We start from the raw sequence: 87777 nt of genomic DNA, 5'->3' as shown, positions 1-87777 counted from the left end.
CCCGGGGCCGCGGGGGGGGGGGGGGGGGGGGGCCGCCCCCGGGCCCCCCCCCCCCGGGGGGGGGGGGGCCCCCGGGGCCCCCCGCGCCCGACTGCACTGGTACTACGGGTTCGCTCTCAGCCCTCGTCGGACTTCTTGAGCGCCTCCATGGCCCGCTCGGTCACATCGGTGACCTTGCCGAGCGCGGAGATGGTGACCACCAGGTCCTGTGCCCTGTAGTAGTCGATGATCGGCTCGGTCTGCGTGTGGTAGACCTCGAGCCGGGTACGGACCGTTTCTTCGCTGTCGTCGTCGCGCTGGTACAGCTCGCCACCGCAGGTGTCGCAGACACCCTCGGTCTTCGGCGGGTTGTACGTCACGTGGAACACGTGCGCGCTCTCGTTGCGGCAGACGCGGCGGCCCGCGATCCGCTTCACGACCTCGTCCTCGGGGACCTCGAGGTCGAGAACCGCGTCCAGCTTTACGCCCTCGTCCTTGAGCATCACATCAAGGGCCTCGGCCTGACCCACGTTGCGCGGGAAGCCGTCGAGCAGGAAGCCGTTGACCGCGTCCGACTGGGACATGCGGTCCTTGGCCATCCCGATCGTGACCTCGTCCGGCACCAGCTGCCCCGCGTCCATGAAGGCGCGGGCCTGCTTGCCAAGGTCGGTGCCCTGGCTGATGTTGGCGCGGAAGAGGTCGCCCGTGGAGATGTGCGGAATCGACAGGTTCTTGGCAAGGTACGCAGCCTGCGTTCCCTTGCCGGCACCCGGCGGGCCGACGAGGACGATTCGCATCAGCGGAGGAACCCTTCGTAATTGCGCTGCTGGAGCTGACTCTCGATCTGCTTCACGGTTTCCAGACCCACACCCACGATGATCAGGATGCTTGTCCCGCCGAACGGGAAGTTCTGGTTGGCGCCACCGAAGCCTGCCAACGCCATCGTTGGCACAAGAGCGATCAGACCCAGGTACAGCGAGCCCGGCCAAGTGATCCTGTTGAGCACGTAGCTCAGGTACTCGGCAGTAGGTCGACCAGCCCGGATACCCGGGATGAAGCCACCATACTTCTTCATGTTGTCGGCGACTTCCTCGGGGTTGAACGAAATCGCCACGTAGAAGAAGGCGAAGAAGACGATCAACAGGAAGTACGCGGTGATGTAGTACGGGTGGTCGCCCTTGACGAAGTGGTCCTTGATCCAGGTCGCCCAAGCCGCTTGGGAGTTGGAGAACTGGACGATCAGGGCCGGGATGTAGAGCAGCGAAGAAGCGAAGATGACGGGAATCACACCCGCCTGGTTGACCTTCAGCGGGATGTAGGTGGACGTACCACCGTAAGACCTGCGGCCGATCATGCGCTTCGCGTACTGCACCGGGATACGGCGCTGGGCCTGCTCGACGAAGACCACGAGGGCCACCATCACGAAGCCGATCAGGATGACGGTGCCGAACTCGATCCAGCCGTCCGCGAGCTTGCCGCTCGTCTTGATGGCCCACAGGGCGCCGGGGAAGCTGGCGGCGATCGAGATGAACATCAGGATCGACATGCCGTTGCCGATGCCGCGGTCGGTGATGAGCTCACCGAGCCACATGACGGCGGCGGTGCCGGCGGTCATCGTGGTGACCATGACGATGGTCGTGAAGATCGAGTGGTTCGGGACGATCTGATCGGCGACGGGGCAGCCGCTGAACAGTGCGCCACTGGTGGCCGTGGCCACCAGGCCGGTGCCCTGGAGGATGGCGAGCGCGACCGTCAGATAACGCGTGTACTGCGTGATCTTTGCCTGGCCGGACTGCCCCTCCTTCTTGAGCGCCTCTAGTCGGGGAATCACCACGGTCAGCAGCTGAAGAATGATGCTGGCCGTGATGTACGGCATGATGCCGAGCGCGAAGATCGTGATCTGCAGCAGTGCACCACCGCTGAACATGTTCACCAGGCCGAAGAGGCTGTTGTTGCCCTTGCTTGCCTGATCAACACAGGTCTGGACGTTCTCGTAACTCACCCCCGGGACCGGGATGTGCGCCCCGAGCCGGTAGAGCACGATGATGCCGAGCGTGAAGAACAGCTTCTTGCGCAGGTCGGGCGTCTTGAACGCCCGGGCGAACGCGGTGAGCACGGTGCCTCCTGCGACCCCCGCGCAATGCGTAGAGGTGACGGTCTTGAGGATTGACGAATACGTAACAGTCAAAGGTCCCCGGGCGACTTGCGTCCAGGGCTTACCACAGCAACGGACGCCACCTTACCGGCGTACATGCCCCCCTAGGAACGACCAACCGGGGATGCCCCATATGAGAGGCATCCCCGGTCGGATGTTCAGGCCACCTATGTGTCCGAGTTGTCTCAGACCAGCTCGGTGACAGTGCCGCCGGCAGCGGCGATCTTCTCCTTGGCGGAGCCGGAGACGGCGTCAACCGAAACCTGCAGCGCCACGGAGATCTCGCCCTGTCCGAGGACCTTGACGAGGTGGTTGTTGCGCACCGCACCCTTGGCGACCAGATCGGCCACCGTGACCTCTCCACCCTCGGGGTAGAGCGTCGCGAGCTTGTCCAGGTTCACGACCTGGTACTCGGTGCGGAACGGGTTCTTGAAGCCCTTGAGCTTCGGGAGACGCATGTGGAGGGGCATCTGCCCGCCCTCGAAGCGCTCCGGAACCTGGTAGCGGGCCTTGGTGCCCTTGGTGCCACGTCCGGCGGTCTTACCCTTGGACGCCTCGCCTCGACCCACACGGGTCTTGGCGGTCTTGGCGCCCGGGGCAGGCCGGAGGTCGTGGGCCTTCAGCGGCTGGTTCTCCGCCATGTCAGTCGACCTCCTCAACCGTCACGAGGTGGCGGACGGTGTTAGCCATTCCGCGGAACTCGGGGCGGTCCTCCTTGACAACCACGTCGTGCAGGCGCTTGAGCCCGAGCGAACGCAGGGTGTCGCGGTGGTTCTGCTTGCTGCCGATGTACGACTTGGTCTGTGTGATCTTCAGGCGAGCCATCACATACCTGCCGCTCGGGCACGGAGCAGAGCGGCGGGGGCCACGTCCTCGAGGGGCAGACCACGGCGAGCCGCGATCTCCTCGGGACGCTGGAGACCCTGAAGGGCCGCCACCGTCGCGTGCACGATGTTGATCGGGTTCGAAGAACCGAGCGACTTCGACAGGATGTCGTGAACGCCGGCGCACTCCAGAACGGCGCGCACCGGGCCACCCGCGATCACACCGGTACCGGGGGAAGCAGGCTTGAGCAGGACAACGCCCGCAGCCTTCTCGCCCTGGATCGGGTGAGGGATGGTGCCCTGGATACGCGGAACCTTGAAGAAGCTCTTCTTGGCCTCTTCAACGCCCTTGGCGATGGCCGCGGGAACTTCCTTGGCCTTGCCGTATCCGACACCGACGCTGCCGTCACCATCGCCCACCACGACCAGCGCGGTGAAGCTGAAGCGACGACCACCCTTCACGACCTTGGCGACGCGGTTGATCGCGACGACACGCTCGACGTACGCGGTCTTCTCGGCGGCGCTGGCGCCACCGTCACGGCCCTTCCGGTCCCGCCGCTCGCCGCCACCGGCACCGCTTCCGCGGCGCTGGGGTCCAGCCATTGGAATTACCTCTCTCTGTTACGTCCGCTGTGCGTAGGAACCGGGGCTTAGAACTTCAGCCCGGCTTCACGGGCGGCGTCAGCCAGAGCGGCAATCCGCCCGGCGTACTGGTTGCCACCGCGGTCAAACACGACGGCCTCGACGCCTGCGGCCTTGGCGCGCTCGGCGACCAGGGCCCCGACCTGCTTGGCGAGGGCACTCTTGTCACCCTCGACGCCGCGGATGGAGGCGTCAAGCGTCGACGCCGACGCGAGCGTGTGGCCCGCGATGTCGTCGATGACCTGAGCGACCATGTGGCGGTTCGAACGCGTCACAACCAAGCGCGGACGCTCGGGCGAACCGGAGATGTGCTTCCGGACGCGGATGTGGCGGCGCTTGAGGGCGGCACGCTTGTAGGCGTCGCCCTTGGCGATCTTTACACCGTATGCCATGGCTTACTTACCCGCCTTTCCGACCTTGCGGCGGATAACCTCGCCGGCGTACTTGACGCCCTTGGCCTTGTACGGGTCAGGCTTCCGCAGCTTGCGGATCTTCGCCGAAACCTCGCCGACCTTCTGCTTGTCGATGCCCTCGACACTGAACTTCGTGGGCGACTCGACCTTGAAGGTGATGCCTTCGGGGGCCTCGATGAGGATCGGGTGGCTGTAGCCCAGGGCGAACTCCAGGTTGGAGCCCTTCGCCTGGACGCGGTAACCGACACCGCTGATCTCGAGCGCCTTGATGTATCCCTGGGTCACACCGGTGATCATGTTCGCCACCAGCGTGCGGGACAGGCCGTGAAGGGCCTTGTTCTGACGCTCGTCGTTCGGGCGGACGACGTTCAGAACGCCGTCCTCACCCTTGGTGACCTCGATCGGCGCGGCGACGGTGTGCGAGAGGGTGCCCTTGGGCCCCTTCACCGCGACCGTGCGGCCATCGATGGTGACGTCCACACCGGCGGGAACCTGGATGGGGAGCTTGCCGATTCGCGACATGAGCTTTTCCTCCGTTCCCGACTACCAGACGTAGGCGAGGACTTCCCCACCTACGCCCTTCTTGCTGGCCTGCTGGCCGGTCAGGAGACCGTGGGACGTGGAGATGATCGCCACGCCCAGGCCGCCGAGAACCTTCGGCAGATTGGTGGACTTTGCGTATACACGCAGACCCGGCTTCGAAATACGCTTGATGCCGGCGATCGAACGCTCGCGGTTCGGACCGAACTTCAGGTCGAGAACGAGGCTCTTGCCGACCTCGGCGTCCTCGACCTTCCAGCCGGTGATGAAGCCCTCCTGCTGGAGGATCTCCGCGATGTGCGACTTGATCTTGCTGTGCGGCATCTTGACGTCGTCGTGATACGCCGAGTTCGCGTTACGCAGACGCGTGAGCATGTCTGCGATGGGATCAGTCATGGTCATGAGTTGGCCTTCGGCCTCTCTCGCCGGGGTTTCCTGTATGCGCCATCCCTCTCCCCACTCAGTGGCGGGACGGGTGCGGTGCGGGGACCTACGGCGTAGTAAGTCGGTCTAGGGCGGCAGGCGCCCAACCACACAAGCCTACGGCATGTGGGGGCGGGCTCCTGCCGACCAGATACTTACCGAGAGCTTCCGGATAATCCCAACGCCCAAAGGGCGAAGGAGGATTACCAGGAGCTCTTGGTCACGCCCGGCAGCTCGCCACGGTGAGCCATCTCACGAAGGCACACGCGGCACAGGCCGAACTTGCGGTAGACGGAGTGGGGCCGGCCGCAGCGCTGGCAGCGGGTGTACCCGCGGACAGCGAACTTCGGCTTGCGAGCGGCCTTAGCGATCAGGGACTTCTTCGCCACGGTCAGTTCTCCTTGAACGGGAAGCCGAGGTGACGAAGGAGGGCACGACCCTCGTCGTCATTGGTCGCCGTGGTGACCACGGTGATGTCCATGCCCCGGACCCGGTCGATCTTGTCCTGGTCGATCTCGTGGAACATGACCTGCTCCGTGAGACCGAAGGTGTAGTTGCCACGGCCGTCGAACTGCTTCGGCGACAGGCCACGGAAGTCACGGATACGCGGAAGCGCGAGCGACAGCGTACGGTCCAGGAACTCCCACATGCGGTCACCGCGGAGGGTGACGTGGCAGCCGATCGGCTGCCCCTCGCGCAGCTTGAACTGCGCGATCGACTTGCGGGCCTTGGTGACGGCCGGCTTCTGGCCGGTGATCGTGGTGAGGTCGCGCACGGCGCCATCGATCAGCTTGGAGTCGCGGGCGGCGTCGCCCACACCCATGTTGACCACGATCTTGACCAGACCGGGGATCTGCATGACGTTCTCGTAGGAGAACTCCTCACGCAGCTTGCCGGCGATTTCCTCGCGGTAGCGCGTCTTGAGACGCGGCGCTGTGGTGGTAGTCATCAGATGTCCTCACCGGTGCGCTTGGCAACGCGGATCTTGTTGCCCTCGTCGTCAAAGCGGTAGCCGACGCGAGTAACGACCTTGTTGCCGTCCTTCTCAACAACCAGCTGCACGTTGCTGACGTGGACGGGGGCCTCGGTCGTCACAATGCCACCGGTCTGCGAACCGCGAGCGGTCTGACCGGCCTTCGTGTGCTTCTTGACCCGGTTGACACCCTCGACGAGGACGCGGTCCTGAGCAGGGTAGGCAACGATGACCTTGCCCTGCTTGCCCTTGTCCTTACCGGTGATGACCTGAACCAGGTCGCCCTTCTTGATCTTCATGCTTACAGCACCTCCGGCGCGAGCGAGATGATCTTCATGAACTTCTTCTCGCGCAGCTCACGGCCCACCGGGCCGAAGATACGGGTGCCGCGGGGGTCGCCGTCGTTCTTCAGAATGACGGCGGCGTTCTCGTCGAAGCGGATGTACGAGCCATCCTGACGACGACGCTCCTTGACGGTGCGAACGATGACGGCCTTGACGACGTCACCCTTCTTCACGTTGCCACCGGGGATCGCGTCCTTGACGGTGGCGACGATGACGTCACCGATGCCCGCGTAGCGGCGACCCGAGCCACCGAGAACACGGATGGTGAGAATTTCCTTCGCACCCGTGTTGTCGGCGACGCGCAGTCGCGACTCCTGCTGGATCACGTCTATCTCCTGATCGTCTGCCGGTTCCCGGCGGGGGCCGCTCCGTTACCGGAGCGAGCCCCCACCGAGCCTGGCGGAACCTGCCTGAGGGGAATGCCCCTCAGGAATTACTTGGCCTTCTCGAGGATCTCGACGACGCGCCAACGCTTCGTGGCGGACAGCGGCCGGGTCTCCATGAGGATGACACGGTCGCCGACGCCGGCGGCGTTCTGCTCGTCGTGAGCCTTGAGCTTGTTCGTACGGCGGATGACCTTGCCGTACAGCGCGTGCTTGACGCGGTCCTCGACAGCGACGACGACGGTCTTGTCCATCTTGTCGCTGACGACCAGACCCTCACGGGTCTTACGGAAACCGCGGTCAGTGTTCGTCTCAGTCACAGTCTTCTCGCTCATCAGACGCTCTCCACCGTCTCGATGCCGAGCTCGCGCTCACGCATCAGGGTGTAGATCCGGGCGATGTCCTTACGGACGGACTTGAGCCGGCCGTGGTTCTCGAGCTGACCAGTCGCCGCCTGGAAGCGGAGATTGAACAGCTCTTCCTTGGCCTCGCGGAGCTTGTTGAGGAGCTCCTCGTTGCCCAGCTCGCGCAGCTCGGACGTCTTGGTACCGGCCGACATCACGACTCACCTGCCTCGCGCCGAACAATCCGGCACTTCATCGGAAGCTTGTGAGCAGCGCGGGTGAGCGCCTCACGAGCAATCTTCTCGTTCGGGTAGGACAGCTCGAACATCACCCGACCGGGCTTGACGTTCGCGATCCACCACTCGGGAGAACCCTTACCGGAACCCATGCGGGTCTCGGCAGGCTTCTTCGTCAGGGGGCGGTCCGGGTAGATGTTGATCCAGACCTTGCCGCCACGCTTGATGTGACGGGTCATCGCGATACGAGCGGACTCGATCTGACGGTTCGTCACGTACGCCGGGGTCAGCGCCTGGATGCCGTACTCGCCGAACGCAACCTGCGTGCCACCCTTGGACATACCGCTGCGCTTCGGGTGGTGCTGCTTGCGGTGCTTGACCCTACGGGGGATCAGCATTTCGGTCAGGCCTCCGTTCCGGTGCTCTCAGCCGCCGGAGCAGCGGCGGACGCCTCGGCCTTGGGGGCCTCGGCGGCCGGAGCCGACTGCTGCGGCTTGCGGCCGCGACCGCCACGCTCGCCGCCACCGCGGCCACCGCGGCCGGCCGGACGGTCAGCGCCGCCACGGGCCGGGCGGTTGCCCGCACGGGCAGCAGCGTTCTCGGCGCGGACCTCGGCGATGTTCTTGACGTCGCCCTTGTAGATCCAGACCTTCACACCGATACGGCCGAAGGTCGTCTTGGCCTCGAAGAAGCCGTAGTCGACGTTCGCACGGAGGGTGTGCAGGGGCACGCGGCCCTCGCGGTAGAACTCCGAGCGGGACATCTCGGCGCCGCCGAGGCGACCGCCGCACTGGATCTTGATGCCCTTGGCGCCGGCCTTCATCGTGCTCTGCATGCTCTTGCGCATCGCACGACGGAAGGAGACGCGGGAGGAGAGCTGCTCGGCGACGGCCTGGGCCACCAGCTGAGCGTCCACCTCGGGGTTCTTGACCTCGAGGATGTTCAGCTGGACCTGCTTGCCGGTCAGCTTCTCCAGCTCGCCACGGATGCGATCGGCCTCGGCGCCGCGGCGACCGATGACGATGCCCGGACGGGCGGTGTGGATGTCAACGCGGACGCGGTCGCGGGTGCGCTCGATCTCGACCTTCGAGATGCCGGCCCGCTCCATGCCCTTCGTCATCATGCGACGAATGGCGACGTCTTCCTTGACGTAGTCCTTGTACAGCTTGTCGGCGTACCAACGGGACTTGAAGTCCGTGGTAATGCCGAGTCGGAACCCATGAGGGTTAACCTTCTGGCCCATTACCGGGTTCCTTCCTTGCTGCTGACGACCACGGTGATGTGGCTGGTCCGCTTACGGATCCGGTAGGCACGGCCCTGAGCACGCGGACGGAACCGCTTCAGGGTCGGGCCCTCGTCCACAAACGCCTCGCTGATGACCAGCGAAGAGGCGTCGGGGTGGTCGTAGTTGTGTGCAGCGTTGGCGATGGCGCTGTCAAGCACCTTGCCAACCGGCACGCTCGCGGCCTGCGGGGCGAAACGCAGGACCGCCTGAGCCTCCGTGGCATCCATGCCACGGATGAGGTCCACCACTCGGCGGGCCTTCATGGGCGTGACGCGGATGTACCGCGCCTGGGCCCTGGCTTCCATGGTTGTCCCTTCGGTGTGAGTCATAGTCGTTTCCACCCCGCGCTAGCGGCGCTTCGACTTCCGGTCGTCCTTGACGTGGCCGCGGAAGGTGCGAGTCGGCGAGAACTCGCCGAGCTTGTGGCCGACCATCGACTCGGTGACGAACACCGGGACGTGGATCTTGCCGTTGTGCACCGCGATGGTGTGACCCAGCATGGCCGGGATGATCATCGAGCGACGGGACCAGGTCTTGATGACGTTCTTGGTGCCGGCTTCGTTCTGTACGTCCACCTTCTTGACGAGGTGGCCGTCGACGAAGGGCCCCTTCTTGAGACTGCGCGGCATCTAAACCCGCTCCTAGCGCTTCTTGTTCGTCTTGCGGCGGCGGACGATGTACTTGCTCGATGCCTTCTTCGGCGAGCGAGTACGACCCTCCTTCTGACCCCACGGCGAGACCGGGTGACGTCCACCGGAGGTCTTGCCTTCACCACCACCGTGCGGGTGGTCGACCGGGTTCATCGCAACACCGCGGACGGACGGGCGAACGCCCTTCCAGCGCATGCGACCGGCCTTGCCCCAGTTGATGTTCGACTGCTCGGCGTTGCCGACCTCACCGATCGTGGCGCGGCAGCGGGCGTCGACCAGGCGGATCTCACCCGACGGCATACGAAGGTGGGCCATGGTGCCCTCCTTCGCCAGCAGCTGCACGGAGGCACCCGCGGAACGGGCGAACTTCGCGCCGCCGCCGGGCCGCAGCTCGATGGCGTGGATGGTCGTACCGACCGGGATGTTGCGCAGCGCCAGGTTGTTACCGGGCTTGATGTCGGCGGCCGGGCCGTTCTCGACACGGTCGCCCTGCGTCAGGCCGCGCGGCGCGATGATGTAGCGCTTCTCGCCGTCGGCGTAGTGCAGGAGCGCGATGCGCGCGGTGCGGTTCGGGTCGTACTCGATGTGCGCGACCTTGGCCGGCACGCCGTCCTTGTCGTGACGACGGAAGTCGATCACGCGGTAGGCGCGCTTGTGGCCACCACCCTGGTGGCGAACGGTCACACGACCGGTGTTGTTACGGCCGCCCTTGCTGTGCAGGGGGCGGACCAGCGACTTCTCCGGCGTGGACCGCGTGATCTCGACAAAGTCGGCGACGCTGGAGCCACGACGGCCCGGGGTCGTCGGCTTGTACTTGCGGATACCCATTTCTCAGTCCTCGTCCGATTCCGGACGACTCGACCTCCGTTAGGAGGTCGGGCCGCCGAAGATGTCGATTCGGTCGCCCTCAGCGAGGGTCACGATGGCGCGCTTGGTGTCAGCGCGCTTGCCGAAACCGGTCTTGGTGCGCTTGCGCTTACCCTGACGGTTGATCGTGTTGACCCCGGTGACCTTGACCGAGAAGACCGCTTCAACGGCCTGCTTGATCTGGGTCTTGTTGGAGCCGGGCGCGACGATGAACGTGTACTTGTTCTCGTCGAGCAGCGCGTAGCTCTTCTCCGAGACAACCGGCTTGACGAGAACGTCACGCGGGTCGTCGTAGGTCTTGCTGGTAACGGTCGCCTCGCTCATCAGGCGTCGCTCCCTTCGGTCTCAGCGGTCTGGGGGCCAGACACGAAGGACTCGAAAGCGGCCTGGGTGAAGACCACGTCGTCAGAGACGATCACGTCGTACGTGTTCAGCTGGCCCGGGTCCAGGATGTGCACCTGGGGCAGGTTGCGTGCGGAGAGCCACGCGGCCTCGTCGCTGCGGTCGACGACCAGGAGCACGTTCTTGCGCTCCGAGATCTTGCCGAACAGCGTCTTCGCGGCCTTCGTGGAGACTCCACCCTCGACCACGCCGGTGACGACGTGGATGCGGGAGTGGCGCGCCCGGTCGGAGAGGGCACCGCGCAGGGCGGCGGCCTTCATCTTCTTCGGGGTGCGCTGCGAGTAGTCGCGCGGCTTGGGGCCGTGAACGACGCCACCGCCGACGAACTGCGGCGCGCGGGTCGAGCCCTGGCGCGCACGGCCGGTGCCCTTCTGGCGGTAAGGCTTGCGCCCACCACCGCGGACTTCACCGCGGCGCTTGGTCGAGTGCGTGCCCTGACGGGCAGCTGCCAGCTGTGCGACAACGACCTGGTGGATCAGCGGAACGCTGGTCTTCGCGTCGAAGATCTCCGCGGGGAGCTCGACGGTACCGGCCTTGTCGCCTGCCGGCGAAAGGATGTCAATGGTGCTCATTACCTCAAGCCCCCTTGGCCGCGGTACGGACCAGGACGAGGCCGCCGTTCGGACCGGGGACTGCGCCCTTGATGAGCAGCAGACCCTTCTCCGCGTCAACCGCGTGGATGGTCAGGTTCTGGGTGGTGACGCGCTCGTTGCCCATCCGGCCGGCCATGCGCATGCCCTTGAAGACACGCCCAGGGGTGGCGCAGCCACCGATCGAACCGGGGGAACGGTGCTTGCGCTGGACGCCGTGGCCGGCGCCGAGGCCCTTGAAGTTGTGACGCTTCATGACACCGGCGAAGCCCTTGCCCTTGCTCTTGCCCGTGACGTCAACCTTGACGCCGGACTCGAACACCTCGGCAGTGACCTCCTGGCCCAGCGTGTACTCGCTGGCGTCAGGGGTGCGGAGCTCCACCAGGTGGCGGCGCGGGGTCACGTCGGCCTTGGCGAAGTGGCCCTTGAGGGGCTTGTTCACCTTGCGCGGGTCGATCTCGCCGAAGGCGATCTGGACCGACTCGTAGCCGTCGCTGTCGTTCGTACGAACCTGCGTCACGACGCACGGCCCGGCCTTGACGACGGTCACCGGGACAACCCGGTTGTTCTCGTCCCAGACCTGGGTCATGCCGAGCTTCTCGCCCAGGACGCCCTTGATGTTCTTGCTCATCTCGGCCCGTCCCCTCAGAGCTTGATCTCGATGTCGACGCCCGCCGGCAGGTCGAGACGCATCAGCGAGTCAACCGTCTTCGGCGTGGGGTCGAGAATGTCGATGAGGCGCTTGTGCGTGCGCATCTCGAAGTGCTCGCGAGAGTCCTTGTACTTGTGCGGCGACTTGATGACGCAGTACACGTTCTTCTCAGTGGGCAGCGGCACCGGGCCTGCGACCGACGCACCAGTGCGGGTCACCGTCTCGACGATCTTCTTCGCCGAGGAGTCGATGACCTCGTGGTCGTAGGCCTTGAGCCGGATGCGGATCTTCTGTCCCGCCATGGCTACTAGTAGTCCTGTCTCTCGTAACGCTCTGGAACCCGGGGTTCTCATTACTCCGCCGCCGACCCACGCGGTCGGGCGTGTCGCATCCCCTCTACGAAAATCTCCCGAAGGAGATCCCAACCAAGGGGGTGCGGGCCTGAGACCGCGCATGCCGGGGGAGGAACCCCACCGGGCGCCTGGCCGGTGCCACACATACGCTTCCCGAAAGATTCCCGTACGTCCGGCCCATGGGGCCGACGAGTACTGTGGGACTCGCTTCCGGTCCTCCCGGCGGGAGGCGCGCAGCATTGACACTCAACCGAGCAACCTGGTCAGTGTGCCATACGGGGTGTGAGCCTGGCCAATCGGCCGGGGATCTTACCCCCCGGGGATGAATGGTCAAACGCGGGCACGTCTCCACAACCCCCGCTCTCCTCCCCCCGGCGGCTAAATCGGTCGAGTACCGCAGCTCACCGCCCCTACAGTGACCGGCCGGGCACGGCATCGTCACCGGGGGCAGAGATCATGCGCACGCACTATCCGCGGACACCGCACCTGCCCTGGTCACCGGGGGCCACCTCGGACGACGTGCACCTCACCGACCTCGCCGGACTCACCGGTACGGAGGTCGTGGTCACCGAGAAGCTGGACGGCGAGAACACCACGCTGTACGCCGACGGACTGCACGCCCGCTCCCTCGACTCCGCGCACCACCCCTCCCGGGGCCGGGTCAAGGCGCTCCAGGGCCGCGTCGGCCCCCGCATACCGGCGGGCCGGCGGATCTGCGGCGAGAACGTGTTCGCCCGGCACTCGATCCCGTACGAGGGCCTGGCGGGCCACTTCTACGGCTTCTCCGTCTGGGACGGCGACCACTGCCTCGACTGGGACCGGACCGTGGCGTTCCTGCGCGACCTGGGTATCCCGGCCCCGCCGGTGCTGTGGCGCGGGGTGTTCGACGCCCGTGCGGAACGGACGCTGCGGGCGCTGCGCCTGGACACCGGACGCCAGGAGGGTTACGTCGTACGTCCCGCGGAGGGCTTTCCGGCCGCCGCGTTCGGGCGGCGGGTGGGCAAGTGGGTACGGCCCGGCCACGTCCGTACGGGCACCCACTGGATGCACGCCGCGGTGGTGGAGAACGGGCTGGGGCCGTCCGCCGCTCTGTGGGACGTGCGCTCGGGCGCCCCGGTCGACCCCGCCGCCCTCGCCACCGCCGTGGGAACCGCCCCCGGCGACGCCCCGGCCGCCCGCGCGACGGCCGACGCCCTGGACGTGCTGAGCCTCACCGGCGACGACCGGCTGGCCGGGGTACTGGCCGCCCTGCTGCACCGCACCCGTCGCGCGGCCCTGGCCCCCGCGCAGGCCGGCCCCCTCGGCATGCCGCTCGCCCGCCGCGTCGCGGACCTCGCCGGGCTGGCCCCCTCGCTGCACCGCCCGTACCCGGACGAGGAGCGCCGCGGCGGACTGGCGCGGATGTCCCGCGCCGCCGGGCTGCCGGTGCTGCACGCGGTGGCCGGCGGTCTGGCCGCCACCCCGGAGGCCCGCGAACAGGTGGAGTGGTCCCGGCTGCACGCCGAGGAGGTGCGCGAGCCGGACGGGCTCCGGGAGGCGTTCGCCGGTCTGGAGCGCGCGGCGGCCGACCGCTGCCTGGCGCAGGCCCGTCAGGCGTACGCCCTGGGCCGGATCAGCACCGCGCAGGAGGCGGTCGCCGCGACCTGGCGGTGGCGCGACGGCGACTTCCCCCGCCTGGTCCACCTGGTCGGCCCGTCCGGCAGCGGCAAGAGCACCTTCGGGCGGGGCCTTCCGGGCACCGACACCTATGTCTCCCTTGACGACCTGCGCCTCGCCCGCGGCTCCCGCGCCGACCAGAGCGCCAACGCGGACGTCCTGCGCGAGGGGCTGCGCCGCCTGGAGGCGGCGCTGGTCCCCGGTGCCACCGTGGTCTGGGACGCCACCTCGCTCAACCCGCACCAGCGCAACCTGGTGCACGCGGCCGCGCACCGCCGGGACGCGCTGGTCACCCACGCCGTGGCCTGGATCGGCGAGGAGGAACTGACCGCGCGCAACGCCCGGCGCGCCCATCCGGTCCCCCCGGAGGTGCTGGCCTCCCAGCTGCGCCGGTTCGTACCGCCGTACCCGGGCCAGGCGCACCGCACCTGGTACATCGGCACCAGCGGAACGGTGGAGGACCGGGCCTGATGCGTACGAGCGAGGAGATCTACCACCGGGTCCGCTGGGACCCCCGGTTCGACCCGGCGCGCTTCGTCCTGGGCGTCGCCCAGCGCTCCGCCGCCCCCAAGCGCGTACCGCTGGAACGGTTCACCCCCGGCGGGGACATCCCCTGGCACCGGGTGCTGTTCTTCGAGGCGGACGGCGAGACGGTGTGGGACCGGTCCTCGGGCGTCGACCGGATCGACGCGACGGACGCCGGCCGGATACGCACTCCGCGCAGGCTCCCGTCCCCTTACTTCACGTCCCGCACCCCGCACGCGTACTCCCCTTCTATGGGCACCTGGGAACCGGCACCGGCCGGGCCGGCGAGCCCGGTCGCCTCGCTGACCGTGCTGACCTGGAACACCCTCTGGGACCGGTACGACAGCGACCGGATCGACACGGCCCGCCGCCGCCCCCTCCTGCTGGACGCGCTGTACGCGGCGGACGCGGACGTCATCGCGCTCCAGGAGGCGGAGCCCGCACTGCTGGACCTGCTGCTGGGGACCGGCTGGGTGCGGGACGGATACACGCTGGCCACGGACCCGGCGGGCCGGGACGCGGCGGACTGCGGTCTGCTGCTGCTCAGCCGGCTCCCGGTACGCGAGGCGGGGCTGCACGTCCTGGGCCCGCACAAGGCCGTGGCCGCCGCGGTCGTGGACACCGCCGAGGGCCCGGTCACCGTGGCCGCGACCCACCTCAGCAGCGACCACTCCCCCTCGGGTGCCGCCCGTCGGGACACCGAACTGGCGGACCTGGCAACGGGTTTGGCCGGCGTCGAGGGCGAGGTGCTGCTCGTCGGGGACTTCAACGACGGCGGCGACCGCCCGCAGACCCGGCTGGCGATGGCGGACGCCTGGCACGAGGTGCACGGCCCCGCCGACGGGACCCCGACCTTCGACCCGTCCGTCAACCCGCTGGCCGCCGTCTCCTCACTGGCGGGCCACGTATCCCGGCTCGACCGGGTACTGCTGCGCACGGACCGGCTGCGGGCCCGGACAGCGGAGCTGACCGGCGATGCGCCGGGCCCGGCGGGGCTGTACGTCTCCGACCACTACGGGGTACGGGTGGAGCTGGGCCCCGCCCCGCCGGTCGCCGATACCGACTGCCTCGCGGAACGCGTCGCCGCGGCCCTCCCCGGCGCCCGAGTCCATATAGTCGGCTCCCGGCGCACGGGCTGCGCGCTGCCGGACGCGGACCTGGACCTGGTGGCGGCACTGCCCGGCACGCTCGACCTCGTCCTCCTCCGGCAACGGCTCGCGGCCGCGCTCCCGGAGGCCCGGGAACTCCGTGAGGTCACCGGCGCCGGGGTGCCGGGTCTGCGCTGGCGCCTGGACGGGCTCGGCGTCGACCTGGTCACCGTGGCGACCGGGGCGCTCTCCCCCGCAGAGGCGGTCGACCGCCGTGCCGAACTGGGCGGGGCGGCGGCCGTCGCGCTGAGCGCGGTGAGCGACGCGGAGGCGGTGCTCGCGGCGGCGGATCCGCACCGGGACGCCTTCACGGCCCTGGCCCGGGACGTCAAGGGATGGGCGGGAGCACGGGGGCTCGACGCCGCGCCCTGCGGCGGGCTGCCGGGCCTGGCCTGGACCGTCCTCGCGGCCCGTACCGCGCACGAGGCGGGCGGGCTCCCACGGCTCGCGCTGCTCCGGCACTTCTTCGCGACCTGGGCGGCGTGGGACTGGGACGAGGCGGTGGGACCGGCCGCGTCCGCCGGGGCACCCGTCACGGTGCTGACCCCGACTTTCCCCGTGCGTTCCTGCACCACGCAGGTCTCCGCCGCCGGCCGCGATCTCCTGGCTGCCGAGCTCTACCGCGCCTGGGAGATCCTGGAGTCCGCCGAGGACGGCGACGACCCGCGTTCCCTGCTGTGCACGCCGCCACCGCTACCCGAGCAGCACACCGCCTGGGCCCTCGCCTCCGTCCACCCCGGCCCCGACCAGGGCCGGCTGCGCGGCAGGCTCCTCGCCCTGACCACCGCCCTCGCCGCCGCGGGCGCCGCCGGCTGCCGCGTCTGGCCCCGCCCGCTCACGGCCGACGGCCGCACGGGGTACGCGATCGGGCTGGGCGCGACGCCCCCGGACGGGCCCCGGCTGGCGGAGATCGGAACGGAGCTGCTGCGCGGAATCAGGGGCGCCTCGCTGGCACCGGTGGGGCTGTCGGCGCTGCGGTCGAGCGGGGACGGGGCGTTCGCGGACGGGCCCGTCTGAAGTAACGCGTACGTACGTAGGGGGATCAGCGCCCGGCGGCGTACGGGACGAAGCCCGCTCACACGTCCGCCGTGAAGGCGAGCCGTGGCCCTGGCAGGTTCTTCGAGTCGCGCACGTGCACTGTGCCGGGGGTGGTCGCGACCTCAATGCATTCGTTGCTGTTGCTGCTGTCGCTGTAGCTGCTCTTGAACCAGGCCAGCTCAGAAACGTCATGCGCGGAAGTCCTGCGGATCATGTCTCTCCCAGCACTTGTGCGATGAGGGTCAGCGACTTCCTAGCCTCGCGCTTTCGTACGCCCAGCAGAACTTGGACGTTAGACTCAGGCGCACAGGTGTTTGAAGGTGTTCGCAGCCGGCCGGGCCCGGAAGTGGACCTCGTGTCCGGCGTCATCGGTGAATACGGCTTCCGTCCCGGACGTCATTGTCATCGTGCCGTGCTGAGTGGGGTTGCCCCATCCCCTGGGCGGATTTCCCGAACCGTCGGAGAGCGGGATGCTCGCCTCAAAGTACGTTTTGCCGATACGGGCCTCGTCAATTCCGCAATGGGTCAGGAGGTCGAAGGGAATCGTCCGGGCGGCCGGGGCCCCCTGCGCGGAGCGGGTCGCCTGCGCGGCCGGGCCGACTTCGCCCGCCGCGGCGCAGCCGGTGAGTGCTCCGGCAGCCAACAAGGCGACGACGTATCTGAGTTTGTCAGTCATGGCCCTTCGACGGCCGGGCCGGGCTGGCGGTTCCCTTCGGAGAGGGGGCTATGGGACAGCGTGCCGGCAGCGAGGCATGCAGCAGGCCCCTGGCGACGCGACGCCACCTGCCGGCAGGCCGCCCAGTACGTTCCTGGACGGCCTGCCGGCCCTTCTCACTCCATCAGCGAGTTCGCGTCGACCGATTTCTCCCAGGCCGGGTTCGGGGCCTCCCCGGGCCAGGTGAACTTCGTGGCGGCCGACCGGGACGTGGGGCCCGCAACGTCCTTCTGCACCAGCCGGGCCAGACTGACGTAAGCGCCTTCCTTCTGTACGGAAGTGTCGTCGCCCACCACGACGAGGACTCGGTCGCCCACGCGCGCGTGCTCGACCCCGTTGAACTGGTAGTCAACCGTCTCGGCAAGCTCCTTGGCGGTCAACTTACGCTCGAGCTTGTCCTCGAAGTCGGTACGCACCTGCGCGACCGTGACGACGCCCCCCTGCTCCCGCACCTCGACGGTGGTGGGAGCGCCGGCTTCCCGTTGCTCCTCCACCGAGACCGTCAGGATCGTCTCGACGGTGGTAGCCGGCTCGGTTACCAGCGGACGGGTGGCAGTGACCGTGCCGCTGATCACGTTAACGGCCCCGGACTGCTCGGCAAACGCAGCGAGGTCAGGGGCGGCGTAGGTACGGTTGAGAGCGCCGTCGAGGAGGACCTTGTGGTCAGGGTCAGCGGCGTCACTTGACCCGGCCGCCGTCCCTTGGCTCAGTGCCGACCGCGGTGTGCGCGAGGAGTCCTTCACGGCATGAGTCTGGGCCCCGGCTCCGCTGGAGCATGCCGACAGGACGAGTGGCAGCAGGAGGCCGGCCGACAGGAAGGCAAGACCGACGCGGCGGGAATCCGACCGGTCAGTAGAGGTAGTTGATGCCATTTCGGTCATCTCCAATCGGAGCGTCGACACTCGTGCTGGATATCGCAATGTTCATCAAGGAACTCGAATTGCTGTTGTGCGCCAGCCCCATGACGTGCCCCTGCTCGTGCGCGATGATCCCATCGCGGTGAGCGGCGGATCCGCACAGTGCCGCATTGGCCAGATCCGGGTCGATAGTGACCTTTCCCCACACCCATCCGGTGCTGAATGGGTCTACGGTCGAAGTATCGACATACATGGCAGTGATGGCACAGTACGAGTTACTCGTGGTCGACCGCCGGTAGAAATCCATTCGGCTCTTACTCTTGTCCAGGGTACTGACGTACCAGACCTTCGTGTCAGTGGTGCTGTTCCAGTGCCCGACACCGTTCGGAATGGCCTCGGGATGGGAGTTCTTGGCCGAGGAGTCCAGCCAGTAGTACTCGCCGTTGATGCCGTACTTCAGGTGGTGGCCGTTGAACGTGTTGTACGCCTGCGCTGGCGCCCCCGCCGTCATCACCAGCCCGAAGGCGAGCAGCGCGGGCGGCAGGGCCGACCACGCGGCAGCGTACTTCCTCCTCCTCTTCGGTATCGGGCTCGGTGACCTACCGGCATTACCCTCTTGCGCGGTGAACACTGTCGCGAATCCCCCTCAAGCTTATTTATTGCTTACACATCCGACCGAATCAGCCTGCGGCAAGGCGCATATCACGCTCCAGCGGCGAATCGATGAATTCTCATTAAAACCTTCACTCGATCTCCACTCCATGGAGTGGAGGTGCTTGCCGCGTGAATTAACAGTAGGCGTAACAGCCACTGAAGATCGAGACCTTGATCGATATGTCATCTACATCACAGATTATTTCGCAACAGACTGCACATAAATGAACACAATGGATTATCGGCAAATTTTCTAATAAATACAGCCTTTACGGATGTTCCGCGAAATCACTCGCCGGGGCGCATCGAATGCACATCACGTGCAATGGGCGCTTCGGCCCGGCCCGATTCGGAATTGAACAGCGGAATGAAATCCTCCCTTGGAGGGTGTTTGCACCGCTTTTGATTCAGCCACTACCCGCCGTTGCGTGCCCGCCTTCCGGAGCCGATTGAAGACCAGCCGGAAAACGAGCAGACCGATAAGGAGTGAGGCACGCCTGACCCGGGCCGGAGTCAGCTGCGCTCCGGGCACGTGCGGCTCCCGATCGCGGATGACGAAATCATCGACCGGGCTGTGCACATTCAGGCGTTGACGAACCGGGAGGTACGCCTGCTGACCTGTGACACCGGTCAGCACACCCGCGGCCGGGCCGCCGGCTTGAAGTACCCGGGACCGGAACCGGTCTGGGAGAGCGCGGGAAGGCCGGCGAACGGTACGCGGGCGAAGCGCCGCGAACGCCAGACCGCCGCAGTCACAGGCGACAGGGCGCGGAGGCCGGGAGCGCCGGGGGGCGCCGCGCCGCCGACCGGTCGGCCAACGCTGCCATGGACACCCCGGGGGCCGCCGCGACCTCGACACAGTCGCCTTCGTTGCCGTTGCTGCTCTTGAACCAGGCCAGCTCAGAAACGTCCTGCTCGGAAGTCCTGCGGATCACGTCTCTCCCAGCACTTGTGCGATGAAGGCCAGCAACTCCCGAGGCTGGAACTACTGAGCGGCGGTGTGGGCCACAAAACCCACCCACGCACCCTCGCCGAAGGCAAGCCGCGGCCCCGGCAGGTTCTTCGAGTCGCGCACGTGCACTGTGCCGAGGGTGGTCGCGACCTCGACGCACGAGTCCCCCTCACTGCTGCTGCTGTAGCTGCTCTTGAACCAGGCCAGCTCGGAAGCGGCCCCAGCAGAGGTCTCGCTGCTCATGTCTCTCCCAGCAGTTGCTCGATGAAGGCCAGCGACTCTCCTGGCGGGAGAGCCTGGGCCCGGATCATCCCACAGCGCAGCTCAAGGATCCGGAGCTGCTTCGGGTCGAATACCGGCCTGCCAGCGAAGGCACCATCCGACCGTCCCACCGCAGTGCCATCCTCGAACTTCAATACCTCGACCCCGCCATCCATTCCCGCGTGGTCCTCGCGGCTGGTCGGCATCACTTGAATCTCGACATTCCGCAACTGTCCGACCTCCAGAAGCCGTTCGAGCTGTCGGCGCAACACGATTGTGCCCCCGATAGGACGGCGTAGGGTCACCTCCTCCTGCACGAAGCTGAGCGTGGGAGCGGGCGACCTCTCGAAAATGCGCTGCCTGGCCATACGCGCGGCCAACACTCGCTCCACTTCGTCCTCCGAGTACGCAGGTCGCCTCATCTCGAACAAGGCCCGCGCATACTCCGGCGTCTGCAACAGGCCGTGGATGTTGTGGTTGCTGTACAACCCCATCTCAACGGCCCGCTCCTCCATCTTCGCCAGTTCCCGAACCTTCTTCGGGTACCGGACCTCCGCCACATCCCGCTTCATCGCGGCGATCTTCCCGCCCGCGCCCAGCACGTCGTCCGCCCGGTCCAGGAACTCCGGGCGGGGGATGCGCCGCCCGCCCTCCACCTTGTAGACCAGGTCCTCCCCGTAACCGATCGCCGCCCCGAACGCGCCGGCCCGCATCCCGGCCGCCTCCCGCCAGGCCTTGATCTGGCGCCCCACGGCGGCGATCACCGCGACACCCGGCTCGTCATCGGGATCGACGTCCCAACCGGGCTCGTCCGCCCCGCCGCCGCCCTGCTCCGTACCGGTCCCGTCCACACTCATCCGTGCCCCACTTCCGACGTGCGTGCCGTTCTTCCTCAACCGCCTCTGTTCCCCGCACGTCACGCCGGACAGCCGGGACAGCACTGGACAAGCCCGGGACAATCACCGTACGCAAGGGCTCCGTCACTGGGCACGGTACGCAGAACCGGCCACGCTGAGTGACGTGAACCAGAAATCCGCCACCCCCCCAACGCCCGGCCACCGAGCGCACGTTCACCGTGCGGCTCTCCCCCACCCGCCGAGGGGCCCGGCTCGCCCGTCTCCTCGCCGTGGCCCATCTCGGCCTCTGGGGCCTGCCGTCCGAGTCGGCGGCGTACATCGTCGCGGAGCTCGCCGCCAACGCCACGGTCCACGGGCACGTACCGGGCCGGGACTTCCAACTGCGCCTCACCGTCCACGCGGGCAAACGGCTGCGGATCGAGGTCACGGACACCCGGGGCGACCGCCTGCCCGTCACGGCGGTCCCGGAAGGGCTCGCGGAGAGCGGGCGCGGCCTGCTCATCGTCGAGGCCCTCGCCGACCGCTGGGGCGTCGTCCCGGGCCCGGTCCCGCGCAAGACGGTCTGGGCGGAACTCGACCTCGCACCGTGACCGAACCCACCGGGTCGCGGGTGCCCACGACCTCCTCGGCCACGACCCGGTGGGCCACGACGCGGCCGCCCACGACGTCTAAAGGCTTTTAAAGAACTCGGGAAAACAACCCATCCAAACCACACCCGCCCCCGTCCTGACCTGCGTCACCCACATGGGTGACATATGGCAACTGGGCTGGATTTGGGCCGGGTTGGCTGGCATATGCTCGCCGCGACCACCACAGAACGAGACGGCCCCCGGCGAGACGCGAATCTCAACCAGGGGCCTGACCACGAGGAAGTAGACCCTTCCCGATGGATACCCAGCAGGTTATCGCGCCCCCGTGCGCCCCGCCCAGCTCCTCCGGCACCCGGCCCGACGTCACGCCGACATCCGGCGTCCTCCACGTCAACGTCCGCCATGTCTCCGGCTTCACGGTCATCGGCAATCACCTCGCCCAGCACCACGAGCTGTCCCTCATCGCGATCGGGCTCGCGGCACACATCCAGTCGCTGCCCGCCGGGGCGAAGGTCGGCATCAAGGTGCTCACCGACCGCTTCCCGGAGAGCGAAGCCCGCATCACAGCTGCCCTGCACGAGCTGGAAGCGGAGGGCTACCTGCACCGCAGCCGGGTACGCCTCCCCAGCGGCCGCGTGGTCACGCGCACGGTCTCGTACAACCAGCCGCGCACCGAGGCCTCAGCCACCATCGCTCCAAAGCCCCGACCCCGGCCCCGGACCCAGCCCCGCCGCAGCACACCGACGACCGCACCCACCGCCCCACCGCCACGCGAGGCCACCCCACCCGCCACGCCTCCGCCGCCCGCGCCCGTCCACGTACCGCCGCCCACCGCTCCCAGGACACCGCCCCCGCCACTCCCCCAGCCGCACGCACCCACCGAGGAGCTGCACCGGGCCGCTTCCGCACTCCTGGCCGACCTACGCCGTCACGCACCCCAACTCGCCCTCACCGAGGGCGACATCACCACCCTCGCTCCCGGCATCGCCACCTGGCTGGAACGCGACACCCACCCCGACGCCGTCCGCCACGCCCTCACCAGCGACCTCCCGGCCCCCGTCAAGCACCCGGCGAAGCTCCTGCGCCACCGGATCACGACCCTCCTGCCGCCCCCACTCCCCGGCACAGCCGACCTCACCCCACCCCGCCGCCGGACCGTCGTCATCCCACTCCAGAACTGCGACACCTGCGAACGCGCCTTCCGCGCCACGCACCCCGGCCACTGCCGCGACTGCCGAACCGAACACCCGGCCGTCGCGCACAGCACCACCGGGTGACACACATCCACCCTCGACCCCGATCGGACCTGCATGGTCAGCTCACCGCACGAGGCGATGCACCGCATCTTCCAGGAGTACCCGGGCCTCTTCTCCCGCGTCTCCGAAGTACTCGGCATCGACATCCCACCACCCACCTCGGCCACCGTCCTGCCCACCGACCTCACCGAAGCCAAACCCGTCGAACGCCGCGTCGACACCCTCCTGCGCATCGAAACAGAAACCGACGGCCCCTACCTCCTCGCCATCGAAGCCCAGGGCAAAAAGGACCGGCGCAAGACAACCAGCTGGCCCTACTACGTCAGCTACCTCCACAACCGATACGACGGCCTGCCCGTCCTCCTCCTGGTCGTCTGCCAGGACCACGCCACCGCCCAATGGGCCGCCCGCCCCCTCACCATCGGCCTCCCCCAATGGCCCACCCTCACCCTCAACCCCCTCGTCGCAGGCCCCCACAACATGCCCGTCATCACCAACGTGGCCGAGGCGCGCAAGGACCTCGCACTCGCCACCCTCGCCGCCATCACACACGCCGACAATCCGGACGTCGGTGCCATACTGAAAACACTCTCCGCCGCACTACGCGAAGCACCGGAGGACGTCGCAGACCCCATCGTCGAACTCACCGCACAGGGCCTGGGCAACCGCCCGGCCGCACAACAGTGGAGGAACCTGGTGGCCGTGGATACCTCTTTCTACAAGTCCTTCATGTCAGAAGAAATCCGGGACGAAGGCCGCGCCGAAGGACGAGCCGAAGGACGAGCCGAAGGCCAGGCAAAGGGCCAGGCGGAAGGCCTCCTGCTGATCCTCCAAGTGCGCGGCATCGTCCTCACCGACGAGACCCGCGAAAAGATCAGCACCTGCACCGACCCTCAGCTTCTACACCGGTGGCTCCACCGCGCCACCACCGCCACCACAGTCGAGGACGTCTTCACCGAGGACCGCTGACCCCCGGCCCTCGAACCCCCAGGGCCTGCGTCCGTATACGCACGCTCTCCGGTCGGTCCCCGCCGGGGCCGGGGACCGACCGCCCTCATCCGGCTCAGGCCGCACGCCGCCAGATCTCGCTCCACCGCTCGGCCCGAGCCCGACAGACATTGCTGTTCGCCGCGGTCCCCTCCGCACCGAGACTCACCCCGCACCGCGCACACAGCCGGTGCACGTAGCACTCGGATCTCCAGCGAGTCGTCGCCCCGGCCCTGCCGCAGACAAGGCACCACGAGGACGCTGCCGTGGGCGGTACGACCGAGCGGAGTACGCGTTCCACCACTGCCGGAAGCGGTTCGTCGGGATGGAACTCCGGATTGGGGCAGTAGGCCGGCATCCCCGGCGAAGCCCGCCCCGCGTCCCGCCAGCTGCCATCGCTCTGGGGGCGGCGCATTCCCGCGGCCTTCTCCTGCCGACGGCGTGCCACGAACACGGCCTCGTCCGCCAGCCAGTGCCGGCGGGCCGCATCGAGCTCCTCCACCGCGCGGATCAGCGAGGCCGGATCCTTCTCCAGGTCACGGGGAATCCGGGCGCTACGACACAGGTGGTGGTACGTGGCGCGAAAGCCATAGGGCGCGAAGGCGACCAGACAGGTCCGCAGCGCGGAGTGACGAGCGTGAACGGTTCGGCCCGTGTCGTGCACGCGCCGACGATGAGTCTCGAAGCTCGCCATCCACGTGAGAGTACGGCCCGGGTCGGCAGCCTCGCATCCGGCCCCCGGTCCCGCCTCTGGCACAATCCCGCCATGCATGTAAGTACCACTCAAGGCTGGGCACTGCGCCCCGCCGCCCCCGAGGATCTTGAGGCCATAGCCGAGATCCGGGCCGTCGTGATGCGCCCGGATCTCGTCCGGCTGGGGCGCTACGACGAACACCGGGTGCGCCAGCGGCTGCGGGACTCCTATGTGCCGGAGTACACCTCGATCATCGTCGTGGACGGCCGCTTCGGCGGGAGTGTCACCCTCCGGCCCGTCGAGGGCGGCCGGTGCCTGGAGAGCTTCTTCCTGGCCGAGGAGCTCCAGGGACGCGGCATCGGCTCCGCGGTCCTGCGCGAGCTGCTGGCCCGTACCGACGCCGAAGGGATCACGGTCCGGCTCAACGTGCTCCAGGGCAGCGCCGCCCGGCGGCTGTACGAGCGGTACGGGTTCATCCTGGAGCGCGAGGACGCGGTCGACGTCCACATGGTGCGCGGGCCCGGCGTCACCGTCTGAGACACGCTCGGCAGCATGGGCAGGGCGGCACGGCTCTCGATGCCGCCCGCTTCGGACGCGAGTGCCGCGTAAGGGCCCCGTCATGGTCACGGGCGCCCTCCGCCGCATGGCCGGCGTCGCAGAGAGGCGTAAGGCAGCGCCGCCCCGGGACGGCGCTCAGCCTCCTTCGAGTTCCTGGCGCACGGTAGCGGCGATGCGGGTGAGCGCGGCCTCGGCGTGACGGCGCTGAACGGCGCTGAGCGGATCGAACACGAGCCGCTTCACCTGCGCGACGTGCGCCGGCGCGCTCTCGGCGAGCTTCTGCCGGCCGGCGTCGGTCAGTGCGCCGAGGGTGTACCGGCCGTCACTGGGATCGGGCCGACGGGCGACCCAGTCGCGGGCCTCGAAGCGGTCCATCACCTTCGACAGGCGGGGCTGAGTGCTGTCGCAGACCCGGGCCAGGTCGCTGAGCCGCATCGTGGACCCCTCCGCCATGGACAGCTGGGCCAGGACCCCGTACTCGAAGTTGGAGATGCCCGCGTCCCGCTGGAGCTGGCGGTCGAGGGCCGCCGGGAGTGCGATGACGACCGTGAGGAGCGCCTGCCACAGGTCCTGCTGGTCGTCGTCGAGCCAGGGCGACTGAGTATCCATGACCCCCATCCTACTTGCCCAGGCAACTCGCATCACTTGCCTGGGCAAGTCCTGTCGGGTTACCTTACGACTTGCCCAGGCAAGTGAAAACACTTTCCGGGGCAAGCGAAGGAGTTGAATCCCGATGACCGCCACGAGCAGCGTGGCCTCCCTCTTCCCGTCGCGCACACCAGCCGCGGCATACGACGACCTCCTTGCCCGGGTCCTGCCACAGGCAGCCGAGCACCGGATGTGGAACCCCTCCGACGGGCCCCTGCCCAGCCTCTTCGTCAGCCACGGGGCCCCGTTCACCCTCGACGATCCGCAGTGGCTCGGCGACCTCTTCGACTGGGCGCGGTCGATGCCCCGACCGCGGGCCGTCGTCGTCGTCTCGGCCCACTGGGAACGGGCACCGGTCGCGATATCCGGAGCCGCGGCCGGCACCCCGCTCTTCTACGACTTCAGCGGCTTCCACCCCCGCTACAAGACCCTTCCCTACGCGACCCCGGACGCCACCGACCTGGCTCGGCGGCTCAAGGGGCTGCTGGGCCGGACACCGGTGCACGAGTTCACCGACCGCGGCCTCGACCACGGCGCGTTCATCCCGCTCATGGCCATGTACCCCGCGGCCGACGTCCCGGTCGTGCAGCTGTCGATGCCCAGCCTCGACCCCGGCGCCCTGCTCGAACTCGGGGCACGCCTGCGGCCCCTGCGCGAGGAAGGCATCCTCGTTCTCGGCTCGGGCTTCATGACGCACAGCTTCGCCGTCTTCCGCCGGCCGGAGCTCGCCGCCGACACCGCGGCCTTCGACGCATGGGCCGTCGACGCCCTCACCCGGGGCGACGTCGACGCCCTCACCGACTACCGCGACAAGGCGCCCGGCGCCGCGGTCGCCCATCCGACCGCCGACCACTTCGTCCCGCTGCTGCTCACCATCGGCGCCGCCGACGACCCCGGCAGCGCCGTGAGCACCATCGACCGCATGGTGATGGGCAACTCCACCCGGTCGGTACAGCTGACCTGAGCGCCTCGACGCGCTCCGCCTTCCTGCCTGACCGCCTCACACCGCCGTCATCGGCTATCGGCCCATCGCCTCGTCCGTAGGCGACGGCAGCAGAACACCCCGCACCAAACACCTCGCTTCACACACCCTGAAGGAAAGCGCCATGAAGGCAATACGTTTCCACGAGTTCGGCAACAGCGACGTCCTGCGCTACGAGGACGTCGACCGTCCGGTCCCCGGCGCCGGGCAGGTGCTGGTGCGGGTGGCGGCCACGTCGTTCAACCCGGTCGACGACCACATCCGCGCCGGCGTCATGGCCGAGATGCTCCCGATCACCCTCCCGTACGTGCCGGGGATCGACCTGGCGGGCACCGTCGCCGAACTCGGCGCGGACGTGACCGGCCTGGAGGTCGGTGACCGCGTCGTGGCGATGCTGCCCCTCGACTCCGCCGGCGGCGCCGCCGAGTACGTGATCGCCCCGGCCGAGTCCCTGGCCCCGGCGCCCCGGACCATCGAGTTGGTCGACGCCGCGGCGCTGCCGCTGACCGGCCTGGCGGCCTGGCAGACGACGTTCGAACTCGCCGGGCTCAAGCCCGGTCAGACCGTCCTGATCAACGGGGCCGGGGGCGCGGTGGGCAGCCTCGTGGTACAGCTCGCCGTCGACGCGGGAGCGCACGTGACCGCGGTGGACGCACCGCAGCACGCCGACCGGCTCCGGGGCTACGGCACGGACCGGGTCGCGGCCCCCCTCGACCTCGCCGCGGGCCCGGCCGCTGTGGGCGGTCCGTTCCAGGTCGTGGTGAACCACGTGCGGGTCTCCCCGGAGGAGCTCGCACGGCTGACGGACTACGTCGCCGACGGCGGGGTCGCCGCCAGCACGGCCGGTCCGGTTCCCGAAGACCCCGCCCGGGGGGTGCGCAGCGCGAGCCTGTGGGTCCGGAGCGACGGAGCCCAGCTGGCCGAGCTGGTCGCCAAGGTGGACGCCGGCACGCTCAAGGTCCACGTCGCCGCCCACCGCCCGGTGGCCGAGCTGGCCGCCGTGCACGAGGACGCCGGCGCCGGGCGGCTGTCCGGCAAGACGGTCCTGCTCGCCCCCTGACCCCGACCGCACCCGCGACAGCAGCCCCGCCCGACACCGGGGCCCCACGCAGAAGGGCCCCCTCCCACCGCTTGCGCGATGGGAGGGGGCCCTTCTCGGTGCTCTGTGCGGAGCTACCAGGTCAGACGCTCAAGGACTTACTTGAGGATCTTGGTGACCTGGCCGGCGCCCACGGTCCGGCCACCCTCACGGATGGCGAACTTCAGGCCCTCTTCCATGGCGACCGGCTGGATCAGCGCGACGTTCATGAGGGTGTTGTCACCCGGCATGACCATCTCGGTGCCCTCGGGGAGGGTCACAACGCCCGTCACGTCCGTGGTACGGAAGTAGAACTGCGGGCGGTAGTTGTTGAAGAAGGGGGTGTGACGGCCACCCTCGTCCTTCGACAGGATGTAGGACTGGGCCTCGAACTCGGTGTGCGGCGTGACCGAACCGGGCTTGATGATGACCTGGCCGCGCTCGACGTCCTCGCGCTTGATGCCACGGAGGAGCAGACCGACGTTCTCACCGGCCTGGCCCTCGTCGAGCAGCTTGCGGAACATCTCGATGCCGGTGACCGTGGTGGTGGTCTTCTCGGTCTTGATGCCGACGATGTCGACGGTCTCGTTGACCTTGAGGACACCACGCTCGATACGACCGGTGACGACGGTGCCACGACCGGTGATCGTGAAGACGTCCTCGATCGGCATGAGGAACGGCTTCTCGACGTCACGCTCGGGCTGCGGGATGGACTCGTCGACGGCCTTCATCAGGTCGAGGACGGTCTGGCCCCACTCCTTGTCACCCTCAAGAGCCTTGAGCGCCGAGACCTTGACGACCGGAAGGTCGTCGCCCGGGAACTCGTACTCGGAGAGGAGCTCACGGACCTCGAGCTCGACGAGCTCCAGGATCTCCTCGTCGTCCACCATGTCGGCCTTGTTCAGCGCGACGACGATGTACGGAACGCCGACCTGGCGGGCCAGGAGCACGTGCTCCTTGGTCTGCGGCATCGGGCCGTCGGTCGCGGCGACGACGAGGATGGCGCCGTCCATCTGCGCCGCACCCGTGATCATGTTCTTGATGTAGTCAGCGTGACCGGGGCAGTCGACGTGCGCGTAGTGACGCGACTCCGTCTGGTACTCGACGTGCGCGATCGAGATGGTGATACCGCGCTGGCGCTCTTCGGGAGCCTTGTCGATCTGGTCGAAGGCCGAGGCCTCGTTCAGGTCCGGGTACGCGTCGTGCAGCACCTTGGTAATGGCGGCCGTGAGGGTCGTCTTACCGTGGTCAATGTGACCGATGGTGCCGATGTTGACGTGCGGCTTAGTCCGCTCGAACTTTGCCTTCGCCACTGGGTCCTCCTGCGGAGTGGTTCTGTACGCCTTGCTTCATCGGCGCCAGGTGATCTTTGCTGGGATGCCGGGGCCCGGGGGCATTTCGGCGCGGTGCTTGCGCGCTGCGCCGAAATGCCCCACCGGGCTCCGGTGACAAGCCTAAAGCGTGAGCTCGGGAGAGTTACTCGCCCTTGGCCTTCGCGATGATCTCCTCGGCGACGTTCCGCGGAACCTCGGCGTAGGAGTCGAACTGCATCGAGTAGCTTGCGCGACCCGAGGTCTTGCTGCGGAGGTCTCCGACGTAGCCGAACATCTCCGAGAGGGGCACGAGGCCCTTCACGACGCGAGCGCCGTGGCGCTCCTCCATGGCCTGGATCTGGCCACGGCGGGAGTTGAGGTCGCCGATCACATCGCCCATGTAGTCCTCGGGCGTGGTGACCTCGACGGACATCATCGGCTCCATGAGCACGGGGGACGCCCTGCGGGCACCCTCCTTGAACGCCTGCGAACCGGCGATCTTGAAGGCCAGCTCCGAGGAGTCGACCTCGTGGTAACCACCGTCGAGAAGGGTGACGCGGACGCCGACCATCTCGTAACCGGCCAGGATGCCGAACTGCATGGCTTCCTGGGCACCCGCGTCCACCGAGGGGATGTACTCCCGGGGGATGCGGCCACCGGTGACCTTGTTGACGAACTCGTAGGACGCGTCGCCACCCTCGATGGGCTCGATGGCGATCTGCACCTTCGCGAACTGGCCGGTACCACCAGTCTGCTTCTTGTGCGTGTAGTCGATGCGCTCGACGGCCTTGCGGATCGTCTCGCGGTACGCGACCTGCGGCTTGCCGACGTTCGCCTCGACGCGGAACTCGCGCTTCATGCGGTCGACGAGCACTTCGAGGTGAAGCTCGCCCATACCACCGATGATGGTCTGGCCGGTCTCCTCGTCGGAGTGCACCTGGAAGGAGGGGTCCTCCTCGGAGAGGCGCTGGATGGCGACACCCAGCTTCTCCTGGTCGCCCTTGGACTTCGGCTCGATGGCGACCTCGATGACCGGTGCCGGGAAGTCCATGGACTCCAGGATCACCGGGTTCTTGTCGTCACAGAGCGTCTCACCGGTCGTGGTCTGCTTGAGCCCCATGACAGCGATGATGTCGCCCGCGCCCACCGACGCGATCTCCTCACGCTTGTTCGCGTGCATGCGGTAGATCTTGCCGATGCGCTCCTTCTTGCCCTTGACCGAGTTCAGCACCGCGGTGCCGGCCTCGAGGCGACCGGAGTAGATCCGGACGAAGGTGAGCTTGCCCAGGTGCGGGTCGCTCGCGATCTTGAACGCGAGGCCGGAGAACGGCTCGTCGTCCGAGGGACGCCGCTGGATGACCTTCTCCGGGTCCTTGACGTCGTGGCCTTCGATGGCCTCGACGTCCAGGGGGGAAGGCAGGTAGCGGACGACCGCGTCGAGCAGGGGCTGAACGCCCTTGTTCTTGAACGCGGTGCCACAGAACACCGGGGTGACCGTGACGGAGTCGGCCGTGCCCTTCGACGCGAGGGTGATGCGGCGGACCGCCTCGTGCAGCTGGTCCTGGGTGGGCTCGACGCCCTCCAGGTACAGCTCCATCATCTCGTCGTCGTTCTCCGAGACGGCCTCAAGGAGCTTGCCGCGCCATTCCTCTGCGGCCTCCTTGAGGTTGTCCGGGATCTCGATGACGTTGTACATCTCGCCCTTGGCGGCCTCTTCGGGGTACACGAAGGCCTTCATCGACACGAGGTCGACGACACCCGTGAAGTCGGCCTCGGCGCCGATGGGGAGCTGCATGACGATCGGGACAGCGCCGAGGCGCTGGACGATCATGTCGACGCAACGGAAGAAGTCGGCACCGGTGCGGTCGAGCTTGTTGACGAAGCAGATACGCGGCACGCCGTAGCGGTCCGCCTGACGCCAGACGGTCTCGGACTGCGGCTCGACGCCGGCCACGCCGTCGAACACGGTGACGGCACCGTCGAGGACGCGGAGCGAACGCTCCACCTCGACGGTGAAGTCGACGTGACCGGGGGTGTCGATGATGTTGATGGTGTGGTCAACATCATTGAGCGGCCAGTGACAGGTCGTCGCGGCCGACGTGATCGTGATGCCGCGCTCCTGCTCCTGCTCCATCCAGTCCATCGTGGCTGCGCCGTCGTGGACTTCACCGATCTTGTAGCTCACACCGGTGTAGAAGAGGATCCGCTCGGTGGTGGTCGTCTTCCCCGCGTCGATGTGGGCCATGATCCCAATGTTGCGGACCTTGGCCAGGTCAAGCGAAGTGGTGGCCATAAGGCTCAATCTTCTCTCGGTCTCGATGGGGTGAGCGACTACCAGCGGTAGTGCGCGAAGGCCTTGTTCGACTCGGCCATCTTGTGGGTGTCCTCGCGCTTCTTGACTGCAGCGCCAAGACCGTTGGAGGCGTCGAGCAGCTCGTTCATGAGCCGCTCCGTCATCGTCTTCTCGCGACGGGCGCGGGAGTAACCGACGACCCAGCGCAGCGCGAGAGTGGCGGCGCGACCGGGCTTGACCTCGATCGGCACCTGGTAGGTGGCGCCACCAACACGGCGGGACTTGACCTCGAGCGAGGGCTTGACGTTCTCAAGCGCGCGCTTCAGCGTGATGACCGGGTCAGCGCCGGTCTTCTCGCGGAGGCCTTCCATGGCGCCGTACACGATCCGCTCGGCGGTGGAACGCTTGCCGTTGAGCAGGATCTTGTTGATCAGCGAGGTGACAAGAGGAGAACCATAGACCGGGTCAATGATGACCGGGCGCTTCGGGGCGGGGCCCTTACGAGGCATTCTTACTTCTCCTTCTTGGCGCCGTAGCGGCTGCGGGCCTGCTTGCGGTTCTTGACACCCTGGGTGTCAAGGGAGCCGCGGATGATCTTGTAACGAACACCCGGCAGGTCCTTCACACGGCCACCACGCACGAGCACGATGGAGTGCTCCTGCAGGTTGTGTCCCTCACCCGGGATGTAGGCCGTGACCTCGATACCGGAGGTCAGACGCACACGCGCGACCTTCCGGAGCGCGGAGTTCGGCTTCTTCGGGGTGGTCGTGAACACACGCGTGCAGACGCCGCGGCGCTGGGGAGAACCCTCGAGCGCGGGCGTCTTGTTCTTCTCGACCTTGTCCTGCCGGCCCTTCCGGACCAGCTGCTGAATCGTAGGCACTACTTCTCCGGTTTCTGTGTGCCGTCGGTGAAACTAACCTGGAACAACTCCGACCCACGCGGTCGGGTGTGTCGGATACTGCGGGTCACTGCCCTGAAGGCGGTTCATCCACAGATCACGGTGGCCAAAGACGGGCTCGCCGTGCGGTTGAGGACACGCACACGAGCCCAGGCACAACCCAGGCACAAGGTCTGAGCGTACCTACCTCATCGACTTGGGTCAAAACAAATGCAGCGCCCCCGGAACGCCGGGGGGTCACGCCCTGCCACGCCGGGACCATGGGGCGCCGGGCCGGCCACCGCCGCACCTCACCAACGCACTCGGCCCGCGCCCGAGGCTGCGCACCGCTCGGCCGACGCGAGACCGGGCCGAGGCGCGGACGCAAGCCGCGGGCGGGGCACGCGGATCAGTGCGGTTCAGCACAGAACCCGTGCGCGGACATCGCGCACCGGGCGCAACACGTCAGACCGACAGCCCGACACAGAGCAGCGCCAGTGCGATCACCGCCACCCCTGCTGTCGCGATCAGAAATATGCGCCGCCTCCTCGGGTTCCTGGGGACCGCGTCGACAAATTCAGATCGCCCGGGATTCAGTGGGTCGTAGATCACGCCCGCACCATCAGGCACATAGGAGAGACCGAACCTCGTTATCGTAAACCGCTTTCGATCGGCAGTGACGTACGCGAAAACCACATCGATCTTGCCGTCTTTGGGGATGGATTTGCGGGCGACGGTGGCATAGCAGTGCACTCCGCGTGCACGCAGGGGAGACTGCAGGACGAAAGGGATTCCGAACACCAGAAGCGCCATGACGGAAATGGCAAATATTACGCCGACGACAAGAAAAGGCACCGAGCCTCCAGGGCGAGTTTTGGGGAAACGATCGCACAACACCCCTGCACACAGCAACACTCTCAGCGAAAGGGCCGCAGGCAAACAGACACAAAAAGAACCAAATAATCGAAGGGAGCGCCACCATGCCGGCAGCCGAGGCTCCCGGGCGATTCCAGAGCACCTGAACGATCCGGACCCCCTGAGAAACACCGGAAGACCTCAAAACGAAACCCAGCTTCCGGCCTGAGCTATTCACAGACAAAGGCCTGGTCGCGGCACCAGGGAAACGCAGTCTTTTCCCCCCTGTGCGTCAGCGCGATGGCCGCACCGCACCGCTCCGTCTGCAATGGGCCGATCACCTCGGAGAATGCACGCGAAAGCTGATGGGCTTCTCTCCGGGCTCGCCTGGCATTCAGCAACCCTTTACCGGTAACCGTCCGCGTACGGGCGCGGCTGGAGCCGACGGCTTCCCCGGGTGACCGGCGCGTTCGCCCTCCTGGTGCAGCGGAGCGACCGGAGCGAACGGCAGCTCACGGACCACGAGGTCCGGCCGCCCGCCCGCCCAGGCGCGACCCGAACACGCCGGAGGGCGGCCACCCCATGTACGGGGTGACCGCCCTCCGGTCGTATCAGGCGACTCGCCTACTGGCTCGCCTACTGGCTCGCCTACTGGTTGTACGGACCGTAGTCGTAGTCCTCCAGCGGAACGGCCTGGCCGGAGCCCGTGCCGAACGGCGAGTAGTCGATGTCGTCGTAGCCGACGGCCGAGTACATCGCGGCCTTGGCCTCCTCGGTCGGCTCGACCCGGATGTTGCGGTAGCGGGACAGACCCGTACCGGCCGGGATGAGCTTACCGATGATGACGTTCTCCTTGAGGCCGATCAGGGAGTCGGACTTGGCGTTGATCGCCGCGTCCGTCAGGACCCTGGTCGTCTCCTGGAAGGAAGCCGCGGACAGCCACGACTCCGTCGCCAGCGAGGCCTTGGTGATACCCATCAGCTGCGGACGGCCGGAGGCGGGGTGACCGCCCTCGGTGACCACACGACGGTTCTCGGTCTCGAACTTCGAACGCTCGACGAGCTCGCCCGGCAGCAGTTCCGCGTCGCCGGACTCGATGATCGTCACACGGCGCAGCATCTGCCGGATGATGATCTCGATGTGCTTGTCGTGGATCGACACACCCTGCGAGTTGTAGACCTTCTGGACCTCGCCGACCAGGTGGACCTGGACCGCGCGCTGACCGAGGATCCGCAGCACGTCGTGCGGGTTGGTGGCACCCACGGTGAGCTTCTGGCCCACCTCGACGCGGTCGCCCTCGCCGACCAGCAGACGGGCGCGCTTGGAGATCGGGAAGGGGATCTCCTCGCTGCCGTCGTCCGGCGTGACCACGAGCTTCTTGGTCTTCTCGGTCTCCTCGATACGGACCCGGCCCGCGGACTCCGAGATCGGGGCGACACCCTTGGGCGTACGGGCTTCGAAGAGCTCGACGACTCGGGGCAGACCCTGGGTGATGTCGTCACCGGCCACACCACCGGTGTGGAAGGTACGCATCGTCAGCTGGGTACCGGGCTCACCGATGGACTGGGCGGCGATGATGCCGACCGCCTCACCGATGTCGACCAGCTTGCCGGTGGCGAGCGAGCGTCCGTAGCAGAAGGCACAGGTGCCGACCGCGGACTCACAGGTCAGGACCGAGCGGGTCTTGACCTCCTCGACGCCGGCGCCCACCAGGGCGTCGATCAGGACGTCACCGAGGTCGACGTTGGCAGGCGCGATGACCTTGCCGTCGACGACGACGTCCTCGGCGAGCATGCGGGCGTAGACCGAGGTCTCGACGTCCTCCGTCTTGCGGAGCACGCCGTCGGCGCCCTTGACGGCGATCTTCAGCTTGAGGCCGCGGTCGGTGCCACAGTCCTCCTCGCGAATGATCACGTCCTGCGAGACGTCCACCAGACGACGGGTCAGGTAACCCGAGTCGGCGGTACGCAGGGCGGTGTCCGCCAGACCCTTACGGGCACCGTGCGTGGAGATGAAGTACTCCAGAACGGTGAGGCCCTCACGGAAGGACGCCTTGATGGGACGGGGAATCGTCTCGTTCTTGGCGTTGGACACCAGACCACGCATACCGGCGATCTGACGCATCTGCATCATGTTTCCTCGGGCACCCGAGTCAACCATCATGAAGATGGGGTTCGTCTTGGGGAAGTTCGCGTTCATCGCCTCGGCAACCTCGTTGGTCGCCTTGGTCCAGATCGCGATGAGCTCCTGCGTGCGCTCGTCCTTGGTGATCAGACCGCGCTCGTACTGCTTCTGGACCTTCTCGTCCTGGTCCTCGTAGCCCTTGACGATGGCCTTCTTGGCCTCGGGCACGACGATGTCCGCGACGGACACGGTGACGCCGGAACGGGTGGCCCAGTGGAAGCCCGCCGCCTTCAGGTTGTCGAGCGTCGCCGCCACGATGACCTTGGGGTAGCGCTCGGCGAGGTCGTTGACGATCTCGGAGAGCTGCTTCTTGCCGACCGAGTAGTCGACGAACGGGTAGTCCTCGGGCAGCAGCTCGTTGAAGAGCGCGCGGCCCAGGCTCGTCCGCAGCCGGAAGGTGTCACCCGGCTGGTACTCGGGCTCGCCCTCCTCGGCGACCGGCGGCACCCAGCCACGCGGCGGGATGGTGCCCACCGGGAAGCGGATGTCGACGGACGACTGGAGCGCCAGCTCACCGGAGTCGAACGCCATGATCGCCTCGGCCGTGGAGCCGAACGCGCGGCCCTCGCCCTTGGTGTCACGGAGTTCACCGTCGGTGGTCAGGAAGAACAGACCCAGCACCATGTCCTGGGTCGGCATGGTGACGGGACGACCGTCGGCCGGCTTCAGGATGTTGTTCGAGGACAGCATCAGGATGCGGGCCTCGGCCTGCGCCTCCGCGGAGAGCGGCAGGTGCACGGCCATCTGGTCACCGTCGAAGTCCGCGTTGAACGCGGTGCAGACGAGCGGGTGGATCTGGATGGCCTTGCCCTCGACCAGCTGCGGCTCGAAGGCCTGGATGCCGAGGCGGTGCAGGGTCGGTGCACGGTTCAGCAGCACCGGGTGCTCGGCGATGACCTCTTCGAGGACGTCGTACACCACGGTGCGGCCGCGCTCGACCATGCGCTTGGCCGACTTGATGTTCTGCGCGTGGTTCAGGTCCACCAGGCGCTTCATCACGAACGGCTTGAAGAGCTCCAGCGCCATGGCCTTCGGCAGACCGCACTGGTGCAGCTTGAGCTGCGGGCCGACGACGATCACGGAACGCGCGGAGTAGTCCACGCGCTTGCCGAGGAGGTTCTGACGGAAACGACCCTGCTTGCCCTTCAGCATGTCGCTGAGGGACTTGAGCGGGCGGTTACCGGGACCGGTGACCGGGCGACCGCGGCGGCCGTTGTCGAACAGCGCGTCGACGGCCTCCTGCAGCATCCGCTTCTCGTTGTTCACGATGATCTCGGGGGCACCGAGGTCAAGGAGACGCTTGAGGCGGTTGTTGCGGTTGATCACACGGCGGTACAGGTCGTTCAGGTCGGAGGTCGCGAAGCGGCCACCGTCCAGCTGCACCATCGGACGCAGGTCCGGCGGGATGACCGGCACGCAGTCGAGCACCATGCCCTTGGGCTTGTTGCTGGTCTGCAGGAACGCGGAGACGACCTTGAGGCGCTTGAGCGCACGGGTCTTCTTCTGGCCCTTGCCGGTGCGGATGATCTCGCGGAGGCGCTCGGCCTCTTCGTCGAGGTCGAAGGACTCCAGGCGCTTCTGCAGAGCAGCGGCACCCATGCAGCCGTCGAAGTACGTGCCGAAGCGGTCACGCAGCTCGCGGTAGAGCAGCTCGTCGCCCTCGAGGTCCTGGACCTTGAGGTTCTTGAAGCGGCTCCACACCTCGTCGAGACGGTCGATCTCGCGCTGCGCACGGTCACGCAGCTGCTTCATCTCGCGCTCGGCGCCTTCGCGCACCTTGCGGCGCACATCGGCCTTGGCGCCCTCGGCCTCGAGCTCGCCGAGGTCGGTCTCGAGCTTCTTGGCGCGGTTCTCCAGGTCGGAGTCGCGGCGGTTCTCGACCTGCTGACGCTCGACGGAGACGTGCGCCTCCAGCGACGGGAGGTCGCGGGTACGGCGCTCCTCGTCGACGAACGTGATCATGTACGCGGCGAAGTAGATGACCTTCTCGAGGTCCTTCGGCGCGAGGTCCAGCAGGTAGCCCAGTCGGGACGGGACGCCCTTGAAGTACCAGATGTGGGTGACGGGAGCGGCAAGCTCGATGTGGCCCATGCGCTCACGGCGCACCTTGGCACGAGTTACCTCGACGCCACAGCGCTCACAGATGATGCCCTTGAATCGGACACGCTTGTACTTGCCGCAGTAGCACTCCCAGTCCCGGGTCGGACCGAAGATCTTCTCGCAGAAGAGTCCGTCCTTTTCGGGCTTGAGCGTGCGGTAGTTGATGGTCTCCGGCTTCTTCACTTCGCCGTGGGACCAGGTCCGGATGTCGTCCGCGGTGGCAAGGCCGATCCGCAGCTCGTCGAAGAAGTTGACGTCGAGCACTTGTCGTCAATCCCTCTTTCGGGGGTTCGAGCCCCCTCGCTTCACGCGAGAAATCGGGGCACTTCAGCAATGGTCTGAACGGGTCCGGGGAGAGCCGGCCGGATCACGGGGATCCGGCCGGCCAACCCGTCAGACCTCTTCGACGCTGCTCGGCTCGCGCCGGGACAGGTCGATTCCGAGCTCCTCCGCCGCGCGGAAGACGTCCTCGTCCGTGTCGCGCATCTCGATGGACATGCCGTCCGAGGACAGCACCTCCACGTTGAGGCAGAGCGACTGCATTTCCTTGATGAGCACCTTGAAGGACTCGGGAATGCCGGGCTCGGGGATGTTCTCGCCCTTGACGATGGCCTCGTAGACCTTCACGCGGCCGGTCACGTCGTCGGACTTGATCGTCAGCAGCTCCTGGAGGGCGTATGCGGCGCCATAAGCTTCAAGCGCCCACACCTCCATTTCACCGAAGCGCTGTCCACCGAACTGGGCCTTACCACCCAGCGGCTGCTGGGTGATCATGGAGTACGGACCCGTCGAACGAGCGTGGAGCTTGTCGTCGACCAGGTGGTGGAGCTTGAGGATGTACATGAAGCCGACCGAGACCGGCTCGGGGAACGGCTCGCCGGAGCGGCCGTCGAACAGGTTGGCCTTGCCCGAGGGCTGGACCAGCCGGTCGCCGTCGCGGTTCGGGATCGTGGCCTGGAAGAGGCCGGTGATCTCGTCCTCACGGGCACCGTCGAAGACCGGGGTCGCGACGTTGGTGCCGGGGGCGACCTGGTCGGCGCCGATGGTCTGCAGGCGCTTGGCCCACTCGTCACCGAGGCCGGAGACGTCCCAGCCGCGGCTGGCGAGCCAGCCGAGGTGGATCTCCAGGACCTGTCCCGGGTTCATTCGGGACGGGACACCCAGCGGGTTGAGGATGATGTCGACCGGGGTGCCGTCCTCCAGGAACGGCATGTCCTCGATCGGCAGGATCTTCGAGATGACGCCCTTGTTGCCGTGACGGCCGGCGAGCTTGTCACCATCGGTGATCTTGCGCTTCTGCGCGACGTAGACGCGCACCAGCTGGTTCACGCCCGGCGGCAGCTCGTCGCCCTCTTCGCGGTCGAAGACGCGGACGCCGATGACCTTGCCGATCTCACCGTGCGGCACCTTCAGCGAGGTGTCGCGCACTTCGCGCGCCTTCTCACCGAAGATCGCGCGGAGCAGGCGCTCCTCGGGGGTCAGCTCGGTCTCGCCCTTGGGCGTGACCTTGCCGACGAGGATGTCACCGGCGACGACCTCGGCACCGATACGGATGATGCCGCGCTCGTCGAGGTCCGCGAGGACCTCTTCGGAGACGTTCGGGATGTCCCGGGTGATCTCCTCCGGGCCGAGCTTGGTGTCACGGGCGTCGACCTCGTGCTCCTCGATGTGAATCGAGGAGAGGACGTCGTCCTGCACGAGGCGCTGCGACAGGATGATCGCGTCCTCGTAGTTGTGACCCTCCCACGGCATGAACGCCACGAGCAGGTTCTTGCCCAGGGCCATCTCACCGTTCTCGGTGGCCGGGCCGTCGGCGAGCACCTGGCCCTCGACCACCCGGTCGCCCTCGGAGACGACGACCTTCTGGTTGACCGAGGTGCCCTGGTTGGAGCGCATGAACTTCGCGATGCGGTACGTGGTGTACGTACCGTCGTCGTTGGTCACGGTGATGTAGTCCGCGGAGACCTCCTGGACCACACCGTCCTTCTCGGCCTTCAGCACGTCACCGGCGTCGGTGGCGCAGCGGTACTCCATGCCGGTGCCGACCAGCGGCGCCTCGGACTTGATGAGCGGCACCGCCTGACGCATCATGTTCGCGCCCATGAGGGCACGGTTGGCGTCGTCGTGCTCCAGGAACGGGATCATCGCGGTGGCGACGGACACCATCTGGCGCGGCGAGACGTCCATGTAGTCGACTTCGGTGCCGGGCACGTAGTCGACCTCTCCGCCACGACGGCGGACGAGGACGCGGGGCTCGGTGAAGCGGAGCTCTTCGGAGAGCGTCGCGTTCGCCTGGGCGATGACGTAACGGTCTTCCTCGTCGGCCGTGACGTAGTCGACCTCGTCGGTGACCTGGCCGTCGACGACCTTGCGGTACGGCGTCTCGATGAAACCGAACGCGTTGACGCGTCCGTACGAGGCGAGCGAACCGATCAGACCGATGTTCGGGCCTTCAGGGGTCTCGATCGGGCACATGCGTCCGTAGTGGGACGGGTGCACGTCACGGACCTCGAAGCCGGCCCGCTCACGGGAGAGACCACCCGGGCCAAGAGCCGACAGGCGGCGCTTGTGGGTGAGACCCGACAGCGGGTTGTTCTGGTCCATGAACTGCGACAGCTGGCTGGTGCCGAAGAACTCTTTGATGGAGGCGACGACCGGCCGGATGTTGATCAGGGTCTGCGGCGTGATGGCCTCGACGTCCTGAGTCGTCATGCGCTCACGCACGACGCGCTCCATCCGCGCCAGGCCCGTACGGACCTGGTTCTGGATGAGCTCGCCGACGTTGCGCAGACGACGGTTGCCGAAGTGGTCGATGTCGTCGGTCTCGACGACGATCGAACGGCCGGACTCGCCGACGGTCTCGGTCTCCCCGGCGTGCAGCTTCACCAGGTACTTGATGGTCGCGATGATGTCGTCGCTGGTGAGGACACCGGCGTCGAGCGGCTCATCCGCGCCGAGCTTCTTGTTCACCTTGTAGCGGCCGACCTTCGCGAGGTCGTAGCGCTTCGGGTTGAAGTAGAGGTTCTCGAGCAGCGTCTGAGCAGCTTCGCGGGTGGGCGGCTCGCCCGGACGCAGCTTGCGGTAGATGTCGAGCAGTGCGTCGTCCTGGCCCTGGGTGTGGTCCTTCTCCAGGGTGGCGCGCATCGACTCGTACTCGCCGAACTCCTCCAGGATCTGCTCGGTGGTCCAACCGAGAGCCTTCAGGAGAACGGTGACGGACTGCTTGCGCTTGCGGTCGATGCGGACACCGACCATGTCGCGCTTGTCGATCTCCATCTCCAGCCAGGCACCCCGGGAAGGGATGATCTTGGCGGAGAAGATGTCCTTGTCGGACGTCTTGTCGATCGAGGAGTCGAAGTAGACACCCGGCGAGCGGACCAGCTGCGACACGACGACACGCTCGGTGCCGTTGATGACGAAGGTGCCCTTGTTGGTCATGAGCGGGAAATCGCCCATGAAGACCGTCTGGGACTTGATCTCGCCGGTCTCGTTGTTGGTGAACTCGGCCGTGACGAAGAGCGGGGCGGCGAACGTGAAGTCGCGCTCCTTGCACTCGTCGATCGAGTTCTTCGGGGGCTCGAAGCGGTGGTCGCGGAACGTAAGCGACATCGACCCGGAGAAGTCCTCGATCGGTGAAATCTCCTCGAAGATCTCCTCCAGGCCGGACTTGGTGGGGACGTCTTGTCCACTGTCCAGAGCAGCCTCGACGCGAGCCTTCCAGGCGGCGTTACCGAGGAGCCAGTCAAAGCTCTCGGTCTGCAGCGCGAGGAGGTTCGGAACCTCGAGGGGCTCCTTGATCTTTGCAAAAGAGATGCGCAGCGGGGCGGTGCTGGCGCCGTTGTTCGTATTCGCGGTCGAGGCGTTGCGCGAGGCGGCCAAGAGGGGGTCCTTCCGAGGGCTCGGACTCACTACGCGCGTACCGGTCCCAAACTGGACACATGGATAGATGTCCCTCTTCAGGGATGCTCAGTCCACGGTGCACAAGATGGGTATGCCCCTGGTGACGGGCAGGAGGCAGCTAACAGGCAGCGCAAAGGGTCAGTGTAGCCAAGCGGCACACTGATGTCCAGTCGGGGTTCTCAGAGACCCACGTTGCTCTCAACAGCTTGTTCTCAACACCTATGTCTAGCCCTGCATGAGCTGCGCTCTTCTTTACTGCCCTCTTCGCCATCGATCCATGCCTCGGATCCGGATCGATGTGACGACGCGCCTTGAGAATTGCGCGCCTCGTGCGGTTCGTCAAGGCCCCCCAGCCGGGACAGGCCCAGGAGAGCCGTACACGCCGCCCCTCGGAGCCGTCCGCGCTCCCCTCCGAGAGGCGCACGGCGAAGATCACCATACTCGTCAGCACGGGAAGAGCAAGGCACCCCCACGGGTACGCCGAAAGGCGATCACCCGTACGGGTGATCGCCTTTCGCGATGTGACGTCCGTGCCTCGCGGCACGGGGGTCCAGACGAGTCAGAAGACTCGCAGGGTCACTTGACCTCGACGGAGGCGCCGGCGCCCTTGAGGGACTCGGCAGCCTTCTCGGCGGCCTCCTTGGCGACCTTCTCGAGGACGGGCTTCGGGGCGCCGTCGACGAGGTCCTTGGCCTCCTTGAGACCCAGCGAGGTCAGCTCACGCACGACCTTGATGACCTGGATCTTCTTCTCGCCGGCACCCGTGAGGATGACGTCGAACTCGTCCTGCTCCTCGGGAGCGTCAGCGACGGCACCCGGGCCGGCCGGACCGGCGACGGCGACGGCCGCGGCGGCGGTGACGTCGAACTTCTCCTCGAAGGCCTTCACGAAGCCGGAGAGCTCGATGAGGGTCATGTCTTCGAACTGCGCGAGCAGGTCGTCCTGGGACAGCTTCGCCATGATAGGCGTCCTTCCACTATTCGGCAGGTGCCGGATGTATATGTCGGCGGGCGTACGTGGCGCCCGCTGGACCGCTGAGCGAAATTACTCGGCGGCCTCGACGGGAGCCGGCGTACCGGCACCGTCCTGCTCTTCCTTCTTGGCGCGAAGCGCTTCCGCGGTGCGGACGAACTTCGACGGCAGAGCCTGGAAGAGCTGCGCAGCCTGAGTCTGCTTGCCCTTCATGGCACCGGCCAGCTTGGCGAGCAGAACCTCGCGGGACTCGAGGTCCGCGAGCTTCTTGAAGTCGTCGGCGGACAGTGCCTTGCCATCAAGGACACCGCCCTTGATGACGAGGTTGGGGTTGTCCTTGGCGAAGTCACGAAGACCCTTCGCCGACTCCACCGGGTCACCGGTGACGAAGGCAACCGCCGTCGGACCTGCGAACAGGTCGTCGAGCGTGTCGATCCCGGCCTCGTTGGCCGCAATCTTGGTCAGCGTGTTCTTCACCACGGCGTACTGGGCGTTCTCACCGAGTGAACGGCGCAGCTGCTTGAGCTGGGCCACGGTGAGACCCCGGTACTCGGTCAGCACAGCGGCGTTCGAGCTGCGGAACTGGTCCGCGAGCTCGGCTACCGCGGCAGCCTTGTCGGGCCTTGCCATGAGCGTCGGCCTCCTTCCGGGTGATGAGGACCGCTCAGAAGGGGCCGGAAAAGACGAAACGCCCCAGCACAGGTGCCAGGGCGTAGCTCGACCGCACGAAGTCCGGGAGCTTTCCACAGTCACCTGCGCAGGTCGTCCGTGCTCAACGGATCCTTCGGTTGCTGTTCCCCCTTGCGGGAGTGCAGCAACGACCAGCGGTCTTTGGCTTCTGCAGAAGAGTACGCGACCGGGGTCGCGCCGAGCAAATCCGTCCCACTCCGGCTACCGCGGGACGTTCAGGACGCGCCGCCGGAGGCGCCCTGCTGCTTCTTCATGACCTCGGCGAAGTCGACGCTGTCGGAGGCCGGCGGCCGCTCGACCGACACCTTGGTGCCGTAGTCGCTGTAGAACATCGTGGAGTTGAGCTCGCCGGTCTTCATCTGGCCGCGCTCGGTCTTCTTCACCAGCAGGTCGTTCTTGTCGACCCAGATGTCGACCTTCTCCGTGCTGATCCCGGCGTCGCTGAGCTGCTTCTTGAACGCGGCGAGCTGGGCTGCGTCCAGCTCGGAGTTCTTGGCGGTCAGCTCGGCCACGTCGACCGTGCCGGAGTAGTGCGTGGCGGCGACGCCCCGGACGTCCTCCTGGCCCACCTTCTTCACGTCCCCGGAGGCCAGCAGCGCCTTCACCCCCTGGCCGGGGGTGGTGTTCTGCATCTGGTCCTTCATCACGTCGCCCGAGGCGCCGGACAGCTCGGCGAGATCCTCGTAGCTGTAGGTGATCCAGTGCTTGCCACCGGCCTGATTGGCGAAGGCGTCGCCCATGTTGGCCGCGTAGCCGTCCTTGAAGTAGCGCGCCTGCATGGTGCCGTCGCCGCCGGCCTGCTTCAGGATGTCCGCCATGGTGCCGCCGGTGGACGTGATCTCCAGGGCGCCGCTGATGCCGTCGGACCAGTCGATGGCCCCGGTCTGCTTCATGGCCATCGTGGTGCCCATCGTGGTGGTGCCCTCGACCTTCGCCGAGTTCGCCCCACCGGTCTTCTTCTGCACCGCGAGCAGTGCGGCGATCGGCTCGGCCCTCGTGACCGCCGCGCCGCCCTCGTTCTCGCTGTCCGATCCGCCGCAGGCCGCGACCGACGTCAGCGCCGCTGCCACTGCCACGGACAGACCCACGCGCCGTACGGTACTGGTGCTCATATCCGCTCCCACCCCTTTGTCCGGCTCTCGGTGACCTCACGCTAACGCACGGGTCCGACAGCCCCTCGGTACGTATGTACGAGGACGGGCCCCGCACCTCGAAAGGTTGCGGGGCCCGTCAATGTCACACGTGACGCGGCGGTCGTACGAGCGCGGAGGCTCAGACGGAGGCCGGGTCCTCCTCGACGAGGAGGTTACGGGTGCGGTTGGAGTCCAGCGGGATGCCGGGGCCCATCGTGGTGGCCAGCGTGGCCTTCTTGATGTAGCGGCCCTTGGCGGCGGACGGCTTCAGACGGAGGATCTCGTCCAGCGCCGCTGCGTAGTTCTCCACCAGCTTGGTCTCGTCGAACGAGGTCTTGCCGATGATGAAGTGCAGGTTCGAGTGCTTGTCGACGCGGAACTCGATCTTGCCGCCCTTGATGTCGTTGACAGCCTTCACGACATCGGGGGTGACGGTGCCGGTCTTCGGGTTCGGCATCAGACCACGCGGACCGAGCACGCGGCCCAGGCGGCCGACCTTGCCCATGAGGTCCGGGGTCGCGACGACGGCGTCGAAGTCCAGACGGCCCTTCGCCACCTCGTCGATGAGCTCGTCGGCGCCGACGATGTCGGCGCCCGCGGCTTCCGCGGCCGCAGCACGGTCACCGGTCGCGAAGACCAGGACCCGGGCGGTCTTGCCGGTGCCGTGCGGGAGGTTCACGGTGCCACGGACCATCTGGTCGGCCTTGCGAGGGTCAACACCCAGGGCAAACGCGACCTCGACGGTGCTGTCGAACTTCGTGGAGGCGGTGTCCTTGGCGATACGGACGGCCTCGAGCGGGGCGTAGTTGCGCGCCCGGTCGATCTTGGCGTCCGCAGCGCGGAGGTTCTTGCTGCGCTTCACTTCTACTCCTGTGGTTTCAGAGTGTGGAGTCGTGGTGCGGACCAGCGCTTGGTCCTACCACTGAGGGAGGTGGGGCTGAATCAGCCTTCGACCGTGATGCCCATGGAACGGGCGGTGCCAGCGATGATCTTCGACGCAGCGTCGAGGTCATTGGCGTTCAGGTCGGGGAGCTTCGTCGTGGCGATCTCGCGGACCTGGGCGGCCGTCAGCTTGGCAACCTTGGTCTTGTGCGGCTCGCCGGAGCCCTTGTCCACACCCGCGGCCTTGAGGATCAGCTTGGCGGCCGGCGGAGTCTTGGTGATGAAGGTGAAGGAGCGGTCGTCGTAGACCGTGATCTCCACCGGCACGACCATGCCACGCTGCGACTCGGTCGCGGCGTTGTAGGCCTTGCAGAACTCCATGATGTTGACGCCGTGCTGACCCAGTGCGGGGCCGACCGGCGGGGCCGGGTTGGCCGCACCGGCGTTGATCTGGAGCTTGATAAGCCCCGTGACCTTCTTCTTCTTGGGAGGCATGTGCTCTCTCCGGGTCCTAGTGAGAGTTTTCGCCGTCATCCGGTCATCCGGATGCAGGCATACCGCACAACGATAACGGGTATAGCTGCGCGACCAAAAACCGAGCAGGTCAGACAGGCTTTGTCAGCCGGTCTGACCTGCTCGGTAGGCATGTGTCCAGAAGCTGGCGGCCCGCTCGGGGCAGTCGCTAGTTCTTCTGGATCTGGTCGAAGCTGAGCTCGACCGGCGTCTCGCGGCCGAAGATCTCGACGAGACCCTTGACCTTCTTCGAGTCGGCGTTGATCTCGTTGATCGTCGCCTGCAGCGTCGCGAACGGGCCGTCGGTAACGGTGACGGAGTCGCCCACCTCGAAGTCCAGCACCTGGACCTCGACCTTGCGGGACGGAGCCGGCTTGCCCTCGGCCTCCGCGGCCTCACGGGCGGCCTTCTCCTCGGCCTCCGGCGCCAGCATCTTGACGATCTCGTCCAGGGTCAGCGGGTACGGGTCGTAGGCGTTGCCCACGAAGCCGGTGACACCGGGAGTGTTGCGGACGACGCCCCAGGACTCGTTCGTCAGGTCCATGCGCACCAGGACGTAACCCGGGAGCTTGTTCTGACGGACGTTCTTGCGCTCGCCGTTCTTGATCTGGACGATTTCCTCCTCAGGCACCTCGGCCTGATAGATGAACTCCTCCACGTTCAGCGAGACGGCGCGCTGCTCCAGGTTGGCCTTCACACGCTTCTCGTAACCGGCGTACGTGTGGATGACGTACCACTCGCCCGGCAGCGTGCGCAGTTCCTCGCGCAGGGCCGTGACGGTGTCGACGGGGGCGGCCGGCTCGGCCTCTTCCTCGTCGGTCTCGTCCTCGTCGGCGGCTTCCTCGGCTGCGGCCTCTTCGGCTGCGGCTTCCTCGGCCTCGACGCTCTCGGCCTCGACATCGGCCACTACGGGCTCGTCGACGGGCTCGGTGTGCACGGCGGCCTGCTCGGCGGGCTCGCCCGCGGCCTCGTCGGCAGCTTCAGCCTGGTCCGGCTCCACAGCGTCCGCCGCCTCGACGATGTCGAGCTCGTCCTCGGCGGACTCGAAGGCGCCCGCCGTCGGCTCGACGGCGTCGTTCAGGTTCGGGTCAGACACGGTGGCTGCTTCTTCCTGGATACAAATGGGTGGAACATGCGAAAGGGGCGCCCATGAGGCGCCCTCCGCGGGATCAGCCGAAGACGTACTTGATGACCCGCTGGAATCCGAAGTCAATCACGGTCACGAGACCAATCATGACGACTACGAACACAATCACCACTGAGGTGTAGGTCGTCAGCTGGTTGCGAGTCGGCCAGACCACCTTGCGGAGCTCGGCCACGATCTGGCGGTAGAAGAGCGCGAGACGGCCCAGAGGGCCCTTCTTGCCGCGCTTACCGCCCTTCCGGGTCTTCTTCTTTGACTCGGGGACTTCATCCTCGGCATCAGGCATGTCGATGGAGCCCACGGCGTCCGTCACGCTTCTCACCTGATTCCGGGTCATGGCCGTGCCGCGCCCGGTGGAGCCGCACGGCGATGCATTTAAGTACGTACATGCGCACACATCCTGGCGAAGGAGTGTGTAGCAGGGCCGGAGGGACTTGAACCCCCAACCGCTGGTTTTGGAGACCAGTGCTCTACCAATTGAGCTACGACCCTTTGTGGTTTCCACCAACCTACCGCATGCTCCCGGATGCCCCGAGTGCAGGAACGGTGCGGCTGGTGAAGGCCAACGACAGGTGAGTGTACGTGCTCAGCGGCCCGGCGTCGAACAGATAGCTCCCGACCGCTCCTGTCCGTTGCTGTCCGGTTGTTTGTCCGCATGCTGTCCAAGTGCTGTCCGGTCCCTGAAACCCCTGTGCCGACGCGGAATACGGTCTGGGAGCATGGGGGGCATGAGCGCTGCTACTTCTCCCTCCGAGCGTCGGGTCTCCGCCCGCGTCGGTGCGATCTCCGAGTCCGCCACCCTCGCCGTCGACGCCAAGGCCAAGGCCCTCAAGGCCGCCGGCCGTCCGGTGATCGGCTTCGGTGCCGGCGAGCCCGACTTCCCGACCCCCGGCTACATCGTCGACGCCGCGGTCGAGGCCTGCCGCAACCCGAAGTACCACCGCTACACCCCGGCCGGCGGGCTCCCCGAGCTCAAGGCCGCCATCGCGGAGAAGACGCTGCGCGACTCCGGATACGAGGTCGACGCCTCCCAGATCCTGGTGACCAACGGCGGCAAGCAGGCCATCTACGAGGCCTTCGCCGCGATCCTCGACCCGGGCGACGAAGTCATCGTCCCGGCTCCGTACTGGACCACCTACCCCGAGTCGATCCGCCTCGCCGGCGGTGTCCCGGTGGAGGTCGTCGCGGACGAGACCACCGGCTACCGGGTCTCCGTGGAGCAGCTGGAGGCGGCCCGTACCGAGCGTACGAAGGTCGTCCTGTTCGTCTCCCCGTCGAACCCGACCGGCGCGGTCTACAGCGAGGCCGACGCCGAGGCGATCGGCCGCTGGGCCGTCGAGCACGGCCTGTGGGTGCTGACCGACGAGATCTACGAGCACCTCGTCTACGGCGACGCGAAGTTCACCTCGCTGCCGGCGATCGTGCCCGAGCTGCGCGACAAGTGCATCGTGGTCAACGGTGTCGCCAAGACGTACGCGATGACCGGCTGGCGCGTGGGGTGGATCGTCGGCCCCAAGGACGTGGTGAAGGCCGCGACCAACCTCCAGTCGCACGCCACGTCCAACGTCTCCAACGTCGCCCAGATCGCCGCGCTCGCCGCCGTCTCCGGGAACCTGGACGCGGTCGCCGAGATGCGCACCGCCTTCGACCGGCGCCGGCAGACCATCGTGCGGATGCTCAACGAGATCGACGGCGTGCTGTGCCCGGAGCCCGAGGGCGCGTTCTACGCGTACCCCTCGGTGAAGGCGCTGCTCGGCAAGGAGATCCGCGGCAGGCGTCCGGCCACCTCGGTGGAGCTGGCGGCGCTCATCCTGGACGAGGCCGAGGTCGCGGTCGTGCCGGGCGAGGCCTTCGGGACGCCGGGCTACCTGCGCCTCTCCTACGCGCTGGGCGACGAGGACCTCGCCGAGGGTGTCTCGCGGCTCCAGAAGCTGCTGGGCGAGGCCAAGGCCTGAACACCTGACGTATCCAGCGGGCGACCCTCGGCCACGGCCGGGGGTCGCTTTCGTGTTCGAGGGGCAACTCGATGGGGAATCCGGCTACCGCGACACCCCGTCCGTGCGGCAGGATCTTGGAATGGAGCGTGATGTACGGCTGTTGCCCAAGGCCCACCTGCACTTGCATTTCACCGGGTCGATGCGGCCCACGACCCTGCTCGAACTCGCCGACAAGTACGGCGTACGGCTGCCGGAGGCGCTGACCGGCGGCGAGCCCCCGCAACTGCGTGCGACGGACGAGCGCGGCTGGTTCCGCTTCCAGCGGCTCTACGACATCGCCAGATCCTGTCTGCGCTCGCCCGAGGACATCCAGCGGCTGGTGCGCGAGGCCGCCCAGGAGGACGTCGCGGACGGCTCCGGCTGGCTGGAGATCCAGGTCGACCCCACCTCGTACGCGCCCCTGCTCGGCGGGCTCATCCCGGCGATCGAGATCATCCTGGACGCGGTGGACAGCGCCTCGCGCGACACGGGGCTGCCGATCCGGGTGGTCATCGCGGCGAACCGGATGAAGCACCCGCTGGACGCCAGGACCCTGGCCCGGCTCGCGGTGCGCTACGCCGACCGGGGCGTCGTGGGGTTCGGGCTCTCCAACGACGAGCGGCGGGGCATGGCCCGCGACTTCGACCGGGCCTTCGCCATCGCCAGGGAGGGCGGCCTGCTGGCGGCCCCGCACGGGGGTGAGCTGGCGGGCCCGTCCAGCGTCCGCGACTGCCTGGACGATCTCGACGCGTCCCGGGTCGGGCACGGGGTGCGGGCCGCAGAGGACCCGCGGCTGCTGCGCCGGCTGGCGGAGCGCGGGGTGACGTGCGAGGTGTGCCCCGCGTCGAACGTGGCGCTCGGCGTCTACGAGAAGCCGTCCGACATCCCGTTGCGCACCTTGTTCGAGGCCGGGGTGCCGATGGCGCTCGGCGCGGACGACCCGCTGCTCTTCGGCTCCCGGCTGGCCGCGCAGTACGACCTCGTGCGGCGCCACCACGCCTTCACCGACGAGGAGCTGGCGGAGCTGGCGCGTCAGTCGGTACGGGGTTCGGCGGCGCCGGACGCGGTGCGGGCGGAGCTGCTGGCGGGCGTGGACGGCTGGCTGGCGGACCCGGTGGGCTGACCGGCCCCCGGCCCGGTCTGCTCCCCGATCCCCCGCAGCACCGTGCGGGCCACCGACTCGGCGAACGCGTCGAGGGACTGCGGCGGCTCGCCGGTCTCCGTGGCCGCGTAGGCGAAGGCCCGCTGGGCGCAGGCCCCCAGCAGCAGGGACGCGGCCGCGTAGGTGTCGGCGCCGGCCCGCACCCGGCCCGCGGACTGCTCCGCGCGCAGATAGGCGTCCACCCCGCGGATCGGCACGTGGGGGCCGGTGCCCAGCTCCCGCATCGTCGCGTTGTGACGGTCCCTGAGCCTCGGCTCGGCGTACAGGGACGCCGCGATCGGGAAGCTCTGCTCGTAGAAGAGGGCGGCCTCGCGGACGATCTCGGTGAGGTTCCGCTCGACCGTCCGTTCCCCCTCCCCCGGGTCGGCGATCAGCCGCTTCAGGATTCCGTCGACCTTGGGCAGCCGTTCCTTCAGGACCACCACGAAGAGCTCCTCCTTGCTCGGGAAGTGCTTATAGAGCGCGGCCTCCGAGCAGCCGGCGGCTTTCGCGATCTCCTTGGTGGTGGCGCGGGCCAGGCCGATGGTGAGCATCAGCCGGTGAGCGGCGTCGATGATGCGGGCGCGGGCCGGCTTCTGCTCCATGTGCACTCCAACGAACCTTGACGACTGGGTGAGTATTCACTCACTCTAGATGTGAGTGAACACTTACCCACCCGGGGAGGGTGCGCAATGAGGCTCACGGTGTTCGGTGCGACAGGCGGTATCGGTCAGGAGATCGTCCGCCAGGCGGTGGCGGGAGGGCACGAGGTGACGGCGGTGGTGCGCGACCCCGCGCGGCTGCCGTTCCCGCTCTCCGACGTGACGGTCCACACGGCGGCCCGGCTCGACGACCCGGAGGCGCTGCGGGAGGCGGTCGCGGGCCGCGACGCGGTGCTCTCCGGCCTGGGCTCGCGGGGCCGGAAGGCGGGCGGGATAGCCGAGCGGCTGACCCGCGGTGTGCTGGCGGCGATGGAGGCGGAGGGGACGCGGCGGCTGCTCGTGGTGAGCGCGGCCCCGGTCGCGCCCGAGCCCGCCGACGACCCGCTGCTCGACCGGATCATGCTCTCGGCGATCGGGGCGATCCTCAAGGAGGTCTACACGGACCTCACCGCGATGGAAGCCGCGCTCGCGGCCTCCGCGACGGACTGGACGTCCGTACGGCCCCCGAAGCTCACCAACGGTCCGCTGACGGGTACGTACCGGACGGTCCACGGCAGCAACCCGCGCAGCGGCCGGTCCATCTCCCGGGCCGACGTGGCGCACGCGATGCTGGCGCTGATCGACGACCCGGCGGCGGTGCAGCAGGGCGTGGGCGTGGCGTACTGAGCGGCCTGCCCGGTGCCGGGTCCGGCTACAGGGTCACGCCCACGGTCACCGGTTCGTTGACCAGCGTGACGCCGAAGGCCTCGTGGACCCCGGCGACGACCTCGCGGGCCAGGGCCAGCAGGTCGTCGGTGCTGGCGGCGCCCCGGTTGGTGAGGGCGAGCGTGTGCTTGGTGGAGATACGGGCCGGGCCGGTGCCGTATCCCTTGCTGAATCCGGCCCGGTCGATGAGCCAGGCCGCCGAGGTCTTGGTGTGTCCCCCGCCCGCGGGGAAGGCGGGGGGCGCCACCTCCGGTCCGAGCCGGTCCGCCACCCGGGCGAGGAAGGCCTCGAACTGCTGCGGGTCAAGGATCGGGTTGGTGAAGAACGAGCCGGCCGACCACGTGTCGTGGTCCTCGGGGTCGAGCACCATGCCCTTGCCGGCCCGGAGCCGGAGCACGGTTTCGCGGGCGGCGGAGGCGGGAACGCGCTCGCCCTCCGCGACACCCATGGCACGGGCCGTTTCCGGGTACTTGAGGGGCGCGGACAGGCCGCCCGCCTCTTCCAGTCCGAAGCGGACCCGCAGCACCACGAAGCGGCCGGGTTCGGCCTTGAAGCGGCTGTGCCGGTACGAGAAGTCGCACTCGGTGTTCGGGATGGTGACCGTTTCACGGCTGTGCCGGTCGTAGGCGACGACCTCCGTGATGGTGGACGACACCTCCTGCCCGTACGCCCCGACGTTCTGGATCGGTGTCGCACCGGCGGAGCCGGGGATTCCGGCCAGGCATTCGAGCCCGGCGAGACCGGCCTCCACGGTGCGGGCGACAGCGTCCGTCCAGATCTCTCCGGCGGCGAGTTCGAGCGTCGCGCCGTCCAGCACGAAGCCCTTGGTGGCGATGCGCAGGGCGGTGCCGTCGAAGCCCTTGTCACCGATGACCAGATTGCTGCCGCCGCCGATGACCAGGAGCGGGGTGCCGCTGTCGTCGGCCGCGCGTACGGCCTCGACCACTTCGGCGTCGGTCGTCGCGGTGAGGAGGCGGGTGGCGGGGCCGCCCAGCCGGAAGGTGGTCAGGGGGGCGAGGGGCGCGTCGTGGAGTTCCTGCACGGGGACAAGAGTACGGTCCGCTCCCCCACCACCCGGGCGGGGCCGCGGACCGTACCGGCGTGACAACCCCTCAGGCGGACACGGGGACCCGCGCCTCGGTCTGCTCCGCCTCCTGCGCCGGGGTGCTGCGACGGCCCGGGATCATCAGGGCGACGAGCCCGGCGAGAGCCACCACGCCGGCGCCCAGCCAGACCGCGGGGACGGTGCCGTCCGTGAACTTCTGCGGGGGGCCGTAACCGCCCTGCGAGGAGAAGACCGTGGCGAGCAGGGCGACCCCGAGGGCTCCGCCGACCTCGCGCAGCGCGTTGTTGGCGCCGGAGGCGATGCCCTGTTCACCGGGGCGGACGCTGGACATCACCAGGCTGGCGGCGGGTGCGAAGTACAGGGCCATTCCGACGCCGCCGACGATCAGGCCGGGCAGCTGCGAGGCGTAGGAGGCGTCGGGGGCGAGGGCCATGGCGAACAGGCCGAGGCCGACGGCCTGGAGGGCGAGCCCGGTCACGACCACGGGGCGGCCGCCGAACCGGTCGGCGAGCACCCCGGCGATGGGCGCCACCAGCATCGGCATCCCGGTCCAGGGGAGCATCCGCAGACCGGCCTCGGTGGGCGAGTAGCCCAGCACGCCCTGGAGGAACTGGCTGAGCAGGAAGATCGAACCGAACATGCCGAGGAACATCAGCAGGCTGGCCATGTTGATCCCGAAGAACGCCCGGTTCCGGAAGAGCCGCATCGGCAGCATCGGGTTCTTGGCGTGGAAGCCGTGGTAGATGAACCCGCCGAGGAGAACGCCGCCGGCGATGAGGGCGGTCAGGACGGTGGGGGCGGTCCAGCCGTCGGAGTTGGCGTTGACCAGGCCGTAGACGATCCCGAAGAGGCCGCCGCTGACCAGGAGGGTGCCGGGGATGTCGAGCCGGGAGTCCGGGGCGTACGACTCGGCCAGGCGCAGCCGGGCGAGCGGGAGCAGGATCAGGCCGATCGGAACGTTCAGCCAGAAGATCCACTGCCAGGAGAGGTGTTCGGTGAGGCTGCCGCCGACCAGCGGCCCACAGGCCACGGCCAGCCCGGTGACGGCGCCGAAGAGGCCCAGCGCGGCTCCGCGGCGGGCGGGCGGCACGGCGGCCGTCAGCAGGGTGAGCGTCAGCGGCATCATGATCGCCGCACCCACGCCCTGGACCGCCCGGAAGGCGATCAGTTCGTTGATGCCGGGCGAGAGGGCGGCCGCGGCGGAGGCTGCGGTGAAGACGCTGAGCCCGATGGTGAAGAGTCTGCGTCTGCCGAACCGGTCACCGAGTGAGGCCCCGAGCATCAGCAGGACGGCGAAGGTGAGGGTGTACGCGTTCACCGTCCATTCGAGCTCCTCCAGCTCACCGCCGAGGCTCTCGCGGATGGACGGCAGGGCGGTGGTGACGACGAGGTTGTCGAGGGCCGCCATGAAGCTGGCGACGCTGGTGATGACGAGGGCCCAGACCGCTCCCGAGCGGCCTTTCGCTTGCTGGGTCACTGCTCCCCCTGAGGGTTAGTTATTGATTACTAACTTTTCTGGGCAGAAAATCGGGCCGAACACGGGGTTCGCACGGTTCAGGCCGTCGACCTGGCGGACTGGTAGAACCCGGACCAGATCCGGTGACCGGCCGGATAACCGAGTGAGGTCAGGGTGTTGATGAGCATGCCGTAGGCGAGGAACGAGGTCGCCTCGTCGACATCGGCGCCGAGCGCGAGGGAGATGTCGTCGAACATCTCCAGCCAGCCGGCCCGCAACGACTCACCGAACTCGTGGTCACCGGCGGCCTCCGCCGCCGCGACGGCCGCGTACATCTGCATCTGCATCAGCAGCCGATCGGGGTCGTCGACGATGAGGTGCTGATACGCGGCGGCCATGGCCCGCAGCGCCTCTTCGCCCTTGAGTCCCTCGGCGGCCTCGGCGAAGACCTGACGGGTGTCCACCAGGCACCTCTCGGCGGCGGCGAGGAACATGGCCTGCTTGTTGGGGAAGAGCCGGAAGAGATAGGGCTGCGAGACGCCCACGCGCCTGGCGATCACTTCGGTGGACGTCGCGCTGTACCCGCCGCGGGCGAACTCGGTGATCGCCGCCCGGATGACGCTTTCGCGCCGCTCGTCTGCACTCATCCTTACCATGCGAGCTAAGTTAGTATTCAATCACTAACTTGGTCAACCGGGAGGGCGCGGCCGCTCACGCGTAAGGGGCACGGCCCCATGGACCGTGCCCCTTACGACACCCGGCTCCGGACGGCTCAGCCGAGCTGGACCACGGCGCGGGACATGCCCAGCACCTTCTTGTCGTCGCTCATCGCCGTCAGGTCGACCCGCACCCGCTTGTCGTCCAGCAGGGCGGCCACCTTCGCGCTGACCTCGATCAGGGCGCCCTTGTCGTCATTGGGCACGACGACCGGCTTGGTGAACCGCACCCCGTACTCGACGACCGCGCCGGGATCACCGGTCCAGTCCGTGACCACCCGGATCGCCTCGGCCATCGTGAACATGCCGTGCGCGATCACGTCCGGCAGTCCGACCTCGCGGGCGAACTTCTCGTTCCAGTGGATCGGGTTGAAGTCGCCGGAGGCGCCCGCGTACCGCACGAGCGTCGCCCGGGTGACCGGGAACGACTGCGCCGGCAGTTCCGTACCGACCTCGACCGACCCGTAAGTGACCTTCGCCGTCATCACGCCTCCTCGGCGGCACGCGCCACCAGCTTCGTCCACGCCGTCACGACATGCTCGCCGGACGCGTCGTGGACCTCGCCGCGGACGTCCAGGATGTCGTTGCCCGCCATGGACTTGACCGCCTCGATGGTCGACGTGACCGTCAGCCGGTCCCCCGCCCGCACCGGGCGGACGTAGACGAACTTCTGGTCGCCGTGCACCACCCGGCTGTAGTCCAGGCCAAGCTGCGGGTCCTGCACGACCTGCCCCGCGGCCTTGAAGGTGATCGAGAACACGAAGGTCGGCGGCGCGATCACATCGCTGTGACCGAGTGCCCTGGCCGCCTCGGGATCGACGTACGCGGGATTGGTGTCGCCGACCGCCTCGGCGAACTCCCGGATCTTCTCCCGGCCGACCTCGTAAGGCGCGGTGGGCGGATAGGTCCGCCCCACGAAGGACTGGTCGAGCGCCATGAGCTCGCAACCTCCTGATGAAAGACGAATGGGCCGCAGTACAGCCCTATACAACGACACGAGGCCGCCCCCAACGGGGACGGCCTCGTGTACGAGCCTGATTCAGCGCGTTTCGCGGTGCGCGGTGTGCGAGTTGCAGCGCGGGCAATGCTTCTTCATCTCAAGACGGTCCGGGTTGTTACGCCGGTTCTTCTTGGTGATGTAGTTCCGCTCCTTGCACTCCACGCAGGCCAGCGTGATCTTCGGGCGGACGTCGGTGGCAGCCACGTGAGTGCTCCTTGGACGGACGGTGGACGGATGAACGCAAAAAAAGAGTAGCCGATCGGAGGACCGACCCCACAATCGGCTACTGTTAGTAGCGGTGACCGGACTTGAACCGGTGACACAGCGATTATGAGCCGCTTGCTCTACCGACTGAGCTACACCGCTTTGATGACTGAGTCTCCCCGCCGAAGCGGGGTTTCCCGATCACCAGAGCCCCAATGCGGAATCGAACCGCAGACCTTCTCCTTACCATGGAGACGCTCTACCGACTGAGCTATTGGGGCGAGCGATGAAGACATTACACGCTCGGTCGCCGATCGCCCAAATCCGTTTCGAAGCCCCATCCCGAGCCCCTGATCGGCGCCGCCCTGAACCCTTGATCAGCCGCTCTTCCGGCGCTTGATCAGCGGTTCGGCAGCAACCGGTCCACCTCCCGCACCATGCGTGCGCCCCGGTCCCACGCACCCCGCCGGGCGACACCGGTACGACTATTCAGCTCCTCCTCGAACCCGACACATCACACCCCTAGGCTCGACTCACTCTGCGTGATCCTGTCCCCCTCCCTGGAGCGCGATGCCCGACAGCCGGCCGCGGCCGCCAGACGACCACGCCGCCGACGCGGCCAACGGCCGGGAGAGCTCCGCGCTGACGCTCTGCGGGGCCCGTCTCACCGACGGCCGGATCGTGGACGTACGGCTCGCGGGCGGCCGCATCGAGGCCGTCGGCACCGCCGGCAGCCTCACCGCACCCGCCGCGCGCATCGATCTGCGCGGCCACCTGCTGCTGCCCGCGCCCGCCGAACCGCACGCCCACAGCGACACCGCGCTCACCGCCGACGGCGCCGGACCGGGCTCCCCGGGACCGGCCTCGCACCTCCCCGAGGAGATCCAGCGACGCGCCACCGAGGCCGCGTTGCTCCAGCTCGGCCACGGCGCGACCGCCCTCCGCTCCCACGTACGGATCGGTGACGTACAGGGCCTCGCCGCCCTCGAAGCCGTCCTCCAGGCACGCCGCTCGCTGCGCGGACTCGCCGATCTGACCCCGGTCGCCGTCCCCCGGCTGCTCACCGGCATCGCGGGCGCCGACGGCCTGGCCATGCTCCGCGACGCGGTGAAGATGGGGGCCGGCGCGGTCGGCGGCTGCCCCGACCTCGACCCGGACCCGACGGGGTACGCCGAAGCCGTCCTGGAGATCGCCGCCGAGCACGGCTGCCCCGTCGACCTGCACACGGACAGTGACGACCCGGCCCGGCTGGCCCGGCTCGCGGCGATGGCGGGCGGACTGCGGCAAGGGGTCGCGATCGGCCCCTGCGGGGGTCTCTCGCGGCTCACCCGGGAGGCCGCGGGCCGCGCCGCCGACCAGCTCGCCGCGTCCGGGGTGACGGTGATCTGCCTGCCCCAGGGCGGCTGCTGCGGAGTGGAGCGCCGGGGCACCGCCCCCGTACGGCTGCTGCGCGCGGCCGGGGTGCGGGTCGCGGCGGGCAGCGGGGCCCTGCGGGACCTCGCCAACCCGGTCGGACGCGGCGACCCGCTGGAGGCCGCCTTCCTGCTGGCCTCGCAGAGCGGGCTGCGGGCCGAGCACGCCTACGCGGCGGTCTCCACGGAGGCCAGGCGCGCGATGGGGCTGCCCGAGGTGCGGATCGAGGCGGGCTTCCCGGCCGAACTGCTCGCCGTGCGCGGCGAACAGCTCACCGGGGTGCTCTCACTGGCGTACAGCCGGATCGTGGTGCACCGCGGCCGGGTGGTGGCCCGGACCAGCGCGGTACGCGAGTACTGCGACTCGGAGACGGGCGGCGGACCCGGGCTCCCCCGCCAGGCGAGGCCGGAATCCGGTCCCGGCGGCGGGCCTTGACCGCACCGCGGCATCCTCCGGCGTACGGTCGTGACCATGCGCATTGTCATCGCAGGTGGACATGGTCAGATCGCACTGCGGCTGGAGCGGTTGCTCGCTGCACGCGGGGACGAGGCGGCGGGCGTCATCCGCGATCCCGGGCAGAGTGACGACCTCCGGGCGGTCGGCGCCGAACCCGTGGTCCTGGACCTCGAATCGGCCACCGTGGAGGAGACCGCCGAGGTACTGCGCGGCGCCGACGCGGTGGTCTTCGCGGCCGGTGCGGGCCCCAACAGCGGTACCGCCCGCAAGGACACGGTGGACCGCGGGGCCGCGGTCCTCTTCGCGGACGCGGCGGAGCGGGCCGGGGTGCGGCGCTACGTCGTGGTCTCGTCCATGGGCGCCGACCCCGACCACCCCGGCGACGAGGTGTTCGACGCGTACCTGCGGGCCAAGGGTGCGGCGGACGCGTACGTGCGTTCCAGGACGGCGCTCGACTGGACGATCCTGCGCCCCGGAATGCTGACCAACGACGCGGGCACCGGCCAGGTGCTGCTCGCCGCGTCGACCGGCCGCGGCCCGGTGCCGCGCGACGACGTGGCGGCCACGATCATGGAGCTGCTGGACACCCCGGCGTCGGCGGGCCTGACGCTGGAGCTGATCTCGGGCAACGTTCCGGTGATGGTCGCGGTGAAGGACATCGCGGGCAACTGACGCGGGCACCGGGGACGGCGGATCCGGCGTCCCCGTCTGCCGCCCCGGTCAGCCGCCCCGGTCAGCCGCCCGGTGCCGGACGTACGGTGATGCCGTGCCGCTCCAGCAGGGCGGCGGTGACTCCGTCGCCCTCCCGCAGCTCGCCGGCGAACGTACCGTCATACACCGTGCCGCGCCCGCACGAAGGGCTGCGGGCCATCAGCAGCGCCCCGGTGCAGCCGGTCCGGCGCGCGGCCTCCAGTGCCCGCCCGGCGCCGTCGAGGAACGCCTCGGTCACGTCGTGCCCGGCGTCGTCCACGACGCGTGCACGGCCGTCCAGCACGTCGTGGCCGTCGCCGCCGACGATCTCGGCGGGGCGGCGGGGCGTGGGCAGCCCGGCGGCGACCTCGGGGCAGAAGGACACGGCCCGGCGGCCGCCGATGGCCGCGGCCATCTCCGCGGAGGCCTTGCCCCGGCCGTCGAAACGGCAGGGCACCCCTTGGAGACAGGCACTGACCAGCACGGATTCCATGTTCACGCCCTTCGCGACGGCACAACAGAGAAGGCCCCCGTCCGAGGACGAGGGCCTTGCTTTGTGGCGGCGCCAGGGTTCGAACCTGGGTAGGCTGAGCCGGCAGATTTACAGTCTGCTCCCTTTGGCCACTCGGGCACACCGCCAAGGGATGCTGCCGTGAGACCCGTCTCTCGACGGCGCTCTGTGGCAACGACGTAAACGATACCTGATGCCCAGGGGTGCTACGCCACTGGATTGACCAGCGGCCCGGACGGGCGCGGGTGGCTAGGCTTTGGTGGGCGGCGTGGTGCCAGCGGGCCCCGCGGCCGCCCCGTAGACATCCCGTTTCCAGCACCCCCGATACAAGGAGCCACACGTCATGGCCGACTCCAGTTTCGACATCGTCTCGAAGGTCGAGCGGCAGGAGGTCGACAACGCCCTCAACCAGGCCGCCAAGGAGATCTCGCAGCGTTACGACTTCAAGGGCACCGGCGCCTCGATCTCCTGGTCCGGCGAGAAGATCCTCATGGAGGCCAGCGGCGAGGAGCGGGTCAAGGCGATCCTCGACATCTTCCAGTCCAAGCTGATCAAGCGCGGCATCTCGCTGAAGTCGCTGGACGTGGGCGAGCCCCAGCTGTCCGGCAAGGAGTACAAGCTCTTCGCCACCATCGAGGAGGGCATCTCCCAGGAGAACGCCAAGAAGGTCGCGAAGATCATTCGCGACGAGGGCCCCAAGGGCGTCAAGGCGCTGGTCCAGGGTGACGAGCTGCGGGTCAGCTCGAAGAGCCGGGACGACCTGCAGACCGTTCAGGCCCTGCTGAAGGGCCAGGACTTCGACTTCGCCGTGCAGTTCGCGAACTACCGGTAGGAAGCGGCGGTCCGGGCGCGGAGCGGAATGCGTTCTTCCGCGCCCGGACGCCATGTCCGAATACCGCCGGTCGCGGCGGTACGGGCGACGCAGACTGGTCCGTGGCGGCCGATGATCCGGCTGCCGGGCGGACGAGGAGAGGGACGAGCCATGACCATGTACGCGACGGTCGACAGCCCGCTGGGCGAACTGCTGCTGGTCGGCGAGAAGGCCGCGGGACCGGCCGGCGACGGGGCCGCGCTCGTCTCGCTCTCCCTGCCGGGCCAGAAGGGCGCGGCGGTCGTCCAGGACGGCTGGAGCCACGAGCCCGGGGCCTTCGCGGGAGTGGCCGCGCAGCTTCGGGAGTACTTCGAGGGCCGGCGGACCCGCTTCGACATCGTCCTCGCGGACGGCCGGGGCACCGAGTTCCAGCGCCGGGTGTGGGCCGCGCTGGACGACGTCCCCTACGGAGAGACGGTGTCGTACGGGCAGATCGCCGGGCGGGTCGGGTCCTCCGGGGCGGGGGTACGGGCCGTGGGCACGGCGATCGGGCGCAATCCGCTGCTGGTCGTACGGCCGTGCCACCGGGTGATCGGCGCGGACGGGGCGCTGCGCGGCTACGCGGGCGGCCTGGAGCGCAAGGAGCGGCTCCTGGGGCTTGAGGGCGCACTGGCGGTGCGCTGATGACCGGGCTCTTCCCCAGGCCTCGGGCGGAGGTCGCGCCGGGGGCCGTGCACGTCCCGGAGTGGCTGTCCGTGGAGCAGCAGCGGGAGTTGGTGGCGGCGTGCCGGGAGTGGGCGCGCGGGCCCGTGCCGCTGCGGCACACGGCGTTGCCGGGCGGCGGGGTGATGTCCGTACGGAGTGTGTGCCTGGGGTGGCACTGGCAGCCGTACCGGTACTCGCGTACGGCGGACGACGTGAACGGTGCGCCGGTCGCCCCGTTTCCGGAGTGGCTCGGGGAGTTGGGGCGGGCGGCCGTGGCGGCGGCGTACGGGGCGGAGAGCCCTGTGCGGGCGTACGCGCCGGACACCGCGCTGATCAATTTCTATGACGCCGCGGCGCGGATGGGCATGCACCAGGACAAGGAGGAGCGGTCGGGTGCGCCCGTGGTGTCGCTGAGTATCGGTGACACCTGTGTCTTCCGCTTCGGGAACACCGAGAACCGGGGAAGGCCCTTCACGGATGTGGAGTTGGCCTCGGGGGATCTGTTCGTCTTCGGCGGGCCGTCGCGTTTCGCGTTCCACGGGGTGCCGAGGATCCGGCCGGGTACGGCCGGTCCCGCGACGGGGATGAGCGGTGGTCGGCTCAATCTGACCCTGCGCGAGACCGGGCTGGGCGTCTGAACAATGGCCGCGTGTCAGCGGCGTTCGCGGGAGTTCCCGAAGAACAGGCGGTAGATGATCAGCAGGACCAGCGATCCGCCGATGGCCGCGACCCAGGTCTCCACGTCGACGAAGTCCTTGGATATGGGGCGGTCCAGGAACTTCGACGATATCCAGCCACCGAGGAAGGCACCGACGATGCCGGTCAGGGTGGTCCCCACAAGGCCGCCGGGGTCGCGGCCCGGCAGCAGAATCTTGGCGATGACGCCGGCAATCAGTCCGAGAATGATCCAGGCAAAAATGCTCATGCGTGCGAACCTACCCGTCACTCGGTCTTGGAATCCAAGACGTTCGTGACGGTCGGCCGGTTGCGGTCCGCGGTGCGCGGACCGGTGTCTCGGGTTGTCCGGTTTGCCGCCCGGAGGGGGCTCCTACCAGCCTGCGAACTCCTCGTCGGTGCTGACGATCTCCTTGCCGAAGGGCATCAGCGAGACGGGGATCAGCTTGAAGTTCGCGATGCCCAGCGGGATGCCGATGATCGTGATGCACAGGGCGATTCCCGTGGTGATGTGCCCCAGCGCCAGCCACCAGCCGGCGAGGACCAGCCAGAGGACGTTGCCCACGCAGGAGGGTGCGCCCGCGTCCCGGCGGTCGACGACGCGGTGGCCGAAAGGCCACAGTGCGTAGACGCCGATGCGGAAGGCCGCGAGGCCGAACGGGATACCGATGATCGTGATGCACAGCAGGAGGCCCGCGACGAGGTAGCCGAGGAACATCCAGAAGCCGCACAGGACCAGCCAAATGACGTTCAGAATGGTTTTCACGGGCGATGACCTGCCATCTGCTCGAGTCGGGCAATGCGCTCCGCCATCGGCGGATGTGTCGAGAACATCTTGGACACGCCCTGCCCGGGGCGGAAGGGATTCGCGATCATCATGTGGCTCGCGGTCTCGATCCGCGGCTCCGGAGGCAGGGGAAGCTGCTTCGTGCCGGCGTCCAGCTTCCGCAGGGCGCTCGCCAGGGCCAGCGGATCACCGGTCAGCTGGGCGCCCGAGGCATCGGCCTCGTACTCGCGGGACCGGCTGACGGCCAGTTGGATGACGGAGGCGGCGAGCGGGCCCAGGATCATGATCAGCAGCATGCCGAGGATGCCGGGGCCCTCGTCGTCGTTGGAGCGGCCGACCGGGATCAGCCAGGCGAAGTTGACCAGGAACATGACGACGGAGGCGAGCGCTCCGGCGACGGACGAGATCAGGATGTCGCGGTTGTAGACGTGGCTGAGCTCGTGGCCGAGGACGCCGCGCAGCTCCCGTTCGTCCAGGATCTGGAGGATGCCCTCGGTGCAGCAGACCGCGGCGTTGCGCGGGTTGCGTCCGGTCGCGAAGGCGTTGGGGGCCTGCGTCGGGGAGATGTAGAGCCGCGGCATGGGCTGGCGGGCGGCGGTGGAGAGCTCACGGACCATGCGGTAGAGCTGGGGCGCCTCGAACTCGCTCACCGGGCGGGCCCGCATGGCGCGCAGCGCCAGCTTGTCGCTGTTCCAGTACGCGTAGGCGTTGGTGCCGACGGCTACCAGGAGCGCGACGATCAGGCCGGTACGTCCGAAGAAGCTGCCGATGAGGATGATGAGTGCGGACAGGCCCCCGAGGAGTACGGCGGTTCTCAGCCCGTTGTGCCGGCGGTGCACGGTACGCCCTCCAGGTGGTGCAAGCAGGGGGACCCTTTGCTTGGTGGGTGCTCCACTCCCCAGTGGAGCTTCCCGTACTGGTCAACGCCAGGCGAGGAGAGCTAGTTCCCTTGTGCTTGCGGTCCGGTGCGCCCGTGGGACCGGGCCGCTCCGGCTGTTCGGGCCGGAGCGGGCCTTGGGCCGTACGGGTGGAGGCGTGCCCGGGGGTCAGCGCTGGACGGGGAGTTTCGCGAGTGCGAGGGCCTCGGGGTCGGGCTCGACCTCGCTGGTGCAGTGGGCGCAGCGGGAGGCGACGGCCGGGATCTCCGTGTAGCAGCGGGGGCAGTCGCGCAGGGCGGCCTTGATGTCGGCCTGCTCCTCGTCCTTCTTGGCCGTGAAGCGGTTCTGGACCTTGGCCATGGGCACGACGACACAGAAGTAGAGGACCGCGGCGGTGATGAGGAAGGCGATGGCGGCGCTGACGAAGAGTCCGTAGGGGAACGTCACGTCGTCGAACTTGAACTCGGCCTTGCTGAAGTCGCCGGTGCCGCGGGTGATGAGGCCGATCAGCGGCACGATGAACGCGTTGCTGAACCCGGTGACGACTGCGGTGAACGCGGCTCCGACGGCGAGGCCGATCGCCATGGAGATCACGTTTCCGCGCAGGATGAATTCCTTGAACCCGTTCAGCACTGCTCTGGCTCCTCTGTGATGCCGACGCGGGGTGCGTCGTGTGCGGGCATGACCTTGCCCTGAGCGGGCTGCCGGGGGCAAGCCGACCCTGGATCCGCTGGAACGGGTACCGGACAGGTGTCGGAACGCTGTCAGAACAGGTTGACGGCGGCGAACCTGAGGACGGTCTGCGGGGCGCCGGAGAGGGCGATCCCGGCGACGGCGGTGAGGACGATCGCGGCGGTCAGCGGGACCGGGGTCCGGTGCCGGGCGGCGGGCCGCGGCTGCTCCGTACCGTCCTGCGCGGGGCCGCGGAACAGGGTGGCGGTCCACTGGAGGTAGTAGTAGAGCGCGATCACGACGTTGACGGCCATGACGACGGCGAGCCAGCCGAGTCCGGCGTCTACGGCCGAGGAGAAGACGGTGACCTTGGCGAAGAGGCCGATGATGCCCGGCGGCAGTCCGGCCAGGCAGAGCAGGAAGAAGCCCAGCGCGAGGGCGGCAAGGGGCCGGGTGGCGTAGAGGTTGCGGTAGTCGGCGATGCGGTTGCCGGGGTGGGTACGGGCGACCAGGGCGGCCACCGCGAACGCGCCGAGGTTCACGACGGCGTACATCAGGGCGTACGCGACGGTGGAGCCGATCTGCCGGTCGCCGGCGTACGCGGCCGCGGCGATCGGCACCAGGAGGTAGCCGGCCTGGGCGACGGACGACCAGGCGAGGAGGCGTACGGCGCTGCGGGCGCGGGTGGCGCTCTGGCGCAGCGCGGCGACGTTGCCGACGGTCATGGTGAGCGCGGCGAGGACGGCGAGGACGGGGCCCCAGACGTCGGCGTAGGAGGGGAACGCGACCACGGTGACGAGGATGAGGCCGGAGAAGCCGACGGCCTTGCCGACGACCGAGAGGTAGGCGGCGATCGGCAGGGGGGCGCCGACGTAGGTGTCGGGGACCCAGAAGTGGAAGGGCGCGGCGGCCGTCTTGAAGGCGAAGCCGACGAGGGTGAGGGCGACACCCGCTTGGGCGAGGGTGGTGAGCTGCCCGGGGACGTCGTCGAGGCGGCCGGCGATCTCGGTGAGGTGGAGGGTGCCGGTCGCCGCGTAGACGAAGCTGACGCCGAGGAGCATCACGGCGGTCGCGACGACGGAGGACAGGAAGAACTTCAGCGCGGCCTCGGAGGAGCGCCGGTCGCCGCGCTTGATGCCGACGAGGGCGAACGCGGGCAGCGAGGCGACTTCGAGGGCGATGACGAGGGTGGCGAGGTCCCGGGCGGCGGGCAGCAGTGCGGCGCCCGCGGCCGAGGACAGCAGCAGGAACCAGAACTCGCCGGCCGGGAGCTTGCGGGTGTCGCCGATCGAGAGCAGTGCGGTGAGCAGTGCTCCGCCGAGGACGAGGACCTGGATGATCAGGGTGAAGTGGTCGGCGGTGTAGCTGCAGGCGCGGCTGCCGGTGGTGAGGCAGAAGGTGGAGCGGTCGCCGTCGCGCAGCGGGATCAGGAGGGCGAGGGCGGCGACGAGTCCGCCGACGGCTCCGTAGCCGAGGAGCGGTTTGCGTTCCCGGGGGACGAAGAGGTCGGCGACCAGGACGGCGAGGGCGACGGCCGCGACGGTGACCGGGGGCGCGATGGCGAGCCAGTCGACGGACTGGACGAGGCTGGTGGTGCTCTCGGCCGCTGTGGTCACGACTTGCCTCCTGCGAGGAGCTTCTGCACGGCCGGGTCGGTGAGGCCGAGGAGGACGGCGGGCCACAGGCCGGCCAGGACGGTGAGGGCGGCGAGGGGGGTCCAGGCGGCGAACTCGTGGTGCTGGATGTCGGGGATCCGGTGCGGTTCCTCGCGCTTGGCGCCCATGCAGACGCGGCGCACCAGCAGGAGCATGTACGCGGCGGTGAGCAGGGTGCCGAACGCGGCGACGGACATGAACGTCAGGAAGGCGGGGCGGTTCAGGCCGTCGGCCGGGTCGAAGGCGCCGAACAGGGTGAGCATCTCGCCCCAGAACCCGGCGAGGCCGGGCAGGCCCAGGGAGGCGACCGCGGTGAACGCGAGGAGGCCGCCGAGGCGGGGCGCGCTGCCGTAGAGCGCTGCGCCGGTGGCGCCGGAGAGGGTGTCGAGGTCGGCGGTGCCGTACCGGTCCTTGACCGCGCCGACCAGGAAGAACAGCAGGCCGGTGATGAGCCCGTGGGCGATGTTGGCGAAGAGCGCGCCGTTGACGCCGGTGGGGGTCATGCTCGCGATGCCGAGGAGCACGAAGCCCATGTGGCCGACGGAGGAGTACGCGATCAGGCGCTTCAGGTCGCCCTTGGCGCCGGGCCGGACGAGGGCCAGGCAGGCGAGCGATCCGTAGATGATGCCGGCGACGGCGAAGGCCGCGAGCCAGGGCGCGAAGGTGTGCATGCCGTCGGGGGCGATCGGGAGCAGGATCCGGACGAACCCGTACGTGCCCATCTTCAGCAGGACGCCCGCGAGCAGGACGGAGCCGACGGTGGGGGCGGCGGTGTGGGCGTCCGGGAGCCAGCTGTGCAGCGGCCACATCGGGGTCTTGACCGCGAGTCCGATCCCGATCGCGAGAACGGCGGTGACCTGCACGGACGAGGTGAGGCCGCGGCCGTTGTCAGTGGCGAGTGCCACCATGTCGAAGGTGCCGCTCTTCACTCCGATGAGGAGCAGGCCCAGCAGCATGACGACCGAGCCGAGCAGGGTGTAGAGGATGAACTTCCAGGCGGCGGCCTGCTTCCGCGCACCGCCCCAGCGGGCGATGAGGAAGTACATCGGGATGAGCACCATCTCGAACGCCAGGAAGAACAGCAGCAGATCGAGGACGGCGAAGGTCGCGAGGGTGCCGGACTCCAGGACGAGGATGAGCGCGACGAAGGCCTTCGGGGAGGGTCCCGCCGGCATCTTGAAGTAGCTGTGGAGCGCGCAGAGGAAGGTCAGCAGCGCGGTCAGTACGAGAAGGGGGAGCGAGATGCCGTCGATGCCGAGATGGATGCGGACGTCGAGCGCCGGGATCCAGCTGATGTCGGTGGTGGCCTGCATCTTCGACGGGTGGTCGTGGTCGAAGCCGGCGGCCAGCACGAGCGTGGCGAGGAGGATCACGCCGGTGACGGTCACGCCGTGGCGGAGCACGGCCTGGTCGGGGTTCCTGCCCTTCAGTCCGGGCGGGGCCGGGAGCAGGGCCGCGACGGCTCCGAGGAGCGGGGCGACGACGACGAACGCCAGAAGGAACTGCATCACGGAGGCGCTGATATCGATCACGGTTCACGACCCGGCGTTGACGTTGGCGAAGACGACGGCGGCGACCGCCAGGACCAGGGAGCCGGCGAGCAGTGCGCTGAGGTAGGTCTGCACGTTGCCGGTCTGGGCACGGCGGACGGCGGTGCCGAGCCAGCGTGCGCCGGTGGCGGAGCCGCGTACGTAGGTGTCGACGACCTCGCGGTCCAGGAAGCGCACCAGGCTCGCGGCGGCCTGGACGGGGCGGACGAACAGCGTCGCGTAGACGGCGTCCAGGTGGAAGCCGGCTGCCGCGTGGCGGTGGAGCGGGCCGAGCAGGAGCCGGCCGGGGTCGGCCGGGTCGGGTGCGTCACCGGCGTCTCCGTAGGCGGCGGTGTGGCTCTCCATGGCCTCGACCTCGATGAGGGCGGGTTCCGCCTCGGGGTGGGCGACGACGGAGCCCATGGGGGTCCGGGCGGCCAGTGCCGTGGTGTGGCGCCAGGCCCCGTAGGTGACCAGGCCGCCGACGAGGCCGACGCCGGTGGAGAGGACCGCGGTGGTCAGCGACGGGGTGAGGCGGTGGCCGTCGAACCAGTCGCCGATGACACCGGCGGTGAGTCCGAGGGCGATGGTGGGGACGGCCAGGACCCAGAGGACCGAGGTCATGGCGACGGGCTGCCTGCCGTGGTCGGGGGCCTCGGCGCCGCGGCCCCGGAAGGCGAGGAGCCAGAGCCGGGTGGCGTACGCGGCGGTGAGGACGGCGGCCAGGAGTCCGGCGACCAGGACGGTCCAGCCGGCGGCGGCCGGGGCGACGTGGCGGTCGCCGAGGGCGGTGTGCTCGGCGGCGACGAGGACGGCTTCCTTGGAGAAGAAGCCGGCGAACGGCGGGATGGCGGCCAGCGCGAGGAGCGCGACGGTCATCGTCCAGTAGGCGTCGGGGATGCGCTTGGCCAGGCCGCCCATGCGGGACATGGCGGCCAGTGAGTTGGTGCCGGCGGCGTGGATGACGACGCCCGCGGCGAGGAAGAGGACGGCTTTGAACGCACCGTGCGAGAGGAGGTGGAAGACGGCGGCACCCCGGTCGCCGACGGCCAGGGCGCCGGACATGTAGCCGAGCTGCCCGATCGTGGAGTAGGCGAGGACGCGCTTGATGTCGTCCTGGGCGAGGGCCGCGAGTCCGGAGCCGATCATCGTGACGGCGGCCATGACGGCGAGGACGACGAGCGCCGCGCCCGAGGCGGCGAACACGGGGAGCAGCCGGGCCACGAAGTAGATCCCGGCGGCGACCATCGTCGCGGCGTGGATCAGCGCGGACACGGGGGTGGGGCCGGCCATCGCGTCGGGCAGCCAGGTGTGCAGGGGGAACTGCGCGGACTTGCCCGCGACACCGGCGAGGAGGAGCAGGGCGATCACGGTGGGGTGGTCGAGGCCGCCGTGGGCGACGGAGCCCAGGATGCCGGTGATGCGGAAGGTGCCCGTGTCGGCGGCGAGGGCGAACAGGCCGATGAGGAAGGGGACGTCGCCGAGCTTGGTGATCAGGAAGGCCTTGAGGGAGGCCGCGCGGGCCTCTGGCGTCTCCCAGTAGTGGCCGACCAGGAAGTACGAGCAGATGCCCATGACCTCCCAGCCGACCAGGAGCACCATCAGGTCGCCGGAGTAGACGACGAGCAGCATCGCGGAGGTGAAGAGGGAGACGAGGGCCGCGTACGAGGGGTAGCGGGGGTCGTCGCGCAGGTACGCGGTCGAGTAGATCTGCACGCAGCTCGCCACGAGGGCGACCAGGACGGCGACGAGGACCGCGAAGCCGTCGAGGTGCAGGGCGAGGTCGACCGGGACCGAGCCGGTGGGGGTGAGCTGGGTCGCGGCGTCGATGGCCCGTCCGCCGCCCTGGCGGGCCGCGACGACGGCCGCGATGACGAGGGAGACGAGGGAGGGCAGTACCGCGAGCGGGCGGACGAATCCGGGGGCGCCGCGTCCGAGCAGGAGTCCGGCCGCCGCTCCCAGGAACGGGAGGAGGGGGACGAGGACGGCGAGGGTCGTGGTGGTCACGGGGTGGCCTCTGCCTTCTTTGCCTTCCCTGCCGGAGCAGTGGCCTGGTCTTCGGTGCCGGAGGCGGTGCCGCCGTCGTCACCGCCGTCGCCGTCCGGGAGGGTCTCGGCCTCGTCGGTCTCGGCGGTGTCGCGGAGTCGGTCGATGTCGGAGCTGCCGCGGTTGCGGTAGACGGCGAGGACGATGGCCAGGCCGATACCGATCTCCGCCGCCGCGACGGCGATGGTGAACAGGGTGAGGGCCTGGCCGGAGTGCAGGGCGTCGCGGAGCCACACGTCGAAGGCGACCAGGTTGAGGTTGACGGCGTTGAGCATCAGCTCGACGGACATCAGGACCAGGATCGCGTTGCGGCGCGCGAGCACTCCGTAGAGCCCGGCGCAGAAGAGGAGGACGGCGAGCACGGCGGGGTAGGCGAGGTGCATCAGCTCTTGTCCTCTCGGCCCTTGCGGGACAGGACGACCGCGCCGACGAGGGCGGCGAGCAGGAGAACCGAGAGCGCCTCGAAGGGGAGCACCCAGTGCCGGAAGAGGAAGGCTCCGGTGGCTTCGGTGGACCCCTGGACCGGCCCGTCCAGCTCGATCCAGGTGGTGCGGAACGCGTCCACGACGACCCAGACGAGGGTTCCGGCGGCGGCGACGGCCACCGCGAGGGCGGGCAGGCGGTTCTCCGAATCGGCGTCCGGGGAACGGCCGATGGGGGCCCTGGTGAGCATCAGGCCGAACAGCAGGAGGACGACGACGGAACCGACGTAGATCAGTACCTGCACCCAGGCGATGAACTCCGCCGTGAGCAGGAGGTACTCGACGGCGAGGCCGCCGAGCGTCACGATCAGCCAGAGGGCCGCGTGCACCAGCTGTCGGGTCGTGACGGTGACGAGGGCCGCGCCGAGGGTGACGATCCCGACCAGCACGAACGCGATCTCGATACCGGACGGGGAGAGGAAGCCGGGGTGGCTCTCGGTGAGGCCGAAGACGGGTCCGGAGGCGCCCGGGGCGGTGGCGAGGGTGGTCGCGGTCGCGGTGGCGGTGATCACGCCCGGCCCTCCTGGTCCGTCGCGGAGGAATCGGCCGGGGCGGGCGGGCCGGCCGCGGCGGCGGCCTCCTGCTCGCGCTGGGTCCGGAGCTTCTCCGCCGTCTTGCGGGCGGCGGCGATCTCCTTCGGTTCCTCGGCCGCCGGGTCGAGGGCCGGCGGCTCCGGCACCGTCCACATCCAGTCGCGGAGCTTGTCGCGCTCATGGGTGAGTTCGAGGATGTCCGTCTCCGCGTACTCGAACTCCGGCGACCAGAAGAGCGCGTCGAACGGGCACACCTCGATGCAGATCCCGCAGTACATGCAGAGCGAGAAGTCGATGGCGAAGCGGTCCAGCACATTGCGGCTCCGCTCGCGCCCGCCGGGGGCCGCGGCGGGCACCGTCTCCTTGTGGGAGTCGATGTAGATGCACCAGTCGGGGCACTCTCGGGCGCAGAGCATGCAGACCGTGCAGTTCTCCTCGAACAGCGCGATGACGCCGCGGGAGCGGGGCGGCAGTTCGGGCTGCACGTCCGGGTACTGGGCGGTGACGGTCTTCTTCGTCATCGTCCGCAGGGTGACGGCGAGACCCTTGGCCAGGCCTGCGCCGGGGATCGGGGGCACTAGTTGATCGCCACCTTCACGATGCCGGTGAGCGCGATCTGCGCGAGAGCGAGCGGGATGAGGACGGTCCAGGCGAGCTTCTGCAGCTGGTCCTCGCGGAGACGGGGATAGCTCACGCGCAGCCAGATGACGACGAAGGCGAGGACGGCGGTCTTCAGGAGCGTCCAGACCCAGCCCAGTCCGTCGGCGCCCAGCGGGCCGTGCCAGCCGCCGAGGAAGAGCACGGTGGTCAGTGCGCACAGCACGACGATGCCCGCGTACTCGGCGAGCAGGAACAGGGCGAAGCGGAGGCCGGTGTACTCGGTGTAGGCACCGAAGATGATCTCCGAGTCGGCGACCGGCATGTCGAAGGGCGGGCGCTGGAGTTCGGCGAGTCCGGCCACGAAGAAGACCAGGGCCCCGGTGATCTGCCAGGGCAGCCACCACCACTCGAAGGCGTCGAGGATGCCGGGGAGCGAGACCGTGCCGGCCGCCATCGCCACGGAGGCGGCGGCGAGCAGCATCGGCAGCTCGTACGCGAGCAGCTGAGCGGCGGTACGGAGACCGCCGAGCAGCGAGAACTTGTTGGCCGACGCCCAGCCCGCCATGAGCGAGCCGAGGACGCCGATGCCCATCACGGCGAGCACGAAGAAGATGCCCGCGTCGACGACCTGGCCGACCGCGCCCTCGCCGGGGCCGATCGGGATGGCGACGAGCACGAGGAGGTACGGGAGCAGCGCGACGGCGGGGGCGAGCTGGAAGACGCGGCGGTCCGCGTCGGCCGGGACGATGTCTTCCTTCTGCACGAACTTCACGCCGTCCGCGACGAGCTGGGCCCAGCCGTGGAAGCCACCGGCGTACATCGGACCCAGGCGGCCCTGCATGTGGGCCATCACCTTGTGTTCGGTCTGGCCCACGACGAGGGGGACGACCATGAACACCGCGAACACGATGACGAGGCGGAGGGCGACGTCCAGTACGTCGTTCACTCGGTATCGCCTCCGGCGGGTGTGTCGGGAGTCTCGGGAGTTTCAGGGGCGTCTGGTGTCTCGGGTGCTTCGGTAGTCGCAGAGGTCTCTGGTGCTTCAGGAGTGTCGGGTGCTTCGGGTGCGCGGGGGGTGTGAGGGGTGGCCGTGTCCGAAGTCCCGGCGTCCGGTGCGTCGTCGAAGGCCGGGCGGGCGTTGTGCCACGGCGCGTCCGTGGCCGGAGCCGGGCCGGAAGGCGTCCCGCCCCCGGCCGCGTCGCCCACCGGCGGCTGGTCCGCCGAGCTCTGGGACGCCGAGCCCTGGGACGCGGTACGGGTGCGACGCGGCGGCCCTGTCCTGCGCGCCGGCTCCGTACCAGCAGCACCGGCAGCACCAGTAGTGGCAGCGGCCCCGGCAGCACCGGTATCCGCGCCACCAGTACCGTCCGCGCCCGATGTCGGCGGCGTGACCGGCTGCTGGCCCGCCGAACCGTCGCTCGCGCTGCGGGTGCGGCGGGCCGGGCGGTCGCCCGCGGGCCTCGCCGTGCGGGCGGGACGGGCGGGGGCAGGCGGGAGCTGGCCCTTCAGCGGGCCCCATTCGTTCGGGTCGGGGACGCCGGGCGGCAGCATCGTGCGGCGCTTCGGGCCGCCGTGCTCCGACTCGCCCGGCTCCTTGGCGCCCGGCCAGGCCTTGGCCACGCGGGCCGCCAGGACGAAGTCCTTGCGCAGGGGGTGTCCCTCGAAGCCCTCGGGCAGCAGCAGGGGGACCAGGTGCGGGTGGCCGTCGAAGGCGATGCCGAACATCTCGTGGGTCTCGCGCTCGTGCCAGCCGGCACCCGCGTAGACGCCGATCGCGCTGGGCAGCACGGCCGCCTCGTGCGGAACGGTCGTGCGGACCAGCAGCCGCCGGACCGTCGGACCGGGTGCGGAACGGTCGGGCAGCGCGGCGAGGTGGGCGCAGACCCGGAAGCCCGTGCCCGGTTCGTCCACGGCGCTCAGCCAGTCGAAATAGGTACAGCCGAGTCCGTCACGCGCCGTTTCCAGCGCGGCGATCCAGGAGGCGGGCGGCACATCGACGGTCAGCAGGTCGTACGCCTGCTCCGCCGTGGCGTCCTCGCCGAAGATCTCGGTCACGGCGTCCGGCAGCCGGTCGTAGCTCTCGGCGGCCGTCACTTCGGCTCCTCCCCGGAGGCGTCCGGCGCGGACGGTGCCTGCGGTGCCTGAGGCGTCTGAGGTGCCTGAGGCGCGGCGACCAGTCCGCTGCGCAGCGCGGCGGTGGAGGGGCGGGTCGCGCCGTCGTTCGCGTAGCGCTCGCCCAGCGACTCGCGCGCGATCTTCTCCTGGAGCTTGAGGATGCCCTGGAGCAGGGCCTCGGGCCGGGGCGGGCAGCCAGGAACGTAGACGTCCACCGGGATGATCTGGTCGACGCCCTTCGTCACCGAGTACGAATCCCAGTACGGGCCGCCGCAGTTGGAGCAGGCGCCGAAGGAGATGACGTACTTGGGCTCGGGCATCTGCTCGTACAGCCGCTTCACCGCGGGGGCCATCTTGTCCGTCACCGTGCCGGAGACGATCATCAGGTCGGCCTGGCGGGGGCCCGGGGCGAACGGGATCACGCCGAGCCGGATGAAGTCGTGGCGCGCCATGGAGGCGGCGATGAACTCGATGGCGCAGCAGGCGAGTCCGAAGTTGAAGACCCACAGGCTGTAGCGGCGGCCCCAGTTGAGGACCACCTTCATCGGCTCGGGTGCGAGCCGGGACAGCACGCCCAGCCGCTTCGGCTCAGGAAGGAACGTGGGTACGGGATCGGCTGCGGGCACGGGTACGGAACCCGGCTCCGGCTCCGGTCCCGACTGCGGCTGACCGGTTGACGACGGGCTCGTCACGTCCATTCGAGGACGCCCTTCTTCCATGCGTAGAGCAGTCCCACGGCCAGGAAACCGAGGAAGATGAACATTTCCACCAGCGTCGTCGCGCCGTATCCGGGCGCGGCGAAGACGGTCGCCCACGGGAACAGGAAGATCGAGTCGACGGCGAAGACCACGTACAGGAACGCGTACACGTAGTAACGGACCTGGGTGTGGGCCCAGCCCTCCCCCACGGGGTCCACGCCGCACTCGTACGTGAGGAATTTCTCCGGCGTCGGGACCACGGGACGCATCAGCCGGCCGGTGCCGAAGGCGACGGCGACGAACAGCACCCCGACCACGGCGAGCAGTCCGACGACCGAGTAGCTGTGGAAGTACTCCGACGCGAGAACGGCCGGTCCCGGCAGGTCCGCAACGTCCGCCACGTCCGCCCCTCGCTCCCTCGAACCTCTCCGACGATCTGTACGCACGGGAGTCTAGGCCCTGTAAAGGAACGGTAAGCAGCCGCGTCGGGGAACTGGTGGGGTTATCCCCACTTCGTCGCCACCCATGAGCACCATGGCGTCCGGGTGCCTCACCCGGCAGGCTGGGCATATGACCATGAGCCCCCAGGTACCCGACAACGACCGGCCGCCGCCCGTCCGCTTCGCCCTCGACGCGTGCACCTGGAAGGAGATCGCGCATCTCCTCGCCAACTTCCCGATGGCGGTCGTCGGGTTCGTCTACACGGTGATCATGGTCGCCGTCGGTGTGGGGCTCGCGGTCACGGTGGTCGGTCTGCCCCTGCTGGCCGCCGGGCTGCAGGGTTCGCGGCTGCTCGGCCGGGCCGAGCGGGGCCGGGCGCGCGGGCTGCTCGGGGTGCGGATCGACGAGCCGAGTCCGATGGCCCTGGTCCGCCGGGAGGAGGGGTTCTTCTCCTGGCTGTGGTCGAGCCTGAAGGACCCGGTGGGCTGGCGCGCGGTGCTGTACTCCTTCATCCGGCTCCCGTGGGGCGTGCTCACCTTCGTGGTGACGTTCGTGAGCCTCTTCGTCCTGTGGCCGGTGCTCCCCTACACGGCGCGGTTCCTGTCCAACGCCGACCGGGGCATGGTGCGCGGGCTGCTCTCGCCCTCCGACGAGCTGGAACGCCGGATCGCCGAGCTGGAGTCGGACCGGGGTGTGGTCGTGGACACGGCAGCCGCCGACCTGCGCCGCATCGAACGCGACCTCCACGACGGCGCACAGGCCCGCCTCGTCGCCCTCGCCATGGGGCTCGGGCTGGCGAAGGAGAAGCTGACCGACGACCCCGAGGCCGCCGCCCGAATGGTCGACGAGGCCCACGGCGAGGTCAAGGTCGCCCTCCAGGAACTCCGCGATCTCGCCCGGGGCATCCACCCCGCCGTCCTCACCGACCGCGGCCTCGACGCCGCCCTCTCCGCCATCGCCTCCCGCTGCACCGTCCCCGTGACAGTGGGGGTGGATCTGCCGGGGCGGCCGGCGCAGGCCATCGAGGGGATCGCGTACTTCACCGTGTCCGAACTGCTCCAGAACGTCAGCAAGCACAGCGGGGCGCGCACGGCGTCCGTCGACGTGTGGCGGACGGCGGACCGGCTGCTGATCCAGGTCACCGACGACGGACGGGGCGGCGCCTCGCTGGACGGCGGTACGGGGATGTCGGGGCTGGCCGAGCGACTGGGGGCCGTCGACGGCCTGTTCGTCCTCGACTCCCCGCCCGGCGGCCCGACGACGGTCACCGCGGAACTGCCCTGGCGCGACCGGGACGACGAGAAGGGCGCGGCGGCGGCCGGCACGGGCCGGACCCGCACGGCCGAGCGGGGCTGAGATCCGCGGCCGGCGCAGGGGGTGGGGAAAACCCCCGGTCGGAGAGGGATACCGCCCTCATGGTGGGCGGCTCACCGCGACAGCACACTTGAAGTACGCACGCGCAGCGAGTACGCACAGCGAGTACCCACAGCAGACAGAGCCGGCCTCACGGACGCGGAAGAAACGGACGGAACCCATGGCCACGACATACGGACCCGACACCCGGGACGATGATCGACCGGGAACCGGCCTCGGGGACCGCACCGCGGAGAGGCACTTCTTCCCGGCCTGGCTGCGCGCCCCCGTCGAGGCCCGGACCTGGCGCGAGTTCGCCTATCTGCTGCTGAGCCTGCCGATCGGCGTCGTGCTGTTCGCCTTCGCGGTCACCATGACGTCGTTGAGCGCGGGCCTGCTCATCACCTTCCTGGGGATTCCCGTCCTGGCCTTCGGCCTGACCGTGTGCCGCGGCTTCGGCGCGGTGGAGCGGGCCAGGGCCCGTGGCCTGCTGAAGCTGTACGTGCCCGCCCCCGCGCCGGTACGGGGCCGGACCGGCGGCCTGATGTCCTGGGTCGGGGCGGTCCTGAAGAGCGGGGTGTCCTGGCGGCACCTGCTCTACGCGGTGCTGCACCTCCCGTGGGCCGTCTTCGCCTTCTCTGTGTCGCTGACGTTCTGGGCGTGGGGCTGGGCGGCCCTCACGTACCCGTTGTGGCACTGGGTCTTCCCGACGCATGTGGGGGCCAGCGGCATCCAGCTGTACGGGGACGCCGGCCACCAGGTCTACCTGGACTCCTCCCTCGACCTGGCGGCCACCAGCGCCATCGGGCTGGGAGTCGTCCTGATCAGCCCGTGGATCATCCGGGGCCTCGCCTCGGTGGACCGGCTGATGGTGGCCGGGCTGCTGAGTCCGTCGAAGCTGGCGACCCGGGTCACGGAGCTGGAGTCGGACCGGGGTGTGGTCGTGGACACGGCAGCCGCCGACCTGCGCCGCATCGAACGCGACCTCCACGACGGCGCACAGGCCCGCCTCGTCGCCCTCGCCATGGATCTGGGGCTGGCGAAGGAGAAGCTCACCGACGACCCCGAGGCCGCCGCCCGGATGGTCGACGAGGCCCACGGCGAGGTCAAGGTCGCCCTCCAGGAACTCCGCGACCTGGCCCGGGGCATCCACCCCGCCGTCCTCACCGACCGCGGCCTCGACGCCGCCCTCTCCGCCATCGCCTCCCGCTGCACCGTCCCGGTCAACGTCGAGGTCGACCTCGCCTCCCGGCCCGCGCAGGCCATCGAGGGCATCGCGTACTTCACCGTGTCGGAGCTGCTCCAGAACGTCAGCAAGCACGCCCACGCCACCCGCGCGTCCGTCGACGTGTGGCGGACGGCGGACCGGCTGATGCTCCAGGTCACCGACGACGGGCGCGGCGGCGCCGGTCTGACGTCGGGCAGCGGGCTCGCCGGTCTGACCGAGCGGCTGGACGCGGTGGACGGGATCCTGCTCGTCGAGTCCCCGGTGGGCGGCCCGACCAGGATCACGGCCGAGCTGCCCTGGCGCGGCTGACCACCCCTCTCCCCCTCTCCTCTCCCCCTCACGGGCTTCCCGGGGCGACGCAACCCTTCGAACGCCCTCGCCGTCACCGCCGATACTGGGATGCTGGATGCTGAACGGCATACGGGTGGGGAACAGCGAGCAGTGGGGGAAAAGGACGTCGTGGTGGAGGACAGGGTGCGTGTGGTCATCGCCGAGGATTCGGTGCTGCTCCGGGAAGGACTCACCCGGCTGCTGACCGATCTGGGTCATGACGTCGTGGCAGGGGTCGGGGACGCGGAGGCGCTGATCAAGACGGTGAGCGACCTCGCCGCGCAGGACGCGCTGCCCGATGTGGTGGTGGCCGACGTACGGATGCCGCCGACCCACACGGACGAGGGCGTGCGGGCCGCGGTGCGGCTGCGCAAGGAGTATCCGGGGATCGGGGTGCTGGTCCTTTCGCAGTACGTCGAGGAGCAGTACGCGACCGAGCTGCTGGCCGGGTCCAGCCGGGGCGTGGGGTATCTGCTGAAGGACCGGGTCGCCGAGGTCCGGGAGTTCGTGGACGCGGTGGTGCGGGTGGCGCAGGGCGGTACGGCGCTGGACCCCGAGGTGGTGGCGCAGCTGCTGGGCCGGAGCCGTAAGCAGGACGTGCTGGCCGGGCTGACGCCCCGTGAGCGCGAGGTCCTCGGCCTGATGGCGGAGGGTCGGACGAACTCGGCGGTGGCCAAGCAGCTGGTGGTGAGCGACGGCGCGGTGGAGAAGCACGTGAGCAACATCTTCCAGAAGCTCGGGCTGTCCCCCAGCGTCGGCGACCACCGGCGGGTGCTGGCCGTGCTGACCTATCTGAATTCCTGACGTCGGCCCGACTTCCCGACGCGGGCCTGAATCCCTGACGCCGGTCCGAATCCCTGATGCCGGGGCCAACTATCTGACACTCTGTCAGATAGTTGCCGGGGCGGTCCCGGCGGCGTCCGGACCGAAGAGCCGGACAGGGAAGCCGGCGACTCGCTCCGCCGCCCCTCCAGCGAAGGTCCGACGAGGAACCGGGCGGCTGATGAATCATGCCGGAACAGCGCCGAAAAGCATCTCAACACGCCGTCCATCATGTGATCAGCCAGAGGAAGGCGCCCCTTACAGACGTAGGGTGGGGCCTGGGACCGCCGGCGGGCCGGATGGTTCCGAGCCGCCGCGCCGAGGGAGGTCCAGTAAGTGACCAGCCAGGTCAGTAGCCCAGCCGAACAGGCCGATGAGGCCAGTGAGGCGCTCGTAGGGGGACAGCGTGCCCCCCAGTCCGCAGCAGGCAACGGGGACAAAGAGATCCGCCGTCTGGACCGGGTGATCATCCGTTTCGCGGGTGACTCCGGTGACGGTATGCAGCTCACGGGTGACCGGTTCACCTCGGAGACCGCTTCCTTCGGGAACGACCTCTCCACCCTGCCGAACTTCCCCGCCGAGATCCGGGCCCCCGCAGGCACCCTGCCGGGTGTGTCGTCGTTCCAGCTGCATTTCGCCGACCACGACATCCTGACCCCCGGCGACGCGCCCAACGTGCTCGTCGCGATGAACCCGGCCGCGCTCAGGGCGAATATCGCCGATGTGCCGCGCGGCGCCGAAATCATCGTGAACACCGATGAGTTCACCAAACGGCCGATGGCCAAGGTCGGGTATCTGACCAGTCCGCTGGAGGACGGCTCGCTGGAGGCGTACAACGTCCATCCGGTGCCGCTGACCACCCTCACCATCGAGGCGCTGAAGGAGTTCGGGCTCCCCCGCAAGGAGGCCGAGCGCTCCAAGAACATGTTCGCGCTCGGGCTGCTCTCCTGGATGTACCACCGGCCGACCGAGGGAACCGAGACCTTCCTGCGGGCCAAGTTCGCCAAGAAGCCGCAGATCGCCGAGGCGAACGTGGCCGCGTTCCGGGCCGGCTGGAACTTCGGGGAGACCACCGAGGACTTCGCGGTCAGCTACGAGGTGGCCCCGGCCTCCCATGCCTTCCCCACCGGCACGTACCGCAACATCTCGGGGAACCTCGCGCTGTCCTACGGGCTGATCGCCGCGGGCCGGCAGGCGGACCTGCCGGTCTATCTGGGCTCGTACCCCATCACCCCGGCCTCCGACATCCTGCACGAGCTGTCGAAGCACAAGAACTTCGGTGTGCGGACCTTCCAGGCCGAGGACGAGATCGCGGGCATCGGTGCCGCGCTGGGCGCCGCGTTCGGCGGTGCGCTCGGGGTGACGACCACCTCGGGGCCGGGGGTGGCGCTGAAGTCGGAGACCATCGGGCTCGCCGTCTCCCTCGAACTGCCGCTGCTGATCATCGACATCCAGCGCGGCGGCCCCTCCACCGGTCTGCCCACCAAGACCGAACAGGCCGACCTGCTCCAGGCGATGTTCGGGCGCAACGGCGAGGCCCCGGTGCCGATCGTGGCTCCGAAGACCCCGGCGGACTGCTTCGACGCGGCGCTCGACGCCGCCCGGATCGCCCTGACGTACCGCACCCCGGTCTTCCTCCTCTCCGACGGCTACCTGGCCAACGGCTCGGAGCCCTGGCGCATCCCGGAGGTCGGGGGGCTCCCGGACCTGCGCGTCCAGTTCGCCGGCGGCCCGAACCACGAGCTGGCCGACGGCACCGAGGTCTTCTGGCCGTACAAGCGCGACCCGCAGACCCTGGCCCGCCCCTGGGCGATCCCCGGCACCCCCGGCCTCGAACACCGCATCGGCGGCATCGAGAAGCAGGACGGCACCGGCAACATCTCCTACGACCCCGCCAACCACGACTTCATGGTCCGCACCCGGCAGGCCAAGATCGACGGCATCGAGGTCCCGGACGTGGAGGTCGACGACCCCGCGGAGGCCCGGACGCTGGTCCTGGGCTGGGGCTCCACCTACGGCCCCATCACCGCCGCCGTCCGCCGGCTGCGCGCCGCCGGACACCCCATCGCCCAGGCACATGTGCGCCATATCAATCCGTTCCCGCGGAATCTCGGCGAGGTGCTGAAGCGTTACGACAAGGTGGTCGTCCCGGAGATGAACCTCGGGCAGCTGGCCATGCTCATCCGGGCCAAGTACCTGGTGGACGCGCAGAGTTACAACCAGGTCAACGGCATGCCGTTCAAGGCCGAGCAGCTCGCGACGGCCCTCAAGGAGGCCATCGATGCCTGAGACCAATGAACTCCTCCAGCCCGCGACAGAGACCGGGACCGGAAGCGAGGCCGCGACCGAGACCAACGAACTCCTTCAGCTGGTGCCGAAGTCCGAGGCCAAGCAGTCGATGAAGGACTTCAAGTCCGACCAGGAAGTGCGCTGGTGCCCCGGCTGCGGCGACTACGCGGTCCTCGCCGCCGTGCAGGGCTTCATGCCCGAACTGGGTCTGGCGAAGGAGAACATCGTCTTCGTCTCCGGCATCGGCTGCTCCTCCCGCTTCCCGTACTACATGAACACCTACGGGATGCACTCGATCCACGGCCGCGCCCCGGCCATCGCCACCGGGCTCGCCTCCTCCCGGCGGGACCTGTCCGTCTGGGTGGTCACCGGTGACGGCGACGCGCTCTCCATCGGCGGCAACCACCTCATCCACGCCCTGCGCCGGAACGTCAACCTGAAGATCCTCCTCTTCAACAACCGGATCTACGGGCTCACCAAGGGCCAGTACTCCCCCACCTCGGAGGTCGGGAAGATCACCAAGTCGACGCCGATGGGATCGCTGGACGCCCCCTTCAACCCGGTGTCGCTGGCGATCGGCGCGGAGGCGTCCTTCGTCGCCCGTACGGTCGACTCCGACCGCAAGCACCTCACGAGCGTGCTGCGCGCGGCGGCCGACCACCCCGGCACGGCGCTGGTGGAGATCTACCAGAACTGCAACATCTTCAACGACGGCGCGTTCGAGGTCCTCAAGGACCGGGAGCAGGCCCAGGAGGCCGTGATCCGGCTGGAGCACGGGCAGCCGATCCTCTTCGGCACCGACAGCGCCAAGGGCGTCGTCAGGGATGCGCGGACGGGTGATCTGTCGGTGGTCGAGGTCACCGAGGAGAACCGCTCGCAGATCCTGGTCCACGACGCGCACGCCGCCAACCCGAACACCGCGTTCGCGCTGTCCCGGCTCGCCGACCCGGACACCCTGCACCACACCCCGATCGGGGTGCTGCGCAGCGTCGAACGGCCGGTCTACGACACACAGATGGCCGAGCAGCTGGACACCGCCGTCGAGCGGGACGGCAAGGGCGACCTGGGCGCGCTGCTCGCGGGCAACGACAACTGGACCGTGGTCGGGTAACCACCGCCGTCCGCCCTGTCCGGCGAGGTGAAGCGGCCTCCGGGAGTACACCCCCGGGGGCCGCTTCGCGTTGCCGAACGGCTGACTTTCCGGGCGTCCGGCGATTGCGGGCCGGGCTCCGGCCGGCATCCGCGCACCATGTGGCCATGACCCTGGACCGTCCGGCGTACCGCATCAAACGACACCTGCTCGGCAAGCCGCTGACCACCGAGCACATCAGTGACGAGAAGCTGAACAACCGGACGGCTCTGGGGGTGCTCGCCTCCGACTGCATCAGCTCGTCCGCGTACGGCTCCGAGGAGATGCTCCGGGTCCTCGTGCCCGTCGTCGGCGCCGCCGCGTTCACGATGATCATGCCGGTGACCTTCGCGATCCTGCTGGTCCTGCTGCTGCTGACGCTCTGTTACAGCGATGTGGTGATGATCTACACCCGGGCGGGCGGGTCGTACGTCGTCGCCCGGGAGAACTTCGGGCCGAACGTCGCGCAGATCGCCGCCGTGGCGCTGCTCGTCGACTACATCGTCACCGTCGCCGTACAGGTCTCGGCCGGCACCAACGCCCTCATCTCGCTCGCCCATCTGGCCGGCAACCAGTTCACCGGCATCGACCACCTCCAGCTGCCGGTCTCCGTCGGCGTGATCGTGATCCTCGCGTACGGGAACCTGCGCGGGGTCCGCGAGGCGGGGCGGCTCTTCGCGCTGCCCGCCTACCTCTTCATGGCCGCCGTCGGCCTGATCCTGGCCGCCTCCGCGGTGCGCGGGCTCACCGGCGGGCTGCCGCACGCCGATCTGCACGCCGCCGGGGTCGTGCCGCTCGGCACCCCGGGCGACGGCTGGCTCTACGGCGCCTCGCTCTTCATCGTGCTGCGCTCGTTCGCCAACGGCGGCTCGTCCCTCACCGGGCTCGAAGCGATCTCCAACGGCATCTCCGCGTTCCGTGAGCCCCAGGGCCGCAACGCGCGCCGCACCCTCGTCACCATGAGCGTGATCCTCGGCATCCTCGTACTCGGTGTCTCCACGCTGGCGCACTACACCCATGCCGTCCCGTACACGGACGGCACGCCGACCGTCATCGCGCAGGAGGCCCACCTCGCCTTCGGCAGCGGGGCCGTCGGCACGGTCGGGCTGGTCTTCGTGCAGCTGGCGACCGCGCTGGTCCTCTACACGGGCGCCAACACCCCGTTCACCGGCTTCCCCTACCTGGCCAGCTTCGTCGCCGAGGACCGGTTCCTGCCACGGGTACTGACCCGGCGCGGGCACCGCCTCGCGTTCTCCAACGGCATCATCGCGCTGACCGTCGTCTCCCTGGCGCTGCTCCTGGCGACCGGTGCCAGCGTGGACAAGCTGGTGGCGCTCTACGCGATCGGGGTGTTCACCGCGTTCACCATGGCGGGGGCCGGCCTCACCGTCTACCACCTGCGGCGCCGGGACCGGTACCGCAGGGCGAAGGTCACGCTCAACGGGCTCGCGGCGGTCACCTCGGCCGCCGTCGTGCTGATCTTCGCGGTCACCAAGTTCACCGAGGGCGCCTGGCTGGTCGTGGTGGTCTTCCCGCTGGGGGTGTGGACGCTCATGCGGATCAACCGCGAGTACCGGCGCGAGGCCGCCGCGCTCCAGGGCATCCAGGCCCCGGGCGCGGACCGGGCGGTGTACAGCCGCCATCTGGTCCTCGTCCTGGTCGAGGCGCTCGACCTGGCGACGCTGATGTCCCTGCGGTACGCCCATGAGCTGCGGCCCGACGAGATCCGGGCGGTGCACTTCGCGATCGACGAGGAGTACGCCAGGCGGCTGGCCGCCCGCTGGGAGGAGACGGCCGCCACCGCCGTCCCGCTGGAGCTGGTGGCGTGCCCGGACCGGCGGCTGCGCCACGCGATGAAGGAGCTCGCGTACCGCAGCACCGAGGACGGCGAGACCTGGCTGACGGTCCTGGTGCCCCGGCGGACGTACAGCAACGCACTCGGGAAGCTGCTGCACCGGGGCACCGGCGAGAAGATGGCCAAGACGCTGACACAGCTGCCGCACGTCGTGGTGACGATCCTGCCCTTCGACGTCTCACGGGCGCTGCGGGCCATGGAGGACCGGCACCGGAAACAGCCGGGCTGACCCGCCCGGCACCGGCTCGGAGACCTCTCAGCCGGAACCCCGGTCGCTCGCGTCGTACGCGGCGCGTGCCGCGTCCACCGCGTCCAGGTGCCGTTCCGACCAGCGCGCCAGGCCCCACACCTGCTCGGCGGCCTCCCGGCCCATCGCGGTGAGCGTGTAGTCCACCCGGGGCGGGATGACCGGCTTGGCGTCCCGGTCCACGAAGCCGTCGCGCTCCAGCGTCCGGAGCGTCTGCGACAGCATCTTCTCGCTGACCCCGCCGACCTCGCGGCGCAGCTCGCTGAAGCGGAACGAGCGCTCCAGCAGGGCGGCGAGCACCAGGACCCCCCAGCGGCTGGTGACGTGTTCGAGCACCACCCGGGACGGACACAACGGCTCCCGCACACTCGGTTCCCACGCGATCAGCTCCCGCACGGTCGGCCTGTGCTCATCCGGCCGGCGCGCCTCCGGCTGCCTCTCCACGTTACTTACGCTCATACCAGTACCTTACTTCAAAGTGGGTACTTTCTTTCGGTTAGTGCCGCCTTTAGGGTGAGTAACAGAACGCACGAACAGAACAGAAGCACCTAAAGAGGAGCGAGACCCCATGAGCATCGTCGTCACCGGAGCCACCGGAGAGCTCGGCCGACTGGTCATCGACCAGCTGCTGACCACCACACCCGCCGACGGGATCGCCGCCGTCGTCCGCGACAAGGAGAAGGCGGCCGGCCTGGCCGCCCGCGGCGTGGAGCTCCGGATCGCCGACTACAACCGGCCGGAGACCCTGACCGGCGCCTTCCGCGCCGGTGACCGGGTCCTGCTGATCTCCGGCAGCGAGGTCGGCAGCCGGGTCGCGCAGCACGCAGCCGTCATCGACGCGGCCAAGGCGGCGGGCGTGGCGCAGCTCGCGTACACGGGCGTCCTGGGCGGCCCCGACGCGGACTTCCTGCTGGCCGACGAGCACAAGGCGACCGAGCAGCTGATCCTCGGCTCCGGACTGCCGTACACCTTCCTGCGCAACGGCTGGTACACGGAGAACCACACGGCCAACCTGGCGCCCGTACTGGCCCACGGTGCCGTCGTGACCAACGCGGGCGAGGGCAGGGTCGCCTCCGCGCCCCGCGCCGACTACGCCGCCGCGGCCGCCGCGGTACTGACCGGCGAGGGCCACCTGGGCCAGGCCTACGAGCTGAGCGGCGACGTCGCCTGGTCGTTCGAGGAGTACGCCGCAGAGGTCGCCAAGGCGTCCGGCAAGAAGATCGTCCACAACGACGTCCCGGCCGCCGCGCACCAGGAGATCCTGGTCGGCGCCGGTCTGCCCGCGGACTTCGCCGCGATCCTGGTGGACGTGGACGAGGCGACGCGGCGCGGACGGCTCGCCGGCACCAACGGCGACCTGGCCCGGCTGATCGGCCGCCCGACGACCCCGCTCGCCGAGACCGTCGCCGCAGCGGTCGCCCAGCAGTAGAGGAACACCTGGCGGAAGCCGGCGCACCAGGGCCCCGGACCCGATGTCATGACCGTCTGGCGATACGGCAATGACACCGGGCCCGGTCGGGGATACCTTCGTCTGGCCGGCGCAGCGTCGGCGCGCACCTGCCAGGAGGGCCCGTGAAGGGGACGAACGAACAGCGGACCGGGCTCCTGTCCGGATTCGCCGCCTACGGGCTGTGGGGTCTGGTCCCGCTCTTCTGGCCGCTGCTGAAGCCGTCCGGCGCGGTCGAGATCCTCGCCCACCGCATGGTCTGGTCGCTCGGCGTCGTCGGCATCGCGCTCCTCGCGCTGCGCCGCTGGTCCTGGATCGGCGCACTGCTGCGGCAGCCGCGGAAGCTGGCGCTGATCACCGTCGCCGCGATCGTCATAAGCGTCAACTGGGGCCTGTACATCTGGTCCGTGAACCACGGCCACGTCGTCGAGGCCTCGCTCGGCTACTTCATCAATCCGCTGGTCACCATCGCCATGGGTGTCCTGCTCCTGGGCGAACGGCTGCGCCCCGTGCAGTGGGTGGCGGTCGGCACCGGCGTCGCGTCGGTGCTCGTGCTGGCGATCGGCTACGGGCAGCCGCCGTGGATCTCGCTGGTCCTGGCGTTCTCCTTCGCGACGTACGGCCTGATGAAGAAGAAGGTCAACATGGGCGGCCTGGAGTCGCTCGCCGCCGAGACCGCGGTGGTGTTCGTGCCCGCGCTCGGCTATCTGCTGTGGCTGGGCGCGCGGGGCGAGTCGACCTTCCTCTCCGGGGGCGCCGGTCACGGGGCGCTGCTCGCCTCGACGGGGGTGGTGACGGCCCTGCCGCTGATCCTGTTCGGGGCCGCGGCGATCCGCGTACCGCTCTCGACGCTCGGCCTGCTCCAGTACCTGGCCCCGGTCTTCCAGTTCATCCTGGGAATCGTGTACTTCCACGAGGCTATGCCGCCCGAGCGGTGGGCCGGCTTCGGTCTGGTCTGGGTGGCGCTCACGTTGCTGACCTGGGACGCGCTGCGGACGTCGCGGCGCACGAGGACGCAGGTGCTGGCCGCGCGCCAGGCCGCGGCGAAGTCGGCCGAGCTCGTCGCGGACGATTCCGCTCCCCCTCCCCCTTCCGCGGTGACGACCCCGACACCGTGACCCGCACCCCATGCCCCACCCCGCGACGCACACCGAACAATAATTGACTCGGTTGCTTTTTTAACTCGGTTACGTTTCCATGGGTCGCAACGGAAACGGCAACCGAGGAGTACGCGTGCCCAAGCCCCCGACCACCGTGCTGATCACCGGAGCCGGGCCGACCGGCCTGACCCTGGCCGTCGATCTGGCCCGGCGGGACATCGACGTACGGATCATCGACAAGTCCCCGCGGTTCCCGCGCAGTTCCCGGGCCAAGGGCCCCAACCCGCGCTCCCTGGAGGTCCTGGCGGACCTCGGTGTCGTCGAACAGGTGCTGGCCGCCGGATCGGCGCCGCTGCCGATGCGCAAGTACCGCGGCGGAGAGGTGATCGCCGAAACCGACCCGTACGCGACGGCCCGCCCGACCCCGGACACCCCCTACGACCGCCCGTGGCTGATCGCCCAGTGGCACCTGGAGGAGATCCTGCGCGCCCGGCTCGCGGAGTACGGCGTACGGGTCGGGCTCGGAGCCGAACTCGTGGGGCTGACCCAGGACGACGACTCCGTGACGGCGTCCCTGGCCGGCGGCCGGGAGATCGAGGCCCGGTACCTGGTGGGCTGCGACGGCGGCCACAGCGCGGTGCGCAAGCTGCTCGGCGTCCCGTTCGAGGGGAAGACGAACGAGGAGCAGGTGATGGTCTGCGGCGACGTCGAGGCGGAGGGGCCGGACCGCGGCGTCTGGCACCAGTGGTTCGACGCGGACGGCGGCGTGATGCTCTGCCCGATCCCCGGCACCCGGTCGGGCTGGTGGTTCCAGGCCGCCCCCGAGACGGACGCCGCCGGCCGTCCCGTACCCCCGTCGCTGGAGAGCTTCCAGCGGCTCTTCGCCCGGCACACCGGACGGCCCGGCGGCCACCTCTCGCGGGCCACCCTGCTCTCCACCTACCGGGTCAACGAGCGCTTGGCGGACCGCTACCGGGTGGGCCGGGTGTTCCTGGCCGGTGACGCCGCGCACGTGCACTCCGTCGCGGGCGGGCTGGGCATGAACACCGGCATCCAGGACGCGTTCAACCTGGGCTGGAAGCTGGCCCGGGTCGCCGTCGGCCGGGCGGCGCCGGAGCTGCTCGACACGTACGAGGAGGAGCGGCTGCCCATCGCCGCCCGCACCCTGGACATCACCGCGGAGCGGCTGCGGGTCACGCTGGAGGCGATCAAGGAGCCGGGCGGCGGCCTGGACTCGGCGATCACCCCGCAGACCTACGGCCTGGGCGACGGCTACCGCTGGAGCTCCCTGGCCCCCGCCGGCGGCACCGCCCGGCTGCGCGCGGGCGACCGCGCGCCGGACGCGCCCTGCCGCGACACGGCCACCGGAGCGCCCCGCAGGCTGTTCGAGACCTTCGCCGGACCGCACTTCACCCTGCTCGGCTTCGGCGCGGGCACCGCATCGGCCCTGCGGGAGGCGACCGCGGCACACGGCGACGAGCTGCGGGCGCACACGGTGACCCGCTCGGACGGGGGCGGCGCGCACGGTGACCTGTCCGACGACGACGGCCGGGCCCGCTCCGCGTACGGCATCGGGCCGGGCGAGGACGACGTACTCGTCCTGATCCGCCCGGACAACCACGTGGGACTGATCGCGCCGGCCGCGGACCACCGGGCCGTCGCGGAGTACCTGAAGGGTGCGGCATTGGAGCGAGCTTGAGCGCGTCACAGCGGGGCGTCCCCCGGATGACCCGCTGCTTATATTTTCCTCACCTCTTATGACCCGACCCCTGCGCACGTCCGGGACGTCCCGGACGCTCCTGCGTACCGCGACCGCCACCGCCGCCCTGTCCGCCGTGTCCGTCCTCGTCTGCGGGACCGCTCCCCACGCGGTCGCGGACGACACGGTGGTGACCGTCCATCAGGACGGACTCGGCCCCGACGGCCCCTGGCTCCGCCTCCAGGAAACGACCCCGGACCGGGACCCGGGGGTCCAGGAGGTCTCCCCGAAGCCCGACCCGGTTTATCTGAACGGCAGCCTGCGCCTCTCCATCGCGGCCGGGCAACAGGCCCAGGCCGCGCACTACTTCAACGCGACGTGGACGCCGGAACCGATGCGGCCGCTGCTGGACGCGGGCCTCTCGTACTGGGCGTACACGGCGTCCGAGGGCTCCAGCGTCACCAATATCGGCGCCAACCTGCAACTCCCGGCGTCCTGCGGCGGCTTCACCACCCTGTCGTTCGAACCCGGCAACAACACGGACGTGCGGGGCGCCGCGCTGAAGCCGGACACCTGGCAGCAGTACCGGCTCACCGCCGACTCCGTGATGCGGACCTCGCGGGCCGTGGCGGGCATCCCGGCGGGCGGGGACGCCCCGCTGTCGCACTTCGTCACGGCGTGCGAGGGGGCGTACGGGGTGATCGCCAACATCGGCCGGCTCGGCGACCCGAACGGCACGCTGAACACGTACGTCGACAACATCACCGCCAAGGGCACCACCTGGGACTTCGCCGTCACCGGCCGGGCGTCGGCGGCGCTCACGGTCCCGGAGGAGATCAGGGCGGGAGACGGCCCCCGTTCCGCCGACGTCTCCTACACCGACCCGGCGGACGGCCCCGAGTACCAGGGCATCGGCACGCGTCTGACGCTCAAGGGACCGGCCGGGCTGGCGCCGGACCAGCTGACCGTCATGTCCGAGGGCTCCGCGGTCCCCCTGACCCGGCAGACGGACGGATCGCTCACCGGTGAACTGCGGACCAGCCTCCGGGCGGGCGCCACGCTGGAGCCGGGCGGAAAGGCCGGGGCCGCGTTCACCCTGGCCGCGGCGGAGGGCGCGCCGACCGGGCCGCTCGACGTGACGGCCGAACTGACCGTCACCGTCGGCGGCACGGACGGTCCGGTGGGTACGGGGGTGAGCGCCACGGGCCACAGCCGGATCACCGCCGACGAGGGTCCGGGACCCTCGCCCTCCCCCACGCACCCCCACCACCCGAAGCCCACCCCG

The 87777-nt window shown here is 69.0% G+C and carries 95 protein-coding genes and 4 tRNA genes (1 of these 99 running past the window's edge); 26 read left to right on the top strand and 73 right to left on the bottom strand.

Features of this window, described 5'->3' with window-relative positions:
• Positions 1-116: 116 nt before the first annotated feature.
• The 23 genes from ACIQM0_RS21800 to rpsJ form a co-directional block, all read right to left on the bottom strand.
• Positions 117-776, bottom strand: coding sequence for an adenylate kinase (locus tag ACIQM0_RS21800; protein WP_363031406.1), 660 nt, complete (start codon positions 774-776; stop codon positions 117-119).
• Positions 776-2095: a preprotein translocase subunit SecY gene (secY, locus tag ACIQM0_RS21795; protein WP_363031407.1), complete on the bottom strand. Its 1320-nt coding sequence runs from the start codon at positions 2093-2095 to the stop codon at positions 776-778. The genes ACIQM0_RS21800 and secY overlap by 1 nt, the downstream gene beginning before the upstream one ends.
• Before the next feature lie 224 nt (positions 2096-2319).
• On the bottom strand, positions 2320-2775 hold the full coding sequence (gene rplO / locus ACIQM0_RS21790; RefSeq protein WP_123461069.1) for a 50S ribosomal protein L15: 456 nt from the start codon (positions 2773-2775) through the stop codon (positions 2320-2322).
• A gap of 1 nt (position 2776) precedes the next feature.
• Complete coding sequence (gene rpmD, locus ACIQM0_RS21785) at positions 2777-2959, bottom strand: 50S ribosomal protein L30 (protein WP_024491595.1); 183 nt, start codon at positions 2957-2959, stop codon at positions 2777-2779.
• Entirely contained in the window at positions 2959-3561 is a 603-nt protein-coding gene (gene rpsE, locus ACIQM0_RS21780) for a 30S ribosomal protein S5 (RefSeq protein WP_123461068.1), read from the bottom strand. Before rpsE ends, rpmD begins: the two co-directional genes overlap by 1 nt.
• Positions 3562-3608: 47 nt before the next feature.
• The gene (gene rplR / locus ACIQM0_RS21775) at positions 3609-3992 is read right to left on the bottom strand and encodes a 50S ribosomal protein L18 (protein ID WP_024491593.1); all 384 of its coding nucleotides are present in this window, start codon (positions 3990-3992) and stop codon (positions 3609-3611) included.
• A gap of 3 nt (positions 3993-3995) precedes the next feature.
• On the bottom strand, positions 3996-4535 hold the full coding sequence (rplF, locus tag ACIQM0_RS21770) for a 50S ribosomal protein L6 (protein ID WP_207318317.1): 540 nt from the start codon (positions 4533-4535) through the stop codon (positions 3996-3998).
• Between the two features lie 21 nt (positions 4536-4556).
• Positions 4557-4955, bottom strand: a complete 399-nt coding sequence (gene rpsH / locus ACIQM0_RS21765; RefSeq protein WP_024491591.1) for a 30S ribosomal protein S8 — start codon at positions 4953-4955, stop codon at positions 4557-4559.
• A 224-nt stretch (positions 4956-5179) separates the two neighbouring features.
• A complete protein-coding gene (locus tag ACIQM0_RS21760) occupies positions 5180-5365 on the bottom strand; it encodes a type Z 30S ribosomal protein S14 (protein WP_362966939.1) in 186 nt (61 codons plus the stop codon).
• A 2-nt stretch (positions 5366-5367) separates the two neighbouring features.
• Complete coding sequence (rplE, locus tag ACIQM0_RS21755) at positions 5368-5925, bottom strand: 50S ribosomal protein L5 (RefSeq protein WP_018550615.1); 558 nt, start codon at positions 5923-5925, stop codon at positions 5368-5370.
• On the bottom strand, positions 5925-6248 hold the full coding sequence (gene rplX / locus ACIQM0_RS21750) for a 50S ribosomal protein L24 (RefSeq protein ID WP_018550616.1): 324 nt from the start codon (positions 6246-6248) through the stop codon (positions 5925-5927). The genes rplE and rplX overlap by 1 nt, the downstream gene beginning before the upstream one ends.
• 2 nt (positions 6249-6250) lie before the next feature.
• A complete protein-coding gene (gene rplN, locus ACIQM0_RS21745; RefSeq protein WP_003966950.1) occupies positions 6251-6619 on the bottom strand; it encodes a 50S ribosomal protein L14 in 369 nt (122 codons plus the stop codon).
• A 107-nt stretch (positions 6620-6726) separates the two neighbouring features.
• Positions 6727-7011, bottom strand: a complete 285-nt coding sequence (rpsQ, locus tag ACIQM0_RS21740; RefSeq protein ID WP_024494977.1) for a 30S ribosomal protein S17 — start codon at positions 7009-7011, stop codon at positions 6727-6729.
• Positions 7011-7235, bottom strand: coding sequence for a 50S ribosomal protein L29 (gene rpmC / locus ACIQM0_RS21735; protein ID WP_024494976.1), 225 nt, complete (start codon positions 7233-7235; stop codon positions 7011-7013). The genes rpsQ and rpmC overlap by 1 nt, the downstream gene beginning before the upstream one ends.
• Complete coding sequence (rplP, locus tag ACIQM0_RS21730) at positions 7235-7654, bottom strand: 50S ribosomal protein L16 (protein WP_003966953.1); 420 nt, start codon at positions 7652-7654, stop codon at positions 7235-7237. Before rplP ends, rpmC begins: the two co-directional genes overlap by 1 nt.
• A gap of 5 nt (positions 7655-7659) precedes the next feature.
• Entirely contained in the window at positions 7660-8499 is an 840-nt protein-coding gene (gene rpsC / locus ACIQM0_RS21725) for a 30S ribosomal protein S3 (protein ID WP_362966935.1), read from the bottom strand.
• The gene (gene rplV / locus ACIQM0_RS21720) at positions 8499-8846 is read right to left on the bottom strand and encodes a 50S ribosomal protein L22 (protein ID WP_073733141.1); all 348 of its coding nucleotides are present in this window, start codon (positions 8844-8846) and stop codon (positions 8499-8501) included. The genes rpsC and rplV overlap by 1 nt, the downstream gene beginning before the upstream one ends.
• 42 nt (positions 8847-8888) lie before the next feature.
• Positions 8889-9170: a 30S ribosomal protein S19 gene (gene rpsS / locus ACIQM0_RS21715; protein ID WP_015610726.1), complete on the bottom strand. Its 282-nt coding sequence runs from the start codon at positions 9168-9170 to the stop codon at positions 8889-8891.
• Positions 9171-9182: 12 nt separating this feature from the next.
• Positions 9183-10019 carry a 50S ribosomal protein L2 gene (gene rplB, locus ACIQM0_RS21710; RefSeq protein WP_145765090.1) on the bottom strand — a complete coding sequence of 279 codons (837 nt, stop codon included), beginning with the start codon at positions 10017-10019 and terminating at the stop codon, positions 9183-9185.
• Between the two features lie 39 nt (positions 10020-10058).
• Entirely contained in the window at positions 10059-10382 is a 324-nt protein-coding gene (gene rplW / locus ACIQM0_RS21705; RefSeq protein ID WP_356322373.1) for a 50S ribosomal protein L23, read from the bottom strand.
• A complete protein-coding gene (gene rplD, locus ACIQM0_RS21700; RefSeq protein WP_363031408.1) occupies positions 10382-11032 on the bottom strand; it encodes a 50S ribosomal protein L4 in 651 nt (216 codons plus the stop codon). The genes rplW and rplD overlap by 1 nt, the downstream gene beginning before the upstream one ends.
• A gap of 4 nt (positions 11033-11036) precedes the next feature.
• The gene (gene rplC / locus ACIQM0_RS21695) at positions 11037-11681 is read right to left on the bottom strand and encodes a 50S ribosomal protein L3 (protein ID WP_014154591.1); all 645 of its coding nucleotides are present in this window, start codon (positions 11679-11681) and stop codon (positions 11037-11039) included.
• 14 nt (positions 11682-11695) lie between these two features.
• The gene (rpsJ, locus tag ACIQM0_RS21690) at positions 11696-12004 is read right to left on the bottom strand and encodes a 30S ribosomal protein S10 (protein WP_003948644.1); all 309 of its coding nucleotides are present in this window, start codon (positions 12002-12004) and stop codon (positions 11696-11698) included.
• Positions 12005-12511: 507 nt separating this feature from the next.
• Here rpsJ and ACIQM0_RS21685 point away from each other — a divergent pair.
• Together ACIQM0_RS21685 and ACIQM0_RS21680 are read left to right on the top strand one after the other, a co-directional pair.
• Positions 12512-14182 (top strand): RNA ligase family protein, encoded by a 1671-nt coding sequence (locus ACIQM0_RS21685; RefSeq protein WP_401289048.1) that lies wholly within the window; start codon positions 12512-12514, stop codon positions 14180-14182.
• On the top strand, positions 14182-16401 hold the full coding sequence (locus ACIQM0_RS21680) for an RNA repair domain-containing protein (RefSeq protein WP_401289046.1): 2220 nt from the start codon (positions 14182-14184) through the stop codon (positions 16399-16401). Before ACIQM0_RS21685 ends, ACIQM0_RS21680 begins: the two co-directional genes overlap by 1 nt.
• A 58-nt stretch (positions 16402-16459) precedes the next feature.
• Here ACIQM0_RS21680 and ACIQM0_RS21675 read toward each other — a convergent pair whose 3' ends face one another.
• The 7 genes from ACIQM0_RS21675 to ACIQM0_RS21645 all read right to left on the bottom strand — a co-directional run bounded on the left by ACIQM0_RS21675 (position 16460) and on the right by ACIQM0_RS21645 (position 20718).
• Positions 16460-16636: a DUF397 domain-containing protein gene (locus ACIQM0_RS21675; RefSeq protein ID WP_401289043.1), complete on the bottom strand. Its 177-nt coding sequence runs from the start codon at positions 16634-16636 to the stop codon at positions 16460-16462.
• 84 nt (positions 16637-16720) lie between these two features.
• Positions 16721-17098, bottom strand: a complete 378-nt coding sequence (locus ACIQM0_RS21670; protein ID WP_401289040.1) for a hypothetical protein — start codon at positions 17096-17098, stop codon at positions 16721-16723.
• Between the two features lie 155 nt (positions 17099-17253).
• Positions 17254-17880 carry a hypothetical protein gene (locus tag ACIQM0_RS21665; RefSeq protein ID WP_401289038.1) on the bottom strand — a complete coding sequence of 209 codons (627 nt, stop codon included), beginning with the start codon at positions 17878-17880 and terminating at the stop codon, positions 17254-17256.
• Between the two features lie 106 nt (positions 17881-17986).
• Positions 17987-18625, bottom strand: a complete 639-nt coding sequence (locus ACIQM0_RS21660) for a matrixin family metalloprotease (RefSeq protein WP_401289035.1) — start codon at positions 18623-18625, stop codon at positions 17987-17989.
• Between the two features lie 775 nt (positions 18626-19400).
• On the bottom strand, positions 19401-19583 hold the full coding sequence (locus ACIQM0_RS21655; RefSeq protein ID WP_401289034.1) for a DUF397 domain-containing protein: 183 nt from the start codon (positions 19581-19583) through the stop codon (positions 19401-19403).
• Between the two features lie 50 nt (positions 19584-19633).
• A complete protein-coding gene (locus tag ACIQM0_RS21650; protein WP_401289031.1) occupies positions 19634-19843 on the bottom strand; it encodes a DUF397 domain-containing protein in 210 nt (69 codons plus the stop codon).
• Positions 19840-20718, bottom strand: a complete 879-nt coding sequence (locus ACIQM0_RS21645; protein WP_401289029.1) for a helix-turn-helix domain-containing protein — start codon at positions 20716-20718, stop codon at positions 19840-19842. Before ACIQM0_RS21645 ends, ACIQM0_RS21650 begins: the two co-directional genes overlap by 4 nt.
• Before the next feature lie 218 nt (positions 20719-20936).
• Here ACIQM0_RS21645 and ACIQM0_RS21640 point away from each other — a divergent pair, with 218 nt between their 5' ends.
• The 3 genes from ACIQM0_RS21640 (at position 20937) to ACIQM0_RS21630 (ending at position 23533) form a co-directional block, all read left to right on the top strand.
• Complete coding sequence (locus ACIQM0_RS21640; RefSeq protein ID WP_401289026.1) at positions 20937-21308, top strand: ATP-binding protein; 372 nt, start codon at positions 20937-20939, stop codon at positions 21306-21308.
• A gap of 296 nt (positions 21309-21604) precedes the next feature.
• Entirely contained in the window at positions 21605-22585 is a 981-nt protein-coding gene (locus tag ACIQM0_RS21635; RefSeq protein ID WP_401289023.1) for a helix-turn-helix domain-containing protein, read from the top strand.
• Positions 22586-22618: 33 nt separating this feature from the next.
• Positions 22619-23533 carry a hypothetical protein gene (locus tag ACIQM0_RS21630; protein ID WP_401289020.1) on the top strand — a complete coding sequence of 305 codons (915 nt, stop codon included), beginning with the start codon at positions 22619-22621 and terminating at the stop codon, positions 23531-23533.
• Between the two features lie 94 nt (positions 23534-23627).
• Here the strand turns inward: ACIQM0_RS21630 and ACIQM0_RS21625 are convergent, their stop codons facing one another.
• Complete coding sequence (locus ACIQM0_RS21625; protein WP_401289018.1) at positions 23628-24245, bottom strand: hypothetical protein; 618 nt, start codon at positions 24243-24245, stop codon at positions 23628-23630.
• A 72-nt stretch (positions 24246-24317) separates the two neighbouring features.
• Between ACIQM0_RS21625 and ACIQM0_RS21620 the strand changes: the two genes are divergently transcribed.
• Positions 24318-24782, top strand: coding sequence for a GNAT family N-acetyltransferase (locus ACIQM0_RS21620; RefSeq protein ID WP_401289015.1), 465 nt, complete (start codon positions 24318-24320; stop codon positions 24780-24782).
• Between the two features lie 156 nt (positions 24783-24938).
• Here the strand turns inward: ACIQM0_RS21620 and ACIQM0_RS21615 are convergent, their stop codons facing one another.
• On the bottom strand, positions 24939-25412 hold the full coding sequence (locus ACIQM0_RS21615) for a MarR family winged helix-turn-helix transcriptional regulator (protein WP_401289012.1): 474 nt from the start codon (positions 25410-25412) through the stop codon (positions 24939-24941).
• 124 nt (positions 25413-25536) lie between these two features.
• Between ACIQM0_RS21615 and ACIQM0_RS21610 the strand changes: the two genes are divergently transcribed.
• Together ACIQM0_RS21610 and ACIQM0_RS21605 are read left to right on the top strand one after the other, a co-directional pair.
• Positions 25537-26415, top strand: a complete 879-nt coding sequence (locus tag ACIQM0_RS21610) for a DODA-type extradiol aromatic ring-opening family dioxygenase (RefSeq protein WP_401289009.1) — start codon at positions 25537-25539, stop codon at positions 26413-26415.
• Between the two features lie 142 nt (positions 26416-26557).
• The gene (locus tag ACIQM0_RS21605; protein WP_401289007.1) at positions 26558-27493 is read left to right on the top strand and encodes an NADP-dependent oxidoreductase; all 936 of its coding nucleotides are present in this window, start codon (positions 26558-26560) and stop codon (positions 27491-27493) included.
• Between the two features lie 137 nt (positions 27494-27630).
• Here ACIQM0_RS21605 and tuf read toward each other — a convergent pair whose 3' ends face one another.
• The 15 genes from tuf to ACIQM0_RS21530 form a co-directional block, all read right to left on the bottom strand.
• The gene (tuf, locus tag ACIQM0_RS21600) at positions 27631-28824 is read right to left on the bottom strand and encodes an elongation factor Tu (RefSeq protein ID WP_073732686.1); all 1194 of its coding nucleotides are present in this window, start codon (positions 28822-28824) and stop codon (positions 27631-27633) included.
• Positions 28825-28987: 163 nt separating this feature from the next.
• Positions 28988-31117, bottom strand: a complete 2130-nt coding sequence (gene fusA, locus ACIQM0_RS21595) for an elongation factor G (protein WP_363024453.1) — start codon at positions 31115-31117, stop codon at positions 28988-28990.
• Between the two features lie 38 nt (positions 31118-31155).
• A complete protein-coding gene (rpsG, locus tag ACIQM0_RS21590) occupies positions 31156-31626 on the bottom strand; it encodes a 30S ribosomal protein S7 (protein ID WP_014047773.1) in 471 nt (156 codons plus the stop codon).
• A gap of 2 nt (positions 31627-31628) precedes the next feature.
• Positions 31629-32000 carry a 30S ribosomal protein S12 gene (gene rpsL, locus ACIQM0_RS21585; protein ID WP_003948652.1) on the bottom strand — a complete coding sequence of 124 codons (372 nt, stop codon included), beginning with the start codon at positions 31998-32000 and terminating at the stop codon, positions 31629-31631.
• A 462-nt stretch (positions 32001-32462) separates the two neighbouring features.
• Positions 32463-32852 carry a hypothetical protein gene (locus ACIQM0_RS21580; RefSeq protein WP_401289003.1) on the bottom strand — a complete coding sequence of 130 codons (390 nt, stop codon included), beginning with the start codon at positions 32850-32852 and terminating at the stop codon, positions 32463-32465.
• Between the two features lie 648 nt (positions 32853-33500).
• On the bottom strand, positions 33501-37400 hold the full coding sequence (locus ACIQM0_RS21575) for a DNA-directed RNA polymerase subunit beta' (RefSeq protein WP_363024449.1): 3900 nt from the start codon (positions 37398-37400) through the stop codon (positions 33501-33503).
• 129 nt (positions 37401-37529) lie between these two features.
• Complete coding sequence (rpoB, locus tag ACIQM0_RS21570; protein WP_363024448.1) at positions 37530-41015, bottom strand: DNA-directed RNA polymerase subunit beta; 3486 nt, start codon at positions 41013-41015, stop codon at positions 37530-37532.
• 597 nt (positions 41016-41612) lie between these two features.
• Entirely contained in the window at positions 41613-41996 is a 384-nt protein-coding gene (gene rplL / locus ACIQM0_RS21565) for a 50S ribosomal protein L7/L12 (protein ID WP_363024447.1), read from the bottom strand.
• 84 nt (positions 41997-42080) lie between these two features.
• Positions 42081-42638: a 50S ribosomal protein L10 gene (gene rplJ, locus ACIQM0_RS21560; RefSeq protein WP_073732692.1), complete on the bottom strand. Its 558-nt coding sequence runs from the start codon at positions 42636-42638 to the stop codon at positions 42081-42083.
• Positions 42639-42913: 275 nt separating this feature from the next.
• Positions 42914-43810 carry a hypothetical protein gene (locus ACIQM0_RS21555; RefSeq protein WP_401288998.1) on the bottom strand — a complete coding sequence of 299 codons (897 nt, stop codon included), beginning with the start codon at positions 43808-43810 and terminating at the stop codon, positions 42914-42916.
• A gap of 160 nt (positions 43811-43970) precedes the next feature.
• Positions 43971-44693, bottom strand: a complete 723-nt coding sequence (gene rplA, locus ACIQM0_RS21550) for a 50S ribosomal protein L1 (protein ID WP_123461041.1) — start codon at positions 44691-44693, stop codon at positions 43971-43973.
• 80 nt (positions 44694-44773) lie between these two features.
• A complete protein-coding gene (gene rplK, locus ACIQM0_RS21545) occupies positions 44774-45208 on the bottom strand; it encodes a 50S ribosomal protein L11 (protein ID WP_024494105.1) in 435 nt (144 codons plus the stop codon).
• Between the two features lie 187 nt (positions 45209-45395).
• Positions 45396-46322 carry a transcription termination/antitermination protein NusG gene (gene nusG, locus ACIQM0_RS21540; protein WP_401288995.1) on the bottom strand — a complete coding sequence of 309 codons (927 nt, stop codon included), beginning with the start codon at positions 46320-46322 and terminating at the stop codon, positions 45396-45398.
• A gap of 73 nt (positions 46323-46395) precedes the next feature.
• Complete coding sequence (gene secE, locus ACIQM0_RS21535) at positions 46396-46683, bottom strand: preprotein translocase subunit SecE (protein WP_073732696.1); 288 nt, start codon at positions 46681-46683, stop codon at positions 46396-46398.
• A 106-nt stretch (positions 46684-46789) separates the two neighbouring features.
• Positions 46790-46862: transfer RNA gene (locus tag ACIQM0_RS21530), tRNA-Trp, on the bottom strand.
• A 236-nt stretch (positions 46863-47098) separates the two neighbouring features.
• Here ACIQM0_RS21530 and ACIQM0_RS21525 point away from each other — a divergent pair.
• Together ACIQM0_RS21525 and ACIQM0_RS21520 are read left to right on the top strand one after the other, a co-directional pair.
• Positions 47099-48325: a pyridoxal phosphate-dependent aminotransferase gene (locus ACIQM0_RS21525; protein WP_385035435.1), complete on the top strand. Its 1227-nt coding sequence runs from the start codon at positions 47099-47101 to the stop codon at positions 48323-48325.
• A 121-nt stretch (positions 48326-48446) separates the two neighbouring features.
• Complete coding sequence (locus ACIQM0_RS21520) at positions 48447-49469, top strand: adenosine deaminase (RefSeq protein WP_401288990.1); 1023 nt, start codon at positions 48447-48449, stop codon at positions 49467-49469.
• On the opposite strand, the gene ACIQM0_RS21515 is transcribed toward ACIQM0_RS21520, so the two are convergent.
• Positions 49379-50092 (bottom strand): TetR/AcrR family transcriptional regulator, encoded by a 714-nt coding sequence (locus ACIQM0_RS21515; RefSeq protein WP_401288988.1) that lies wholly within the window; start codon positions 50090-50092, stop codon positions 49379-49381. The genes ACIQM0_RS21520 and ACIQM0_RS21515 overlap by 91 nt on opposite strands.
• 87 nt (positions 50093-50179) lie before the next feature.
• On the opposite strand from ACIQM0_RS21515, the gene ACIQM0_RS21510 reads away from it, so the two are divergent.
• On the top strand, positions 50180-50815 hold the full coding sequence (locus ACIQM0_RS21510; protein WP_401288985.1) for an NAD(P)-dependent oxidoreductase: 636 nt from the start codon (positions 50180-50182) through the stop codon (positions 50813-50815).
• 25 nt (positions 50816-50840) lie between these two features.
• Here ACIQM0_RS21510 and ACIQM0_RS21505 read toward each other — a convergent pair whose 3' ends face one another.
• The 8 genes from ACIQM0_RS21505 to ACIQM0_RS21470 all read right to left on the bottom strand — a co-directional run bounded on the left by ACIQM0_RS21505 (position 50841) and on the right by ACIQM0_RS21470 (position 55577).
• Positions 50841-51896, bottom strand: a complete 1056-nt coding sequence (locus ACIQM0_RS21505) for a UDP-N-acetylmuramate dehydrogenase (RefSeq protein ID WP_401288982.1) — start codon at positions 51894-51896, stop codon at positions 50841-50843.
• 70 nt (positions 51897-51966) lie between these two features.
• Positions 51967-53397: a DHA2 family efflux MFS transporter permease subunit gene (locus ACIQM0_RS21500; RefSeq protein WP_401288979.1), complete on the bottom strand. Its 1431-nt coding sequence runs from the start codon at positions 53395-53397 to the stop codon at positions 51967-51969.
• 77 nt (positions 53398-53474) lie between these two features.
• Positions 53475-54023, bottom strand: coding sequence for a TetR/AcrR family transcriptional regulator (locus ACIQM0_RS21495; protein WP_401288978.1), 549 nt, complete (start codon positions 54021-54023; stop codon positions 53475-53477).
• Positions 54024-54148: 125 nt separating this feature from the next.
• Positions 54149-54577 carry a MaoC family dehydratase gene (locus ACIQM0_RS21490; RefSeq protein ID WP_401288975.1) on the bottom strand — a complete coding sequence of 143 codons (429 nt, stop codon included), beginning with the start codon at positions 54575-54577 and terminating at the stop codon, positions 54149-54151.
• Positions 54577-55029: a MaoC family dehydratase N-terminal domain-containing protein gene (locus ACIQM0_RS21485; protein WP_401288974.1), complete on the bottom strand. Its 453-nt coding sequence runs from the start codon at positions 55027-55029 to the stop codon at positions 54577-54579. Before ACIQM0_RS21485 ends, ACIQM0_RS21490 begins: the two co-directional genes overlap by 1 nt.
• A gap of 102 nt (positions 55030-55131) precedes the next feature.
• On the bottom strand, positions 55132-55296 hold the full coding sequence (rpmG, locus tag ACIQM0_RS21480) for a 50S ribosomal protein L33 (RefSeq protein WP_003956487.1): 165 nt from the start codon (positions 55294-55296) through the stop codon (positions 55132-55134).
• An 89-nt stretch (positions 55297-55385) separates the two neighbouring features.
• Positions 55386-55458: transfer RNA gene (locus ACIQM0_RS21475), tRNA-Met, on the bottom strand.
• Between the two features lie 46 nt (positions 55459-55504).
• Positions 55505-55577: transfer RNA gene (locus ACIQM0_RS21470), tRNA-Thr, on the bottom strand.
• Between the two features lie 289 nt (positions 55578-55866).
• Between ACIQM0_RS21470 and ACIQM0_RS21465 the strand changes: the two genes are divergently transcribed.
• The gene (locus ACIQM0_RS21465; RefSeq protein WP_401288971.1) at positions 55867-57144 is read left to right on the top strand and encodes an amidohydrolase family protein; all 1278 of its coding nucleotides are present in this window, start codon (positions 55867-55869) and stop codon (positions 57142-57144) included.
• 36 nt (positions 57145-57180) lie between these two features.
• The gene (locus ACIQM0_RS21460; RefSeq protein WP_401288968.1) at positions 57181-57837 is read left to right on the top strand and encodes an SDR family oxidoreductase; all 657 of its coding nucleotides are present in this window, start codon (positions 57181-57183) and stop codon (positions 57835-57837) included.
• Between the two features lie 61 nt (positions 57838-57898).
• On the opposite strand, the gene ACIQM0_RS21455 is transcribed toward ACIQM0_RS21460, so the two are convergent.
• Positions 57899-58348: a DUF523 domain-containing protein gene (locus tag ACIQM0_RS21455; RefSeq protein ID WP_401288964.1), complete on the bottom strand. Its 450-nt coding sequence runs from the start codon at positions 58346-58348 to the stop codon at positions 57899-57901.
• 64 nt (positions 58349-58412) lie between these two features.
• A tRNA-Tyr gene (locus ACIQM0_RS21450) sits at positions 58413-58494 on the bottom strand.
• 215 nt (positions 58495-58709) lie between these two features.
• On the opposite strand from ACIQM0_RS21450, the gene ACIQM0_RS21445 reads away from it, so the two are divergent.
• The 3 genes from ACIQM0_RS21445 to ACIQM0_RS21435 all read left to right on the top strand — a co-directional run bounded on the left by ACIQM0_RS21445 (position 58710) and on the right by ACIQM0_RS21435 (position 60520).
• Positions 58710-59198, top strand: a complete 489-nt coding sequence (locus ACIQM0_RS21445) for a YajQ family cyclic di-GMP-binding protein (protein ID WP_024493478.1) — start codon at positions 58710-58712, stop codon at positions 59196-59198.
• 150 nt (positions 59199-59348) lie between these two features.
• The gene (locus ACIQM0_RS21440) at positions 59349-59861 is read left to right on the top strand and encodes a methylated-DNA--[protein]-cysteine S-methyltransferase (protein WP_401288961.1); all 513 of its coding nucleotides are present in this window, start codon (positions 59349-59351) and stop codon (positions 59859-59861) included.
• Positions 59861-60520 (top strand): alpha-ketoglutarate-dependent dioxygenase AlkB family protein, encoded by a 660-nt coding sequence (locus ACIQM0_RS21435; protein WP_401288958.1) that lies wholly within the window; start codon positions 59861-59863, stop codon positions 60518-60520. The genes ACIQM0_RS21440 and ACIQM0_RS21435 overlap by 1 nt, the downstream gene beginning before the upstream one ends.
• Positions 60521-60534: 14 nt before the next feature.
• On the opposite strand, the gene ACIQM0_RS21430 is transcribed toward ACIQM0_RS21435, so the two are convergent.
• From ACIQM0_RS21430 to ACIQM0_RS21365, 14 genes are all read right to left on the bottom strand, one after another.
• A complete protein-coding gene (locus ACIQM0_RS21430) occupies positions 60535-60807 on the bottom strand; it encodes a GlsB/YeaQ/YmgE family stress response membrane protein (RefSeq protein ID WP_401288955.1) in 273 nt (90 codons plus the stop codon).
• Positions 60808-60930: 123 nt separating this feature from the next.
• Positions 60931-61323 carry a YccF domain-containing protein gene (locus ACIQM0_RS21425; protein WP_363024418.1) on the bottom strand — a complete coding sequence of 131 codons (393 nt, stop codon included), beginning with the start codon at positions 61321-61323 and terminating at the stop codon, positions 60931-60933.
• Positions 61320-62183 carry a zinc metalloprotease HtpX gene (gene htpX / locus ACIQM0_RS21420; RefSeq protein WP_401288952.1) on the bottom strand — a complete coding sequence of 288 codons (864 nt, stop codon included), beginning with the start codon at positions 62181-62183 and terminating at the stop codon, positions 61320-61322. The genes ACIQM0_RS21425 and htpX overlap by 4 nt, the downstream gene beginning before the upstream one ends.
• A gap of 207 nt (positions 62184-62390) precedes the next feature.
• On the bottom strand, positions 62391-62855 hold the full coding sequence (gene mscL, locus ACIQM0_RS21415) for a large conductance mechanosensitive channel protein MscL (RefSeq protein ID WP_363024414.1): 465 nt from the start codon (positions 62853-62855) through the stop codon (positions 62391-62393).
• Positions 62856-62986: 131 nt separating this feature from the next.
• A complete protein-coding gene (locus ACIQM0_RS21410; RefSeq protein ID WP_401288949.1) occupies positions 62987-64510 on the bottom strand; it encodes an NADH-quinone oxidoreductase subunit N in 1524 nt (507 codons plus the stop codon).
• Complete coding sequence (locus tag ACIQM0_RS21405) at positions 64507-66057, bottom strand: NuoM family protein (RefSeq protein ID WP_401289456.1); 1551 nt, start codon at positions 66055-66057, stop codon at positions 64507-64509. The genes ACIQM0_RS21410 and ACIQM0_RS21405 overlap by 4 nt, the downstream gene beginning before the upstream one ends.
• A 27-nt stretch (positions 66058-66084) precedes the next feature.
• Positions 66085-68085, bottom strand: coding sequence for an NADH-quinone oxidoreductase subunit L (locus ACIQM0_RS21400; RefSeq protein WP_401288946.1), 2001 nt, complete (start codon positions 68083-68085; stop codon positions 66085-66087).
• Positions 68082-68507: an NADH-quinone oxidoreductase subunit NuoK gene (gene nuoK, locus ACIQM0_RS21395; protein ID WP_401288943.1), complete on the bottom strand. Its 426-nt coding sequence runs from the start codon at positions 68505-68507 to the stop codon at positions 68082-68084. The genes ACIQM0_RS21400 and nuoK overlap by 4 nt, the downstream gene beginning before the upstream one ends.
• The gene (locus ACIQM0_RS21390; protein WP_363024486.1) at positions 68507-69010 is read right to left on the bottom strand and encodes an NADH-quinone oxidoreductase subunit J; all 504 of its coding nucleotides are present in this window, start codon (positions 69008-69010) and stop codon (positions 68507-68509) included. Before ACIQM0_RS21390 ends, nuoK begins: the two co-directional genes overlap by 1 nt.
• 104 nt (positions 69011-69114) lie before the next feature.
• A complete protein-coding gene (locus tag ACIQM0_RS21385; protein ID WP_401288940.1) occupies positions 69115-69717 on the bottom strand; it encodes a NuoI/complex I 23 kDa subunit family protein in 603 nt (200 codons plus the stop codon).
• On the bottom strand, positions 69717-70685 hold the full coding sequence (locus tag ACIQM0_RS21380) for an NADH-quinone oxidoreductase subunit H (protein ID WP_401288937.1): 969 nt from the start codon (positions 70683-70685) through the stop codon (positions 69717-69719). The genes ACIQM0_RS21385 and ACIQM0_RS21380 overlap by 1 nt, the downstream gene beginning before the upstream one ends.
• Complete coding sequence (locus ACIQM0_RS21375) at positions 70682-71833, bottom strand: NADH-quinone oxidoreductase subunit C (protein ID WP_401288934.1); 1152 nt, start codon at positions 71831-71833, stop codon at positions 70682-70684. Before ACIQM0_RS21375 ends, ACIQM0_RS21380 begins: the two co-directional genes overlap by 4 nt.
• Entirely contained in the window at positions 71830-72552 is a 723-nt protein-coding gene (locus ACIQM0_RS21370; protein ID WP_401288931.1) for an NADH-quinone oxidoreductase subunit B, read from the bottom strand. Before ACIQM0_RS21370 ends, ACIQM0_RS21375 begins: the two co-directional genes overlap by 4 nt.
• On the bottom strand, positions 72543-72953 hold the full coding sequence (locus ACIQM0_RS21365; RefSeq protein ID WP_401288928.1) for an NADH-quinone oxidoreductase subunit A: 411 nt from the start codon (positions 72951-72953) through the stop codon (positions 72543-72545). Before ACIQM0_RS21365 ends, ACIQM0_RS21370 begins: the two co-directional genes overlap by 10 nt.
• Before the next feature lie 169 nt (positions 72954-73122).
• Between ACIQM0_RS21365 and ACIQM0_RS21360 the strand changes: the two genes are divergently transcribed.
• The 6 genes from ACIQM0_RS21360 to ACIQM0_RS21335 all read left to right on the top strand — a co-directional run bounded on the left by ACIQM0_RS21360 (position 73123) and on the right by ACIQM0_RS21335 (position 82228).
• Entirely contained in the window at positions 73123-74349 is a 1227-nt protein-coding gene (locus ACIQM0_RS21360) for a sensor histidine kinase (RefSeq protein WP_401288925.1), read from the top strand.
• A gap of 178 nt (positions 74350-74527) precedes the next feature.
• The gene (locus tag ACIQM0_RS21355; protein ID WP_401288922.1) at positions 74528-75883 is read left to right on the top strand and encodes a sensor histidine kinase; all 1356 of its coding nucleotides are present in this window, start codon (positions 74528-74530) and stop codon (positions 75881-75883) included.
• Positions 75884-76048: 165 nt separating this feature from the next.
• Entirely contained in the window at positions 76049-76708 is a 660-nt protein-coding gene (locus ACIQM0_RS21350; RefSeq protein WP_363069889.1) for a response regulator transcription factor, read from the top strand.
• A 354-nt stretch (positions 76709-77062) separates the two neighbouring features.
• On the top strand, positions 77063-79015 hold the full coding sequence (locus ACIQM0_RS21345; RefSeq protein ID WP_401288919.1) for a 2-oxoacid:acceptor oxidoreductase subunit alpha: 1953 nt from the start codon (positions 77063-77065) through the stop codon (positions 79013-79015).
• Positions 79016-79124: 109 nt separating this feature from the next.
• Positions 79125-80126, top strand: coding sequence for a 2-oxoacid:ferredoxin oxidoreductase subunit beta (locus ACIQM0_RS21340; RefSeq protein ID WP_401289452.1), 1002 nt, complete (start codon positions 79125-79127; stop codon positions 80124-80126).
• A gap of 146 nt (positions 80127-80272) precedes the next feature.
• A complete protein-coding gene (locus ACIQM0_RS21335) occupies positions 80273-82228 on the top strand; it encodes an APC family permease (protein WP_401288916.1) in 1956 nt (651 codons plus the stop codon).
• Between the two features lie 27 nt (positions 82229-82255).
• Here ACIQM0_RS21335 and ACIQM0_RS21330 read toward each other — a convergent pair whose 3' ends face one another.
• The gene (locus ACIQM0_RS21330) at positions 82256-82705 is read right to left on the bottom strand and encodes a winged helix-turn-helix transcriptional regulator (RefSeq protein ID WP_401288913.1); all 450 of its coding nucleotides are present in this window, start codon (positions 82703-82705) and stop codon (positions 82256-82258) included.
• Between the two features lie 109 nt (positions 82706-82814).
• On the opposite strand from ACIQM0_RS21330, the gene ACIQM0_RS21325 reads away from it, so the two are divergent.
• The 4 genes from ACIQM0_RS21325 to ACIQM0_RS21310 form a co-directional block, all read left to right on the top strand.
• Entirely contained in the window at positions 82815-83675 is an 861-nt protein-coding gene (locus ACIQM0_RS21325; protein WP_401288910.1) for an SDR family oxidoreductase, read from the top strand.
• Between the two features lie 143 nt (positions 83676-83818).
• Positions 83819-84811 (top strand): EamA family transporter RarD, encoded by a 993-nt coding sequence (gene rarD, locus ACIQM0_RS21320; RefSeq protein ID WP_401288907.1) that lies wholly within the window; start codon positions 83819-83821, stop codon positions 84809-84811.
• Between the two features lie 115 nt (positions 84812-84926).
• Positions 84927-86492: an FAD-dependent monooxygenase gene (locus tag ACIQM0_RS21315; protein WP_401288904.1), complete on the top strand. Its 1566-nt coding sequence runs from the start codon at positions 84927-84929 to the stop codon at positions 86490-86492.
• Positions 86493-86550: 58 nt separating this feature from the next.
• Positions 86551-87777 carry the 5' portion of a hypothetical protein gene (locus ACIQM0_RS21310; RefSeq protein ID WP_401288901.1) on the top strand. The gene runs 222 nt beyond the window's last position, so the window shows 1227 of its 1449 coding nt (coding positions 1-1227); the start codon lies at positions 86551-86553; its stop codon lies beyond the right edge, outside the window.

The organism is Streptomyces sp. NPDC091387 (assembly GCF_044756945.1).
GTDB lineage: Bacteria > Actinomycetota > Actinomycetes > Streptomycetales > Streptomycetaceae > Streptomyces.
Note: the sequence above shows the minus strand (reverse complement) of the source record. Positions and strands in the feature narration are given on the sequence as shown.

Bases quoted from the DNA above. Each gene is read 5' to 3' on its own strand.
- ACIQM0_RS21800 (WP_363031406.1), bottom strand. From the start codon at position 776: ATGCGAATCGTCCTCGTCGGCCCGCCGGGTGCCGGCAAGGGAACGCAG.
- rplO (WP_123461069.1), bottom strand. From the start codon at position 2,775: ATGGCGGAGAACCAGCCGCTGAAGGCCCACGACCTCCGGCCTGCCCCG.
- rpmD (WP_024491595.1), bottom strand. From the start codon at position 2,959: ATGGCTCGCCTGAAGATCACACAGACCAAGTCGTACATCGGCAGCAAG.
- rpsE (WP_123461068.1), bottom strand. From the start codon at position 3,561: ATGGCTGGACCCCAGCGCCGCGGAAGCGGTGCCGGTGGCGGCGAGCGG.
- rplR (WP_024491593.1), bottom strand. From the start codon at position 3,992: ATGGCATACGGTGTAAAGATCGCCAAGGGCGACGCCTACAAGCGTGCC.
- rplF (WP_207318317.1), bottom strand. From the start codon at position 4,535: ATGTCGCGAATCGGCAAGCTCCCCATCCAGGTTCCCGCCGGTGTGGAC.
- rpsH (WP_024491591.1), bottom strand. From the start codon at position 4,955: ATGACCATGACTGATCCCATCGCAGACATGCTCACGCGTCTGCGTAAC.
- rplE (WP_018550615.1), bottom strand. From the start codon at position 5,925: ATGACTACCACCACAGCGCCGCGTCTCAAGACGCGCTACCGCGAGGAA.
- rplX (WP_018550616.1), bottom strand. From the start codon at position 6,248: ATGAAGATCAAGAAGGGCGACCTGGTTCAGGTCATCACCGGTAAGGAC.
- rpsQ (WP_024494977.1), bottom strand. From the start codon at position 7,011: ATGAGCGAGAAGACTGTGACTGAGACGAACACTGACCGCGGTTTCCGT.
- rpmC (WP_024494976.1), bottom strand. From the start codon at position 7,235: ATGTCGGCCGGTACCAAGACGTCCGAGCTGCGCGAGCTGGGCAACGAG.
- rplP (WP_003966953.1), bottom strand. From the start codon at position 7,654: ATGCTGATCCCCCGTAGGGTCAAGCACCGCAAGCAGCACCACCCGAAG.
- rpsC (WP_362966935.1), bottom strand. From the start codon at position 8,499: ATGGGCCAGAAGGTTAACCCTCATGGGTTCCGACTCGGCATTACCACG.
- rplV (WP_073733141.1), bottom strand. From the start codon at position 8,846: ATGGAAGCCAGGGCCCAGGCGCGGTACATCCGCGTCACGCCCATGAAG.
- rpsS (WP_015610726.1), bottom strand. From the start codon at position 9,170: ATGCCGCGCAGTCTCAAGAAGGGGCCCTTCGTCGACGGCCACCTCGTC.
- rplB (WP_145765090.1), bottom strand. From the start codon at position 10,019: ATGGGTATCCGCAAGTACAAGCCGACGACCCCGGGCCGTCGTGGCTCC.
- rplW (WP_356322373.1), bottom strand. From the start codon at position 10,382: ATGAGCGAGGCGACCGTTACCAGCAAGACCTACGACGACCCGCGTGAC.
- rplD (WP_363031408.1), bottom strand. From the start codon at position 11,032: ATGAGCACCATTGACATCCTTTCGCCGGCAGGCGACAAGGCCGGTACC.
- rplC (WP_014154591.1), bottom strand. From the start codon at position 11,681: ATGAGCAAGAACATCAAGGGCGTCCTGGGCGAGAAGCTCGGCATGACC.
- rpsJ (WP_003948644.1), bottom strand. From the start codon at position 12,004: ATGGCGGGACAGAAGATCCGCATCCGGCTCAAGGCCTACGACCACGAG.
- ACIQM0_RS21685 (WP_401289048.1), top strand. From the start codon at position 12,512: ATGCGCACGCACTATCCGCGGACACCGCACCTGCCCTGGTCACCGGGG.
- ACIQM0_RS21680 (WP_401289046.1), top strand. From the start codon at position 14,182: ATGCGTACGAGCGAGGAGATCTACCACCGGGTCCGCTGGGACCCCCGG.
- ACIQM0_RS21675 (WP_401289043.1), bottom strand. From the start codon at position 16,636: ATGATCCGCAGGACTTCCGCGCATGACGTTTCTGAGCTGGCCTGGTTC.
- ACIQM0_RS21670 (WP_401289040.1), bottom strand. From the start codon at position 17,098: ATGACTGACAAACTCAGATACGTCGTCGCCTTGTTGGCTGCCGGAGCA.
- ACIQM0_RS21650 (WP_401289031.1), bottom strand. From the start codon at position 19,843: ATGAGCAGCGAGACCTCTGCTGGGGCCGCTTCCGAGCTGGCCTGGTTC.
- ACIQM0_RS21645 (WP_401289029.1), bottom strand. From the start codon at position 20,718: ATGAGTGTGGACGGGACCGGTACGGAGCAGGGCGGCGGCGGGGCGGAC.
- ACIQM0_RS21635 (WP_401289023.1), top strand. From the start codon at position 21,605: ATGGATACCCAGCAGGTTATCGCGCCCCCGTGCGCCCCGCCCAGCTCC.
- ACIQM0_RS21630 (WP_401289020.1), top strand. From the start codon at position 22,619: ATGGTCAGCTCACCGCACGAGGCGATGCACCGCATCTTCCAGGAGTAC.
- ACIQM0_RS21625 (WP_401289018.1), bottom strand. From the start codon at position 24,245: ATGGCGAGCTTCGAGACTCATCGTCGGCGCGTGCACGACACGGGCCGA.
- ACIQM0_RS21620 (WP_401289015.1), top strand. From the start codon at position 24,318: ATGCATGTAAGTACCACTCAAGGCTGGGCACTGCGCCCCGCCGCCCCC.
- ACIQM0_RS21615 (WP_401289012.1), bottom strand. From the start codon at position 25,412: ATGGATACTCAGTCGCCCTGGCTCGACGACGACCAGCAGGACCTGTGG.
- ACIQM0_RS21610 (WP_401289009.1), top strand. From the start codon at position 25,537: ATGACCGCCACGAGCAGCGTGGCCTCCCTCTTCCCGTCGCGCACACCA.
- ACIQM0_RS21605 (WP_401289007.1), top strand. From the start codon at position 26,558: ATGAAGGCAATACGTTTCCACGAGTTCGGCAACAGCGACGTCCTGCGC.
- fusA (WP_363024453.1), bottom strand. From the start codon at position 31,117: ATGGCCACCACTTCGCTTGACCTGGCCAAGGTCCGCAACATTGGGATC.
- rpsG (WP_014047773.1), bottom strand. From the start codon at position 31,626: ATGCCTCGTAAGGGCCCCGCCCCGAAGCGCCCGGTCATCATTGACCCG.
- rplL (WP_363024447.1), bottom strand. From the start codon at position 41,996: ATGGCGAAGCTGTCCCAGGACGACCTGCTCGCGCAGTTCGAAGACATG.
- rplJ (WP_073732692.1), bottom strand. From the start codon at position 42,638: ATGGCAAGGCCCGACAAGGCTGCCGCGGTAGCCGAGCTCGCGGACCAG.
- ACIQM0_RS21555 (WP_401288998.1), bottom strand. From the start codon at position 43,810: ATGAGCACCAGTACCGTACGGCGCGTGGGTCTGTCCGTGGCAGTGGCA.
- rplK (WP_024494105.1), bottom strand. From the start codon at position 45,208: ATGCCTCCCAAGAAGAAGAAGGTCACGGGGCTTATCAAGCTCCAGATC.
- ACIQM0_RS21525 (WP_385035435.1), top strand. From the start codon at position 47,099: ATGAGCGCTGCTACTTCTCCCTCCGAGCGTCGGGTCTCCGCCCGCGTC.
- ACIQM0_RS21520 (WP_401288990.1), top strand. From the start codon at position 48,447: ATGGAGCGTGATGTACGGCTGTTGCCCAAGGCCCACCTGCACTTGCAT.
- ACIQM0_RS21515 (WP_401288988.1), bottom strand. From the start codon at position 50,092: ATGGAGCAGAAGCCGGCCCGCGCCCGCATCATCGACGCCGCTCACCGG.
- ACIQM0_RS21510 (WP_401288985.1), top strand. From the start codon at position 50,180: ATGAGGCTCACGGTGTTCGGTGCGACAGGCGGTATCGGTCAGGAGATC.
- ACIQM0_RS21495 (WP_401288978.1), bottom strand. From the start codon at position 54,023: ATGAGTGCAGACGAGCGGCGCGAAAGCGTCATCCGGGCGGCGATCACC.
- ACIQM0_RS21490 (WP_401288975.1), bottom strand. From the start codon at position 54,577: ATGACGGCGAAGGTCACTTACGGGTCGGTCGAGGTCGGTACGGAACTG.
- ACIQM0_RS21485 (WP_401288974.1), bottom strand. From the start codon at position 55,029: ATGGCGCTCGACCAGTCCTTCGTGGGGCGGACCTATCCGCCCACCGCG.
- ACIQM0_RS21465 (WP_401288971.1), top strand. From the start codon at position 55,867: ATGCCCGACAGCCGGCCGCGGCCGCCAGACGACCACGCCGCCGACGCG.
- ACIQM0_RS21460 (WP_401288968.1), top strand. From the start codon at position 57,181: ATGCGCATTGTCATCGCAGGTGGACATGGTCAGATCGCACTGCGGCTG.
- ACIQM0_RS21455 (WP_401288964.1), bottom strand. From the start codon at position 58,348: ATGGAATCCGTGCTGGTCAGTGCCTGTCTCCAAGGGGTGCCCTGCCGT.
- ACIQM0_RS21445 (WP_024493478.1), top strand. From the start codon at position 58,710: ATGGCCGACTCCAGTTTCGACATCGTCTCGAAGGTCGAGCGGCAGGAG.
- ACIQM0_RS21440 (WP_401288961.1), top strand. From the start codon at position 59,349: ATGACCATGTACGCGACGGTCGACAGCCCGCTGGGCGAACTGCTGCTG.
- ACIQM0_RS21435 (WP_401288958.1), top strand. From the start codon at position 59,861: ATGACCGGGCTCTTCCCCAGGCCTCGGGCGGAGGTCGCGCCGGGGGCC.
- ACIQM0_RS21430 (WP_401288955.1), bottom strand. From the start codon at position 60,807: ATGAGCATTTTTGCCTGGATCATTCTCGGACTGATTGCCGGCGTCATC.
- ACIQM0_RS21405 (WP_401289456.1), bottom strand. From the start codon at position 66,057: ATGCAGTTCCTTCTGGCGTTCGTCGTCGTCGCCCCGCTCCTCGGAGCC.
- nuoK (WP_401288943.1), bottom strand. From the start codon at position 68,507: ATGCACCTCGCCTACCCCGCCGTGCTCGCCGTCCTCCTCTTCTGCGCC.
- ACIQM0_RS21370 (WP_401288931.1), bottom strand. From the start codon at position 72,552: ATGGACGTGACGAGCCCGTCGTCAACCGGTCAGCCGCAGTCGGGACCG.
- ACIQM0_RS21360 (WP_401288925.1), top strand. From the start codon at position 73,123: ATGACCATGAGCCCCCAGGTACCCGACAACGACCGGCCGCCGCCCGTC.
- ACIQM0_RS21355 (WP_401288922.1), top strand. From the start codon at position 74,528: ATGGCCACGACATACGGACCCGACACCCGGGACGATGATCGACCGGGA.
- ACIQM0_RS21340 (WP_401289452.1), top strand. From the start codon at position 79,125: ATGAAGGACTTCAAGTCCGACCAGGAAGTGCGCTGGTGCCCCGGCTGC.
- ACIQM0_RS21335 (WP_401288916.1), top strand. From the start codon at position 80,273: ATGACCCTGGACCGTCCGGCGTACCGCATCAAACGACACCTGCTCGGC.
- ACIQM0_RS21330 (WP_401288913.1), bottom strand. From the start codon at position 82,705: ATGAGCGTAAGTAACGTGGAGAGGCAGCCGGAGGCGCGCCGGCCGGAT.
- ACIQM0_RS21325 (WP_401288910.1), top strand. From the start codon at position 82,815: ATGAGCATCGTCGTCACCGGAGCCACCGGAGAGCTCGGCCGACTGGTC.